The following is a 115,343-nucleotide window of genomic DNA, read 5'->3' on the forward strand; positions in this document are numbered from 1 at the left end:
GGGGCCCGCCCGGCGCAGCCGGGTGGGAAGGGTGAGGGTGAGCCACGGCTGGTATGCGGCGGGCCGTTGGAAGGCCTGCCCCGCCGCATCGAAACCTGGCTCAAGCGCCGCGCCTTAGCCGTCCTGTCCGAAGAAACCGCCGAGTTCGCCGCCAAGGCCGGCGTCGCCGTCAGCCGCGTCACCGTCGCTGACCCGAAAGGCCGCTGGGGCAGCTGCGCCTCGACCGGCGCCATCCGCTACAGCTGGCGGCTGATCTGCGCGCCGCCGCACGTCCGCCGCTCGACCGTCGCGCACGAAGTCGCGCATCGGCTGCACATGGATCATTCGCCCGCTTTCCATGCCGCCTACCGGCAATTGCTCGGAACCGATCCGGCGCCGGCGCGCGCGTGGCTGCGCCGCCACGGCGCGGCGCTTCACTGGGTCGGGCGCGCCTGCTGAACTTCACGCGGGCGATCGGCCGGGGCCGATCCGTTCGGAACGACGCGCTTGGGCCGGTTGGGATCGGCGCCCGGACTGCCGGTCATGCGGTCGATCCATTTGCGATCGAGCCGTTCGTCGGGGCGTCGCGCGGGATCGTCGGTAGCGTCGGGTGCCGTCTGCGGCTGATCGTCCTCTGACTGAGGAGGCATGCCGGCGTCACCACCACCGATCGGCGCGTCGGGCGCGATCTGGTCGGGCGGAATCGGATTGCCGTCGGGATCGACGAACAGGCCATTGTCGGGCTGACCGAAATCGCTTTCGTTGTCGAGCTGCCATTCCGGCAAGGTCACCTGGGTGTCGAAGGTCTCGACCGGCCGCCCGGCGGTGGCGATCTTCATGAATGCCGCAAAAGCGCGCGCGGGTAAGGTGCCGCCCTGCAGGCCGGGGATCGACTTGGCATCGTCGCGACCCATCCACACGCCGGTGGTGAGGCCCGAAGAGAAGCCGAGGAACCAGCCGTCCTTGTTCGAGCTGGTCGTGCCGGTCTTGCCCGCGACCGGACGCCCGATCTGCGCCGCCTTGCCGGTGCCGGTGGCGACCGCGGTCTGCAACAGGTCGGTCATCTCGGCGGCGACATAGGGCGCGACCAGCACATGGCTGCGGTCGACTTCGTGATTGTAGATCGTCTCACCCATCGAGGTGACCTTGGTGATCCCGTACGGGGTCACCGCGACGCCCTTGTTGCTGACGCTGGCAAAGGCGCGAGTCATGTCGATCAGATGGACGTCGTTCGATCCCAGCACCATCGACGGCACGGTCGAGATCGGGGTCGAGATGCCGAAGCGCCGCGCCATGTCGGCGACCGTTGAAAAGCCGACTTCCTGGCCGATTTTGGCGGCGACGGTGTTGACCGAATAGGCGAACGCCGTGCGGATATCCATCTCGCCGGCATTGCGGCCCGACGAGTTGCGCGGGCTCCAGCCGTTGATCGTGATCGGCTCGTCGACGATGCGGTCGCTCGGCCGATGGCCCGCTTCTAGCGCCGCCAGATAGACGAATAATTTGAACGACGAACCCGGCTGACGCAGCGCGGTCACGCCGCGATTATAGTTCGACGTCACGTAATCCTTGCCGCCGACCATCGCCCGCACCGCGCCGTCACGGTCAAGGCTGATCAGCGCGCCTTGCGCATTCCTGGGCGCATAGGCGGCGATCGCGGCGTCGGCCGCTTTCTGCATGCGGATGTCGATCGTCGTCCACACTTCGAGCGGACGGGTCGGCTCGTCGATCAGGTTTTCGAGCTGAGGTAGTGCCCAGTCGGTGAAATAGCGCACGCTGTTCTGGTTGGGCTCGGGCGCCAGCTTGACCGTCCTGGGATCGACCGAAGCGGCTTCGGCGGCGGAGATCTTGCCGGTTTCCTTCATCAGCCCGATCACCACGCCGGCGCGGTTGACTGCGGCCTGGGCGTCGGCAGTCGGCGAATAATTGGACGGCGCCTTGACCAGCCCGGCGATGATCGCGGCCTCCCCCAGCGACAGCGTGCTGGCGCCATGGCCGAAGAACTTGCGGCTCGCCGCGTCGATGCCATAGGCGCCGCCGCCGAAATAGACCTTGTTGAGATAGAGTTCGAGCACCTGATCCTTGCTGAACTTGCGCTCGAGTGCCAGCGCCAGCACCATCTCGCGCGCCTTGCGGCCGAACTTCTTGGTCGACGACAGGAAGATGTTGCGCGCCAGCTGCTGGGTGATGGTCGAACCGCCCTGGCGCCAATGGCCCGAGGTAATGCGCACCTGAAACGAGCGCGCGATACCGATCGGATCGACGCCAGGATGGTCGCGGAAGCGGCGATCCTCCACCGCGACCATCGCATCCTTCATCACTTGCGGAATCTGGGCGTAGGGAAGCCATTCGCCGTAGCTCGGCCCCAGGCTGACGATGGGGGTGCCGTCATCGGCCAGCACGCGGATCATCTGGCCGTTGGGCGAGGATTTCAACTCGTCGAAGCTCGGCAGCTGCGATTCGGTCACATAGACGGTGACGACGAGCGCAATGATGCCGAGCAACGCGGCGACGCCGGTAAGGCGCAGGCCCAGCACGAGCCAGCGGCGCCATCGGGGGACAATTTTGGACGCCTTGGCCATCGTTATGGGCGAGGGCTTAGAGGGTTAACCGAGCCTCGACAAGCGCGGCTGCACGCCGTTCGCCGCGCCAATCAATCCGCACGCGGATGAAAATCGAGGCTGATCGAATTCATGCAATAGCGTAGGCCCGTCGGCGGCGGCCCGTCCGGGAAGACGTGGCCGAGATGGCTGTCGCAGCGCGCACACCGCGTTTCGGTACGCGTCATGCCATGGCTGGTATCGGTGTGGTTGGTGACGTGATCCTCGGCGATCGGCTGGGTGAAGCTCGGCCAGCCCGATCCCGAATCATATTTGTCGGAGCTGTCGAACAGGTCGAGGTCGCACGCGGCGCAGGCATAGATGCCGTCGGCCTTATTGTCGTTGTAGATGCCGGCAAAGGCGCGCTCGGTCCCCGCCTCGCGCAGCACATGATATTGCTCGGGGGTCAGGCGCTTGCGCCATTCGGATTCGGAGAGCGAGAGATGTTCCATGTGGAGGAAGATCGTTACGCTGCGATCACGCGTCAAGCGGCTTGTGGCTGATCCGGGTTAGGCGGGCGGCGATTCCGGCGATTCCGGGCGCCAGCCGCACCGCAACGGTCAGCGCGTTCGCCCAGGCGGGACGCTCGGCGGCGGCGCGGATGCGGCTGGCGATCGCGAATGGCGTCGTCAGGTCGCGGGCGAGCCGCTGCTGATAGGTGATCGCGCCGCTGGGGCCGTGGCGCAGATACTCTGCCGCCGCCCGCGCACCGCTTTCGATTGCGATTCCCATGCCTTCGCCCGCCAGGCTGGGGATGCACGCCGCCTGATCGCCCAACCGGAACAGCCCGGTCGTGCCGTTCTGCATGCGCCAGCCATAAGGGACATTGGCGACGGCATCGATCGACGCGGAGCCGGCGCGACCGGCCAGCCGCTCGCCCAGCTGCGGCGATTCGAGCGCCAGCGCGGCCAGCAACTGGTCGGGCGATCCCGCTGCGGTCAGCCGCGACCGGTGCACCGCCATGCACAGATTGACCGCGCCGTCTTCCTGCCGCGCGATCCCGGCATAGCCGCGATCGAACAGATGGAGCTCGATCGTGTCGCCGACCATCCGGTCGAGCGCCTCGCTCGGGCCCAGTCGCACCCGCAGGCCCAAAGTCGGGTCGTCGCTGCGCTCGGCACCGCGCGCCAGTCCGCGCAGATCGTGCTTTCCCGTGGCGAGGAACAAGGCGTCGGGAGTGATTTCGCTGTCGTCGGCCAGGCGCACGCAATCGCCTTCGAGCGCGCGCACCGCGACCCCGCGCTCGACCGCCGCGCCAGCGGCGACCGCGTGACCGAGCAGCAAGGTATCGAGCCGTCGGCGCGACACCGCGAGCGCGGGGCGCGGCAGCCATGCTTCGGCCAGATGGGATCCCGCGAACAACCGCAGCCGGCGTATCTCGTCGCGGTTGAGCGCGTCGCGGCGGATGCCCAGGCGATCGAGTGCCTCGAGCGTTCGCCAGCTCAGGAAACCGCCGCACAAGGCATCGCCGGTCTCGGCGCTGCGTTCGACCAGCAGATGCGGCGCACCGGCGCGTGCCAGCAGCAGCGCCGCGACTGCGCCGGCCGGTCCGCCGCCGACGATCAGCGCAGGCGTTCGACGCACAGGCGAAACGGGAAGGCGCGATAGACGCGCGCGTCGGTGATACCGGCTTCGGCCAGGATCGGCGGCCATTCGCCGGGGCGATAGGAGCGGGCGATCGACAAGGTGCCGTCGAGCCGGACGATGCGGTGCCAGCCGAAGCTGCGGGCGAGCAATGGGAATCCCCAATGCGCGAAGCCGTGGCGGTGGAGGTCGTTGACCAGCCACCCCAATCGCGCCTCAGCCTGCATGAAGCGCAGGAAGGCGACGAGCTGGTCGTGCGTCATGTGATGCGCGACCAGGCTGGAGATCACCATGTCCCAGTGCTGCCCCGCGAGATCGGCATAGTCGCCGGTGATCCAGCGGATTCCCGTGTCGGGCGCGCTGTGCTGCCGCGCAGCCGCCTCGCTGCGCGGATTAAGGTCGACCCCGACCAGTTCCGCCGCGATACCGCGCTTCGCTGCCCAGCGCGCGATCGTGCGCAGCATATCGCCATCGCCGAATCCGACATCGAGCAATTTGAACGCCTTACGGCCGCGGAGCGCACGCTCGATGAAGGACAAGGTCGGGCGTGCGGCCATCGTCACGACATTGACCTTGGCGAGATCGCCGACCACGGCGGCGTAGGTCGCCGTATCGAGGTCGTCGGCGTCCATCAGCTCGTCGGCGATGGCGCGCTGATGGAGATTCACGCCGCGCTCCGGAACCCGAACCCCTCGGCCGCCAGCCCCGGTCCGAACGCCAGTGCGATGCCCTGATCGATGCGCGGCCCCTCGAGCATCTTGCCCAGCGAGAACATCAATGTCGCCGACGACATGTTGCCATAATCGTGCAGCGTTTCGCGCGACGCCCAAAGCGCGCCCTGAGGCAGATGGTAAGCGGTCTCGACCGCGTCGAGAATCGAGCGCCCGCCGGCATGGACCGCCCAACCGTCTATCTCCTCGGCATCGCGTCCGCCAAGCGCGGCGGCGGCGAAATCGGGATCGGTCAGCCCTTGCGCGATGCGCTGCGGGACTTCGCCCGACAAATGCATTTCGAACCCCTTGTCGGTGATGTCCCAGCGGATCAGGCGGTCCGAATCGGGAAGGGTCGTCGCGAACGGCGCTTCGAGCTCGAAGCCGGTGGCGTCGCTCGTCACCAGCGCCGCGCCCGCGCCGTCGCCGAACTGGAGCATCGCCAGCAATTTCTCGATCTCGCCGGTATCCTGGAGGTGGAGCGAGCAGAGTTCGACGCAGACCACCAGCACGCGGGCGCCGGGCTCGGACCGCACGATGTGGCGCGCGCTGCGCAGCGCCGCTACCGCGGCATAGCAGCCCATGAACCCGACCAGCAGCCGCTCGACCGAGGGTGCGAGGCCGAGCCGGCGCGCGATGATCTGGTCGACGCCCGGCGCGACGAACCCGGTACAGCTCGCGACCACCAGATGCGTGATCCGGTCGATGTCGACCTGCTCGGCAAGCCGGTCGATCGCCGCCAGGCTCAGCTTCGGCGCCTGATCGGCATAGATTCGCATCCGGGCATCGGTGCCGGGCATGAAGCCGTTTTCGTAGAAGCCGCCGGGGCCGATCGGCGACCCGCCATCGTCGGCGCGTGGCAGCACGGTCCAGCGATGCTCGATCCCCGACCGTGCGACCATCCGGCCGAACACTTTGGCCAGGCGCGGGTCGGCGATCTTTGGCTGCGCCCAGCCGATGAACGCGCTGTGCGCCTCATGGTCCGGCACCGCGGTGCCGATTGCGTTGAGATAGACGTTGCCGGGCAAGATGGGCGACCTTTTCGGACAAGGGACACCGGGTTAGTGCCTCGACCCCTGTACACCGGTTTAACCGATGCCGCGCCCTTTTGCTCCGCCAGCGCCGCGCCGCTATCAAACTCGCATGAATCCGATCTACGCCCGCATGGGCACCACGATCTTCGAAGCCATGTCGGCGCGTGCGCGGGCGAGCGGGGCGATCAACCTGGGCCAGGGCTTCCCCGAGGCGCAGGGGCCGGCCGATATCATCGACGCGGCGGCCAGGGCGCTGGTCGAGAAATCGAACCAATATCCGCCCATGGTCGGCTTGCCCGAACTGCGTCAGGCAGTCGCCGCGCATTATGCAGAGCATCAGGGGCTCGATCTGTCGCCGGAAGAAGTGGTGGTGACGTCGGGCGCGACCGAGGCGATAGCGGCGTCGCTTCTCGCCCTGGTGTCGCCGGGCGACGAGGTGATCCTGTTTCAGCCGCTTTACGACGCCTATCTGCCGCTGGTCGAACGCGCCGGCGGCGTCGCGAAGCTGGTCCGGCTGAGTCCGCCCGATTGGCGCGTGACGGCGGAGATGCTCGAGGCGGCGTGGTCGCCCAAAACGCGGCTGCTAGTGCTCAACAGTCCGCTCAATCCCTCGGCCTCGATGATCGGCGCGGAGGAACTGGCGGTGATCGCGCGCTTCTGCATTGAGCGCGACCTGACCGCGATCTGCGACGAGGTATGGGAAGAACTGGTGTTCGATGGCGCGCGCCACGTTCCGCTGATGGCGCAGCCCGGCATGCGCGAGCGCACGGTCAAGATCGGATCGGCGGGCAAGATGTTCGCGCTGACGGGGTGGAAAGTCGGCTGGATGTGCGCCGCGCCCGAGCTGGCGCGCGGTCTGGCCAAGGCGCACCAGTTCCTGACCTTCACCACCCCGCCCAATCTGCAATGGGCGGCCGCTTACGGGCTGGGCAAGGACAAGGCCTGGTTCGACAAGGAACGCGCCGACTTCCAGCGCTCGCGCGACCGACTGGCGGCGGGACTGCGCGAGGCGGGCTGTGTGACGTTGCCGTCGGCGGCGACCTATTTCCTCTCGATCGACCTGACCGCCTCGGGCATCGCGCTCGACGACGTCACCTTCTGCAACCGCCTGCTCGACGAAGCCGGCGTGGCGGCGATCCCGGTTTCAGCCTTTTATGCCGAAGACCCGGTGACCAATGTGGTGCGGCTGTGCTTTGCCAAGAGTGACGCGACGCTCGACGCCGCGATCGAGCGGATGGCGGGGTTTCGAGAGGCGCTTGGTCAAGAATAAGGCCCGCGGATCGCTCCGCAGGCCTTGTTTCCTCTAGCTATGCCGTCGCGGCAAAGCCGCGACGTCGGCCGGGCTTCGCCCGCCGGCCGAGGTTTCGGCTTTTCAGAGATTAGCGAACGCTAATCTCTGGCCTCAACCGTCGTAATCCCCGCCCAGATTCTGGTTGCGCGGCGGCGCGGCGGCGGTGAGGCGGAGCGCCTCGGCCGACTGCGACAGCGAGCCGATTTCGTCGGGCGTGTCGTCGTCGTCGACCTGAACCTTCTGCATGCCGCTGATCACCGCATCCTGCAGATGATCGGGGCGCACCGTCTCCTCGGCGATTTCGCGCAGCGCCACGACCGGGTTTTTATCGCGGTCGCGATCGATGGTGAGGTCGGCGCCGCCCGAAATCTGGCGGGCGCGCTGGGCTGCGAACAGCACCAGATCGAAACGGTTCGAAACCTTGTCGACGCAATCTTCGACAGTGACGCGCGCCATGAAACGCTTTCCTTCAGCAAAACACCAAGATGGGAAGCGTGGGCGCTTAGGGCAATGGGCCGCAAAGAGTCAAGAAAATCGGCTTTTTCGCATATTGTCACCGCGGACGGTGCCGATTGCTTGCCCCGCGCCGTGCCCCGCTCCAATAGGCAAGAGATGGCCGGCGAACCCAGCTTCACGATCGACGGCGACACGCTCCGGCTCATTACCGAGGGCCCCGAGCGGCTGACCGCGTTGCTCGACCTGATCGCGGGCGCCCAGCGATCGTTGCGGATCCTCTATTATATCTATGTCGACGACGATGCCGGAGCGAAGGTCCGGCAGGCGCTGATCGACGCGGCGCGGCGCGGAGTCGACGTCAAGCTAATCGTCGACGGGCTGGGCAGCGAGCATGCCGAGAATCATCGCTTCTTCGATCCGTTGAAGGACGCCGGGATCGACGTCTGCCGCTTCGTGCCGCGCTGGGGACGACGTTATCTGTTGCGCAACCACCAGAAGCTCGCGCTCGCCGATGAGCGCCGGGTGATCATCGGCGGGTTCAACATCCAGGACAGCTATTTCGGCACCAATGAAGAGCAAGCGTGGCGCGACCTCGGTTTCTATATCGAGGGCCCCTCTGCCGGGCATCTGACCGGCTATTTCGACGCGCTCGATCGCTGGGCGAAGCAGGATCAGGCGCCGCTCAGGTCGCTGCGTGTCTTGCTGTCGAAATGGAGCGAGCCCCATGGCGCGACGCGCTGGCTGTTCGGCGGGCCGACGCGCAAACCTTCGCCCTGGGCCAAATCAGTGCGCGCCGATCTCGAACGGGCGATGCGGGTCGACCTGATCAGCGCCTATTTCGCGCCGAGCCCGGGGATGCTGCGCCGGCTCGACCGGATCGGCCAGCGCGGTGTCGCGCGTGTCGTGCTGGCGTCGAAGAACGATCATGGCGCCGCGATTTGGGCGTCGCGCTTCACTTATGCCGGCCTGCTCAGGAAAGGAGTCGAGATCTACGAATACCAGCCGACCAAGCTCCATACGAAGCTCTTCGTGATCGATGACACCGTCTATGTCGGCTCGGCCAATTACGACATTCGCAGCCTGTTCCTGAACCTCGAACTGATGCTGCGCGTCGAGGACAAGGCGTTCGCCGACCACGTCCGGACCTATGTCGACGGCGAGATCGCCGAATCGGAACGGATCACGCCCGAGCTTTACCGGTCGCGCACCGGCTGGTGGACGCGGATCAAGCAGGCGGTGGCGTTCTTCGTGATGACCGTGCTCGACTACAACGTCACGCGGAGCCTGAATTTCGGACCCGAGCGCCGATTGCGGGAATAGAATGGATACGGTTGGCACCATTCGTCGCCCCGGCGCGGGCCGGGGCCGCTGGGTTCGATGAGAGGCATTAGCCAGATAACTCTCAGGCCCCCGCCTGCGTCGGGGCGACGAATCGGCCCTTAGTCCTTCCAGGCGAAGAAATTGTGCGAGGGCGGGATGTTCCACCATTCGATCGAATAGTCGATCCGGTCCCAATGCGGCTCGAGAAAGTCGCGCACCTTGGGGCGGAATTGATAGACCAGGAACGCACCGCCGGTCTTGAGCACGCGGTGCGTCGCGGCGGCGATGGCGGGGGCGACGCCCTTGGGCAAGGTCGAGAAAGGCAGGCCCGACAGCACGTAATCGGCTTGCTCGAAGCCATGTTCGGCAACGATCTGTTCGACGTCGGCGGCCGACCCATGGACCGGGACGAAGCGCGAATCGGTGAACTTGATTCGCAGATACTCGATGAAGTCCGGATTGGTGTCGATCGCGATATAGGTGCCGTCGGCAGGCAGGCGATCGAGAATCGCTTGCGTGAAGGTGCCGACGCCCGGGCCATATTCGACGAACAATTTGACGTTGGGCCAGTCCGGCACCTTGAGCATCGCGTTGATCTGCGCCTTGGACGAGGCGATGATCGAGCCGACCATCACCGGCCGCTTGAGGAACCCGCTGAGGAACATGGCCCAGGGAGAAGGGAGTTTGCGCGCGCGCGTCTCCGCATTGTCGAGAGCGAAGCGGGGCTGGGACATGATATTCCTTGTAGCTGTGCGCCAAATCTCGCGCGACCGGAAAACCCCTGTCGCAAAGCTGTAACGCGCGATCAAGTCTTTAGGGAGCATAGTCATAACCGACAATGCCCTGGACGGAGTGGATTTTGGTGCAGCGCGAGGAGCGAGAAGGGAGCGATGTCGATGCATCGTGACCGACGAGCGACGATGAACAGGTCGCCGTGTCCCCCGGACACGGCTAAAACTGCCGGGGGCAGTTTTACCTGTTCATCCTGCGCCAAAAGGCGCCCGCCGCTTCGCGGTTGGGCTTGGAGGCGCGCCGGCGTTGTCGCTTGCTTGCGCGTAGCTCAAGGCTACGCGACTGCGCTGCGCTCCTAGCCAGCGCGCCTCCAAGCCCAATCCAGGGCGTTGCCGGTCATGACTATGCTCCCTGGGTGATTCCGACGGGTTGCGTCGTGCCGCGCGCCGGTCCATCGACGCGTCATGACGACGTTCGCCCCCGGAACAATTGCCGTGATCTTCGTGTCCGAAGTCACCGGCGAGGATCCGGAAGGCTATGCCGCCGCAGCGGCCGAAATGGTGGCACTGGCCGCCACGCAGCCCGGCTATCGCGGCGTCGACAGCGCGCGTGGCGCCGACGGAATCGGCATCACTGTAAGCTATTGGGCGGATGAGGACGCGGCCATTGCCTGGCGCCGGAATGCCCGGCACGGTGAGATTCGCGAAGCCGGACGTGGGCGCTGGTACCGGTGGTATTCGCTTCATGTCGCTGCGGTGACGCGTAGCTACGATTGGGAGAAGGAATGACGGCGAGGTTCGATCGCGACTTCGCCTTGTTGTTCACCGTGATGCTGACGATCGCGGCCGGGAACACCGCGTTGCAATCGGTCCTGCCCGCGATCGGACGCTCGCTCCATGTCCGCGACAATGCCGTCGCCGCCGCCTTTTCCGTCTCCGCCTTGTTATGGGTGATCGCCGCGCCGTTCTGGGCGAGCCGATCCGACCGGCGCGGCCGGCGGTCGATGATTCTGCTCGGCGTCGGCGGGTTCACCATCTCGCTGACCTTGTGCGGTATCTTCCTCGCGGCGGGGATCAACGGCTGGATCGGCGGAACCGCGGCGTTCATGCTCTTCATCGTCGGACGGCTGATCTACGGCACGTTCGGTGCCGCTGCGCCGCCGGCGGTGCAGGCGATCGTCGCCGGGCGCACCACGCGCGACGAGCGGACCAAGGCGCTGACCCTGCTCGGCTCGGCCTTCGGGCTCGGCACTATCCTAGGACCGGCGATCGCTCCCTATCTCCTGCTCGGCAGCGTGGAGGGCGTCGTGATCGGCCTGTCCGGCCCGGCATTCCTGTTCGCCTTATTCGGGGCGGGCATGTTCGTCGCGGTGCTGCGCATGCTGCCCAACGATCGCAGCGAGGCGGCAATGGATGACCCCGCCGCGCACGGCGCGGTCAATGCCTATCCGTCGATCGGTGGGCAATCGTCGGGCGCCAGCATCACCGCCGCGACCGGCCAGCATATCGAGGAGGTCGGCTTTCTCGACCCGCGCGTTCGCGCCTGGATGATCGCGGGGCTGGTGTTCGGCCATGCCCAGGCGATGACCGGCCAGGCGATCGGCTTCCTGGTGATCGACCGCCTGCATCTCCCGCCCGCGGAGGCGCTGCAGCCGACCGGAATCGTGCTGATGATGGGCGCGGGCGCGGCATTGCTGGTACAATGGGGGCTGATCCCGTTGTTCAACCTGACGCCGCGTGTGATGATGCTGGTCGGGCTCGGCATCGCGGCGGCGGGGTGCGCGCTAACCGGACTCGCCACCTCGCTCTACGGCCTCGCGACCGCTTATGCCCTGGCGAGCATCGGCTTCGGCTTCACGCGCCCCGCTTTCACCGCGGGGTCGTCGCTCGCGGTCGGATCGGCGGCACAGGGCTCGGTCGCGGGCAAGGTCACCTCGGTCAACGGCGCCAGTTTCGTTCTGGGTCCGTCGATCGGGGTCGGGCTGTACGAGTTCTGGCACTCCTTGCCCTATCTCACTGCCGGCGCCGCGTGCGTGGCGCTGCTCGTATATTGCTGGATCGCGTTACAGCCGTCGGCGCGGGCGAGCGAAGCAGCTTGACCCAACCAAAACGCAGTCCCACGAAAGCGGGAGCCCAGGGTAACAAGCGATATCGCCGATCCTGGGCTCCTGCTTGCGCAGGAACGCGGGTTTAGTCCGTCCCCTTCGGCCCATGCGGCCGTAACTGCCCCGGCGAGATGAAGCCCAAAGGCTGCAGCGACGCCGCATCCTGCTTCATCGTCGCGGCGAGTTGCTCGTAGTCGCGCTCCATCTCCGCGGTCACCGACGCGCGCGAATCAGTCAGCGCGTCTTCGAAATCGGCAATCGTCACTTGTTTGACGTCGATATTCTTGCGGAGCGCGATCAGGCCGGCGCGCCGGGTGAGATCCTCGAGATCCGCGCCAGTGAAGCGGTCGGTGCGCGCGGCGATGCGATCGAGATCGACATCGTCGGCCAGCGGCATCTTCTGGGTCTGGATCGCCAGGATGCGGCGGCGCCCCTTCTCGTCGGGGACGCCGACATAGATCAGCTCGTCGAACCGGCCCGGACGCAGCAGCGCCGGGTCGATCAGATTGGGTCGGTTGGTTGCCCCGATCACGACGATCGACTGCAATTCCTCCAGCCCGTCCATCTCGGCCAGGATCGTGTTGACCACGCGCTCGGTGACTTGCGGCTCGCCCAGGCCGCCGCCGCGCGCGGGGACCAGGCTGTCGAGCTCGTCGATGAAGATCACGGTCGGCGCGACCTGGCGGGCACGGGCGAACAATTTGGCGATCTGCTGCTCGCTCTCGCCATACCATTTGCTGAGCAGGTCGGACGATTTGGTCGAGATGAAATTCGCCTCTGCCTCGCGCGCGACTGCCTTGGCGAGCAGGGTCTTGCCCGTGCCGGGAGGGCCATAGAGCAGGAAACCCTTGGCCGGGCGGATGCCCAGCCGACGGAACGCGTCGGGATCCTTGAGCGGCAGTTCGACGCCTTCTTTCAACCGCATCTGCGCGTCGTCGAGCCCGCCGACATCGTCCCAGCGGACGCGCGGCGCCTCGACCATCACTTCGCGCATTGCCGACGGCTGCACACGCTTCAACGCGCCGAGGAAATCCTCGCGGGTGACCGCCAGCGTTTCGAGCACGTCGGCCGGGATGGTGCGGTCCTCGAGATTGAGCCGCGGCATGATCCGCCGCACTGCCTCGATCGCGGCTTCGCGCGCGAGCGCGGCGAGATCGGCGCCGACGAAACCGTAGGTCGTGCGGGCCAGCTCGTCGAGATCGACATGGTCGCCCAATGGCATGCCGCGCGTATGGATGCCCAATATCTCGCGGCGGCCACGCTCGTCGGGAACGCCGACGACGATCTCGCGGTCGAACCGGCCGGGTCGCCGCAAGGCCTCGTCAACCGCCTCGGGCCGGTTGGTCGCGGCGATCACCACCAGGTTGGCGCGCGCTTCCAGCCCATCCATGAGGGTCAGCAATTGCGCGACCAGGCGTTTTTCGGCCTCGCCCGACACATTGCCGCGCTTGGGCGCGATCGAATCGATCTCGTCGATGAACACGATCGACGGCGCGTTTTTGGCCGCTTCCTCGAATACCTGGCGCAGCTTCCCTTCGGATTCGCCATAGGCCGAGCCCATGATCTCCGGGCCGTTGATCAGGAAGAATTGCGCGTCGCTCTCATTGGCGACGGCGCGCGCCAGGCGCGTCTTGCCGGTGCCGGGCGGGCCATGGAGCAGGACGCCCTTGGGCGGCTCGACGCCCAGCCGTTGAAACAACTCCGGATAACGCAACGGCAATTCGACCATCTCGCGCAATTGGTCGATCGTGTCGGCCATGCCGCCGATATCGTCATAGGTGACGTCGGCGCGCCGCGCGTCCTTGGGCTCCTCATATTCGGGGCGGAGCTCGATCTCGGTATTCTCGTCGACCAGCACCACGCCCTTGGGAACAGTGGAGATCACCGCGAGGCGGATTTCCTGCAGCGCATAGGCCGGCGCGCGGAGATACTGCGCGACATTGGGCGGGACGCCGTCGGGGTCTATGCGCTGCTGCCCGGCGGTCGCGACGACGTCGCCGGCGCAGAGCGGACGGCCGAAAAAGGTGCGCTTGAGCGCGGCGGTCGATCCCTGCAGGCGCAGATTCTGCTGCGCGGGCGCGAAGACGACGCGCGTGGCGGGCTTGGCCTCGGCCTTACGCACGTCGACATAGTCGCCCGACCCCGCCCCGGCGTTGGCGCGTTGCAGGCCGTCGATTCGGATCAGTTCGAGCCCTTCATCCTCGGGATAGGGCGCGACTGCACGGGCAGGCGTCGTCGACTTGCCGACGATCTCGATGATGTCGCCTTCGCCGATGCCCAATTGCGCCATCAGTGGACGCGGAATGTGCGCCAGTCCGCGGCCGCTATCCTCGGGTCGCGCATTGGCGACCTGGAGCTTGCGTTGGGGGGCATCGTCGCCGTCTGCCATTGAGGTCACCTTGTTTCGCTAACGGAAGAATCGAGAGCGCGTGAGATAGTGACCCGGTTCCCGATACGCGAGAGGGCGGCTATCAGGCGGCCGCGAATCGCGACAAAAAAAGGCCGGACCCTAGGGGCCCGGCCGGGAAAGTTTTTAGGAGAGGATGCCTGAAAGGCCCGCTCTATGTGCAGCGCAGCACGTTATTGTGCAAGTGCGAAATGAAACCGGTAACATGCATTTTTCGCAATCGACCCTTTCTTTCTGCGGAGAGGGGATGGTACGGTTCCAAGCATCGGTATGTGACGCGATGCACAACCGCCCGCGCCAAAAGAGGGGAGGCCCATGCGCCGTTTGCCACCGCTGACCGCGATTGAAGCCTTCGTCCAGGTCGCCCGCACCGGATCGGTCAAGGCCGCCGCGCAGGAGCTCGCTTTGTCCGCGCCCGCGCTCAGCCGGCGAATCCAGGCGCTCGAACGCTTCATCGGCAAGCCGCTGTTCGAACGCCGCCATCAGGCGGTGGCGCTCAACAGTGACGGCGAACGGCTGTTGCAGCAGATCGCGCCGGTGCTCGACCGGCTGACCGACGCGGTCGAATATATGACCAGCGGCGTCGAGGTGTTGCGCCTGCGGTTGGGCGTGTTGCCGCTGTTCGCGTCGCAACGCATCTTTCCCCACCTTGGCGACCTGCGGGCGCGCTACCCGCAAATCCATCTCGATATCGATACCGCCGGGCACAATATGGCGCGGGTCGGCGACGGGCTCGATGCCGCGATCGCGCTGGCGCGCGACCCCGACCCCAGCCTCTATGCCAAGCGGCTCGACACCAACAATGTCTACGTGATCGGCGCGCGGACGATGCTCGAAGGGCCCGATCCGATCACGCGCCCCGAGCAGATCGAGAAGTTGACCGCGTTGATCCACCGCGACATGCCCGACACGTTCAGCGCTTGGCGCCATGCGGCGGGGCTCGACGAACTCGAGCCGCTGGCGATCGATCATTTCGATTCGGGCGCGCTGATGCTCGAGGCGGCGGCGCAGGGCCTGGGCATCGCCTTCATGCACGAAAGCCATTTCGACGAGGCGCACGACCCGCGGCTGGTCAAATTGTTCGATATCGAAGTGGCCAGTCCGTACAGCTACTGGTTCGTCTGCCGCCCGCGCGCGATGCAGCTGCGCCAGGTCAAATGGTTCCACGACTGGCTGGTCGAGGTGTTGGAAGCGTAGGGCGGAGCGCGGCGCCCCCAGGCGTCTCAGTTCTCAAGCTCCCCTCCCTGCAAGGGAGGGGTTAGGGGGTGGGTGCGCGCGTCTGCGCGCTCAGAAGACTCGTCACCGATAGCCACAACAGCGTCGAGCGAGGCATCGAGCCTCGCTCGACGCTCAACCCACCCCTTGATCCCCTCCCTTGCAGGGAGGGGAGTCGTGAAGTCCTTACGCCGCGCGCGCCTTCAGGATCTTGCCCGGGTTCGCCGGCGGCTCGCCCTTGGGCAGCGCGTCGATATGCTCCATGCCTTCGGTGACTTCGCCCCACACGGTGTACTGACCGTCCAGGAATCGCGCGTCGTCGAAGCAGATGAAGAACTGGCTGTTGGCCGAATTGGGGTCCATCGTCCGCGCCATCGACGCGACGCCGCGGACATGCGGCTCGCGCGAGAATTCGGCCGGCAGGTTCGGCTTGTCCGATCCGTGCATGCCGGTTCCGGTCGGGTCGCCGCCCTGTGCCATGAAGCCGGGGATGACGCGATGGAACACGACGCCGTCGTAAAAGCCTTCATTGGCCAGCTCGGCGATGCGCTCGACATGCTGCGGCGCGAGATCGGGGCGCAGCTTGATGACGACATCGCCGCTATCCAGCGTCAGGGTCAGGTTCTCGGGGGTGTCGGCCATCATTTTGCTCCATGAATCGGGGAATTTGCGCTTGCCCTAAACTGCTCGGTGGGTGCTGGCAAACCGCGCGGAAACCGCGTACGGCCCCCGATATGGATATCCCGGTGCCCGAAAAAAGGTCAGACGATGAGCGAGACCGATCTGGCGCCCGTGGAAGGCGCCACCGAACTCGATGACGTCGCGGATCAGCTGGACGAGGACGACCGGCTGAAACCTGAATTCGTGCGCGCGGTGCTCGACGCGGTCGAGGCTGGCGACAATGACGCAGCGCGCGCGCTGGTCGAGCCGCTCCACCCCGCCGACATTGCCGATCTGTTCGAGCTGGCGCCGCACGAGGATCGCGGACCGCTCGCCAAGGCGCTGACCGACCTGCTCGACGCCGATGTGTTCGCCGAGATGAACGATTATGTCCGCGAGGACCTGATCGACAGTCTCGAGCCGCAGGAAGTCGCGGACATCGCGTCGGAACTCGATACCGACGATGCGGTCGCGATCATCGAGGACATGGAGCCGGCGGATCAGCGCGAAGTGCTCCGTGCGCTCGATCCCGACGACCGTGCCGCGATCGAGGAAGCGCTTTCCTATCCGGAGGAATCGGCCGGCCGCCTGATGCAGCGCGAGCTGATCGCGGTGCCCGAACATTGGACGGTCGGCGACGCCATCGATTATCTGCGCAGCCAGGACGAGCTGACCACCGATTTCTGGGAAATCTTCGTGGTCGATCCCGGACACAAGCCGATCGGCACCTGTTCGCTGTCCTGGATTCTGCGTGCGCCGCGAACGGTCGCGATCGCCGACGTGATGAAGCGCGAACAGACGCTGATCCCGGTCGACATGGACCAGGAAGAAGTCGCGCTGCGTTTCCAGAAATACGCGCTGATCTCCGCCGCGGTGGTCGATCTGACGGGACGGCTGGTCGGCATGATCACGGTCGACGACGTCGTCCACATCATCCAGGAAGAAGCCGGCGAGGATACGCTGCGCCTGGCCGGCGCCGGCGACGGCGACATCAACGAGCCGATCGCGATGACGGTCCGAACCCGGCTGATGTGGTTGCTGATCAACCTGCCAACGGCAATGCTCGCGGCCTGGGTGGTCAGCCTGTTCGACGCGGAGATCGCCAAGTTCGCCGTGCTCTCCGCGCTGATGGGGATCGTCTCGGGAATGGGCGGCAATGCCGGCACCCAGACGCTGGCGGTGGTGGTGCGCGCGATCGCGACCAATCAGCTGACCGATTCGAATACCGGGCGGATGATCTGGCGCGAATTCAGCATCGCCGTGTCGAACGGCGCCGCGCTCGGCGTGCTGATCGGGATCGGCACCTATTTTATCTTCGGGCGGGGCGATCTGGCGACGGTGTTCGGGCTGGCGATCCTGATCAACAATATGGTTGCCGGCCTGGCCGGGGTGTTCGTGCCGGTGACGCTCGACCGCTTCCGGATCGACCCTGCGATCTCGTCGTCGGTGTTCGTGACGATGTTCACCGATTGCATGGGCTTTTTCTCTTTCCTCGGCCTCGCCTTCTTGTGGGGCCTCGGCCGGTAACCCAGATCGTCCGGATGCCGCTTCATCTGACCAAGGTCGCGTTCGGCGTGGCGAGCCTGGAGGCGTTCGTCGCGCGCTGGGCCGCGCGCGAGGGCGATCCGCCTTACGAACTCGGCACGCGCTATCTGCCCAAACGCTGGGAAGAGATTGCCGGCCAGGGATCCTTGTTCTGGATCCTCAAACACCAGTTGGTCGCGCGCTCGCCGATCGTCGGGTTCGGCGAATTGCCGGGCGGCCGCACCGCGATCCGGCTCGATCCCCGCCTGGTGCTGGTCGAAGCGCGCCCCAAACGCGCGCATCAGGGCTGGCGCTACCTTGAAGGCAGCGATGCGCCGCGCGATCTGGGCGCGGGCGGCGAAGGGGTGGCAGACCTGCCGGCCGATATGATCGGCAAGCTGGCCGAGCTGGGACTGCTCTGACCTGCCACTGGGGCCGGGTCCGACCGATGTTGGTAGGCAGCGGCTGCTCAACCCGTTCGACGGGCGCGGTTGGTCTTGCCAATTGCGGACGCTCGCCACGGCGTGCGATACGAAGACATGAAGCCGACGCGACGATCAGTCTTAGGTGGCCTCGCGGCGACCAGCTTGGCTGTCACGGCACGATCAACTCATGCTGATCAGGCGTCACTTGATCTCTCTCGTCTTACGCCAGAACAGCGAGCCAAATATGAGGCGATGCAAGCTCGGACGATGGCAGCCCTCAAATATGAACGGATCACGGTTCCTGGCGCTGGCGCGCTTCTCGAATGGGAAAAACTCAAACGCGCGGGACGCGGCTGGCCAGTTATAATCGGAGGCAAGGACGATCTAGAGCGCATTGAAGACCAATTCACGATGGCGGACCCCAATGTGTCCGGGCTTCCTGGCATGGAATTACGTTCACCAAAGGACATTCTCACTGCGGCATCTAAGCTGAGTTTTCCACGCGATCTCAGGAATTGGGCGGGGGCATATCAGGCGGGGGATCTCAGAGCGCCAGAAGGTGATTGGCCGGGAAATGTCGGCGTGGATCCTCGCGGCCCGAGTGTTGCGACCGACATCATGACGGGCAAGTTGCTTGAGCACGTGCACATTCTTCTAATCCCAACGACACACGGATGGGAGGTTCCCGCCTATTTGCGATGGGGCGATTGGAATGCATGCCCTCCACCCGAATATCACGTCGCCGCTTTGCGGGCGTGGCACAGCGATTTTGGCGCCGAACTGGTTGGAATGAACGGCGACACCATTAATCTGCGTGCGGCCAATCGACCGAAAACCCGCGCGAATGCGATGAAGCTTGCAAGGGAGCAGTATGGCTATTGCCCCGATATCGTAGATCAAGGCGTCGGGACAATCTCTGCTCTCGCTGCCACGCTCATGGCGTCGGAATGGTGGTATCTCTGGTGGGATTAAACACAGCCGCTAGACGTGTGCTTATCCCGATAAGGAGACCGTCGGCAAATCACCGGTGATGGATTCGAAGCTGGGATGGCGCTTTACCCGCTTCGTCACGGCTGGGGGTCGACGCCGCACTCGATCGGACCGACCGATTGGCCGCGGACGGTGCATTTTGGTTTGCCGGTGACCGCGATCAGGCCGAGCCCTTTGTTGGTGAGGTCGGCGAGATAACGTGCGCTTGCCCGCGTTTCGCCAGCACCCTCAAGCGTGACGACGATCTCGCCCGCGTCGAGCGCCGTCGCGGCGATCGAGCCGCCGCCATTGGTCGAGAACCGCGCCCGGGCGGTGCGTCCGGCAAGCGCGACATTGCCGTTGCCGATCACGGTGACCACGACGTCGTCGGCATCGACGCCGCGCGCGTCGATCACCCCTGCACCGGTGACCTGGAGATCGAGCCTGGTCGTTCGGAGCGTACCGGTCAGCGCCAGTCTGGCGCCGCCGACCACGGCCGCGCCACGCACCGCCGGCGTGCGCAAAGTGATCACCGGTGGCGGGCCGCTCGCCTTGCCGCGCTCGCCCCAGCCCTGGCTACCCTTGCGGACGGTCAGCGTGTCGCCGTTGACCGAGATGTCGAGATCGCCGAGCGCCCGGTCGTCGCCCGATGCGCTGGCGGCGGCGCCACCGGTGCCGACCTCTACTTGTACCGAATAGGGGCCATCCACCCGCACGCGGTCGAAATTGGTGACGACATAGCTGCGGTCGGCGGCATGCGCCGGCGCGGCGAACGCGATCAGGGCGAGAATGAAGGGGCGGCGGAGCATATCTGCGAGCATCGCACCGCCCCGCCGCTCAATGCAAGCTGCGTTAAGCTCTTGCAGCCGGGTGCCGCGACCGGTTCAGCATCGCCGAACCGAAAACTCAGCTGCAGCTGACGTCGCCCGATCCCATTTTCGACGTGGTGCATTTGGCGCCACCGGTCAGGGTGACGTCGCCCGATCCCATCACATTGACGTTCGCCGGACCGTTGACCGCCGCGGTGACCCCGCCCGAGCCCATGACGTTGACGCTGGCCTGGCCGAGCGACAATTTGGGTGCGGTGATGTCGCCCGATCCGGTGACCGAGAAGGACCCGGTCTTCGCGCTGCCGGCGGTGCCGACGCTGCCCGATCCGGTGACCGACAAAGCGACAGCCTGGACGCTGAGCGATCCGATATTGAGGTCGCCCGATCCCGTCGCGCTGGCCTGAAACTTCTCGCCATCGACATGGTCGACCGCCATGTCCCCCGATCCGGTGGTGCTGGCGGCGGTCATGCGCGGCATGGTGATGTAGATCTTGGCGCCCCTGCGCTCGCCACCCCAGCTGAAGCTGCGCTCCTTGCGGCGCACCTTCAGCGTGTCGCCTTCCTTCACGATCTCGAGCTTGTCGAGGATCTTGGGATCGCCCTCGGCACGGACCGAGAAGTTCGACCCGACGCGGACATCGACATCGTCCGGCCCGGCGGCGTCGACCCCGGTGAAGCCGTCGACGGCGAAGGTGCGGTTGCCGCCGGTGCCGCTGGGTGGCGTGCCTTCCGACCTGGCCGTGCCCGAACAGGCGGCGAGGGGAAGCAAGGCGAGCAGCATGTAGCGGTTCATGAGATCCTCCATTGTGTGTTGCGTGTGTAACACACCACCGGCGGGCCCGCAACGAAAAAGGGCGGCCCCGCAGGGCCGCCCCTTTTTATCAACGACTTGGTTCGGCGTTAAGCCGGAACCTTGTCCTTGTTGTGGATCGCCGCGGCCTTGCGCAGGATGTCGAGGATCTTCTCCAGCGCACCCTTTTCGTCGGTCTCTTCCATCGCCGCGAGTTCGCGGGCGAGGCGGGACGCGGCAGCCTCGAAGATCTGACGTTCCGAATAGCTCTGCTCGGGCTGGTCTTCGGCACGGAACAGGTCGCGGACCACTTCGGCGATCGACACCAGGTCGCCCGAATTGATCTTCGCTTCATATTCCTGTGCGCGGCGCGACCACATGGTGCGCTTGACCTTGGGCTTGCCCTTGAGCGTGTCGAGCGCTTCGCGGAGCGTCTTGTCCGAGGACAGCTTGCGCATGCCTACGCTTTCGGCCTTGTTGGTCGGCACACGGAGCGTCATGCGCTCCTTCTCGAACCGGAGCACGTAAAGCTCCAGCGTCATGCCGGCGATTTCCTGCTTCAGAAGTTCAACGACACGGCCAACACCGTGCTTGGGGTAAACAACGTAATCACCGACGTCGAAGGACAGCGCCTTGGCAGCCATGTAACTTCAACCTTTCACTTGGAATGTCGCCCGAATAAACGCACGACGCCCGGACATGGCGCCGGCAGGGCTTGATTGGATGTGTGTGTCTCCACACGAGAGACTCGGAAAGGGGCTCTCGTCCTGACCTATTTAACACACTCGTAATAAAATTACCACCCCGACGTCGTTTTCATACGACGGAGGCCCGACCTAAAATGGGTACGGCCCCGTCCCATTGCTGGGCGGGGCCGATATGATCTCGATTGATTGGCTTGTGAGTTTCAGTCGCCCTGGCCGGGTTCGGGCGAGAAATACTTGTCGTATTTACCTTCTTCGCCCTTGTGCTCGTCGGCATCGGCCGGGGTCTGGTCGTTCTTGCGCGTGACGTTGGGCCATTGGCTGCTGAACGTGTTGTTGAGTTCGAGCCACTTTTCCAGGCCGCTCTCGGTGTCGGGCAGGATCGCTTCGGCCGGGCATTCCGGCTCGCAAACGCCGCAGTCGATGCATTCGCTGGGATTGATGACGAGCATGTTCTCGCCTTCGTAGAAACAGTCGACCGGACACACCTCGACGCAGTCCATATACTTGCAGCGGATGCAGGCGTCGGTCACGACGTAGGTCATTTCTGGCTCCCCAGGAGTACGATTTGGGCCGTGCTATGCGCGTGTTCCGCGCCCGTCAATCAATCGTGGCTTTCTGCGAGACGTTTTCAACTTGTCGGATCGCTGCCGGCCTGGAGGTCTTGGTAGCAACGCTGCGCCTCTGAAGGCGGGCCGCGGCGGATCGGCAGCACCTCGATCCGGATGGTCCGCACCTCGCCGCGATGCGTGACGAAGGTCAGGATGTTGCCGATGCGGACCGGCGCCGCGGCGCGGTCGATCGGGCGACCGTCGATCCGCATATGCCCCTGTTCGGCGAGCGCCTGGGCGAACGGGCGCGTCTTCACGATCCGCGCGAACCACAGGAAACGGTCGAGCCGCATCGTTTGATCGGCCGACCTGTCAGCCATCGAGCATGCCGGCGAGCGCGGCGAAGGCGTTGTCGCGCGGCGGCGGCTTGCGCTTGGCGTTGGGCGTCAGGCCCTGCCACATCCAGCGCGGCTTGCCGTCATCGCCCGGCCGCGCGGCCCGAAAGCCGAGCTGCGCCATCAGCCGTGCGAGCGTCTCCGGCTGCAAGCCCATCGACGTCGCCAACGCGGTGTCGAGCGGGAACGGCGCGCGCCCCTTGCGGGCATCGTGCGCGGCGCGCGCGATCCGTTCGACCAGATCGACCCGTACCGCTTGCTGACCGAGCGGACGGAAGCCGAAGGGCAGGTCCGCGCCCTGGGCGTTACGCGGCAGCACCGTCGCGCCTTCGCGCGCGCCCTCGCCGAGGCGCATCAATATCTGCCGCCAGCGCGCCGGGCCGGGCTTGAGCAAGGCAGGCGCGAACAGATCGAGCGTACCGATCGTCACGCCCATCCTGTGCAATTTCTTGCGTGCGGCCGGGTCGAGCGCCTCGATCTGCGCGCCTATCGCGCGGCGCGGCAACAATCCGCCAGCGTCGAGCAGCGCGCCCGCTACCGCGCGAAGCGGCGCACCGGCGGCGGCATCGCGCAGGCAGGCGTCGAGCGCGCCGAATACCGGCAAATGACGCGCCAGCTGATCGGCGACCCAGCGGTCGATCCGCGCTTGCGCCGCTTTGCGCAGCGCCGGGTCAAGCGTCTCGACCGCGCGATCCAGGAGGACGCGCGGCTGGGCGAGATTCGTCCCCGGGACGAGATTGGCGACGTGCACGCCACGCCAGACGATCTCGATATCGCCGCTTCCCCGGCGAAGGCCGGGGCCCAGTCGCAACGCATTTTCGGATGGCGCTACGCCCTTGCCACTTTGTTCGGTGGAACTGGGCCCCGGCCTTCGCCGGGGAGGCGTCGGGCGTCTGCTGTCGACGGCTTCGTCGATCGAAATAGAGAAGGCGTCGTCACTCGATTCCGCCAATTCGCGGCCACGTTTCGCCAGCTCGGCGCCGAGCCTTTTCTCCACCGCCGCGAGCAACAGCCTCTTGTCGGCATGCCGCGCGTCGGCGGCGACGGTGAAGCGGAACCCCTCGAGCGTGCCGATCGCATGATCCTCGACCAGCACCTCGCCTTCCTCGCCGATCACCACCGGCAGCGCCCCGGCATCCTTGCCGATCTGGCGCAGCAACGCGGTCGTGCGCTTGTCGACGAAGCGCTGGGTCAGGGATGCGTGCAGCGCGTCGGACAGGCGCTCCTCGACCGCCGCCGTGCGCGCCGCCCAATGCGCCGGGTCGGCCAGCCAGTCTCCGCGATGCGCGATATAGGCCCAGGTGCGGATCGCCGCGATGCGTCCGGCGATCGTCTCGACATCACCGGTGACGTCGTCGAGCCGCGCGACCTGATCGGCGAACCAGGGCGCGGCGATATGGCCATTGCCGGTGCTCAAATAGTCGTAGAGACGCGCGACCAACCGGGCGTGCGGATCGACCCCCAGCTTGCGAAAATCGGGCACGCCGCAGGCCGCCCATAATCGTGCGACTTGGCTTGGCGATCGCGCGCGATCGCGGACCGTATCGTCCTCGGTCAGCCGCTTGAGCACCGCGAGGTCGGTCGCGACGGGCGCGGCGCGCAAGACGCGATTGTCCGGCTTGGCCTCCAGGCTGGCGATCAGCGCGTCGACCGAGCTGCAATCGGGTTCGCCGTCGCGCCAATAGAGGAAGTCGAGTTTGGGGAAGTGGTGATGCTCGATCGCGTGGATTTCCTCGGGCGTGAACGCGCCCGGGCCATCGGCGGTCAGCGCGCCGAACGTGCCATCGCGCTGATGCCGCCCGGCGCGCCCGGCGATCTGGGCCATCTCGCTCACCGTCAGCCGGCGCTGACGATGGCCGTCGAACTTGGTCAGGCTGGCAAAGGCGACATGGTTGACGTCCATGTTGAGCCCCATGCCGATCGCGTCGGTCGCGACCAGGTAATCGACCTCGCCGGCCTGGAACATCGCGACCTGGGCGTTGCGGGTGCGCGGGGACAGCGCGCCCATCACCACCGCGGCGCCGCCGTGCAGGCGGCGGATCATCTCGGCGACAGCATAGACTTCGTCGGCACTGAACGCGACGACCACCGATCTCTTGGGCAGTCGCGACAGCTTGCGCGCGCCGGCATAGGACAGGGTCGAGAAACGCGGGCGATTGACGATCTCGGCGTCGGGCACCAGAGCCTTGACCATCGGCCGCAGCGTCTCGGACCCCAGGATCATCGTCTCCTCGCGCCCGCGAGCGCGCAACAACCGATCGGTAAAGATATGGCCGCGTTCGGGATCGGCGCCCAGCTGCGCCTCGTCGAGCGCGACGAACGCCAGGTCTCTTTGAAGCGGCATGCTCTCGGCGGTGCACAGGAACCAGCGCGCATCGGGCGGAACGATGCGCTCCTCGCCGGTGATCAGCGCGACCTGCTTGGCGCCCTTCAACTTGACGACGCGGTCATAGACTTCGCGCGCGAGGAGCCGCAGCGGGAAGCCGATCATCCCGCTCGAATGCCCGCACATTCGCTCGATCGCGAGATGCGTCTTGCCGGTGTTGGTGGGCCCGAGCACCGCGGTGACCGGGAACGAGAAGGCACGCATGACCGCCTATAGATCGGCGCCCCGGGCAGCCGACGCAAGCGCGAGTTGACTGAGCGATGATAGTCGCGCCCGTTTGAAAACTCGCGGTAGAGCGAGTTTTAAGCCGGCACCGCGAAATGCGCCCGCGGCGCATTTTCAAACAGACTCTTGCGAGTCCGTAAGTAATCGCCCCTAAGGCAAGGTACCGCAGCCAAAAGTTCTCGTATTCGCCGATACTTGAAATAGTTCCGCGGCAAATGGGATTTATCCCTCGCGCTGCACGGCTTGCCGCACGGATTGGCGCTCAACAGGGCGGTTAAATTGACTTTAACATCCCATCGGCAGAGTGATTCGACAGCGCCGGGGGTGGATCGGCGATTACGTAACGGGGTCGTTTCGTCGTGTTTCTGCGCAGTGAGCATTATGAGCAATCGGGTGGCGCCGCCCCCAGCTCGTCCGGCAATGCGCTCGTCCTCACCACCGACCTCTCTTTCGCCGACCGCCTGCGCGCGACCATGGCGCAGATCGACTGGACGCCCGATCTCGGCGCGCGGATCGGATCGCGCGACTGGTTCCGCGGGCTTGCCACTTGCAGCGCGCTGATCGGCGCGTGCTGGGCACTGTCGCCGGGTATCGGCCAACCGCTGGTCGCCGCATCCGCTTTGCCGCTCAAGGGCAAGGCATGGGAAAATGCCCGTGCGCAATCGATCGCGCCGCTCGCTTTCGGTGCCGATACCGGTCAGCGCATGGCGGCGACCGATCTGGTGCGGCCGCTTGCCGAAACTCCCGACCGCCCGACCCAGGCCTTTGCCTCGGCGATGAGCGATGGCGACAGCCTGGCGGCGGTGCTGCGCCGCGCGGGCGCCGCCAAGACCGATATCGCGCGCGTGAACGATCTCGTCGCCGGCGCGCTGCCGCTCGATCAAATCCGTCCGGGAACGCGGTTCGAAGGCGTGCTTGGCCGCCGCGCGAAAAAGAGCGATCCGCGTCCGCTCGAGCAATTGAGTTTCCAGCCGGCGTTCGATTTCCGCCTGACGATCAAGCGTACCGCCACCGGCCTGACGATGGATCGCCAGGCGATCGCGGTCGACGACACGCCGCTGCGCATCCAGGGCCTCGCCGGATCGAGCTTGTACAAGTCGATGCGTGCCGCCGGCGTGCCCTCGACCGTCGCCGCCGATTACATCAAGGCGATCGCGACGCGCATCTCGATCGGCGGCGATGTCGCGTCGGACGATACCTGGGACGTCATGCTGTCGCAGCGCCGCGCCGCGACCGGCGAAGTCGAACTCGGCAAGATCCTGTTCGCGGGGCTCGATATGGGCCGCCGCAAAGTCCAGCTGGTCAAGTGGAGCCGCAACCAGGACGAGGATGACGACGGCGGCAACAGCCATGGCGATTGGTACGACGCCAGCGGCCAGACCGAGCGCCAAGGCTTCATGGGCCTGCCCGTCGCCGGCCGGATCAGCTCGTCATTCGGCATGCGGATGCATCCGATCCTCGGCTATTACCGGATGCACAAGGGCATCGACATCGCCTGCGCTTATGGGTCGCCGGTCTATGCGGTCTTCGACGGCATCGTGAATTGGGCCGGCTATAAGGGCGGCTATGGCAGCTTCGTGGGCATTCAGGCGCAGGGTGGCGGGGTCGGCACCGGTTATGGCCATTTGAGCCGGGTGCTGGTGCGCAACGGCCAGCATGTGCAGCGCGGCCAGATCGTCGCCTATTCGGGCAATTCGGGCCTGTCGACCGGACCGCATCTGCATTTCGAAGTGTATCGCAGCGGCCAGGTGGTCAATCCGCGCGGCTTCTCTTTCTCGAGCGTCGCGGCGCTGACCGGCGCTGCGTTGCGCGCGTTCAAGTCGCACGTGTCGGAACTGCTGTCGGTCCATCCGGGCACGGCGCGCAAATCTTCCTGACCAGCATAGCTGGCAGCTCCTCGATCAAGATCCACTCGCGGTGGCAGACGCAATCTTGGAAGCCGGAGAGCGAGGAGGGTTCCATGCCGTCACCCCAGCGAAAGAGCGCCGGGTTGAGCATGCCCCGCATGCTCAAGGATCGTCCGGGGGACGATCCGACCCGGCGCCGGTCTCAAGCCTATCGCGCCTCCGCCTGAGACCCCAGCTTTCGCTGGGGTGACGGTAAAAAAACGCAACACCGACGCTACGCACTTGCTAACTAAGGGCGCCGACGCCGGCCCGGCCCTCGCTGGGGAGGTGCGCTACGCTGCTATCGGCAATCGACTTCGCGGCCTGCCCGGTCAGCGTCCCTGCGAACGCCAGCGGCGGATGGTGCGGCCGATGATCTGATCCTCGCCGCCGGTCTCGCGCCACAAGTCGGAGAATATCGGATCGTCCGAGGCCGGGCGCTTGTTGTTCTCCAGCCCGTCGAACGCGACGCGGATCGGGATGGCGACGCCTTCGCCGCAGATGATGCACTCGCGGTTGCGCAAAGCCGGGATCGCGTCGAGGAAGCCGCGCGCGCCTTCCGGCATCGCCGCGCGGACGAAGGCCTGGTCGCGATCGTTGTTCAGGCGCATCGAGATGATCGTGCCGCATTGCGACAGCACGCCTTCCGCCAGATCCGACGGACGCTGCGTGATCAGGCCGAGGCTGACGCCATATTTGCGGCCTTCCTTGGCGATGCGGCTGAGGATCTTGCCGACCGACGATCCGTCGGCGTTGCGCTCGTTGGGAATGTAGCGGTGCGCTTCCTCGCAGACGAGCAGGATCGGGCGCCGCGCCTCGTTGCGCGACCAGATCGCGAAGTCGAACACCATGCGCGATAGTACCGCGACCACCACCGAGGTGATTTCGCTCGGCACGCCCGACACGTCGATGATAGAGATTGGCTTGCCGTCGCCGGGCAGACGGAACACGCGGCTGATGAAATCCTGCATCGTGTCGGCGACGAGCATTCCCGAGAACATGAAGCTGTAGCGCGGATCGGCCTTGATCTCGTCGATCTTGGTCTTGAGCCGCAGATAGGGCGCGGTGTCGCCGGCGCGGTCCATCTTGCCCATTTCGAGCTGGATCAGGTTGGTCAGGTCGCTCAGCAGATACGGCACCGGAGCGTCGACCGTCAGCTTGCTGATCTCTTGGCCGAGCCGTCCCTTCGCGCGCGCGGCGAGCAGGCATTTGGCCAGGATGTCGGCGTCGATCTGACGTTCGGAGTTGGACGTCGTCAGGAACACTTCGCAATGTTCCTCAAAATTCATCAGCCAGTACGGCATCTGCAGGTTCGACACGTCGTAGATCGCGCCGGTGGTCTGGAACGCCGCCGAATATTCGCCGTGCGGGTCGACCATCACGATATGACCCTGCGGCGCGAGCTCGCAGATCTTGTGCAGGATCAGCGCGGCGCTGGTCGACTTACCGGTACCGGTCGATCCGAGCAGCGCGAAATGCTTGCCGAGCATCGCGTCGACATAGAGCGAGGCGCGAATGTCCTTGGTCGGATAGACTGTGCCGATCTCGACGTTGGCGCGATCGTCGGCGGCGTAGATCTGCTTGAGGTCGGCGGTCGATACCGGAAACACCGCCGCGCCCGGAGAGGGATAGCGCGTGACGCCGCGGCGGAACTTGTAGAGCTTGCCGGTCAGCCGCTCCTCGTCGCCTTCGCCGAGAAAGTCGATCTGCGCCAAAATGCCCGCCTCGACCAGGCGCAGCGAGCGGATGTTGGCAATCATCCAGCAGGCGCCGACGCGGACCTTGACCTGCGCGCCGACCGAGCCCGCCGATGCCAGCACCGGATCGGGGTTGCCGGCGTAGCTGGCGATGGCATCGGAATCCAACAGCACCTGGCCGCCCGAACCGGCGATTTCGATCAATCCGCCGATCTCGTTGCCGAGGTTCGGAGCGGGGGTCGGCGCGGCGGCCTCATCGGTCGCCGTCCGCGCGAACGCGCTACCGCCCAGCATTTCGGTCATCGCAATCCCCTGGTCACTTAGCGGGCCGCTATGACAGGTCAGGAGTAAATATTGGGTTTGCTATCGTTCACAAAGGAGGGTGGGAGTGCTGGCCTCGGTCGACCTGTCACGTCATGCCGGACTCGTTCCGGCATCCGACGTGCCGGCAAGCGAGAAGCAAGAGGCGCGAATGCTTCCCGTACCGCACGTTGGATCCCGGCACGAGGCCGGGGTGACGGCGGGAGATATCAAACCCGACGGGCGATATACCCCGCGCCCCAGCCGAACAGCACCGACAGCGCCACCGCGACCAGCCCGTAGGCGATCGAACTGCGCTGAGCCGACCGCGCGACGAATCGCTCGAACCCCGATTTGCGGATGTCGATGTCTCTGGTCGCCACCGCCAGCACGTGCCGGTCGCGGATCAGGAAGGTTTCGGCGGTGAAACGGCCGACCGGCACGCGCGCAGGAATGTTGACGCGGGCACGGTACAGCACGCCGTCGCTGATCTCGACCGCATTGGGCTGCTCGTAATAGAGGCCGGACCGTCGCTTGAGGTCGACCAGTCCGCGCGCGAAGCGATCCTGCTCGTCCTGCGCCGCGCTCGACGCGGGCGATAATTGCAGGCTGTCGAGCCCGAGCTCGTAGATCGCGCGTGTTCGGCCATCGACCACCTGATCGATCGGGCGCGACGATACCATGCCGTAGAAACTGGGCGCCGAGCGATAGCGCAGCCGCGACGCGTTGACCCAGATGCCGGCGATCTTTTCCTTTTCGCGCACCAGGATCGACTGAGTCGGGCCCTTGACCACCACGACGATGTCGGTCGGCGCATCGTCGTCGGGCAATCGCCCGCCCGGATAGAGGATCGCACCGAACAGCAGCAGGTCCGCACCGGTGAACGAATAGGCGATCTCGATCTGACGCTGCGAGACGTCGGGAACCAGCACCGGCTTCGACGCCGGTTTGGCCTGTCCCATCAGCAACGGCGCGACGGCCAGCGCGACGGCGCCGCGGACCTTCAAGACAGCTCTACCGAATAGATTTCGTCCGGCCGCCAGCCGAGGCCGATCGCGATGCGCAAGCCGACCAGCAGCACGAGCACGGCAAGCGCGAGGCGGAGATATTCGGGCTTTACCCGCGCCGCGAAGCGCGCGCCGAGTTGCGCGCCGGTCACCGACCCGATCAGCAGCAGCACCGCGAGGACGATATCGACGGCCTTGGTCGTCGTGGCATGGACCATCGTCGCCCAGGCGGTGACGAACAGGGTCTGGAACAGGCTGGTGCCGACGACAACCTGAGTCGCCATGCCGAGCAGATAGATCATCGCCGGGACCAGGATGAAGCCGCCGCCGACGCCGAGCAGGATGGTGAGGATGCCGACGCCGAAGCCGAGCAGCAACGGCGCGAGCGGCGAGATGTAGAGTCCCGAGCGATAGAAACGCATCCGCAGCGGCAGCGCGGCGACCAAAGGATGGTGACGCCGCTTGCGCGCGGGCGGCGGCGCCCCGCCGCGCGCGGCGAGGATATATTGGATCGATTCCCTCGCCATGGTCGATCCGATCCAGCCGAGCATCAGTACGTAGATGACGGCGATGACGGTATCGATCTGCCCGGTGCGCTGGAGAATGCGGAAGATCCACGCGCCGACGCCCGACCCGACGAACCCGCCCGCGACCATTAGGCCGCCCATCTGGAAATCGACCCCGCGCCGCTGCAGGTGTGCGAATACGCCGGAGACGCTCGCCCCGGTCACCTGGCTCGCCGATGAGGCCGCGGCGACGGTCGGCGGGATGCCGTAAATGATCAGCAACGGCGTCGTCAGGAACCCGCCGCCGACCCCGAACATCCCCGACAACAGCCCGACGAAGAGCCCGAGCGCGACGATCACCAGCCCGTTGACCGACATGTTGGCGATGGGGAGATAGAGATCCACAGGGGCACGTTAGACGCTGCTTGTGGCGGGTGGAAGGCGGTTGGCGGTGGAGCAAGGCATCCCGGGCCGGGGGCGTCACGGCGGGCGCGGACAAATTGCTCCTGCCGGGTCCGATGCTGCCTGCAGCGACCCGATGACGATCCGCATGCGGACGGCAGCTTTCGGAATTGCCGTCGATCGGCCGAGGGCTGGGCGGCCGGCCAATCTTGTCCTTGTCATTCGCTTCGGTCGGGCGCCAGATGTCGCGGATGCGCGCTAACGACTTGGTCGCCGGCTTATGCGTTGCCGGCCTGATGCTTCCGGAAGGTGTGGCCTATGCGGGCATCGCCGGATTGGCGCCGCAGCATGCGATCTTCGCGGGGATCGCCGGATGCCTGGCCTATGCGGCCGCGGGGCGAAGCCGCTTTGCCATCGTTTCCGCGACCTCGTCTTCGGCCGCGATACTAGCAGCGACGCTGGCGGCCCTGCCGGTGTCGGGCGCGGATCGCGCCGCGCTTGCCGCGATCGTCGTGGGGATGGCGGGGGTGCTGTTCCTCGCCGCCGCCGCCGCCCGGCTGGGCGGGTTGACCGGCTTTATTTCCCGCCCGGTATTGCGCGGTTTCGCCCTTGGCATCGCCGTCACCATCATTCTCCATCAATTGCCGATCATAACCGGCGTCGCCCTCCCTGCGTCCGGCATTTTCGCTTTCTGCCTGGCGTTGGTCAGGTCCGCTCCAGCCTGGCATATCGCGAGTATCGCGACGGGTGTGGCGGCGTTCGTCCTCCTCGTGGCGCTGCGCCGCTATCCCGCAATTCCTGGTGCCTTTATCGTGCTCGTTGCCGGAATAGCGGTGGCGCGCTGGCTAGGCCTCCAGGACCATGGGGTCGCGGTGGTCGGTGCGGTCGATACCGCCCTGGCATGGCCGTCGCTGCCGCGATTGGGGTGGGGCGACTATTCCCGACTGGCGCAATTCACGCTTCCGCTCGTGCTGATCCTGTTCGCCGAGTCCTGGGGCACCATCCGGACGATGGCGCTGCGCCATGACGACGCGGTCGACGCCAATCGCGAACTTGCCGCCCTCGGCATCGCGAACCTCGTCAGCGCACTTGTCCAGGGCATGCCGGTCGGGGCCGGCTTTTCGGCCGGTTCGGCGAGCGAGGCGGCGGGTTCGACCAGCCGGATGACGGGGGTAATCGCCGCGATAGGGCTCATCCTCCTCATCCTGTTCGCGATGCCGCTGATCGCCATGCTGCCCGAGCCCGTCCTGGCGGCGGTAGTGATCGCAGCCCTGATCCACGCGCTGGACCCGGCCCCGATCCTTCGCCTTTGGCGGCTCGATCGCGATCAATTCGTCGCCTTGGGGGCGGCGGGTGGCGTGCTGGTGCTCGGCGTGCTCAACGGCATGTTGCTGGCCATCGCCCTGTCGCTTGCGGCATTGATTCAGCGCCTGTCGACGCCCCGGGTCGCTCGGCTCGGTCGGCTCGAAGGAAGCCGTGATTATGTCGATGTCGCCCGCCATGCCGACGCTATCGCGCCGCCGCGCATAGCGATCTGGCGCCCTACTGCGCCGCTCTTCTTCGCCAATGCGGACCGCATGTTCGGTCTCGTCGTAGCGGGCACGCGCGCCGATCCCGCGATCCGCGCCGTAGTGCTCAGCCTCGAGGAAAGCTATGATCTCGACAGCACCGCGCTCGATGCATTGATCGAATTCGACGACGAGATGGCGCGCATCGGCCTTCGCGTGCAACTGGCCAGATTGCACGATCGCGCGCGCGACCTCATCGTGGCGGCCGGTAAAATCGACCTGGGCCAGCGCAGCAGCTACAGCGTCGATGACGCCATTTGCGCCGTGGAAGCGGCGATGTCCGGACAGGAGATCAAGGCGTGAGAGAGGATTTCGCACCAGCGCTGCATCCCGTGGAGATCGCGGCACTGCGGCCGACGCAGATGACGGTCGGATTGCGCGAGGTGCAGCGCAAACGCGCGGACTGGCGCAAGCGCGCCGAACGCGATGGCCCCGATTTCCTTGGCAGCCATATGATCCCGGTGATCCTGGGGCCAAAGTCCGTGCCCTATGTGATCGATCACCATCATCTCGCGCGGGCACTGCATGAAGAAGGGGTCAGCCACGTCTTGGTCAGCGTCGTCGCCGACCTCCACACTTTGAAGAAGACCGCCTTTTGGACCTTCATGGACAATCGCAATTGGCTGCATCCGTTCGACGCCGAGGGCGTCCGTCAGCCGCTCGACAAATTGCCGAAACGGATTGGCGCGATGAAGGACGATCCCTATCGCTCGCTGGCCGGCGAGGTCCGGCGATCAGGCGGTTACGCCAAGGATAGCACGCCCTATTCCGAATTCCTCTGGGCGGATTTTCTGCGCCGGCGCATCAGCAAGAAGCTTGTCGAGAACGACTTCGAGCGGGCGGTCGACAAGGGTCTGGAGCTGGCCGGGCAACAAGCGGCGTCGTATCTTTCCGGATGGTGCGGGCGTTCCGACGACACGAATCGTTGAAGCATCACGGACTTCGGAACATGACCGCTTCCGACCAACGGCGGACTTTCACTTCGCGCTAGGCGGCACGCATTTCAGTTTAATGCCTTGCTCTACCCAAGGACGGGCAAACGCGGCAGCGCGTGCTCTCGCAGCCTCCAAATCAAGTGGACGATCTTCCGTGGCCGCCAGCTTTTCCTCTTCGAAGGTGTAAGCCTGCTGGCAATAATCTGCCGCAGCTAAACCCGGCTCCTCGTGCGGGAAGTTCCCGGCCGCGATCTCATAAGAGATGCGGATCAGGCACTCTTGCGTTCTGGCTTTTTGCCCACGCAGTTTTGGAGCCCAATACCCATTCGACGCCGGGTAATAGCAATTTTTGCCGGGCGCGCGCTGTGCAAGCGGCGCAGCAATGCTAGCGGAGGCGCAAATGCACCCAAAGCCGAATACTGAGCGCACTTTCCCATTCATGACGGCAGTTTGGCGGGAAGAGGTTACCGTGCCCTGAACGGCAGCTAGTCACCGAATAGCCGTCATCTGGGCAAGGGTCGAGCAAACGGCGGCTATCAGGATCAACGCTTGGCGCCGTGAACGGCGACGTTTGGTACCTACCCGGCACTCCCGGAAACATTAGCCGACCTGACGAGCCGGCAATCGCGGTGCCCACACGAAATAACGCCACTTCGCCCTCCGCCGCACTGACAGGCCTTTTTCTCGCACACTGCGATGCCGGCCGAATCAAGCTGGGCGACCGTCATCCGTTCGCAACCGAAACGACGCGAAATTGGCATCATGCGGAGGCACAGGCGCCTCGTTCTGCACTGCAGCAACGTCACATCAAAAGGGGCCGCCGTGATCCGTTCGACTACCAGCCTGTTCGCGCTTGCCGGCGCGCTGTTTTGCGCCAATGCGGCGTTCGCCCAGACCGCTGTGGCGGACGCGAATGCTACCCAACCGGACGATACGCAGGCCGGCGCCGCACAGCCCGACACTGCCCAACCCGACGACGCCTCGACGATCGTGATCACCGGCCGCTCGACGCGCTCATCGACCGAGCTTCCCGGCACCGAAATGCAGAAGATCCTGCCTGGCGTCTCTCCGCTCAAGGCGATCCAGACCTTGCCCGGCGTGCTCTACATCACTGCCGATCCCTGGGGCTATAACGAGCAGAACGCGCAGATCTTCATCCACGGCTTCGCCGCCAACCAGCTCGGCTACACCATGGACGGCATACCGCTGGGCGACCAGAGCTATGGCAATTATAACGGCCTCTCTCCGCAGCGCGCGGTGATTTCGGAGAATGTCGGCCGCGTCGTCGTGTCGACCGGCGCCGGCGATCTCGCCACCGCGTCGAACAGCAATCTCGGTGGCACGGTTGAAACCTATTCCTCGGCGCCGCTCGACAAATTCGGCATCCAGGCGGCGCAGACCTTCGGCAGCTATGGCACCTCGCGCACCTTCGTCCGGATCGACACCGGCGCGTTCGGCGTCGACGGCAACACCTCCGCCTACCTCTCGGCGGCGCGCCAGCACGCTCGCGCCTGGGATTTCAACGGCATCCAGGGCGGCTGGCAGGCGAACGGCAAGTTCGTCAACGACGGCAAGGCCGGCAAGCTGACGCTCTATTTCGACTATAACGACATGACGCAGCCGAACGAGGATGCGACGACCTTCTTCAAGCCGTCCGTCGGCGGCGCGCCGGCGACGCCGGTGCAGCTCTATACGCCCTATACCAAGCCGTTCTTCTATCCCGACCTGGCGACCTATCGCACGTCCTACCTCAATGCACTGGGCAATTCGCCGGCGGCGCAGGGCGGCAATTACCGCAATTATTATTCGGACGCGCAGCGCACCGACTATCTCCTCTACATGCGCTACGACGCGCATCTGTCGGAGCGTGTCACCTGGTCGACCACCGGCTATTTCCATCACAATGACGGCGTCGGCGTCGTTGCCGGTCCGCTCGGCCAGTCGATCACTACCGCGCAGCCCTATCTCGATCCGGCTTATGCCAGCCTTCCGGCCAATTGCCGCTTCGGCGGTAATGCCAATGGCGTGCGCCCCACAGCCTGCACCGCGCTGACCGATGCTCAGGCGGCCGCAGCCGGCGCCGCGCTGGTCGCGGCGACCGGCGGTTCGGGGCTGATCACGCGCACCACCGAATATCGTATCGACCGCGGCGGCATCATCTCCGCGCTCAATCTCAAGCTGGGCAATCACAAGATCGAGTTCGGCGGCTGGTTCGAACGCAACAGCACGACGCAATATCGCCGCTGGTACGCGGTCGACATCACCAATCCGGACGCGAGCACGCCCTATATCCGCCCGCTCGACGCCAAATCGCCCTTGTTCACCCAATATCAGGGCGAGGCGCGGATCAACGAACTCCAGCTCCATCTGCAGGACAGCTGGCAAGTCACCGACAAGCTGCTGGTCAACGCCGGATTCAAGACCAGCGCGCAATGGGCCAATGGCTGGTTCCCGGTCCAGCCCAAGGCGGGGTCGCTATCGGGCCTGGCCGGCGGGCTGCCCCAGGGCAGGATCGACACCAAGAACTGGTTCCTGCCGGCGATCGGCGCGAGCTACAATTTCAACGGCCACGATCAGCTCTATTTCAACGTCCAGAAGAATTTGCGCCAATATCAGGCCTATCTGGCTGGCGGCGGAGGCCCCTGGTTCACCGGCAGCCAGGCCGCGTTCGACGCCTTTGCCAACCAAGGCAAGCCCGAGAGCAGCTGGATCTATGAAGGCGGCCTGCGCACCAGCCGCGGGTTCGGCAACGGCATCGGGTTCGACGCGCAGGTCAATTATTATCACGTCGTGTTCAACAACCGCCTGCTGGCGATCTCGACCAATCCGGGCGGCATCGCCGGCAGCGGCATCACCGGCGGCACCTCGATCCTGGTCAATGTCGGCGACGTCCATACCGACGGCGTCGACGCCGCCTTCACGTTCCGGGTCGGGCGGACCTTCTCGCTCTACAATGCGACGTCGTACAACCTCTCCAAGTACCAGAGCGACTATAGTTCGACCGCGACAGGGATCGGCGCCGCGACGGGGACGTGCATCGGCGGGTATATCGTGACCGCCGGCGTCGTACCGACTTGCGGCAAGCAACTGCCCGGTACGCCCAAGTGGATGAACAAGACCGTCGTCACTTTGTCGGGCGGCCCGTTCGAGGCGCAGGTGATCGCCGATTTCGTCGGCCGCCGCTTCGCCACCTTCACCAACGACACCAGCGTGCCGTCCTACTTCCTGACCTCGCTGCGCCTCGCCGCGAAATTGCCGGAGAATATCCTGCCGCTGCGCAAATTGGAGGTGTCGCTCAACGTCACAAACCTGACCGACCGCAAGGGCGTGTCGAGCCTGTCGATCGGGTCGGCGACGAACAGCTATTCGGCCTATCCAATCGCGCCGCGGCAATGGTTCCTGACGCTGTCGGCGGCCTATTGAGGCGGCGCCAAAGCCGGGTCAGGGCGGGGCTTTCGTTAACGGAGCTCCGCCCGACCACCGGCTCCCAGCGAGCGAAAATTGCGTTGCTCGACCGCCACACATCCTGAAGGTTATGTGTGGTGAGTGGCGGCTGAAGCTTTTGTGCTTGCGCCTTGTCCCGATTTGGCCCCTTTTGCCGTCACAGGGGAGCGATGCTTGAGGGCCGTAAAGGGAGACGGCTCAATGAATCGCCTACGCATCACACAACGTACCTCGGTCGCCAGCCTGGCGCTGATCGCGGGCCTGTCGGCAATGCCGGCATTTGCCCAGGACACCGCCGGCGCCACACCGGTAGCAACGTCATCCGCCGCCAGCGACGAAATCGTCGTCACCGGATCGCGCATTCGCCGCAGCCCCCTGGATAGCGACAAGCCGGTCGTCACCGTTGACGAGGCGGCGATGGCCAAGACCGGCCTCAGTTCGGTCGCCGACGTGCTCCAACGCCTGCCCAGCGCGGGCGGCGGGTTGAACACAAAGGTCAACAATGCCGGCAATATCGGCGGTCCCCCCGACGGCACCGGCGTCAGCTCGGGATCGGCGGAAATCGATCTGCGCTATCTCGGCGCCAAGCGCACGCTGGTGCTCGTGGATGGATTGCGGTTCGTCAACGGGTCGGCCGCGGGCGGGATTCCCGCCTCGGTCGATCTTAACGAGATCCCGACCAATATGATCGAACGCGTCGAAGTGCTCCAGTCCGGCGCCTCCCCGCTTTATGGATCGGACGCCGTCGCCGGGGTGGTGAACATCATAACGCGCCAGGCCCAGAAGGGCCTCAAGGCGTCGGCGCAATTCGGCACCTATCGCGAAGGCGATGGCCATACCACCGACCTCCAGTTGAGCTACGGCATCCAGTCGCCGTCGACCGGCACCTCGCTGGTGTTCGGTGCGACCTATACCAAGCAGGAAGCGGTCAGCACCGCCAACCGCGCGATCTCGCTGTTTCCGACCGCGGGGATCACCTCCTGCGCGGTGGCGATCAGCGGCTGCAGCAGCGCGATCCCCAATGGCCGGTTCGACGTGCTCGGCCGGAGCCTGACGCTGGTCGCCCCGGTGGTCGGCCGCAAACCGGTCTATCCGACCGATTTCCGGGACTATACCAATGCCGACCGGTTCAACTTCGCGCCCTATAATTACCTGATCACGCCGAACGAGCGGATCGGCGGGTTCTTCAACTTCAAGCAGGAGCTATCGAGCTCGGTCAATTTGCGGGTCAAATTGGTCTACAACCATCGCCATTCGACGACCGAGGCGGCGTTCCTGCCGCTGTTCATCGGGCCGGACGCCGGCAACGGCAACCTGCTCGACACGATTTCGGTCGATGCCACCAACCCGTTCAATCCGTTCGGCGTGACCTTGTCGTCGGGCGCCGACGGCACGCCGGCCAATTATTCGACCATCCGGCGGCGTTTCGTCGAAGGCGGCCAGCGCGTCTTCACGCAAGACGTCAACACCTTCTCCGGCACCGTCACGCTCGACGGCTCGTTCTTCCTCGGCAGCAAGAAATGGTATTGGGACGCCAATGCGGTGGTGGGCCTGAACGATGCCCATCAGCTGTTCACCGGCAACCTCAACGCGGCCAAGCTGGCCAAAGCGCTGGGGCCCGTCGCCAACTGCACCGGGGACTGCGTGCCGTTCAACATCTTCGGCGGGCTGGGCTCGATCACCCCGGCGATGCTGAATTACGTGACGTTCGACGAACGCGACAAGAGCTTGCAGCGGCTGTACGATTACACCGCCAATCTGTCGGGCGAGCTGTTCGATCTGCCCGCCGGCCCGGTCGGCATCGCCATCGGCTACGAACATCGCGTCCAGAAAGCGAGCTACGATCCCGATCCGGTGATCGTGGCGGGTCTCGGTGCCGACGTGCCGACCAGCCCGGCGCGCGGCGGCTTTCACGTCAATGAAGTCTATGGCGAGCTTCGCGTGCCGATCCTGGCCAATACGCCGTTCTTCTATCGCCTCGAACTCGACGGCGCGGTCCGCCATTCGGACTATTCGTCGTTCGGCAGCAGCACCACGTTCACCGCCTCCGGTCTGTGGAAACCGGTCGCCGACCTGCTGTTCCGCGGCGGCTATGCCGAGAGCCTTCGCGCGCCGAGCATCGGCGAACTCTATGCCGGCCTGTCGCGCAGCGACGCGACGATCAACGACCCCTGCACCAGCGGCGCGGGCGGCTTGTTCCAGACCAACGCGACCGTCCGGGCCAATTGCATCGCCAATGGCGTGCCGGCGAACGGCAGCTATGCTGACCCGACCGGCGGGCAGCTCGGCGTGTTCTCCAAGGGCAATGCAGCGTTGAAGCCGGAAACCGCCAAGACCTGGACTGCGGGCGGGGTGTACAGCCCATCCTGGGCGAAGAGCTGGTCGTCGGCGCTCAGCTTGGAGGTCAATTACTACAATATCAGCCTGAAGAACGCGATCGACTCGGTGCCGGCATCGCTCACCTTGTCGCGGTGCGCGTTCAACGCCGATCCGGTCAGTTGCGCCGCGATCAAGCGCACCGGCAGCGGCACGATCGCCGGCATCAGCGCCGGACTGCTCAACCTCAATGCGATCAAGACCGACGGGCTCGACGCCACCTTCATCTATCGCTCGCCCAAGATCCATGGCGGGACGATCGGGTTGTCGGCCAATGCCGCCTATCTGCTGAAGTACAATGTCGCGCCGCCATCGGCGCCGCTCCAGGTCTGCGCCGGCACCGAACGTTGCCTGGCGACCGACCAGGCGTTTCCGCGCTTCAAGCTGAACAGCACGATCGACTGGTCGATGCCCGCGTTCGGCGCATCGTTCACCGCGCGCTACATCAGCGCGGTGACCGAGGGGAACGGGCACGTCATGTCCGCGACCTTCTATGGCGACGTGCAGCTCTTTTACTCGCCGGCCTGGATGGATCATAATATGCGGCTGACGGTCGGCGTGAACAATGTGTTCAACAAGAACCCGCCGGTCTGCGCCACGTGCGACAGCGCGAACTTCGATCCGACCACCTACGACATCCCGGGTCAGTTCGGCTATGCGCGTCTGTCCTACGGGTTCTGATCGCGATTGATGGTGACGGGCGGGTATGGCTGAAGAAGGTTCGGCAATCTCGCCCGTCACCGATTCTCGGATTGGGTAAGCGCTTGCGCGGCACGATACTCCCCTCACCCCCGCAAATATCGTAACTGATACGTTACGATAAGGGGCTGGGAGGGAGCTTCCATGGCAAGCAGGGCGCGGCCGCCGGCGTCGGCGAACGACTGGCTGAAATTTTCCTTCTTCGCGCTGATCGCCTTGTGCTTTCTGGCGGTGCTCTGGGTCGACGATCGCTTCTGGTTCGATCCCAGCGATCCTCATGCGCGGCGCGTCCTCGCCTTCCGATCGCTGCTGATGTTCCATGGCCTGATGGGGCTGACGGCGTTGACCGCGGGTACGGCGCAGATGTCGAGCCGTATCCGGACACGCAAACCCGCGCTCCATCACGCGCTGGGCAAGGTCTATATCGTCGCGGTCTGCCTTTCGGCGCCGGTCGCGATTTACATCGGCGTCAGCGCGCTGGAACCGGCCAGCATCCATGTCGAGCAAGTGTTTCAGGGCGGACTGTGGCTGATATGCGCACTGGTGGCCTGGATTTGCGCCCGCCTCAGGCTGATGCAGCAGCATCGCGACTGGATGATCCGCAGCTACGGCTTCACGCTCGTTTTCGTTCTCAGCCGCGTGCCGGACATCTTCGTCAACCATTATAGCGATCAGTTCCTGTCCGACATGCTCTGGTCGCTGATCGTCTGCGCGTTGATCGCGCCGGAGAGTATCGCGACCGCGTCAGCGATCAGGCGCGCCTCGGCGCGCAAGCGGCCAGCATAGACGGCCCTCCCGCCGCACGGTTTGATTGCGGGTAGCGCCGCTTGCGGCAGCTCCGTTCAACCCAGCGGAGCGGTGGAAACGTGGGAGATCGAAGCTGGGGGCGAGCCCATGGCTCTTGCAACCAGCATGGGGTGAATTACGTTTGCAATACACCCTATCAAGGAAGACCGCATGTTCCGTAAAGTCGCTCTCGTTGTTGCATTGGTCGCCGGTACCACGACCGCCACGCCCGTTCTCGCCAAGGGATGCATCCGAGGCGCCATCGTCGGCGGGGTTGCCGGTCACTATGTCGGCCGTGGGCATGCCCTTGCGGGGGCGGCCGCGGGATGCCTTGTCGCCCGTCACCACTACGCGCAGCAGGCCAAAGCCAAGAAAGCCGCCGCGCGGCGTTGATGAGTGGCGGTCATCGATAGCGCCCGCGTCGGGGCCAGCGAATAGGACTTGTTTTCGCGGCGACCGGCGTAAAGATCGACGCTGCCGATATCGCCTGCCGGGATGGATCGACGTTCGGCATTTCCCAATTCGTCATGCCGGGCCTGTCCCGGCATCCACCGTGCCGCAAGCGCGGGACAAGAAGGTCGAGGACAGGCTCAGCTTCCCGGTGGATGCCGGGACGAGCCCGGCATGACGGCTATTGCTTAGGCGCCTCGGGTAACGACGTGATCGATTACATTGGTGCTCTTTTCACGCGGACAAAAGAAGCCATTGAGCCCCGACGGCCGAACATCGAATGTTGATCCGTCCTTGACCAAGGTTTTAGCTTCAGGCTGCGGGCTTTCCACCCGCAGCCTGTAGCTCAGTCCCAGCTTAGCGGAACGACCCGCTGAGCATCACGCCGACCACGCGCGGATCGTTGTAAATGCCCGCCCGATAGTTCGACGTGTCGATCGCGCCGATCAGGTTCTTGGTGTTGGTCAGGTTGCGGGCGAACACCGCCAGTTCGTACTTGCCCCAGGCGTAACCGATCTTCCCGCCCAGCTCGTAATTGCCGTCGGTGGTGTATTCGACCGCCCGATACAGGACCAGGCTGGTCTTGCCCTGGATGTTGAAGTCGCCGGCGACGAACAGCTTGCTCTCTCCGCCCAGCGGCAGGTCGTAGCGAGCGCTGAGGTTGATGTTGTAATCCGGCGCGTTCGGGAACGGATTGCCGTTGATATTGGCGTAATAATTGTTGCCGATCCGCACCGTCGGGTTGAGCACGGTCTGCGACAGCACGCCGCCCGCCGCGCCGACCTGGGCATAGACGTTGGGCCCGTTGATCTCGGTGTGCAGCAGGCTGAGGCCGAGATTGACGTGGAGGTTGTTGACCGGCCGCGCCTCGAGCTCGGCCTCGACGCCGTATCCCTTGCCCTTGTTGCCGTTGAACAGCACGCCATTGCCGTTGCTGTCGTTGCCGTTCAGCTGGATGTTGTCGATATTGTAGTAAAAGCCGGCGACGTTCAGGTGAACGCGGCCATCGGCGAATGCGGTCTTGATCCCGGCTTCATAGCTGGTGTTCTTTTCCGAATTGGCCGTCGAATAGGCCGATGTGAACACCGCCGAGCGGCCCTGCACGGTCGGGCCGCGGAAGCCGCGGGCGTAGCGTGCATAGAAGCTGACATCGTGGTCCGCGCGCCACAACAGGCTGACGTCCCAGCTGGGCTGGGTATCGGACAGCCGGCAATAGGTCGCGGCACCGCACGCATAGGACGAGGTCGGCGCGGTGGCGGGCACGGTCAGGTTGGCGAAGTTCGGGTGGAGCAGCAAATTGGTGCTCTTGGTGTCGTTGGTGACGCGCACGCCGCCGCTCAACGTCAGCTGGTCGGTGAGGTCGTAGCTCGCCTGGCCGAACGCCGCCCAGCTGGTGTTGATGTTGTGCAGCAGGACGAAGTTCTTCGGGTTCGGCGCCGTGCCGAGCGAATTGTTGGTCAGGAAGAACGAGCGCTGGTCGAACTCGGTATTGTCGCGCGCATCGAAATAGATGCCGCCGACCTGCCACTTGAAGCGGCCGGTATTCGGGCTGGCGAGGCGGAGTTCCTCGGTCCACTGATCCAGGCCGCGCAGCCGGCCCTGGGACTCGCCGCATCCGGCAGCGCAGATGTTCGGCGTGACGCCGCCGAAATTCGCCGCCGCGCCGCCATCGGTATCGCCGCGGCTATAGCCGGAGGCGTGTTCCCACGCCGTGATCGAGGTCAACGTGGCGCCGCCGAAATCGTAATCGGCCTTCAGCGACACGCCCTGATTCTTGTACGCCTGCGGGTTGTTCTGCGCTTCGTCATACGACACGACCGAGCGGTCGAACGACGCGGGCACCGCGCTGGTGCCGCGGACGATCGAGCCGCGATAGAAGATCGAGGCGGTGCCGGTATAATCGCGAACATGGCCCGACAGGCGGACGCTCAGCGCGTCGCTCGGCTTGAACAGCAATTGCAGGCGGACGTCCTTCTCGTCGAAGCCGCCCATCACGTTGTGGCCGGGCACGGTGCCGTCGTCCGACGGGCCGGTATAGACGTTGCTGATCCAGTCGTCGCGATGCTGGAACAGGCCGGACAGGCGGAAGCTGATCGTGCCGTCCTTGGTCAGCGGGCCGCCCACGCCGAGATCGGCATTGACGCTGTTATAGGTGCCGTAGCTGAGCGAGCCCTGGCCCTGCCAGTTCGCGCTCGGCTGCGCGCTGTCGAACTTGACGATACCCGCGGTCGTGTTGCGGCCGAACAGCGATCCCTGTGGGCCCTTCAGCACTTCGACCTGCGCGATGTCGAACGCCGGGTTCGACTTGAGCACGACATGCTCTTTGACCACGTCGTCCTGGATGATCGACACCGGCTGAGAGGCGCCGAGATAGAAGTCGATATTGCCGAGGCCGCGAATGTAGAAGCGCGGGAAGATGCGGCCGGTGGTCGATTCGACATACAGGCCGGGCACCTTGCCCGAAAGCGACAGCAAGGTATCGGCGCCGGCCGCCTGGAAGTCGTGCAGCGCTTCCGGCGCGATCGTCGACACGGCCACCGGCACGTTCATCGTGCTTTCCGACCGGCGCTGCGCGGTGACGATGATGTCGCCATCGTTGCTCGACACGTCTGCCGGAGTGTCCGCTGTCGGCGTGGCGGTCTGCGCGCTGGCGAACGGAATCGTCGCAACGCTGGCGGTTCCGACGAGAAGCAATGCAACAAACTTCTGATATTTCATGATTATAGCCCTTTTTTGCGGCGCCTTGCTGGTTTTTATCGCCGCTTGTGGCCGCGCACTGACCGCGAATTGTGACGACAGTGCGTCAGAGGGTGAGATTGCGGAAAGATGCCTGCGACCCTGCTCGGCCCAAAATCCGGCGCCTCGGGTGACTTGCGGCAAGAGCGTCGACGGCCAGTATTTCCGCGATTGGCTGTTGCGCCAAGTTAGCGCTCTCCTCCCTGGGAAAGGTTATGGTTTCTTCTCCGTAGATTAGTTGAGGCGCAGCGGTTATCGAATGGCATGGATAACAATATGTTAGATAGATTGCGCCGGTTGCATGAGGACATATTGGCGAAGCTCGACGAACTGGATGCACTGACCAGCTTGCCGCAACCGCCGATGGATCGACTCCCCGCGCTCCGACAGGCGCTGACCCGCAGCAGCAGGGCGCGAACGATCCTGTTGGAAGGCGCCTATGACCAGCTCATTGCTGGGGCTCCTCCGGGAAAGAAAGCCGCGCTTGAGTCGCTCAAGGCGGACGGCAAGGCCAACATGATCACCTCGACCCGGCATATCGGCTCGTGGACCTTGCGGGAAATCGGCGACCGTTGGCCTGATTATTGTTCCGCCTCGGCCACGATGCGAGCGGAGATGCGCAAGCGGATCAGGAGCGAGAAGGAATTGATCTATCCCCTGCTCGCCGAACGGCAGGGCGGCTGATCGCCGGACTTTCGCCAGGCGCGTCGCTGACATAGAGAGATCGGATGCTCGATCGTCGAGCCGCGTTGATTGGCGGCAGTGCCCTTTTGCTTACTGGTGCGTCGCGACCGTTAGCGGTCGATATGGCGGCAAGGGTCGCCGACCTGAGAGCGCTGGAGCGGCGCGCACAGGGCCGGCTGGGCGCCTATGTTCTCGACCCGGTCCGTCGTGTGTGGTTCGGCTGGCGGGCAAACGAGCGCTTCGCGCATTGTAGTTCGTTCAAAATGTCGCTCGCAGCGATGCTGCTCGCCAAGGCCGACCGGAAAGAGGTCGATCTCGCGGAAGTGCTGCATTGGACCAAGGCTGAAATGCTGAGCGTCAGTCCGGTCACCGAAACCAGGATAGATACCGGCCTCGCCGTCGAGGATCTGGCGCACGCAATCGTCGTGACCAGCGACAATACGGCGGCCAATGTCCTCCTGCGCCGGTTCGGCGGACCGGAGCAACTGACCCGCTTCTGGCGGTCGATCGGCGACAATGTCAGCCGGCTCGACCGATACGAGCCCGAATTGAACGTGACGCCCCCAGGCACCGAACTCGATACCACGACGCCTGCGGCGATGGCCGCCACCACGGCCGCATTGGTGCACGGCAAGATCCTTTCCCCCGCCAGCCGCGCTAAGTTCATGGCGTGGATGAGGGAAGTGAGAACCGGGCGGGACCGCATCCGGTCGGGCTTCCCCGCCGGATGGGATTCCGGCGACAAGACCGGCACGGGCATCGGCAAGACCAAACACACCTATGTCGATCTGGCCTTTGGCGGTCCCGCCGGTCGAACGCCGCTGATCGTTGCAGCTTACTTCGAGCCGGCGCGGCTCGTCGAACCGATGGATCCGGTCGCGACCGGAGCGCTCGCTGAAGTCGGGCGGATAGCGGTCGCGAGTTTGTCCGCGGTTTAGTTCGGGCCATCACGGGTCCGACCACCCGAGCTGACAGGCGCCGCCGGCAAATGGCCAGCCGCTGGCGCCGTCCTATATGGGCGGTACCATGGTGGTCCGTGATCGGGCCTCGCGTCGAGTCGGAGGCGGTCGATGACTGTTCGAGCGAAAGAACCAGGGCGACACCGCGTCGTTGTTGTCGGGGCGGGATTTGGCGGTCTGTGGGCGGTGAAAAGCCTCAAGGGCGCGCCGGTCGACATCACCCTCGTCGATCAGCGCAACCACCATCTGTTCCAACCGCTGCTCTACCAGGTCGCGACAGCATCGCTCGCACCGTCCGAAATAGCGTGGCCGATTCGATCTATTCTGCACGATCGCCGCGACGTCACGACGATCCTCGCAGCCGTCACAGGCGTGGATGTGGCAGGCCGCGCCGTGCAACTCGCGGATGGTAGCCGGATAGCCTATGACACTCTCATCCTCGCGACCGGCGCGCGGCACGGCTATTTCGGCCATGAAGAGTGGGAAGCGTTCGCTCCCGGCCTCAAGACGATCGAGGACGCTACTGCCATCCGGGGCCGCATCCTTGCGGCGTTCGAGGCGGCGGAGCGCGAAACCGATCCCGTTCGACAGCAGGCCTTGCTGACCTTCGCGATCATCGGCGCCGGCCCCACCGGCGTAGAACTCGCCGGCACGATCGCCGATCTCGCCCATGACACGCTACCGCGCGACTTCCGCGCGGTCGACACGCACCGGACAAAAGTGCTGTTGGTGGAAGCGGGGTCGAAGGTGCTCAACGGCTATCCCGACGCGCTTTCGAGCTACGCAAAGACCGCGCTGGAAAAGCTCGGCGTCGAAGTCTGCCTGGGCGCACCGGTGACGCAGATCGAGCGAGGCGCCATCACCTTCGGCGAGCGGCGCGTCGAGACGCGGACGATCGTCTGGGCCGCGGGCGTGCGCGCCTCGCCTGCCGCGCAATGGCTGGGAGCGCCGGCCGACCGCAACGGCCGGATAATTGTCGAACCCGACCTCACCGTGGCCGGTCATCCCGAGATTTTCGCGATAGGTGATACAGTCTCGGTCACGGCGCCCAATGGCTCGCCGGTGCCGGGGATCGCGCCGGCGGCGAAACAGGAAGGGGCCTTTGTCGGCGAAACGATCCGACGGCGGCTCACTGGAAAAGCCGACGCTACGCCCTTTCGCTACCATCACCAGGGCAGCCTCGCGCAGATCGGCAAGCGCAAGGCCGTGATCGATTTCGGCCGGATCAGGCTGCGCGGCGCGATCGCCTGGTGGCTGTGGGGAATCGCCCATATCTATTTTCTGGTCGGGGTACGCGCGCGGCTGAGCGTCGCACTCAACTGGCTATGGATTTACACGCGGAATCAGCGTGCTGCCCGGCTCATCACTCAGCCGAAAGGCGAAGCCGCGATCGATTGATGCCGCTTTCATACTAGACTTCCCCCTAACCTTCGATACCCTCCGCCCGGCGCACATGAAGCCACGACAGAAGGGGGATGTATGAAGCTCGCGGCCCGTCTCGCGATCCTTGCGCTGGCGCTGTCACCGGCGCTCGCATTCGGCGATAATTCCCCGCACATCACCGTCGCCACGCCGGGCGTCGGCAACGGCTCGATCGAGCGTTTCACCGCGCGGTTCAGCCAGCCGATGGTGGCGCTGGGCGATCCGCGCGCGCCGTCTCCGTTCGACGTTACCTGCGTGGTCAGCGGGCAGGGGCGCTGGGCCGATCAGCAGACCTTTGTCTGGGAATTCACCAATCCGCTGCCGGGCGGCACCAAATGCGAGTTCAAGGTCAAGGCCGGGACCAAGAGCGTGTCGGGCTATGCGCTCAACGACAGCAACACTTACACGGTCGATGCCGGCGGGCCGATGGCCAAGGCGATCCTGCCGGGCGAGAATAGCGACGAGATCGAGGAGGGTCAGGTCTTCCTGATCGCCGCCAATTTGCCGGCGACGCCGCAATCGGTCGGCGCCAATGCCTATTGCTCGGTCGCCGGGCTGGGCGAGAAGATCCCGGTCGACGTCCTGCCCCCCGACACCGCGGGCAAGCTGATCGCCGAGATGGGCACCGACGACAATTATGCGGTGCAGAGCTTCCTGGAAAGCGGCGACCTGCCCGCGACCGTCCCGGCGAGCGAGGCCGATCGCGCCAAGGCTTATGAAGGCGTGACCGCGCTCCGCTGCCGCCGGCCGTTGCCGCCGGGGCACGATATGTCGCTGGTCTGGTCGGGTAAGATCGCCAGCGCGAGCGGCAAGCCCGCGGGCACCGATCAGCGCTTCGACTTCACCGTCCGCAAGCCGTTCGCGGCGCGCTTCGAATGCAGCCGCACCAACGCCCAGGCCGGCTGCAACCCGGTCGAGAAAGCCTATCTGCGCTTCACCGCGCCGATCCCGATGTCGCTCGCCAAACAGGTGAAGATCACCACCGCCGACGGCACGGTGATCGCGCCGGTGTTCGACAAGGACGAGCAGAAATCGGCGACGATCAGCGACATCAAGTTCGCCGCGCCGATGCCCTACGCGACCACCGCAAAGGTCTCGATCCCGGCGGACGTGAAGGACGAAAGCGGGCGGCCGCTGACCAATGCCGAGCGCTTCCCGCTCGATATTCGCATCGACCAGGCGCCACCTCTGGTGAAGTTCGCCGCGGGCTTCGGCATATTGGAGGCCAAGGAAGGCGGCGTGCTGCCGGTCACGGTGCGCAACGTCGAACCTTCGCTGCAGGGCCAGAACCTCAATATCGGCGGACAGACGCTGCGGGTTGAGGGCTCGGACGGCAAGATCGCCGAATGGCTGCGCACGGTCAATTCGGCCGACGACACCAATATCGAGGATATCAAGAAGGGCGACGAGGTCGTCGGCCATATCCAGAATACCGGCGCGACCCCGATCCTGACTGGCGCCAATGCCGGCGCGTCGATGAAGATCGGCCTGCCCGGCAAGGGCAAGGATTTCGAAGTGGTCGGTATCCCGCTGACCAAGCCCGGATTCTATGTCGTCGAACTGGCCAGCCCGGTGCTGGGCCAGGCCCTGCTCGGCCGCAAGGCGCCGCGCTACGTCGCGACCGCCGCGCTCGTCACCAACATGGCGGTCCATTTCAAATGGGGGCGGGAGAAGAGCCTGGCCTGGGTGACCAATCTCGACACCGGCCTGCCCGTCGGCAATGCCGCGGTGGCGGTGACCGACAGCTGCTCCGGGCAATTGCTCGCCAACGGCACCACCGACAAATCGGGCGCGGTGTTCATCCCCGCGGGCCTGCCGCAGCCGGAAACCTATGGCGGCTGCGACAGCGATTATCAGAACCACCCGCTGATGGTGTCGGCGCGCGCCGGCGACGATTTCAGCTTCACCCTGACCGATTGGGGCGAGGGCATCCGGCCGTACGATTTCGACCTGCCTTATGGTTATTCGGCGCAGGGCGACGTGTTCCACACCGTGTTCGACCGCGCGCTTGTCCGCCAGGGCGAGACGATCCACATGAAGCACATCCTGCGCCAGCCCAACGGCGCCGGGTTCGCGCTGGCGCCGGGCTTTACCGGCACGCTGCGCCTGTCGCATCGCGGGTCGGACACCAATTTCGACTTGCCGCTGACGATCGACGCCAATGGCATCGGTGAGACCGAATGGACCGCGCCGCAAGGCGCGCCGATGGGCGATTACGACATTTCGGTGATCGACGGCGACAAGACGCTGTCGACCAACCAGTCGTTCAAGGTCGACGAATATAAATTGCCGACGATGCGCGCGACGGTGACGGGTCCGAAGGACGCCGCGATCCGGCCCAAGTCGCTGCCGCTCGATCTGTTCGTCGGCTATCTGGCGGGCGGCGGCGCGTCGAACCTGCCGGTCGAAATGCGGGTCGGCTATTTCGGCCGCACCGCGACTCCCGACGGCTATGACGGCTACACGTTCGGCGGAACCGACGTGCAGGAAGGGACCAAGCCGCTCAACGGCGATGGCGAGGAAGAAAGCGCGCCGCTGCCGCCGACCCAGACCTTGCCCGCGACCCTGGGCGGCGACGGCACCACGCGAACCACGGTCGACGTGCCCCAGGTCGACCAGGCGACCGACATGCTGGTCGAGATGGATTATCAGGACGCCAATGGCGAAGTGCTGACCGCGTCGAAGCGCATCCCGATCTTCCCCTCGGCGGTGCAATTGGGTGCCAAGACCGACGGCTGGCTGATGAAGCAGGACGATCTGCGCCTGAGCTTCGTCGCGCTCGACACCGACAACAAGCCCAGGAAGGGCCAGGCGATCAACGTCGCGCTCTACAGCCGCCAGGTGCTGACCGCGCGGCGGCGGTTGATCGGCGGCTTCTACGCCTATGACAACCAGATGAAGACGACCAAGCTCGGCGGGTCGTGCAGCACCACCACCGACGAGCTCGGGCTCGCCAAATGCACGATCGATCCCGGCGTGTCGGGCGAAGTCTATATCGTCGCGACCACGCGCGATGCCGACGGCAACGTCTCGCGCGCGGTGCGCTCGGTATGGCTGGCGGGCGATGACGATTGGTGGTTCGGCGGCGACAATGGCGACCGCATGGACGTCGTCCCCGAGCAGCAGACCTACAAGGCCGGAGAGACCGCGCGCTTCCAGGTGCGCATGCCGTTCCGCGAGGCCGAGGCCCTGGTCACGGTCGAGCGCGAAGGCGTGTTGTCGAGCTTCGTGACCAAATTGTCGGGCGCCAATCCGGTGGTCGAGGTCAAGATGCCGGGCAGCTATGCGCCGGACGTGTTCGTCTCGGTGATGGCGGTGCGCGGGCGCGCGCAGCCTGGCGTGTGGAGCTGGTTCCAGGGGATCGGCAAGGCCCTGGGCTTCACCAGCGCTCCGAGCGAGGCGCAGGAACCGACCGCCTTGGTCGACTTGGCCAAGCCGAGCTATCGCCTGGGCATCGCCAAGGTGAAGGTCGGCTGGGAAGCGCATCAATTGGGCGTGACGGTCAAGGCCAACAAGGAACGCTACGCCGCGCGCGACACCGCGACGGTCGACGTCTCGGTCAAGGATCCCGACGGCAAGCCGGCAAAGACCGCCGACGTCGCGTTCGCCGCGGTCGACCAGGCGCTGTTGCAATTGGCACCCAATGACAGCTGGAACGTGCTCGACGCGATGATGGGCGACCGGCCCTTGTCGGTGCTGACCGCGACCGCGCAGACCCAGGTGGTCGGCAAGCGCCATTACGGCAAGAAAGCGGTCGAGGCCGGCGGTGGCGGCGGCGGCGATCTGTCGGGGCTGAACCGCGAGAATTTCCAGCCGGTCTTGCTGTGGAAGGGCCGCGTGGCGCTCGACGCCAATGGCCATGCCCAGGTGCCGGTCCCGCTCAACGATGCGCTGACCAGCTTCAAGCTGGTGGCGATCGCGACCGACGGCGCGCAATTGTTCGGCACCGGCAGCACCGACATCCGCACCGCGCAGGATCTGTCGGTCTATGCCGGCCTGCCCAGCCTGGTCCGCACCGGCGACCAATATGCCGCCGGCTTCACGCTCAGGAACGGCTCCGACAAGCCGATGACGGTGACCGCGAATGTCGCGCTCGAACCGCAGATCGCCAAGGGCAATCCGATCACGGTGACGATCCCGGCGGGCGGCGCGGCGCCCATCGCCTGGAACCTGACCGCGCCGGCGCAAGGCGGCCAGCTCAAATGGACGGTCAGCGCCAAGTCGTCGGACGGCAAGGCGGTCGACAAGATGACCACGGTGCAGGACGTCGTGCCCGCGGTGCCGACCGAGGTCTGGGCGGCGACGCTCGCCCGGGTCGGGCCCAACACCTCGATCGCGATCACCCCGCCCAAGGGCGCGCTTCCCGGCTTCGGCGTGGTCGATATCAAGCTCGACGACAGCCTGGCGCCGCCGCTCGAGGGCGTGCGCCGCTTCATGGCGGCCTATCCCTATGATTGTTTCGAGCAGCGGCTCAGCCGGATTGTCGCCTTGGGCGATTCCGCCGGCTGGATCCAGCTCGCGGGCGAAATCCCGACCTATCAGGCGGACGACGGCCTGCTGCGCTATTGGCCGCAGGCATCGCTCAAGGGCTCGGAAGCGCTGACTTCCTATGTCCTCGAACTGACCAGCGATGCCGGGCTGCCGATCCCCGACGCCGCCAAGACCAGGATGGTCGAGGGGCTGAAGGCCGTGCTCGACGGCCGCTTGCGGCATGAGGATTATGGCGATGTCCGGCTGCAGCGGTTGAACGCGTTCAACGCGCTCGCCCGCGCCGGAGCGGCGACCCCGGCGATGCTCGGCCAGATCGGCATCACCCCGCAGGAAATGCCGACCTCGATGCTGTCGGACTATATGGTCGCGCTCGACAAGGTGTCGGGGCTGGCCAATGCAAACGCCCTGCGCGGGACCGCCGAGAACGTGCTGCGCACGCGATTGGTCTATGAAGGGACACGGCTCGATCTCTCGGATCAGTCGAATGCGCCATGGTGGCTGATGTCGTCGGGTGACGAAGGGGCGATCAAGGCGGTGATCGCGACGCTCGGCCGGCCGGGCTGGAACGACGATGCGCCCAAGATGATGGTCGGCGTGTCGCTGCGCCAGCAGCGCGGGCGTTGGGATACCACCACGGCCAATGCCTGGGGCACGATCGCGGCGAAGAAGTTCGGCGGGCTCTATCCGGCGAGCGCGATCATGGGGACGACCAGCCTGAGCCTTGGGCAACAATCGGTGCTGAAGTCCTGGCCGCTCGCCGCGGATGCTCGCAAGGCGAGCTTCGCTCTGCCCTCGGTCCAGACTCCGCTGTTGCTGCGGCAATCGGCCGGGGCCGGGCCATGGGCGACGGTCCAGGTCTCGGCCGCGGTGCCGCTGACCCAGCCGTTGTTCGCCGGCTATCGCGTCTCGAAGAAGGTCGAGCCGGTCAGCCAGCGGGTGAAGGGCCAGTATAGCCGCGGCGACGTGCTCAAGGTGACCTTGCTGGTCGAGGCCACTGCCGAGCGCAACTGGGTAGTGGTCAACGACCCGATCCCGGCGGGCGCGACTCTGGTCAGCGATCTCGGCGGCCAGTCGCAGATGCTCGCCGGACAGGAGCAGGCCGGCGGCGGTTCGCGGTTCAGCGTGACCGACAAGGACGGCAAGGTGTGGGACGTCCAGGCCGGGGTCTCGCCCGCGTACATCGAGCGGCGGCGCGATTCGTGGCGCGGCTTTTTCGACTGGGTCCCGCGCGGCAATTTCGCCGTCGTCTATCTGATGCGGCTCAACGGCGCGGGCACGTTCAGCATGCCGTCGACGCGGGTCGAGGCGATGTACTCGCCCTCGATCAACGCTCAATTGCCCAATGCGTCGATGACCATCGCGCAGAAGTGATGGGTGGCGGCGTGGTCCTTTTACTCCCCTCCCTGCTTGCAGGGAGGGGCAGGGGGTGGGTGCGCGCGTCTGCGCGCCCTGGAAGACTCATCCACCGCTCGCCAAAACAGCGTCGGACGAGGCATCGAGCCTCGCCCGCCGCTCACCCACCCCTTAATCCCCTCCTTGGAAGGGAGGGGAGATTTGAATGCCGCCTCGCTCTAGGCGTCATGCGATGAGCCGATGGCGAGAAAGGGTGCGCGCCGCCTGGAACGGCGCGCGCGCGATCGAAGCACGAGTCGACGACGGTATCGCCGCCGCCGGGCGCTGGCTGGTCGACCACCGCCCCCGCACCCGCGCGCATTGGGTCGTCGCGGCGCTCGGGCTGCTCGTCGTCGCGGGCGGCGTGGTCGATTATCTGACCCTGCCCCCGCCGATCCCGAGCTATCGCGATACCCGGGCGAGTTGGAAATCGTCCGAGGCGTGGCTCTACGACCGCCACGGCGTGCTGATCGATTCGTCGCGGGTCGACTATGCCCGGCGCCGGCTAGCCTGGGTCACGCTCGATAAGGTCGCGGATACGACGAGGACGACCCTGGTCGCGGCGGAGGATCATCGCTTCTACAGCCATTGGGGAGTCGACTGGCTGGCGAGCCTGGGCGCGCTACGCGACCGGATCGAGGGGCGAAAATCGCGCGGTGCCTCGACGCTCAGCATGCAACTCGCGGGGTTCCTGTCGCCCGACCTTGCCCGGCCGGGCGCGCGCGGCTGGCTCGACAAGATCCGCCAGATGCGCGCGGGCTGGGAAGTCGAGAGCGACTGGAACAAGGACGAGATCCTGGAAGCCTATCTCAACCTCGCCGGCTTCCGGGGCGAGGCGCAGGGAATCGGCGCCGCCGCGCTCGGCCTGTTCGGCAAGACGCCCGACGCACTCAGCCGCGACGACGCGCTGATGCTGGCGGCCTTGCTGCCCGATCCGCAAGCGGGGGCGGGATCGGTGGCACGGCGCGCGTGCCTGCTCAGTCACGAAAAGGATTGCTCGCGCTTTGAGGGCGAGGCCTATTCGATGCTCGGCCCGGCGCGCAGCCTGGCGCTCGACCCCGGCCTCGCGCCGCACCTCGCCAACAAATTGCTGACCAAGGCGGGGCTGCGCGTCACCACGACGCTCGACGCCGATATCCAGCGGACCGCGATCGCCGCGCTCAAGCGCCAGCTCGAGGGGCTCGGCGGCAGCCGCGCGCGCGACGGCGCAGTGGTGGTGCTCGACAACGCGACCGGCGATGTGCTCGCTTATGTCGGCGGGATCGGCGGCAATTCGACCGCGCCCTCGGTCGACGGCGCCGGATCGTATCGTCAGGCGGGATCGACGCTCAAGCCGTTCCTTTATGCCGAGGCGATCGAGAAGGGGTATCTCACCCCCGCCTCGATCCTCGACGATTCGCCGGTCCAGCTCGACACCGCGTCGGGGCTCTACGTGCCGCAGAATTACGACAAGGGGTTCAAGGGTCCGGTCTCGGCGCGCTCGGCGCTGGCCGGATCGCTCAACGTGCCCGCGGTGCGCACGCTGTTGCTGATCGGAGTCGATTCGTTCCGCGATCGGCTGTGGGACACCGGCTATCAGGGCCTGGTCGAGGACGGCGATTATTACGGCTTTTCGCTTGCGCTGGGATCGGCCGAGGTGACCTTGCTCGAACAGGCCAACGCCTATCGCAGCCTGGCCAATGCCGGTCGCTGGGCCCCGGTGCGGATGACGGCGAACGATCCGGTCCCGGCGTCCAAGCCGATCACCACGCCGCAAGCCGCGTGGATCGTCGCCGACATGATGGCCGATCCCAATGCGCGCGCGGTCACCTTCGGGCTCGATTCGTCGCTGCGCCTGCCATTCTGGGCGGCGGTGAAGACCGGCACGTCGAAGGCGATGCGCGACAATTGGTGCATCGGCTTTTCGGATCGCTACACCGTCGCGGTGTGGGTCGGGAACATGGAAGGCGACGCGATGCGCGCCGTCTCGGGGACCAGCGGCGCGGCGCCGGTGTGGCGCGACGTGATGCTGGCGCTCCACGCCGACCGCCCGAGCAAGGCCCCGCCGATGCCGAGCGGAGTCGAAGCGCGATCGATCCGCTTCGCCGACAATATCGAGCAGCCGCGGCGCGAATATTTCCTCGCCGGGACGGGCATGAACGTGGTGACCGCGGCCCCCGACACCTCACGCCGCCCGCGCATCACCAATCCCGTATCGGGCAGCGTCTACGCGATCGACCCCGACATCCCGATCGACCGCCAGCGCCTCGCGGTCGCGGTGTCGGGCGACGCGGTCACGCATCGGCTGGTGCTCGACAAGAAGGATCTCGGCGACGCCAGCACCGCGCCGCTGATACTGCCGGGCCCGGGGCGGCACCGGCTGGCGTTGCTCGATCTGTCGGGGAAGGTGGTCGACCAAGTGATGTTCACGATGCGGTAAAGAATCCCTCTCCCCCTGGGAGAGGGAGGGAGCCGCCGAAGGCGGCGGAAGGGTGAGGGCAGCGCAGGCTCCCTTACCTGCCCTCATCTTCCCACTCGGCTACGCCGAGTGGGCCCCTTCCTCTCCCAAGGGGAGAGGAGATTGGCTTCACGATCGCGGTGATCGATACGATATAGGGGGAGCGGCAACTAACGACCCCACTAGCGGATATCCGCTGCTTCCTTGTAATCCACCATCAACGGTAGGAGGAGGCTACGATGCTTGGGAAGATATTCAAGTTGAAGCGTGAGCAAATCGCTCCGATCGCGCTGGGTCGAGGTGGATGCCTCTCAACGGATCGGATCGTCGTTGATGGCGAGCCCGTTGGCTACATGTATCGCGAGGCACCGAATAACGAACTGGATAGCGGTTGGCGGTTTTTCGCGGGAGACGAAGATGCAAGCTATATGGCGAACAGCCAGCGGCATGGCGTCTATGACGTAAACACCATCGTCAACTATGATCCCGACATTTTGCCGTTTCTCGATGCAGCGGTAGGTAGTCGTTACGAGCGCGCGAAAGGGACGTTTCGGCTTCTCGGCGACGGCGAGTAACGAAGACCGCTCTCCACCCAGCACCTGCCGAATTGCCGATCGGCATCAAAAGCCGACGCAAAAAAAACGAGGCGTCCGGGCGGGCATTGAAATCGCCCGGACGCCCCGCCTTCCACTGGGAGCTTACCAGTAGAAGTTGTGGATCACGCGCAGCACCACGCCGCGGCGCGTGTCGATCAGCAGGACATCGTTGTAGTGACGCACCCAGCGCTGGCCCCAGCCGGCCGGTGGCAAGCGATAGCGCCAGGGATCGTTGATCCAATAGGCCGAGCCCCAATAGGTCGGCGCGATGCGCACGCCGGGGCGGAAGGCATAATAGCGGAACGGCGCCCGCCAGGTGCCGCGGGCATAGATGCCGCGGTTGCGGTTGCGCCAGTCGCGCCAGTCATTGTCGCCCCAGCGATGGTTACGGTCCTCGCGCCAGTCGCGGCGGTCCTCGCGCAGCTCGCGGCGATCGCGCTGCAGGTCGCGACGGTCTTCCCGGATTTCCCGGCGGTCGTGACGAATCTCGCCGCGGGATTGCGCTTGTGCGGCAACCGGCATGGCGGTCGCCGCGATCAGCGCGGTGAGGATCAATTTACGCATGATCGTCTCCCTTCCTTTCCGGACGGCGCGTCTTCTGCGCCGCCATGTCGGGAAGGCTTAGGACGCCGACGCTGAACCCGTCGCGAACGCGTCGGTCAGGTTACAGCAAGGGTTTGGATGTCCTGCGGGCGGTAATTCTTCCTCGTCACGCCGGCCCTGTGCCGGGGTCCAACCCTCCCCAGACGATATCGCCCGCGGCTCCCTGGATGCCGGAACGGGTCCGGCATGACGAAATAGAGCGGAGTCCGAGGGGACCTTACGGCTGGCTGTCGTCGCCGCCGCCGGTGCCCGCGCCCGCCGCGCCGACCGAGCCGATATTGCCGAACAATTCCTCGAAGAAGCTGCGCTTGCGGCCCAAGGTCGGGGTGGTCTTGCGATACGGCCGGATCGACGCGACCTGATCGAGGCCGGTGCGCGTGATATTCGACACGACCCCCTTCTGGTCGAACGCGATCTTCAGCGTCACCTGGCTCCGCGCCTTGGGGTTCATATAAGCGAGGTTACGGCTGTCGCGCGCGATATAATACCATTCGCCGTTGTTGAACTGGCTGGCGAAGCTCGGCTTGCCGAGCGTCTGGATCACCGAGGCGCGGTTGTCGACGCCCGGCTGGACCGAATTCACCAGGTCGGCATCGATGATATAGCCCTGGTGCGAGCGCAGCGAGGTGCAGCCGCCGGCGAGCGCCACAACCGCGATTGCCGCGGTCAGGCCGCCAAACCGACCAACCATCCGGACTGCCTTCACCATTCGATACTCTCCGTGCGCCGACGCCAATCACCCGGCGCATTTGCATCGCGCGCCGTTCGCCTCAATATGCGGGGCGGGCGGACGGCACAAGGCCGGTGCCGCAAAGCCCCCGCATGGGGGCCCTAAAGGCGAGAATGATGGGTTTTTTCGACAGGTTCAGGGCGAAACGTGACGAAACCGCGGCGCTGTACGCGGCTTTGGTGGCGCGCGCGCGCCAGCCGCATTGGTTTCTGGACGGCGCGGTCGCCGATACGGTCGACGGCCGCTTTGACATGATCGCGGCGGTGCTGGCGATGGTCATGCTGCGGCTCGAGGCCGATCCCGCCGGAGTCGCGGCGGCCGCGCATCTGTCCGAAGCGTTCGTCGACGACATGGATCCGCAATTGCGTGAAATCGGGATTGGCGACCTGCTGGTCGGTAAGCATGTCGGGCGGATGATGGGGATGCTCGGCGGCCGGCTGGGCGCCTATCGCGACGGGCTGGCGGCGGGCGACCTCAAGCCGGCATTGATCCGCAACCTCTATCGTGGCGAGGCGCCCGATCCGGCGGCGCTGGCGCATGTCGAGCGCAACTTGCTGGCGTTGCGCCAGGGCCTCGATGGCATCACACTCGATGCGCTGGTGGCGGGCCAGCTGCCGTGAGCGTCGAATTTGCGCGGCCGCAGCGCGTCGATACGATCGGCGACGATGCGCGCACGGTCGAGATCGACGCCGATGCGCAGGAACGCGCCGCGCTGGCCAAACGGTTCGACCTGATCGGCATCGAGCGGCTGACGGGCAGATTCACGATTCGCCGCGATGCCGCCGGGATAGTCGCGGAGGGGCGCGTCGCGGCGGCGGTGACCCAGGCATGCAGCATCACTGGCGATCCGTTGCCCGCGACGGTCGACGAGCCGGTCGCCCTGCGGTTCGTGCCCCAACAAGACGCCGGCCAGGACGAGGTGGAACTCGGCGACAGCGATATCGACGTCATTCCTTACGACGGTGGTACGATCGACCTGGGCGAAGTCGCTGCCGAAACGATGGCGCTGGCGCTTGATCCCTTTCCGCGCGGACCCAACGCCGAAGCGAAGCTGAAGGAAGCCGGCGTGCTGAGCGAGGAGCAGGCCGGCCCGTTCGGCGCGCTCGCGGCTTTGAAGGATAAGTTGGGGAAAAAGTAGAACCCCGGCGCTTACACCGGCCGAATTGAAAACACCTCCCCGGCGAAGGCCGGGGCCCAGTCACTATGCGTTATCGATGGCGGCGCACCATCTCGACCTCATCGAAACTGGGCCCCGGCCTTCGCCGGGGAAGCGTCTTCGGGTGAGTACGGACCCTAATCCGCGTCCGGCCCCAGGCCCGGGTCGAGATCGCGCGGACGGACGAAGGTCGTGAGCATGCAGTTGCCCGCCACGACGTCGGCCCAATTGTCGACCTCGCAGGTCATCACCGCCAGGCTGGCGGTCGGGAATTTGATCTCGACCTGGTCGCGCTTCGCGTCGCCGTCGGGGACCAGCCACAGAATTAAATCCTCCAGCCCGGGATTGTGCCCCGACAGCAGCAGACTGTCGGCACTTTGCGGCGCCTCGTGGACCAGTTCCAGCAGAGTCGCGGCGGAGGCCAGATAAGCGCGGCGATCCCAATCGGGATCGATACGTCGGCCATAGCCTTGCGACACTTGCTCGAGCGTCTCGACCACGCGCGCCGCCGGTGAGGCGATGGCATGGTCCCAGCTCACGCCGATGGATCGCATATGCCCGCCCATCGTCCGCGCGGCGCGTTCACCCTTGGGGTTGAGACGCCGATCGAAATCGCGGACGCCGTGATCGTCCCAACTCGATTTGGCGTGCCGGAGCAGGATGAGCGTCTTCATGGCGCCTTCTGGTTGATCGGACTGTCGACTGTCCCTTGCCCGACCTGCGCGACAGAAGAAAGACGCGATCTGACCCGCGCGACCGCTTCGTCGAGCGGGACGCGCGCGATCGGCACGCCGGCGGGAAAGGCCGAGAGCAGCCGACTGGGCATCGCCGCGGACAGCAAAACGAACGCGCCGCGATCGTCGGCACGGCGGATCAAGCGGCCGAACGCCTGGGCGAGCTTGGCGCGGACGATGCGGTCGTCATAGGCAGAACCACCGCCCGCCAGCCGCCGCGCCGCGTGGAGCACGGTCGGCTTGGCCCAGGGCACGCCTTCCAGGATGACCTGGCGCAGCGATTCGCCAGGAACGTCGACGCCGTCGCGCAAGGCATCGGTGCCGATCAGCGAGGCGCGGCGATCGTCGCGAAACATATCGACCAACGTGCCGGGATCGATCGGGTCGACATGCTGGGCATAGAGCGGCAGCCCGTCGCGGGCGAGACGGTCGGCGATCCGGGCATGGACCCCGCGCAACCTGCGTATCGCGGTGAACAGGCCGAGCGTGCCGCCGCCCGCTGCCTCGATCAGCCGGGCATAGGCGTTGGCGAGAGCGGCCAGGTCGCCGCGTTTGACGTCGGTGACGATCAGTACTTCGGCCTGGCTGGCATAATCGAACGGGCTGTGCGCCTCGAACAGGCCGGCGCCGCGATCGAGATGGGGGACGCCGGCGCGTGCCTCTGCGGTCACCCAGTCGGGGTCTCCAGCCTTGAGCGTCGCCGACGTCACCAGCACGCCATGCGCCGGCTTGAGCACGGTTTGGGCGAGCGGGCGGGTCGGGTCGAGCCAGCGGCGGTGGAGGCCGATATCGATTTCGCGCCCCTCGATCCGCTCGACCGCCAGCCAGTCGACGAAATCCGGATCGGCCGGCCCGCCGATTCGCGCGAGCAGGCCGATCCAGGCGCCGACCGTGTCCGTCCGCCAGCCGAGCGAGGCGATCGCGCCCTCGACCCGCGCGCGCGCCTGGCCGTCCATCCAGTCGGGCGCTTCGGCCAGCACGGCTTCGAGCCGCTGACCCAGCGCCATTAGCGGGCGGAGCAGAGCCTCCAGTCCCTGCGCCGCTTCTGCCGCGGCCTCGATCAATGCGCCATCGGGCTCGGCGAGCTCGGTTTCGAGACCATAGCCGGCATCGCCGTCCTGCGCCGCCCGCGCATAGGTCAGCCCGCGCACCGCGGCGAGCAGGCGTTCGACCACGCCGAACGGCTCGCCCTCGGCGACGCGCTGCAGCCAGCCGTCGCTGGCCAATGCGCGCGCCGCTTCGACCGCATCCTGGATCGCGCGGCCGCCGGCTTCGTCATAGCTGGCGACGTCGCTCAATCGCGCGGCGAGTCCGCGGCGCCGCCCGCGCGACGTCGATTCGGGCCCGACGATCCAGCGCCTGAGCTCGATCGATTCCTGGCCCGACAAAGCGACCCCGAACATCGAATCGGCGGCGTCGAACAGATGATGGCCTTCGTCGAACACATAGCGGGTCGGTCGGCTGTTGGCTTCCCGACCGCGCGCCGCGTTCACCATCACCAGCGCATGGTTGGCAATGACGATATCGGCCTCGGCGCTGGCGCGCGCGGCGCGCTCGATGAAGCACTTTCGGTAATGCGGGCAGCCGGCATAGACGCACTCGCCGCGCCGGTCGGTCAGCGCGGTCGATCCGTTGCGGCGAAACAACGTGGGCAACCACCCGGGCAGATCGCCGCCGATCATGTCGCCATCGGCGGTATAGGCCGCCCAGCGCGCGACGAGATGCGCGAGCACCGCCGCACGACCGGCGAACCCGCCTTGCAGCGCGTCTTCGAGGTTGAGCAGGCAGAGATAATTCTCGCGTCCCTTGCGCGTCACCACGCGGCGGCGGCGCTCGGCGGGATCCGGGATTAGCCGCGCCGTCTCGTGGTTGAGCTGGCGTTGCAGCGCCTTGGTGAAGGTCGATATCCATACCGGCCCGCCCGCCGCTTCGGACCAGAGCGAGGCCGGCGCGAGATAGCCCAAAGTCTTGCCGATCCCGGTCCCCGCCTCGGCCAGCACCATATTGGGATTGTCGCGTAGGGTGCGCGGCGCGAAGGCGGCGGCGCACGCTTCGGCGAAGGCGCGCTGGCCGGGGCGCTGTTCGGCGCCGGTGCCGGTCAGATAATCGAGCCGCGCGGCGATATCGGCGTCGTGTAACGTCACCGGGCGCGGGGCGGGGCGCGGCGCGGCCTCGTCCCATTCGGGCAATTTGGTGAACAGCCAGCGTTCGTGCTCGCGCGGTTTGGCGATGCGCTCGGCGACCAGCGGCGACCACGGCCAGCGCAACCGGGCCAGGCTCTGTGCGGCGGTCCAGGCGCCTTCGCGCTCGGGCCAATCGCCCTCGGCGAGCGCCAGCAATGCGGCGGCGGCGTCGCGCAGGAACGGCGCGACGCGATCCTCGCTCTCGGGCTCGGTCAGGCCAAGCGCGCGGGCAAAACCGCGCGGGGTCGGGGCGAGAAAGGTTGCGGGTTTGAGGAAGGCGTAGAGCTCGAGCAGATCGAGTCCCGACAGATCGCCATAACCGAGCCGCTGACCGATCAGTGGCGCGTTGAGTACGATCATCGGCGTGTCGGCGGCGCGCCGGATCGCCTCGCCCCGGCTGATCGCGCTGCACCCCTCGGCATCGGCGATCCAGACGCCGGCGTGGCTAGCGTGGAGTGCGGGATAGGGAAGTTCGGGGGGCACGCCGACCTTGTGGCGGCCCCCGAACAAAATGGCAACGTCGTGGATCAGCGATGCTGCGCGAGATACGCATCCAGCTGATCGAACGAGCCGGTCCAACCGCCGGACATCGAGTCCATCATATTCGCGAAGAACGCCTCTTCCTCGGGCGATGCGTCGATCGGTACCCAGTCGACGGTGACACGCGTGCTATCGCCGGCCTCGACGAACCTCACCGTCGTCCGCAGTTCGAGCGGGAACAAGGGAGCGAAGGGCGCGCGGATGCGAGCGCCATGTTCATCGGCGAAACCATGAATCCACGCGAGCCTCGACGGCGGGTCGACCTGCTCGAACACGAACTTGCTGAACATCGCCGATCCGTCCGGGGCATCCATGCGCCCGCGCCAGACGCCACCGGGCCTGAGGTCGTATTCGAGGACAGTGCCCTTGGTCTCCTTCGGGCCGAACCACGCCGCCAGCCGCGCGGGGTCGGTCCAGGCCGCCCAGACGCGCTCGCGCGATGCATCGAACACGCGCGTGATGGTGAAGCTTGGTGTGGTCATTCGGCTTTTCCTTCTGTCGCTTTGAGAAAGGCATCGAGCTGGTCGAAACTGTCGCTCCACAGGGTGCGCAGCCCGTCGATCCACTGGCGCGCATCGTCGAGCGCGTCCGCCTTGAGGCGTCGCGGCCGCGCCTGCGCTGCTTTCCCGCCTTCGATCAGTCCGGCCGATTCGAGCACTTTCAGGTGACGAGAGATTGCTGGTTGGCTGATGCCGAACGGGCGCTGCAGCTCGCCCACCGTCGCCTCGCCCCGCGCCAGCCGGGCGAGGATCGCACGGCGAGTGGGATCGGCAAGGGCCGAGAACTGACGATCGAGCAACGAGTCCATAGCAAGAGTGTTATATAACTATCATGTTATATGCAAGCTGCGTCGATGCGATCGGAATCGGCCGTTCACGGGGCACGGCAAGCGCCGGTGGGTTGCGGTGCGCGGCTAGATCGTCTGACGGCGGGCTGGGCTCGTGCCCACACCCGGTTCCCCCGGAGTTCTGCCAATCGCCACAAGGTTGCAAAAAGCCGGCGCATCGCGCACTCGGCTCTCCGTCATGGTAGCCGAACTCGAACAGATGCAAGCCCTGCGCGCCGCCGCGCTCGAATCCAAGGCCTGGCCGTACGAGGAAGCGCGCAAATTGCTCAAGCGCTATCCGAACGGGAAACCGGGCGGCGAGCCCGTGCTGTTCGAGACTGGCTACGGCCCCTCGGGCCTGCCGCATATCGGCACCTTCAACGAAGTGCTGCGCACGACGATGGTCCGCCACGCGTTCGAGACGTTGTCGGACATCCCGACCCGGCTGATCGCCTTTTCGGACGATATGGATGGGCTGCGCAAGGTGCCCGACAATGTCCCCAACAAGGAGATGCTGGCCCAGTATCTCGGCAAACCGCTGACGAAAATTCCCGACCCGTTCGGCACGCATGAGAGCTTTGCCGCGCATAACAATGCGATGCTGCGCGAGTTTCTCGACCGCTACGGCTTCGAGTATGAATTCGTCTCGTCGACCGATTATTATACCGGCGGCAAGTTCGACGACGCGTTGCGCAATGTCCTGCGCCATTACCAGGCAGTGATGGATATCATGCTGCCGACGCTGCGCGCCGAGCGGCGGGCGACTTATTCGCCGGTGCTGCCGATCAGCAAGAAGTCGGGGATCGTCCTCCAGGTGCCGGTCGAGGTGGTCGATGCCGAGGCCGGGATCGTCCGCTTCGAGGATGACGGCGAGACGGTCGAGCAATCGATCCTGTCCGGCGGCGCCAAGCTGCAATGGAAGGTCGATTGGGCGATGCGCTGGGTCGCGCTCGGCGTCGATTACGAAATGGCGGGCAAGGACCTGATCGATTCGGTCATCCAGTCGGGCAAGATCGCCCGCGCGCTCGGCGGCCGCCCGCCCGAGGGCTTCAACTACGAGATGTTCCTCGACGAAAAGGGCGAGAAGATCTCGAAGTCCAAGGGCAATGGCCTGTCGATCGACGAATGGCTGACTTATGGCCCCGACGAGAGCCTGGCTTTCTACATCTATCGCGAGCCGAAAAAGGCGAAGTCGCTCCATCTCGGGCTGATCCCGCGCGCGGTCGACGATTATTGGCAGTTCCGCGCGAATTATGCGGGCCAGCCGATCGAGCAGCGCCTGGGCAATCCGGTCCACCACATCCATAACGGCCCGCCGCCGGCCGAGACGCTGCCGGTGACGTTCGGGTTGTTGCTCAATCTCGTCGGGGTGATGGGCGGCGACGCGACCAAGGAGCAGGTCTGGGGGTATCTCGGCAATTACGTCGCCGATGCCTCGCCGGAAAAGTATCCGGCGCTCGACCAGTTGATCGGCTATGCGCTGGCCTATGCCCGCGATTTCGTCGCGCCGACGCTCAAGCGCCGCGCGCCCGAGGGGGTCGAAGTCGAGGCGCTGAAGCGGCTCGACGTCGACCTCGCCGCACTGCCCGCCGGTGCGAGTGCCGAGGACATCCAGAACATCGTCTACGAGATCGGCAAGAGCGGCGGGTTCGCCGAGCTGCGCGACTGGTTCAAGGCGCTGTACGAAACGCTGCTCGGATCGAGCCAGGGACCGCGCATGGGGAGCTTCATTGCGCTGTACGGGGTGGAGAATACGCGGAAGCTGATCGCCGAGGCATTGGCGCGATGAGGTGGTCCTAGCCCCTCGCCTCCAGGGGAGGGGTAGGAGGTGGGGCCTTTTCACAGGCGACACGGCTTGGGGCACCGCCCCACCCCAACCCCTCCCCCGAAGGGGAGGGGCTTGGTATGGCCGGCATGACGAAGGAGGTGATCGTGAGCCAAACCAAACGCGGTTCCATCCTCCGGGACTTCCTCAAGGACGAAGCCGCCGGCGGGATCGTCCTGATCGTCGCGGCCGTGCTCGCGATGATCGCGGCCAACTCGCCGCTCGCCGCCGACTATTTCCATCTGCTCCATATCGAAACCGGCCCGGTGCTCGCGCCCAAGCTCGGGCCGATGACGGTGCATCTATGGGTCAACGACGCGCTGATGGCGGGGTTCTTTTTTCTCGTCGGGCTCGAGATCAAGCGCGAGCTGATCGACGGCGAGCTATCGCGGCCCGCCGACCGCACCTTGCCGGTGATCGCGGCGGCGGCCGGGATGGCGGTCCCGGCGATCGTCTATCTCGCTGTCGTCGCCGGCGACCCCGCTTTGGCGCGCGGCTGGGCGATCCCGGCGGCGACCGACATCGCCTTCGCGGTCGGGGTGATGGCGCTGCTCGGATCGCGCGTGCCCGCCCCGCTCAAGCTGTTCCTGACCACTGTCGCGATCGTCGACGATATGGGCGCGGTGGCGATCATCGCGGTGGCCTATAGCCATGGCCTCGACCTCATCTCGCTGGCCGGCGCGGCGGTCGTGCTTGGGGTCATGATCGCGATGAACCGCGGCGGCGTCGTCCGCCTGCTGCCCTATATCGTCCTGTCCAGCCTGCTGTGGTGGCTGGTGCTGCGATCGGGCGTGCACGCGACGATCGCCGGCGTGCTCGCAGCGATGACGATCCCGATCCGGACCTCGCCGGGCGCGCCCGACAACGCCGAATCGCCGCTGCATCGGCTAGAGCACGCGCTCAGCCCGTGGATCGCGTTCATGGTGGTGCCGCTGTTCGGGTTCGCCAATGCCGGCGTGTCGCTGGGCGGCCAGGGGCTCCATGTCCTCGCCGAGCCGCTGGTCATCGCGGTCGCCGCGGGCCTGTTCGTCGGCAAGCAGACCGGCATGCTCGGCGCTGTTGCGCTCGCGGTAAGGCTGGGCTGGGCGGAGCGGCCGGGCGGGGCGTCGTGGACTCAGGTCTATGGCGTATTGCTGCTCGCCGGGATCGGCTTCACCATGAGCCTGTTCATCGGCGGGCTCGCGTTCGTCGATCCGGCGCTGATCGACCGGGTCAAGGTCGGGGTGCTGGTCGGATCGATCCTGTCGGGACTGGCAGGGTTCGTGGTGCTGCGCTGGGTGGCGCGGCCGGTGCGAGAGGCTTGATGCGCAAATTCTTCGATCCCCGGCAATTGCTCCACGCGCCGGCGCGTGAGCTGCACAATGGCGGCTTCACCGATTATGCCGAGACGCCGGCGCGCGCCGAGGCGATCCTGGCGGCGATCGGCGGAGCGGAAGCCCCTGAGGATCGCGCTGAGGCGCCGGTCCTGGCGGTGCATGATGCCGATTATGTCGCCTTTCTGAAGACCGCCGCGGCGCGCTGGGCGGAGGCGGGTCGGCCGGGTGATGCGGTCGGCTATGTCTGGCCGGTGGTCGGACGGCGGCCGCTCCGGCTCGATCGAATCGACGCGCTGCTCGGCCAGTATAGTTTCGACGCCTCGACCCCGATCACGCCGCACACCTGGGACAGCGCTTATTGGAGCGCGCAATCGGCGCTCGCCGCGACGCAGGCGGTGCTCGATGGCGAACGCGCCGCCTTCGCCTTGTGCCGCCCGCCCGGCCATCATGCCGGCGTCGATTATTATGGCGGCTATTGCCACCTGAACGCTGCGGCGATCGCGGCGCAGGCGGCGCGACATGCGGGCAAGCGCCGGGTCGCGATCCTCGACATCGACTATCATCACGGCAATGGCACGCAGGATATCTTCTGGTCGCGTGGCGATGTGTTCTACGCCTCGCTCCACGCCGACCCGGCGACCGATTACCCCTTTTACTGGGGCCATGAAGACGAGGTCGGCGCGGGCGACGGGCATGGCTCCACGCTCAACCTGCCATTGCCGCAAGGGACGACGCTCGATGCCTTTCGCCGCGCACAGGCCCGCGCGTTGCAGGCGATCGCCGATTTCGGCGCCGAGCTGCTGGTGGTTAGCTTCGGAGCGGACACCTATATCGGCGATCCCATCTCCGCTTTCAGGATCGAGACGCCCGATTATGCCGTGCTCGCCGCCGATATCGCCGCCGCGGGATTGCCGACCGTGATCGTGATGGAAGGCGGCTATGCGGTCGACGCGCTCGGCGAGAATGTCGCGAGCCTGTTGAGCGGCTGGTGAACGAGGCCGGGATTCTTAGGGACATCTTACGGGTCGATCACGCCGGGGAGGTCGGCGCTATCCGCATTTATCGCGCGCAGATCGCGATTGCCCGGCGCCGAGCACCGGACCTTGTCCCCGTGTTGCTCGAATCGCTGGGTGATGAGGTCAGTCACCGTGATTTCTTTGCGGCCTCGATGAACAAGCGGGGGATCGTTCCGTGCCACATGCTGAGCCTGTGGTGGAGCGGGGGAGTGATCCTGGGCGCCGTCACCGCGCTACTCGGTCGCGACGCCATCCTGACATGCACCGAAGCGGTCGAACGCACCGTTCACCGCCATATGAACGATCAAATCCTTTGGCTCGCCAGCCGGGATGCCGACCTGGCCGACGGGCTGGCAGCTATCCGCGATCAGGAAGTGGGTCATCTATTCGCTGCCCAAGCGGCTGGCGGCCGGCGACCGCGTTGGCTCGATGGTATGATCGCCGCGGTGACCGAGATGCTGGTATGGACATCGACCTATGGTGCATCGGCCCGCCTCGCGCGTGAGGTGCGCTGACCATGCCGCTGGCCAAGGGCAGCGCCGATTATCGCCGGTTGACGCTGGCGATGTTGTTCGCCGGATTCTCGACCTTCTCGCTGCTCTATTCGGCGCAGCCGTTGCTGCCGCTGTTCGCGCATGACTTCCACCTGAGCGCCGAAGCCGCGAGCCTGGCGGTCGGGCTCGCGACCGGGCCGCTGGCGGTTGGCATCCTGATCGCGGGCGCCTTGTCCGACCGCTGGGGACGGCGGCCGATGATGGTCGCGGCGATGTTCCTGGCTGGCGGGTTCAGCCTGGCGACCGCCGCGGCGCCGGGTTGGCCGGCATTGCTCGCCTTGCGCTTCCTGACCGGGGTGGCGCTGGCCGGCGTGCCGGCGGTGGCGATGGCCTATGTCAGCGAGGAGGTCGATCACGCCTCGGTCGGCTCGGCGATGGGCCTCTATATCGGCGGCAGCGCGATCGGCGGGATGGCCGGGCGGCTCGGGGTCAGCCTGTTGACCGATGTCGCGGGCTGGCGCGGCGCGGTGGCGTTGGTTGGGGTGGCGGGGATCGCGATGGCGGAGGCGTTTCGCCGGCTCGCCCCCGAATCGCGGCATTTCGTTCGCTCGGCGCCGCCGCTGGGCGAGGTGGCGCGCGGCTTCCTCGATCTGTTTCGCGACCGCGCGATGCAGCTGCTGTTTCTCGAGGCGTTCGTGCTGATGGGCGTATTCGTCAGCATCTATAATTATGCCGGCTTCCGGCTGATGGCGCCGCCCTATTCGCTGGGCCACGCCGCGGTCGGCGCGATCTTCCTGCTTTATCTGCTGGGGTCGTGGAGCTCGGCCTGGTTCGGCGGCGTCGCTGGGCGGCTGGGGCGCCGGCGCATCTTCTGGATGCCCGTCGTGCTGTTGATCAGCGGCGTGGCGCTGACCGCGGCCCGGCCGCTCGCCCTGATCGTGGCGGGGATCGGCGTCGTGACGATCGGGTTCTTCGGCGCGCATTCGATCGCCAGCGCCTGGGTGGGCCGCCGCTCGCTCGCGCAACGCGGACAGGCAGCGGCGCTCTATCTGTTCTTCTATTATGCCGGGTCGAGCGTGCTGGGGTCGTTGTGCGGGATTACCTGGACGCGCGCGGGATGGCCCGGGGTGGCGTGGTTCTGCGGGGCACTCGGCGCGATCGCGTTGATCCTGGGGCTGATCCTCAGGACGATCCCGCCGCTGCCGCAGAACGAGGTGACGCCGCCCAAGCCGCTCGGCACCGATTGAAATAATTTCGTCACGAGCGGGAACACGGCGCGACACGGCGCGTTTTTATCCAGCTTGAACGAAAGAGAGAGCATTTCGACGATCAGACGCTTCACGCGTAGGATCGTCTTAGGGAGCCCCGCCGCACCATGTGCGACGGGGCTTACTCTTTTGGGGCTGCTAGTTGATCCCGTTTGGTTGGTCCGGTGCCGTCGAAATTGGTTGGGACGGCACCTCTCCCACACGGCAACGACGCGGAAGCAAGTTCCGCGTCGTCGGTCGGCGCTGGAGCGCCGCCGGCCGTGCCCGCGCGTGCGCTCTTCGCCTTGCTCGTTCGCACCGGCGCGTAGCCTTGGGCTACGCGCCTCGCGCGGTCAGAGTTTCGACGTCAGCTCCGGCACGATCTTGAAGAGATCGCCGACCAGGCCGATGTCCGCGACCTGGAAGATCGGGGCGTCCTCGTCCTTGTTGATCGCGATGATCGTCTTCGAGTCCTTCATGCCCGCCAGATGCTGGATCGCGCCCGAAATGCCGATCGCCATATAGACTTCGGGGGCAACGATCTTGCCGGTCTGGCCGACCTGATAGTCGTTGGGGACATAGCCCGCATCGACCGCCGCGCGCGACGCGCCGACCGCGGCGCCGAGCTTGTCCGCGAGCGGCTCGATCACCGCGTGGAAGTTCTCGCTCGAGGCGAGCGCGCGGCCGCCCGAGACGATGACCTTGGCGCTGGTCAGTTCGGGGCGCTCGAGCTTGGCGATTTCCGACCCGACATAGGTCGACACCGACTGCTCCAGCCCGGCGCCGTCGGTCGACACGATTTTGGCGCTGCCACCCTCGGCCGCGGCCTTCTCGAACGCGGTGCCGCGCACGGTGATGACCTTCTTGGCATCCTTGGTCTGGACGGTGGCGATCGCGTTGCCGGCATAGATCGGGCGCGTGAACGTGTCCTCGCTCTCGACCGACAATATGTCGCTGATCTGCATCACGTCGAGCAATGCGGCGACGCGCGGCGCGATGTTCTTGCCGTTCGACGTCGCGGGCGCGAGGAACGCGTCGTGATCGCTCATCAATTTGACGATCAGCGGCGCGACGGTTTCGGCCAGCGGATGTTCGAGCGCGGCATTGTCGGCGGTCAGCACAGTGCTGACCCCGGCGATCTTCGCTGCTTCGGCGGCGACGGCATCGACGCCTGACCCGGCGACCAGCAGATCGACCTCGCCGAGCTTGGTAGCGGCGGTGACCACGGCGAGCGTGGCGTCCTTGACGGTCTTGCCGTCATGTTCGACCCAGACGAGCGTCTTCACTTGGCAACTCCCATCGCCTTGAGTTTGGCTACCAGCTCATCGACATCGGCGACCTTGACGCCGGCGGTGCGCTTGGGTGGTTCGACGACCTTGAGCGTCGTCAGCCGCGGCGTGACGTCGACCCCGTAATCGGCCGGCGTCTTCTGATCGAGCGGCTTCGACTTGGCCTTCATGATGTTGGGCAGCGACGCATAGCGCGGCTCGTTGAGGCGAAGATCGGTGGTGATGATCGCCGGCAGCGACAGCTTCTCGGTCTCCGACCCGCCATCGACTTCGCGCGTCACGGTGACGCTGTCCGACGTGAGTTCGACCTTCGATGCGAACGTTGCCTGACCGACGCCGAGCAGGCCCGCCAGCATCTGGCCGGTCTGGTTGTTGTCGTCATCGATCGCCTGCTTGCCCAGGATGACCAGATCGGGCTTCTCGGCGTCGACGATCGCCTTCAACAGCTTGGCGACGCCCAGCGGCTCGACCTTCTCGTCGCTGACCACCAGGATCGCGCGGTCGGCGCCCATGGCGAGCGCGGTACGCAAGGTTTCCTGCGATTTGGCCTCGCCAATCGACACGGCGACGATCTCGGTCACGCCCTTGTCCTTGAGGCGGATCGCCTCTTCGACCGCGATCTCGTCGAACGGGTTCATCGACATCTTGACGTTGGCCAGGTCGACCCCCGTCCCGTCCGCTTTCACGCGGGGCTTCACGTTATAGTCAAGCACGCGCTTGACCGGCACCAAGACTTTCATTCCATCCACTCCTGTGGTCCCAACTCCTTTCCCGGGGAGGAGAGGAGGAGGTAGTCCAAACCTTCTCCAGAGGGAGAAGGATAGCGAAGCTTGGTACCCCGGCCTTCGCCGGGGTGCCTGGCGGAGCTTGGATGAGGGGATATGCTCTCGATAGGGTGATCCCCTCACCCAGCTACGCCTAGGGCCTTGCTGCGCAAGATCCAAGTCTACGCAACCCTCTCCCGACGGGAGAGGGGAATATCAAGCCGCCTTCTTCACCTCGGCGACGATCTTCTGTGCCGCGTCGCCGAGATCGTTTGCGGGAACGATCGCCAGGCCGGAATTGGCCAGGATGTCCTTGCCCTGCTGGACGTTGGTGCCTTCGAGGCGGACGACCAGCGGCACGCTGAGGTTCACTTCCTTGGCTGCCGCGACGATGCCCTCGGCAATGATGTCGCAGCGCATGATGCCGCCGAAGATGTTGACCAGGATGCCCTTCACCGCCGGATCGCTCAGGATGATCTTGAACGCCGCGGTGACCTTTTCCTTGTTGGCGCCGCCGCCGACATCGAGGAAGTTGGCCGGAAACATGCCGTTCAACTTGATGATGTCCATCGTCGCCATCGCCAGGCCGGCGCCGTTGACCATGCAGCCGATATCGCCGTCGAGCTTGATGTACGCGAGGTCGTATTTCGACGCCTCGAGCTCGGCCGGATCTTCTTCGGTTTCGTCGCGCAGCGCGAGCAGGTCCTTGTGGCGGAACATCGCGTTCGAATCGAAACCGACCTTGGCGTCGAGCACCATCAGCTTGCCGTCGTCCGTGACGGCGAGCGGGTTGATCTCGATCTGGCTGGCATCGGTGCCGAGGAACGCATCATACAGCTTGCCGGCGACCGAGGCGGCCTGCTTGGCGAGGTCGCCCTTCAGGCCCAGCGCGGCAGCGACGGCGCGACCGTGATGCGGCATGAAACCGGTCGCGGGGTCGACGTCGAATGTGTGGATCTTTTCCGGCGTGTCATGCGCGACGGTCTCGATGTCCATGCCGCCTTCGGTCGAGACGACGAACGCGACTCGCCCGGTGACGCGGTCGACCAACGCGGCCAGGTAGAATTCCTTGGCGATGTCGACGCCGTCGGTGACGTAGAGACGGTTGACCTGCTTGCCGTGTTCGCCGGTCTGGACGGTGACCAGCGTGTTGCCGAGCATGTCGGCAGCGGCGGCGCGGACTTCGTCGAGCGTCTTGGCGAGGCGGACGCCGCCCTTGGCGTCAGGCCCCAATTCCTTGAACTTGCCCTTGCCGCGGCCGCCGGCATGGATCTGCGCCTTCACGACGTAGAGCGGCCCGGGCAGCTTCTTGGCGGCCTCGACCGCTTCGTCGACACTCATCGCGGCATAGCCCGCGGGCACCGGTACGCCGAATTTCGCGAGCAGTTCCTTGGCCTGGTATTCGTGGATGTTCATGAAGGGCCTTCTCTCGGGTTTTCGAAGAAAGGGAATGGAAAGGCCTTAAGCACAGCGGGAACGATGAATCCACCCCCGCTCGCCATGTGCGGGTAGGAGTTCTATAGCGAGCGCGATGACCTGGCTGTTCGGTATCCTGTTGTTCCTCGCCACCGTGATCGCGATGGAGGGGTTCGCCTATGTCATGCACCGCTGGGTGATGCACGGTCCCGGCTGGTTCCTGCACGCGAGCCATCATCGGCCGCGAACCGGGCGGTGGGAACTCAACGACCTTTACGCGGTGATCTTCGCATTGCCCTCGATCGTGCTGCTGCTCGGCGGCGTGCAACTCGGCTGGTGGTGGGGCAGTACCTGGATCGGCGCGGGAATCGCGGCTTACGGGGCGATCTATTTCGGCTTCCACGACGTCATCGTCCATCGCCGGGTCGCGACCCGCTATCTACCGCGATCGGCCTATATGAAGCGGATCATCCAGGCGCACCGACTGCACCATGTGGTCGAGACGAAGCGCGGCACGGTCAGCTTCGGCTTCCTCTGGGCACCGCCGCCGGAGGCGCTCAAGGCCGAACTCAAGCGCCGCGGCAATGCCGGGGTTCGCGCGCCGGCCGGCGATATCTCGCGCTAGAGACTGGCATAGCCGCGCGGTGATCCTCGACTGGCATTTCTATGCGCTGGCGATTCCGGCGGTGCTGATGCTCGGCCTGTCCAAAGGCGGGTTTGCGGGACTCGGCGCATTGTCGCTGCCGATGCTCGCCTTCGTCATTTCGCCGGTCCAGGCCGCGGCGATCCTGTTGCCGATCCTGATCGTGCAGGACGTGGTTGGGGTCTGGGCGTTCCGCCGCACCGTCGACTGGCGATTGCTCGGCTGGATGATGCCGGGGGCGATCCTGGGGATCGTGCTTGGTTATCTGTTCGCCGCGCGCTTGTCGGAAAGCGCGGTGCTCGGCGCGGTCGGCGCGATCTCCTTGCTGTTCGGCGCCTATCGCCTCTGGGCCGATCGCCACGGCCCGCCGCAAGTGGCCAAGGGGCTTCCGGAGTGGCTCGGCGCGCTGTTCGGCGTCGCGTCCGGGTTCACCAGCCAGATCGCGCATGCCGGCCAACCGCCGTTTCAGGTCTGGGTGTTGCCGCGCCGCCTGTCGCGCGACGTGCTGGTCGGGACGACCGCTATCTTCTTCGCCGCGGTCAACTGGATCAAGGTGCCGGCCTATATCGCGCTCGGCCAGTTCACCCATGCCAATCTGCTGACCGCGGCCGTATTGCTGCCGGTCGCGGTCGTCTCCACCTTCGCCGGCGTCTGGCTGGTGCGCCGCGTTTCCGCCGAGCGCTTCTATGTCGCGATTTACCTGTTGATGGTGCTGGTCGGCGCGAAATTGCTGTGGGACGCCTTCGCCTGACGGTATATCGGACCGGATCGGCCGGTCTTTGCCAAATGTTAAGAGCGGCTAAGCATAATGTGCGTCATGGACGCGCATATGTCCGGATCCGATCGAGCGGCTGAAGGCGACGACGATCATCGCCAGCAAGAGCGCGTGCCGATCGCCATACCGGCGCGATTACGCGATCGGCACTCCAACAAATATAATGTCCGCCTACTCGATCTCTCGGTCACCGGGTTCCGCGCGGAGGCGCATTATGCGCTCGACGCGGGGCAGATCGTCTGGCTGGCGATCCCCGGCATGCAGGGACTGGAAGCGACGGTCGCCTGGCGCCACGGTCTGGAGATCGGCTGCAGTTTCCGCCAGCCGCTCTATCCGCCGGTGCTCGATCACATCGTCAAGACGCTGGGGCATTAGGCCGTAGACTTCGAAAAAGCGGCCTGTCTGCTTCCGACCCCTAGCCGACAAGCTGGCGTCGCATTGATCCAATACGCTGACCCTTTCGTGACGATACCGATTGGGTGCCAGAATTTGGCCGGACGTGCCGATCGGCGAAGGGGAAGCGACGTTGGCAACAATGGCGAGCCCCGGCGCGACGCGGCTTACGGACGAACGCAGGTTCTTCGGAAGGGGGCCGGGCCTAATCGGGCCGGGATCGAAACAGGGGAGAAAAATCATGGCGACAGTCGCAGACGCTCAATTCGGGGAGCGCCGCGATGATCATCCATCGGGCATGCCGCGCGCAAATTCCGTCGACCGTTGGATATTCGTCGGTATGGCGCTCTGGTTTATCGCCATCGTCCTGGTGGGCTTCGTTCCGGATTCGATGATGAAGGTGGCGATGATCAAAGCTGGAGCGAGAGCGCCTTTTCCTTTCATTCTGCACGTTCACGCTGTGCTGATGGGCAGCTTTCTACTGCTCCTGCTTTCGCAAACGGTCATGGTCGCGACGGGACGCGGCGCGCTACACAAGCAAGTCGGCATCGCGGCCTATATGCTGGTACCAGCCCTGATAGGCGTTGGATTTCTCCTGGCGCCGACCATGTACTACCAGGTCTGGGGCGGGGCGAAATTCGGCCCGCCTAATGTCCGGTCAGCATTGGCGCCGATCGTGCCGATCGTGGAGAATATCCTGTTGCTTCAAATAAGCGCGGGCGTGCTCTTCGGCATTTTCATGACAATTGCACTGAAAGCGCGCGCAACGAACGCGGGACTGCACAAGAGGATGATCTTCCTCGCAACCGCGGTACCGCTCGGTGCAGCAATCGACCGGATGTCGTGGCTGCCCTCCAGCATGCCCGGGAGCCCATGGGCGAGTTACGTCTACGTGTTGGCCAGCCTTGCCCCATTGTTCGTCTGGGACCTGGTTCGTCACCGTCGGGTTCATCAGGCCTATTGGGTGTTCCTCGCGTTTTACATTCCTGCGACGACTTTGGTCGTCATGGCTTGGGACAAGCCTTGGTGGCATGCGACGGCGCATCGGATAATGCGCGTGTAACAAGCCTCCTATCGACCCGAAAGCGGTCGGGCTGGTGACGGCCCAGTTGCGGTCATTCGATCCAAATGGAACGGCAGAAAGTGTGCCGTCAGCGGTCCGTCAGCTTATGGTCGCCGCCTATTTGAAGCTGACGTTGCTCGAACGACGAGCAGGTCCACACACCGGGCCCAAGCGGCACCCGATTGCGTGCGACAAACGCCGCCAATAGGCTAGGCCGTTCTCTGGGTATCAGGTGGCAGATGCACGTGCCGGGACATGATCGCTAAATCGGCCTTCGCCACCATCGCGCCAACGCTGTCTCACAGCTAACAAAGGGGCCGCGCATGATCGCACTGACCGGATGCACATGAATGCGGCAGGATGCGGGAGAGGGACTGCGCGTGGCGCAAAACCTCGCTGGCGCCCAGCGGACCGCCGTGGCCCATATAAAAGCGTTTGGCGCCGCTCTCGACCAGGCGTTGCAGTTCGCGCGAGACTTTTTGGGGATCGTCTTCGAATGGCGGCCGGATGGCGTGCCCGTTGAACGCGATGCCACCAATCAGGATACCCGATGCGACCAGATCGCCGACGAGCGCATCTTGCGAGGACAGTTCGACGGCAATCGAGCCCGGCGTATGTCCGCCGGTGTGACGAACGACGCCTTCCGCGCCGAAGTCCCGCAGGTCCACGATGTCCCCGTTGCGCATCATGATGTCGGGCACGAAGCCTTCGTATGATTCGTGTGGCAAGGGGGTCTTGAAGAAGAGCTTGCCGACCGGGCCGGTCGGGCAGAACGTCATCGGTTCCTTGCGGCTGTAATAGCCGGCATCGTCCTCATGCGCCATGATCGGCGCGCCGGACAACTCGCGCAGCCGCGCAGCCCCGCCCGCGTGATCTGTATGGGCATGCGTCACGATGATGAGCTTGATGTCGTCGAACGACAGGTTGTTCTGCCTCAACACGCGCTCGAACTTGCGCTGCGAACCGGGGGTTCCAGCATCGACGAGGATACACCCTTCGTCGGTCTTGATCAGGTGTGCATTGACCATGTTGAAGGGGAAGATCGGAATGCGGACGATAGTCGTGGCAGACATTGGAATTTCCTTCATGATGTTGATGACGCACATGGCCTGACGCATGGCGCGTCAATCGTGCGGCGGGTGGCTGCTTTGATACCTTGCGGCTGCGGCGAGCACCGTCCCGCAGCCCGGACAGCGAAGACGGATTACATCCTTGCCGACCGGCGACACCGACGCGCCCGCATCGATCGTCGCCAGCGCGAAAGCTCTGACGAGATCGGCGATGTCGTCGGGCGCCTCCAGCGGCGAGAGGTGTCCAATATCCGGCAGCACATGGAGTCGTGCCTGCGGAATGCGCGTAAGAAGTTCGCGGCGCAGCACCTCCGGTGGATCGACCCGGTCATTCTCTCCCGATATCGCGATCACCGGCACGTCGATCTGCACGACCGCGGTGGTGATGTCTTCCTGGCTCGCGCACAGCGGCCACGCGCGTTTGGCGACGGCGGCCCCGGCCAGGCTATCTTCAATAACGACCTCTAGATCCGTAGCAGCAAGGCCGTTCGGCGCGAGAACCTGTTCGACCGTGGCGATGATGCTGTCGCGCGAACCGTAAGCGCCGACCATGGCCTCGCGAACATCGAGCGGGAGGCCCAGCGGCGATGGCGGCGAGGGCGCGACCAGGGCCAGTCCCACCAGCCCGCGCAGCCGGCGGGAGGCCATCAACTGGGCAACCTTCCCGCCCATAGAATGTCCGACGAGGATGTAACGCTCCAAATCGAGCGCCTCGACGACACCCTGCGCGTCGTCGGCCAAATCCGCCAAGGCATAGCCGCTCGCTGGCGCATCGGATCGTCCCCAGCCGCGCTGATCGATCGCGACGGTGCGGAAGTCAGGGGTCAATGCATGGATCACGTGCCGCCACGTGCGCGACGACCCGCCCCAATAATGCAGGAACACAAGCGCCGGGGCGCCGGCACCTTGCTGCGACACCTCGAGATTGATGCCGTTCGACCGGAGCATCATGACAATATCCTTTCGTGGACGCCGTGAATTGCCAGGACCATCGGCTGCGCCGCGTCGTGGCGGCGCGACCGGCGCCCGTCTTAGGCGGCGGCCTGGGCGATGAAGTCGGCCACCGCGGCGGGGTGCGAGAGCATGGGAACGTGGCCGCTTTCGACATGGGCGACGGTGGCGCCCATGCGCGCCGCCATCTTCTCCTGTTCGGCCGGCGGGATCGCGCGATCCTGCGTGCCGACCAGATAGAAGGCCGGCCGGCTTTTCCACGCGGCCTGGGTCAGCACACCGCCGAGCGCGGCACCGTTGATCGGTCCCTGCGCCGCGTCGAGCACGGCCTTTTCCGTCTCGTCTACATCCTGTGCAAACAGATCGAAGATGCCGGTACGGGTCAGCTTGAGAAACCCTTCCGCGTCCGGCTTGATCTCGGCGCCGAGCGGGGCAGCTTCGAACTGCGCGAACAGCGAGCCGGCGGATTCGCCCGCATCCGGAGCGAAGGCGTCGATATAGACAAGACGCGCTACCTTGGGGGCGTTGCCCGCCTCGCCGATCACGGCGCCGGCATAGCTGTGCCCGACCAGGACGACATCACCGTCAGTCAGCGCGATCGCGCGCCGCACGGCCGCCACATCCGCCTCGAACGTCGTCAGCGGTAGCTGGACGGTCGTCACCGAGAGCTCCTTTTCGACAAGAAGCGGGATTACCTTGGACCAGCTCGAGCCATCGGCCCATGCGCCATGTACCAGAATCACGTTCGAAATCGCCGTCATCGTTCTTCTCCATCTTTCAATCGGCGGGCTTTGGCCGTTTGCGTCGATGGATCTGATCTAGGCTTTGTCGGGCGCGGCAGAAATGACATATATCCGGCTTATTCTGCCAAAGGAGATTCGCCAGAATGCCAAGTCCGGAGGTTAACCGTTCCATTTGGTTTATCGTCTTCCCGGGCTTCGAGCTGCTCGATCTCGGCGGGCCACTATGTGCCTTCAACCTGGCGATCGACTTCCACCGGGCCGCTTACGACGTTCACGTCGTTTCGACATCGGGCGGACTCGTTCGGGGTTCGTCAGGCGTCGCCATCGACACCGTAGCCCCGCCATCGCCCGACCATTTCGATACGCTGGTTGTCGTGGGTGCGGCGGCAGCCGAGACGCTTTATGCTCAATCCGAGACTGCAGCGCTCGTTGCGGCACTGGCGCCGCGTGCGCGTCGCAAGGCGAGTGTCTGCACCGGGGCCTATCTTCTCGCGGCCGCCGGCGTGCTCGACGGGCACCGCGCCACGACGCACTGGCGTTATGTCCCGGAATTTCAGCGGCGCTTTCCCGCGATTAAGGTCGATGCCGATCGGATATTCGTTCGCGAGGATGATGTTTGGACCTCGGCCGGCATCACCGCCGGCATCGACCTCGCGCTGGCGATGATCGAGGAGGACTGCGGCGTGGAGGTGTCCAAGGCCATCGCCCGCGATCTCGTCGTGTATCATCGCCGCAGCGGAGGGCAGTCACAATTCTCGACGATGCTCGATCTGGAACCGGGTCCGGGCCGAATCCGCGAAGCACTCGCCTATGCCCGCGCGCATCTGACCGAACGCTTGTCGGTCGAGCAACTGGCGGGTGTCGCCATGATCAGCCCGCGCCAGTTCGCGCGCCAATTCGCCGCCGAGACGGGTGAAACGCCGGCACGCGCGGTCGAGCGCCTCCGGTGCGAAGCCGCGCTCCCGCAGATTGAAGGCACGACTGAACCGCTTGACCAGATCGCGTTGCAGGTCGGCTTCGGCGACGTGGAACGGATGCGCCGTGTCTGCCTGCGCATCTACGGACAACCCCCGCAGGCATTGCGCCGCAAGAGCCGCCATCGGGAGGCATAAGTACCGGTCGTCGTGCGCATTTCTGGGCTTGCGGCGCCTTTCATTCACGTCGCCAGTCGAACAGGACGAGCGAAGGAGGTCGGCGTCAGGGCTCTCCAGCTTTCCAATGTGAATGTGATGGAAGAGAACCTCCGACTCTCAGACTGCCGGGGGAAACCCTACCGGCAGCAAAGTCTCCGATGTCGACTGTTCCGGCCGATGGGGCGAGCAGGTTGAACGAGGGGCAGGTTTCGGGCTCGCGCGTAGCGATGCTGAATGGCTGGGATTGGGGCGCTTTGCAGGCGATCCCATATGCGCTGGGGCGAAGGGCAGGTGCCAACCCCAATTGCAGATTCACGAGTCGGCGCTTCCCACGCTATGTCGAGCAAATGGCAATGAAGCGCTTCTTGTTTGTTTGCAGTCAAAATCGACTACGCAGCCCGACCGCGGAACAGGTTTTCTCTCAGCGATCCGATATTGAGGTCATGTCCGCCGGAACCAACAACGACGCCTGCAACCCTCTGACAGCCGAATTGGTTGAGTGGGCAGACTTCATCGTAGTTATGGAGAGGACGCATCGTAACAAGCTCCAGAAGCGATTCTACAGTGCGCTGAAGAGCAAGCGGATCATTTGCCTCGATATCCCCGATGAATATGAGTTCATGGACCCCGGCCTGGTTCGACTGCTCCAAGCACGCATGATGCGGCACTTACCCGCATCCTCGCCGGTCGAGGCTGATTGACCGCCCCCCCCAAACGCGCACGTTAGGTGCCGATGCGAATGAACGGCGGCTTTCGGGGTTATCAAGGGAAGCGCTGAACGGCTGAGTTTGGGGCGCATAACGGTCACTGGATCGAATGAGATCGCATGACCGCTTCCCACCCTAGTCGGCCATTCAGTCCTTTTGCCAATAGCGGTCGTTATAGGCTCGCGACCCCGGGGCCGCGCCGAACGGCGCCGTGTTCCTGCGGAAGCAGGAACACCGGGGTTACGCAAGACTGCGCGGGCTCTTGGCTCCGGCCTTCGCAGGAGCACTGCGGGATTGGCTGCCGCCTCAGTCGAACAGGCTGGAAACCGAGCTCTCGTCCGCAATCCGCCGGATCGCTTCGGCGAGCAACGGCGCGATGGTCAGGTGGCGGACCTTTTTCGCGGCGGCGATCGTCGCGTGGTTGCCGATCGAATCGGTGATGACCAGTTCTTCGAGCACCGATCCCTCGACCCGCGCGATCGCGCCGCCCGACAGCACGCCGTGGGTGACATAGGCGACGACGCCCGCGGCGCCCGCTTCCTTCAGCGCGGCGGCCGCGTTGCACAACGTGCCGGCCGAATCGACGATGTCGTCGATCAGGATGCAGAAGCGTCCCTCGACATCGCCGATGATGTTCATCACTTCTGATTCGCCGGCGCGTTCGCGGCGCTTGTCGACGATCGCCAGCGGCGCGTTGTCGAGCCGCTTGGCGAGCGCGCGGGCGCGCACCACGCCGCCGACGTCGGGTGACACGACCATCAGATTCTTGTCCGAATGCCGCGCCAGGATATCGGTCGACATGACCGGAGCGGCGAACAGATTGTCGGTTGGAATGTCGAAGAAGCCCTGGATCTGGCCGGCGTGCAGGTCGACCGACAGCACGCGATTGGCGCCGGCAACGGTGATCAGATTGGCGACCAATTTGGCCGAGATCGGGGTGCGCGGGCCAGGCTTCCGGTCCTGGCGGGCATAGCCGAAATAGGGCAGCACCGCAGTGATCCGCTTGGCCGACGCGCGCTTCAGCGCATCGATGCAGATCAGCAATTCCATCAAATTGTCGTTGGCCGGGAATGCCGTCGATTGCAGGACGAAGACGTCCTCGCCGCGGACATTCTCGTTGATCTCGACGAAGATCTCTTCGTCGGCGAACCGCCGCACGAGCGCATCGGTCAGCGGCAGTTCGAGATAGCCGGCAATCGCCTTGGCCAGTGGCAGGTTCGAATTGCCGGTCATCAACTTCATTGGTGCTCGCCCTTTCGAGGTTTGCGCGCCTCCTTAGAAGGGAGTCTGCAGCCGGTCCAGCACCCCGCGTTCGGTGATGTAGCCGGTGACCAGCCGTGCGGGCGTGACGTCGAAAGCGGGGTTATAGGCATCGGACTGAGTCAGCCGCACCGTTTCCAGCCCGTGATCGGTCGCGCCGGTGATCTCGGTCAGTTCGGCAGGGGAGCGCTCCTCGATCGGAATCGCTTCGCCGCTCGGCGTCGCGGCGTCGAAAGTGGTGTAGGGCAAAGCGACATAGAAGGGCACGCCGGTGTCGTGCGCGGCAAGCGCCTTCAGATACGTGCCGATCTTGTTGCAGACGTCGCCATTGGCGGTGACGCGATCGGTGCCGACGATCACCGCGTCGACCTGACCGCGCGCCATCAGCAAACCGCCGGCATTGTCGGCGATCAGGGTGTGCGGGACGCCATGGTTGCGCAGCTCGAACGCGGTCAGCAGCGCGCCCTGGTTGCGCGGCCGCGTCTCGTCGACCCACACGTGCAGGGGCAGGCCGGCGTCATGCGCGAGATAGATCGGCGCGGTCGCGGTGCCGTAATCGACCGTCGCCAGCCAGCCGGCATTGCAATGCGTCAGGATGTTGAGCGGGCGATCGGGATTCTTCGCATGGAGGTCGCGCAGCAACGCCAGGCCGTGCTCGCCGATCGCTCGGCACAAACGCTCGTCCTCATCGACGATCGCCTGAGCGCGCGTGAAAGCGGCGGCGGCGCGGTCCACGAGGGGCAGCGGGCGCACTGCGGCGGCGACCTGATCGAGCGCCCATTTGAGATTGATCGCGGTCGGACGCGTCGCGTTCAGCCGGGCATAAGCGGCGTCGATCGCGGCGTCGCCCGGATCGGCGGCGATCGCCATCGCCAGGCCATAGCCGCCGACCGCGCCGATCATCGGTGCGCCGCGCGTCCACATGTCGCGGATCGCCACCGCCGCCTCGTCCTCGGTCCTGAGCTCGACCCAGCGCACTTCCCAGGGAAGCTGGCGCTGGTCGAGGATGCGCGCGCCCTTGCCGTCGGCGGTCGGCGTGATCGACCGCGTGCGTTCACCGCCCAGGATCATGGCAGTATCTCGGCAAAGCTGGCCACGTCGCCCGGGCCGGTATCGCGGTCGATCAGCAGCGCGGGCAGGCCGGCCGATTTCGCCGCATCGGTCTCGGCGGCGACATCGGACACGAACAAGATATCGGCGGGGTCGAGTTCCAGCGCGGCGGCGATTTTGACGTAGGATTCGGCTTCGCGCTTGGGCCCTGTGGTCGTGTCGAAATAGCCGGAAAGGTAGCCGGTCAGGTCGCCTGCCTCGCTATGTCCGAAGATCAGCTTCTGCGCCTCGATCGATCCGGACGAATAGATGCACAGCCTGATCCCCGCCTCGCTCCAGCGTTTCAGCGCCACGGGCGTGTCGGGATAGACATGCGCCTTGAGTTCGCCCGCTTCATAGCCTTCGCGCCAGATGCGCCCCTGAATGTCCTTGAGCGCGGTTTCCTTGGCGTCGATATCCATCCAGCCGAGCAAGGTCGCGACCGGATCGCCCGGCGGCATCGCGGCAAGGACCGGCGCGATCTCCTCGCGATGGATCGGCACCCAGGCGGGAATGCGCGCCCGGGCATAAGGGAACAGCACATCGGCGACATAGGCGATGCTGGTGGTGGTCCCCTCGATATCGAGCAGGATGGCCTTGGGCGGGGTCGGGGTCACGCTGTTTCCATCGTTCGTATTTGGTGATCCGGATCGCCGGGGCGAACGGACTGGATAGGCTGTCAGCCTGACGCGCGCTCGTGGCGCGGGAAGCGGTCGGCGATGGAGTCGCCAGTGAATTTCGCGACCCAGCCGTCGGGATTCTCGAACAGCCGGATCACGGTGAAATCCGGCTCGGGACCCATGTCGAACCAATGGCGCATGCCGGCCGGAACCGAGATCAGGTCGCCGGCGGTGCACAAGATCGCGTGGATGCGGTCGTCGTCGGTGCGCAATGTGAACAATCCTTCGCCGGCGACGAAGAAGCGTACTTCGTCCTCCGAATGGCGATGCTCGGACAGGAATTTCTCGCGCATCGCCGCGCGATCGGGATGATCGGGGGTCACGCCGATGATGTCGACCGACTGATAACCCTGTTCGGCCTTCAATTTGGCGATCTCGGGCGCATAAGTGGTAAGCACGGCGTCGGTGTCGGCGCCGGCGGTGTCGCGCAGCGGCCAGCGTTCGTAGCGCACGCCGATCCGCTTCAGCGCATCGCCGATCCATTTGGGGTCGCTGGTGTCGAGCACCGCAGTGTCGCCGTCATCGGCGGTAAAGACGCGAAGGCGAGTCATGACGCGCTATCCCTGAAACTGCGTTCGGCCAGTTCGGCGGCGATCAGCCACTCGACGGCTTCGAGCACGCGCTCGGCTTCGTCAAGGTCCTTGCCCCAGGCATAGAGGCCATGGTCGCGGATCAGATAAGCAGGCGCTGCGCCGGACCGTGCCAATGCCGGAGCGATTGCCGCTTCGATGACATTCATGTCCTGGCTGTTGTCGACGATCGGCAGCGCGATTTCGGTTTCGTGCGTGGTCTGGCCGGGAAACACCTTGAGCAATTCGTGGCCGGCGAAATGCCAGGCTTTCAGGTCGCGAAAGGCGCGAGTCAGCCCGACCGCTTGCGGCGAATGGCCGTGGAGCACAGCCCCGGCTGCGGGAAATTGGCGATAGATCGAGAGATGGAGATGCGTCTCCGCCGATGGCCTGCCCGCGCCGACGACATGACCCTCCCTATCGAGGCGCAGCACGCCGTCTTCGCTCAGGCGCCCCTTGTGCCAGCCCGACGCGGTCACCGCGAAGCCGTCGTCGAGCCTGACCGAATAATTGCCCGCCGTCGCCGGAGCCCAGCCGCGCGCGTCGAGGCGGCGGCCGACCGCGATGATCCCCGCCCGTGCGGCGTCGAAGCTGCTCGTCGTCATGCCGGCCACTTACGGCGACTCGCGGCGACGCGCCAGCACGCGGCTCCGGCAAAAAAATCGGGCGCCGCTCCGGGTGAAGCCGCGCCCTTAGGGGAGGAAAGTGTATCGGCCGACCATGAACGTGTCGGAAGAGATCGACCAGCAGGAATGGTAACCGGTGTCAGTTTTCGGCGCAAGCACGTTGACTGCTTGTCAATGACACCGGTTTCCCATAATTTCGCCGGACCGGATGCAATCGCACGGTCCGGGCAGGGACGCGAAGGCAGAGGGGCAACAGATCCCACCAGCGATGTGCCGGTGACAGAAGGAGGGGATCGCGCGAATGCGACTGAATCGACGCGAATTGATCGGTACGGGCGCCGCCGCAATGTCGCTGCTGGCTTTGCCCGGTTGGGCGGCGATCGCCGATCCCTGGGTTGGCGCGTCCGAGATCCTGGCGCGGATTCGTCCGCCGCGCATTCCGGCGCGCTCGGTCAGCATCGTCGAACATGGCGCGAAGGGTGATGGCGTCACGCTGAATAGCCGCGCCTTCGCGGCGGCGATCGCCGCGCTGTCGAGCAAAGGTGGCGGACGTGTAATCGTTCCTGCGGGTCGCTTCCTCACCGGGCCGATCCATCTTGACTCGAATATCGAGCTCCATGTCGGCGATGGCGCGACCATCCTGTTCAGCACCGACCCCGCCGACTTCCCGATCGTACTGACGCGGTTCGAAGGCGTCGAGATGATGGGGCTGTCGCCGCTGATCTATGCGCATTGCAAACGCAACGTCGCGATCACCGGCACGGGCACGCTCGATGGCCAGGGCAGCGGGCAACATTGGTGGTCGTGGAAAGGGCCATGGAAAGGCACGGTGGATGGCGGCTGGCGCGACGGGATGCCCGACCAGCGCGCCGCGCGCCGCCGGCTGTTCGACATGGCCGAGCGCCGCGTGCCGGTAGAGAAACGCATATTCGGCGCGAGCGACTATCTGCGCCCCGCCTTCATCGAACCCCATGGCTGCGACAACGTGCTGATCGAGGGCGTCAAGTTGCGCGGCGCCCCGTTCTGGCAAGTCCACCCGGTGCTGTGCCGCAACGTCATCGTGCGCAACCTCGATATCCTGGGGCATGGCCCCAACAACGACGGCTGCGATCCCGAATCGTGCACCGACGTGCTGATCGAGAACGTGCTGTTCGACACCGGCGACGATTGCATCGCGGTCAAATCGGGCCGCAACGAGGATGGCCGGCGAGTTGCGGTCCCGAGCCGGAACTTCGTCATCCGGGACTGCACGATGCGCGAAGGTCATGGCGGGATCACCATCGGCAGCGAGATTTCGGGCGGCTGCGGCAACGTCTTCGCCGAGCGTTGCACGATGGACAGCCCCAATCTCGATTACGCGATCCGGTTCAAGAACAATGCGATGCGCGGCGGGCTGCTCGAAGGATTCCATTATCGCGACATCGCGGTCGGCGAGGTCAAGCGCGCGGTGATCGCCTGTGATTTCAATTATGAAGAAGGCGCCAAGGGCGCGTTCACGCCGGCGCTGCGCGACGTGACAATCGAGCGGATCGCCGCGCGCCGCTCGATAATGGCGCTCGATGCGCAGGGGCTGCCCAATGCGCCGATCGAGCGCGTGCGGCTAAGCGATTGCGCGTTCGACGGAGTCACCAGGCCGAGCAGGATCGCCTATACCAACGGACTGGTGCTCGATCGCGTGCGCGTCAACGGCGCTCCGGTCACGCAGCTCTGAAGGAGCGGCTCAAATAAGCGGCCGTAAAGGGCCGAATAATCGGTATTGATACCGGTGTCATAAGTTTCTATCGATTGGTCGCCCGCAAGGGCTTGGGAGAGTCGGCCGCCAATGAGCGGCCAGATGCGAGAGAGAGCGGCATGGCGGGCAACAAGCGGGTGGCATTGCTGGCGGCGGTCTGTGCCGCGGCGATGATCGGGTCGGGCGCGAGCGCGCAAGAAGCGCCGCCCAAGCTTCTCTTCCACGTCTCCGCCGACACAACGCTCAATGCCGATACCGCGGGCGGCGAGGCCGTGCCCAATTTCCAGTCCAAGGTCGCGATCGTCCCCACCGGCAAAGCGGGTGGTGCGATCGAGTGGCAGGACGATGGCTATGTCGCCTGGAAAGCGCCGGGCAATATCTATGCGCGGCGCGGCACGCTCTCTTTTTTCTGGCGGTCGCGCACCCCGGTCGGCGAGGCACCGTTCGTCCTGTTCCGCGTCGGATATGCCGATCACACCAGCTGGGACATGGCGTTCCTCAGGATCGACTGGAACGGCCACGGCTTCGATGCCTTCGTCACCGACAACAACCTTGCGCGCGAACGCGTGTCGTTCCGCATGGATACGCTTCCCAGCCCGACCGAGTGGCATCACATCGCCTTCGCCTGGGACGAGGCGGTCGGCGTGCGCCTGTTCGTCGATGGCAAGGAGGTCGCGCGCAAGGACCAGAAGGCGGTGCTCGACAGCGGGCTCGACCAGTTCGGCCTGGCCGGGCGGATCATCTCGCCGCACCAGGTGCAGAGCCGGTACAGCTTCATGCGCGGCAGCGATGTCGATGAGATTCGCGTCTATGACCGGATGCTCGATGCCGGCGCGGTCGCCGCGCTCGCCAACAACAGCGCCCGGGCCGACGACAAATCGGTCGCGAGCGACGAGCGCGCCGCGTTCCTCCACCGCTATGGTTTCGACGGCGCGTCGCCGCCGCTGCTGACCGCCGACAAGACCAGCATCCGCAAGGTCGAGTTCGCCGACGCCAAGGACCTGAAGGAATGGATGTGGAAAGGCGTCGACGGCATCGCCGAGACGACCTGGCCGGGGGTCTACAACCGCTCGCGCCTGCCTGGCCGGGACGACTATTTCGAGCTGCCCGACTGGAACGTCTATGTCGAAGGCGGCAAGAGCTACGAACTGACCGTGCCGGCGACCGAGACGGTCAACCGCGTCGAGATCCGCGGCGCCGCTTATGGCGCGCTCGATTACTCGGCAGACGGCAGCAAATATTCGTCGCTGGCGAAGCGGCCACAGGGTGTTGAGAAAACGATCACCAGCTTTGGCGACAAGACCGGCGGCAGATTGCGCTTCACCAATGTCGCGCAGGAAACACCGATCCAGGAAATCTGGGCGTACGACGTGAAGGAAGGCGCCGAGCCCAAGGGCACGCTCAAGCTCAGCTATGCCGTCGACTCGAAAGCCGCGCCGGCCTTCGCCAACCTATCGGCACTCAACAGCTATATCGCCGGCCGCTTTCCGGCCGACGAGCGCGCAACGGTCGTCGCGTTGCCGGTAAGCGCCGGCCATGCCGCGCCGGGTGCGGGCAGCGCGACCGCGGCGGGGAATGCGATACGGGGCGCGAGCGAGGCGCCGATCGTCCATATCCTGATCCCGTCCGACTTCGGCGATGCTTTCCCCGGCAAGCCGCTGGCGCGGGCGTGGAATTACACCTGGGCCAACGTCCATGACGGGCTCGACGGCATCGCGCTCGACATTCCCGCGCTCAGGGTCGCGCCGAACAAGGACGGCGTGATCCCGCTCAACATCCGGATCAAGGACCCGATCTGGCCCGACCGCGACATGATCGACGTCACCGTCTCGGTGAAGCCCGGCCAGGCACGGACCGTCTGGCTCGACCTGCGCGACCGCATCCTGACCGACGATCCCTTCTACATCACCGTCGCCAGCGCCTCGCGCGATTTCGGCGCGGACTCGCTCGACGGCATGAACGTGCGGTTGGTGTTCAAGGACCGCGACGAAGCGAAGAAGGAGCATGTCCAGGATCGTTTCAACCAGGTGAAGGACAATTGGGGCTTCCTGGTCGAGGAGCATACCGCGTCGGGCCGCGAAGGACTGTTCCGGCGCCTCAAGGGCGACATCACCGACCTGCTCCGCGTCGACCCCGACAATCTCGAAGGCCGCCGCTACTGGGCGGATATCAGCTACGGCGCGACCGGCATGCCGCCCTTCACCCAGCCGACGCCGCCCGCCGGCGTGCCGCTCTGGGCCTTCCGCCAGCTCGAGGGTCTCAAGCTCACCCGCCAGTTCGTCGACTGGTGGATCGATAACCGCCAGGTGCCCTATGGCGATTTCGGCGGCGGTATTTCGGACGATGTCGACTTGCTCGAACAATGGCCGGGCCTGGCGCTGATGGGGGTCGATCCCGACAAGATCAACGCCTCGCTGCGGGCGCTGTCGGACTCGGTCTATACCAACGGCATGCGGGTCAACGGGCTCGGCTATATCACCACCGACGAGCTCCATGCCTATGAGGAAGGGCTCAATTCCGACGCCGAGCGGCTCTATCTCAATTGGGGCGAGCCCAAGGCGATCGAGCGGCTGATGGCGACGGCCAAGGCGCTGTCGGAAAAGATCATCCTGCGCAATCCTGCGGGCCACCTGCATTTCGCCACCAACTGGTATGGCGGGCGCAAGGTGTATCGCGAGGGGCCGTGGGAATGGCAGAAGCCCTACAGCTTCACCGTCATGCACGCGCCGATCCTGATGGGCGTCTACAATGCCAATCCCGTCGCGACGGGGCTGGTGACGGGCGTCGTCGACGGCTGGATGGCGCACGGCAAGAAGGGCGCCGACGGCATTTGGACCTATCCCAACGAGATCAACTGGCGGACCGATGCCGAGCGCGCCGGTGACGGCGGCGGCATCCCGACCCCTTACCAATCGGTCTGGGCGGCGTACCGCTTCACCGGCGACCAGAAATATCTGACCCCGATACTCAGCCGCGAAGCGAAGAGCGGGCCGGGCGCGCTCAACGACCTCAACGAGAATGTCGTCGCCAATCTCGGCAAGACCGATTGGGGCAAGGCGCTCGCCGGCATGAAGAGCGATTTCGGCCGCGTCGCCGGCTGGGACGCGACCGGCAACCGCAAATTGCTCGAGGACCAGGCCGCCGACGCGATCGCGTTCAAGTCGCAGCATATGTACATGTACACCGAAGGCCATTGGTGGACCGATCGCGTCGACATGCCCAACGACCTGCTGCAGCGGCAGCGGCTGGGCGGCATCGCTTTGGTGCGCAACCAGACCTATCCCGGCAACACCGTCAGCTGGCGCTTCGCCAGTCCCGGCGCGGCGGAAAAGGTCGCGATCCTGGTGCCCGGCGCGACCACCGGCCATTTCAAGGTCATCGCGTACAACACCAGCGACACGGCGCAGCCGGCGACGATGTCGACCTGGAACGTGACCGCAGGCACATGGAAGATGACCGCCGGAACCAGTGCGTCGGACGGCGATGCCGCCGACGGCACGCCGGTCGCCAGCGAGGTGACACTCGAACGCAGCGGGTCGGTCGAAGTCAGCTTCGCGCCGCGCACCACGACCGTGCTCGAATTCACGTTGGAGACGCCGGGCGTGCCGACCGAGCGCCGCGCCGATCTTGGCATCGGCATGGACGACGTGAAGGTCGCCGGCCGCTCGGTCGAGGTGACGGTGCACAGCCTTGGCGCGCTCCCGGCCAATGGCGGTCGCGTCGAACTGGCCGACGCCACCGGAAAGGTCGCCGCCAGCGTCGCGGTGCCGCCCCTCGACGCGCCAACCGACCTGACGCCCAAGACGGCGACTGTCCGATTGGGGTTGCCGGCCGGTGCTGGCCCGGGTTGGCGGGTGAGGGTCGCGCTGCCCGATGGCACGCCCGAAGTGACCTGGCTGAACAACGCCGTCGCGCTGCCGTCCCCGACGCGCCGGCGATGACGGCTATCGATCGGGGAAATGGGGCATGATCGGACGGCGCAGTTTCCTGGCAGGGGCGGCAGGGACCGCGACTGTTGCGGCTGCCCCTTGGGCACGCGCAGCGGACGCGGGCGATGCCGCGCTGCGCGCCGTGCTCGACGGATTGGCGAAGCTCGACAGCCCCGCCGCCAAGCTGAAGAAGCTCGCGGGGATCGACACGCATGACCTATCGCCCGGCGCGTTGCTCGAACTTGAGGCGGCGCGCGAAGGCTTGGCGATCGATGCCCGGATCGCGGCCATCATGCCGTTCGGCCGGCTGGGGCGCAGTCCCTATTCGGTCACGCCGTCGACGGGCGCATGGCGCGAACCGGCTGCGCCCGATGCCGCCGACCGCATCGCCGCCGACAGCACGGCCGTACGCAACGAGGCCGCTGCCGGCATCATCCTGCCCCGCGATGCGCTGGATCGCGCCGTGGCGGGCCTTGCCAAAGCGGCGGCCGGAGCCACCGGCGGCGTCGCCCTCGCGCTCGCCGAACAAGGCCGCTTGCTGGCGTCGCTCGCGCCGCGTGCCGGCGACCCCGGAGTCGGCCGGCTGCCGCACGGCTCCGAATATTTCGATCTGTTGATCGATCGCCAGTTCGGAGGACGCGACGCGACGGCGATCCATCGCCGCGTCATGGCCAAGGCGCGGGAAATGACGGCGGAAGCTGACGAATTGCTCGCGAGATCGGGCTATACCGGCAGGACCACGGGCCAGCGCTTCCGCGCCGCCTTTCGCGATCCCCGCTTTCTATATGCTGATAGCGAGGACGGTCGCAATCGCGCAGTCGCCGACATGAATCGCTGGCTCGGCCGCGCGCGAGGGCGACTGCCGCGCCTGTTCGAATCGCTCCCGCCGGAATGCGCCAATGTCGCCGTGCGGCGGATGACACCGGTGGAAGAGGCGGCGAAAAAGGGCGGATATCGCGTCCTGCCGTCTCGTGATGGTGCGCCCGGCAGCTATTTCGTCGACCTGTCGGACATTCGCCGCCGGCCCGATTGGAGCCTGGCCAGTGTCGTCCATCACGAGCTGCTGCCGGGCCATATGGTGCAGTTGCCCTTGGACGTGCGGGCGAATCCGCATGCGATTCGAAGCGAATACACCGCCGGATTCGCCGAAGGCTGGGCGATCTATGCCGAGGAATTGATGGTGCGGCAGGGCACTTTCGCCGGCGACGACCGCGCACGGCTCGGCTTCCTCCACTGGATGTTGTTCAGGCTGGGAAGATCGATCATTGACACCGGTGTCCATAGTGAGCGATGGTCTGTCCGGGAAGCGCGGGAGACGCTCGAGAGGATGCAAGGCGAACCGGCCTTTTTTGCGACGTTCGATCAGGACATCCAACGTGTGTGCCTGGAGCCGGGCGCGCGCGTGGGTGAAGCGCTGGCGTGGCTGGCGCTGGCTGACCGCTGCGGGCGCGGCGGGGCGACCGGCCTGCCGCGGCGGCATCGTGCTGCGATTGCCGACGGACGCCTGCGCCTGACATCGCTCGATCGTCGAATGCTTCGGAATTCAAGAGGAAAGTCAATCAGGTAGGCAAAGGCGGCCAAGGGGGAAAACACCCCTGGCCCGATCTCAGGGAGGTAGCGATGCAAAAGGGTTCTCGGTTCGAAACGTTGTTGCGGGGCGGCGCCTCGCTTGCCGTGCTGGCGATCGCGGTCAGCGCCGGAGCGGCACAGGCGCAGACCGCGCCGGCTGGGCCAAATGATGTAGCGCCACAGGCGGCGGCGACTGCCGAGGCGCCGCAAGATGCCCAGGATACCGGCAAAGATATCGTGATCACCGGCTTCCGCGGCAGCCTAGCCAAGGCTCTCGACCAGAAGAAGGCATCGGCCACCGCGATCGACTCGATTCTGGCCGAGGATATCGGCAAGTTCCCCGACCTCAATTTGTCCGAATCGATCCAGCGTATTCCGGGCGTCGCGCTGTCGCGTGACGGCGGTGAAGGCCGCTCGATCTCGGTCCGCGGCCTGGGTCCGCAGTTCACTCGCGTCCGCATCAACGGCATGGAAGCGATTGCCACCGCGGGCGGGTCAGACGCCTCGGGCGGCACCAATCGCGGCCGCGGCTTCGACTTCAACGTCTTCGCCGCCGACCTGTTCAACGCCATCACCGTGCAGAAGACGGCGGAGGCCGCTACCGAGGAAGGGTCGCTCGGCGCGACCGTCGACCTGCGCACTGCGCGCCCCTTCGACTATAAGTCGGGCTTCACGATCGCGGTGTCCGGTCAGGGCAGCTACAACGACCTCGCCGAGAAAGCCTCACCGCGCGCCGCGGCGATGATCTCCTGGTCGAACGAGGACAAGACGTTCGGCGCGTTGATTTCGGCCGCGTACACCAAGCGCAAGCTGGTCGAGAGCGGCTATTCGACGGTGCGCTGGACGACCAACGATGCCGGTGCCGCGCCCGGATTCCAGAGCGTGCTCGGCACGCCGTGTCTCACTACCGACAGCAAGTCGAATCTGGTGCAGGTCGCGCCTCTTCCGCAGGTCTGCGCCGAAGCCAATGCAGCCTTCCATCCGCGTTTCCCGCGCTATGACTATTTCATCGACGACCAGCAGCGCATCGGCCTGACCGGGTCGATCCAGTGGAAGCCGACCGACAGCACGACGATCAGCATCGACGGCCTCTATGCCGACTTCAAGGCGACGCGCGAGGAGCGCTATCTGGAGGCGAACGGATTCGCGGTGACTTGCACCAAGTCGCCGATCCCGGCCAATTGCGGCGTCCCCGATACCGACGTCATTGCTGAGACGATCACCAACGGCGCGATGCTGAAAGGCACGTTCAACGATGTCGACCTGCGCGTCGAAAATCGCTTCGACCGGCTGGACACCAAGTTCAAGCAGCTGACGTTCAACGTCGACCAGAATATCGGCGAGAAGCTGAAGCTCAACCTGATCCTGGGCCATTCGCAATCCGATCACCAGAACCCGATCCAGAATACGGTCACGTTCGACCAATATAATGTCGACGGCTACAGCTACGATTATACCGATCGCCAGCATCCGGTGTTCAATTTCGGCAACGCCAATCTGGCCAACGGCACGGGCTGGGTGCTGAGCCAGCTGCGTCTGCGCTCGGCATCCGCCAAGAACACCTATGAAACCGGTCAGCTCAATTTCACCTGGGATGTCACCGACGGGTTCTCGATCGAGGGCGGCGCCTCCTACAAGGGCTATGGCTTCCAGGCGACCGACCTCCGGCGCAGCAACGGCACCACGGCGGCGCAGGACACCAACCTGTCCTGCTGCACGCTTCCCGCCGACCTCAATCTCAACCAATACGGTCAGGTCGTGACGATCGAGGGCCAGTCCTTCTTCGACGCCGACTACCAAAAGGCCGCAGCCTATTTCGGGCTCGAGGATCCCACCGCGCGCGGCGGCACGTTCAAGCTCGGAATCGAGCCCGGCCTTGCCGGCAACGTCGCGGTCGATGAGCACGACAAGAGCGGCTATTTGCAGTTCAACTTCAATCGCGACATGGGGTTGTTCACGCTGCGCGGTAACGCCGGTGTGCGCTACGTCCAGACCTTCCAGCGTTCGCGGGGCTATTCCTATTCGAGCGGCGCCGCAGTGCCGCTGGTCGCCACTCGGACCTATGACGACTGGCTGCCGTCGATGAACGCGGTGTTCGAATTCTCGCCCAAGTTCCAGATCCGGCTGGCTGCCGCGAAGATGATGGCGCGACCCGATCTGACCAGCATCGCGCCGTCGGCCACCGTCTCGGTATCGGGCGCAAACCGGTCGGTGTCGGTCGGCAATCCGGGGCTCGATCCCTATCGTGCGACGACGCTCGATGCTGCGGCGGAATGGTATTATATGCCCGGCGCACTGCTCTCGGTCGCCTTTTTCCAGAAGGATATCGACAGCTTCGTCCAGACGGTCCAGTCGTCCGGGACTTTCTCCGATAATCCGTTCGGCCTGCCGGAGAGCCTGGCGATCGCGGCGTGCGGCACGCAATATCCGGCGACCTGCAATCCCGCCGCCGCCAACTGGACCTTCTCCGCGCCGCGCAACACGCCGGGCGGCCGCCTGCGCGGCTTCGAAGTGAATTTCCAGCAGCCGTTCAAGTTCCTGCCCGGCTTCCTGGGCAATTTCGGCGTGCTGCTCAACTACACCCACGTCGAATCGAACATCAAATACCTCAACTCCAAGGGCGTGGTCGTGAAGGTCACCGACCTGACCGGCCTGTCGCGCAACAGCGCCAACGCCACGCTCTATTACGAGGACAAGGTGGTCAGCGCCCGCGTGTCGGCGGCCTATCGTTCGGGGTATCTGTCGGATGCGGTCGGTACCCAGGGGATCGACAGCCAAGGCTACAACAAGACCCTCAATATCGACGCGTCGGTGCAGATCACGCTGACCAAGCAGCTCAAGCTGACGTTCGAGGGTATCAACCTGACCGATCAATATCAGGATCAATATAACGACAGCCGTGACCTGCTATCGGTCTATCACCATACCGGCCGCGAATTCCTCGCCGGGTTCCGGTTCAACTACTAACCAATCAGTCCTGCCTGCCGGTGCGGATAACCCCCCGCACCGGCTTTTCTTTCTTTGGGAGACGGCGCGTGCGGCATCTGAAAGCGATGATCTTTGCCGGAGCCGCGGCCGCCGCGATGATCACAGCGCCGGCCGGCGCGGCGACGCGCGCGCAAATCCTGTCGACGATGAAGCGCGCCTCCGAATTCATGGTCGACAAGGTGGCGGTGCGCGGTGGCTATGTCTGGGCGCAGCTGCCCGACGGGTCGCGTCGCTGGGGCGAGATGGAAGCCTATCCGACTATGATCTGGGTGCAGCCGCCCGGCACCGGGACGATGGGGCATCTGTTCCTCGATGCCTATCACGCGACCGGCGACGACTATTATTACCGGGCCGCGACCAAGGCGGCGGACGCGCTGGTCGCCGGACAATTGCCGGCCGGTGGCTGGCATTATTTCATCGATTTCGGCGGGCCGGCCTCGACTGCCAAATGGTATGCGACCATCGGCAAGAACGCCTGGCGGCTGGAGGAATTCCAACATTATTGGGGCAACGCCACGTTCGACGATGCGGGTACCTCGGAAGCGATGCAGTTCCTGCTGCGCCTCTATGTCGAGAGGCACGATCCCAAATATCTGCCGCCACTCAAAAAGGCGCTGAACTTCGTCCTCAAGAGCCAATATGCCAATGGCGGTTGGCCGCAGCGTTATCCGGCGACCAAATTCCCGTATATCGACCACGGCAAGCCCGACTATACGTCGTTCATCACTTTCAACGACGATGTCGCGGGCGAGAATATCCGCTTCCTGATCCAATATTATCAGGTGACCGGCGACACCCGCGTGCTCGACCCGATCCACCGCGCGATGGACATTAACGTGAAGACGCAGCAGCCCGCCCCGCAGGCGGGCTGGGGGCTGCAATATACGCTCGACCTTAAACCCACCGGCGCGCGGACCTACGAGCCGACGGCGATCGTCACGCACACCACCTATGCCAATGTCGAGCAACTGCTGAATTTCTATCGCCTGACCGGCGATCCCAAGTTCCTTGCTGGCGTCCCCGACGCGCTCGACTGGCTCGACTCGGTCAAGTCGCCGCCCGAGCTGAACAAGGATGGCAAGACCTATCCGACCTTTCTAGAGATCGGCACCAACAAGCCGATATACGTCCACCGCCGCGGGTCGAACGTGGTCAACGGCGAATATTATGTCGACGGCAACCCCGCCAGCACGCTCGGCCATTACAGCTCGTTCCGGCATCTCGACGTGCCCAAGCTTCGCCGCGAGTATGAGGAGCTGAAGGCGACGCCGCCCGAGGTGGCGAGCAAGGACTCGCCGCTCAAGGCAACCGGGCGCCGACCGCTCGATCGCTACTATCTGACCGACATGGGCGCCGGATCGGACCGCAACGCCGACCTGGCGGCGAACAGTCCGGATGCGCTGGTAAAGACGCTCAACGGCGCCGGCTGGTGGCCGGCCGAGCTCAAGATGACCAGCCATCGCTACATGCACGACGGGTCGAAGACGGTTACGCCCGGCGACTATTCGACGACGCGCGTCGGCGACGAGACCGACACTTCGCCCTATCTCGATCCCAAGCCGGCGGTCGGCATTTCGACCGGCACGTACATCGCGCACATGGAAACGCTGATCGCGGCGCTGGGCGATGCGAAATAGGCTGATCCTGCTGGGCGCGCTCGCGCTCGCCGTGCCCGCCGGGGCACAGGACAAGCCGGCCGGCCGCATGACCGTGATCGATGGCGAGTCTGTCAGGCGCGACGAACCGCCGCCGCACGGCAATATCGGGATGAGTACCGCCTATCGCTACAGCGACGCGGTGCCGGGGCGTGCGATGGAATTCCGCAAGCGCGTGCTCCATGTCGGCGCGGCGATCGGCGCGCACAAGCTGGCGCACGACGAGGTCTATTACGTGCTGTCGGGTGAAGGCGACGCGTTCTCCGGCGACCGCATCGAGCCGGTGAAAGCCGGCCAGGCGATCTATTTCTTCGCCGGCGAGACGATGGGGATAAAGCAGAAGGGCGCGAAGCCGCTGGCGCTGATCATCAGCTATCCGCTGGCGACACGGGCAAAGAACTGAGATTCAGTCTGGTTGCCAGATACCTCCCCGGCGAAGGCCGGGGCCCAGTATCGATGTGGTGGCGACGGCATCCTGCCTGGATGAGCGCGTCGCGACTGGGCCCCGGCCTTCGCCGGGGAAGCGGATTTCAATTCCATCGAATCAAGGCTTAAGCGACAGCCAGCCACCCCCGGCTCGTCGCCCAGCCAAGGAACAGGTCCGGCCAGACCTGCGCCGGCTTGCCGACGACGCCGCGCAGGCCGAAGCCATGGTTACCCTGTTCGAACAGATGCAGTTCCACCGGTACCTTGGCCGTCCGCAATGCAGCGTGGAACAGCAACGTATTTTCGATCGGCACGACCGGATCGTCCTCGGCCGCGCACAGGAAGCAGGGCGGGCTGTCGGGCTTGATGTTGCGGTCGGGCGAATGCGCGGCGATCAACGCCGGTGACGGATCGGGGCCGAGCAGGGCTTCTCGCGATCCCATATGCGCGACGGAAGCGTCCATCGACACGACCGGATAGATTGGTGCCGCGAGCATCGGCTGCGCCGACAGCGTGTCGGCGGCGTCGACCGGATCGTAGGTCTTCGCCGCGAACCGCGCGACGAGATCGGCGCAGAGATGCCCGCCGGCCGAAAAGCCCATCGCCGCGACCCGCGCCGGGTCGATCCCATATTTCGTTGCCTGTGACCGGATCAGGCGCATCGCGCGCTGCGCATCCTGCAGCGGCACATTGGCGCGGTTCGCCCAGCCCTCTCCCGGCAAGCGATAGAACAGGACGAACACGGTGATGCCGCGCGCCGCGAGCAGGCGGCCGATCTCATAGCCCTCCTTGTCGATCGCCATCCGAACATAGCCGCCGCCCGGAAAGACCAGGAGCGACGCGCCATTGGGCTTGGCCGGGCGGAACACCGCCATGCGCGGTACGGCCACGCCGGCGACCGAGCGGTCGTTGAGCTTGGCGGTATCCTTTCTGCGCTCGGTAGTGACTTCGACCGGCGGCTTGGCGGGCATGCCGGGCGCGCCTTTGGGCCACAGATCGATCGTCTCGTCGGGCTGCGACAGCACCAAAGGCGCGTTGCCCGGTGCCATGGGTAGCGCGGTCTGCGCCCCGGCGCTGCTCGCCGCGACCGCCGCGCCGAGCGTCGTCAACAAGGCGGTGCGGCGGTCGATCCCGGTCATGTCAGGTCCCCGGCTGAATGTACGGAATGCGCGCGAACAGTTCGCGCTGCCATTTGCGCGGGTCGTTCTCGATATGGCTGTCGACGTCGAACACCATCGTCGCGCGGCGCGCCAAATCGTATTTGGGCCAGACGGGCAGGCCGGGATGGTTGGGATTGCCGGTCTTGGCGAAGGCGACGAAACTGTCCTGCACCGCTTTCGACGCGGCGCGCGCATCGAGCCCGGTACCGGTTTGGGACCCTGGCGCGCCCAGCGTGCCGAACGCCAGCGGGATATCCATCGTGTGGAAGGCGCCGCGGCGCGGGTCGGTGCGCGAGCCGAAGTTTACCTGATAGACCCAGGCCGGGGCGCCGGCACGGGCGCGCTCCTCCGCCTCGATCACCTGGCCGCGCCAGCTCCGCCCGGCAGTGACCGCGGCGTAGAACACGTCGGTCGGCGACCAGGGTGGGAATTGCCTGCGATATTCGGCCACGACCCATTCGGGCAGCGCGTCGATGCGCAATTCGGGCGCGAGGCGGTCGGGCATATTGTCCCAGGTCAGCCCCTTCACCTTGTCCGAATCGGGCGAGATGAACGCGCGCGCTTCGTCATGGACATTGCCCAGGATCAGCGGGATCGACAGGCCGATCGGATTGGCGTCGGGCCAGAAGGGATGCCGGGTGAGCCATTTCATGTCGAGCACCGGGCCAAAATAGACTCCGCCGCCGAGATACGGATCTTCGGCCGACAGCGCATCGACCAGTTTCTCGGTGGGCGCCGTTAGCAATGGCCCCAGATCGCGCTCGCTCAACCCGAGCTTGCGCAGATAGGCCCGCGCGCGGTCTGTGGCGTGGAGCGGGCCGGAGGCGGTGACCTGCTGGCCAGACATCGTCACGCCGCGATGAAACAGCCCCCTGGCCGCCGGCATCCCGGTCAGCGTGGCGATCTTGGCGCCGCCCCCCGACTGGCCGAACAGCATCACGCGATCGGGATCGCCGCCGAAAGCCGCGATATTGTCGCGCACCCATTTGAGCGCGAGGATCAGGTCGAGCTGGCCGCAATTGCCGCTGTCGGCGAAGCGCGGATCGAGCCGGGCGAGATAGAGATAGCCGAACGCGTTGAGCCGATGATTGACCGTGACCACGACGACATCGCCGCGCGCCGCCAGATTGTGCCCGTCGTTGAGCGGATCGGTGACGCTGCCGTTCGAATAGGCGCCGCCATGGATGTAGAGCATCACCGGCTTCTTGGCCGCCGGATTGGGCTCTGCGGTCCAGACGTTGAGGTAGAGACAGTCCTCCGATTGCGGCTGATATCTGCCCGATTGCGGGCAGACCGGCCCATATTTCTGCACCTGCCGCACCTGGCCGCGCGCCGCATAGGGCACCGGCGCCCGGAACCGTTGCGCGACGCCGTAGCGGATGCCGCGATAGGCGATGACGCCGCGGTCGCTCTCGCCGACGAAATCGCCCGATGGCGCCCGCACATAAGGCGCCGCGACCGCACGCGCCGTGCCCGACAGCAATATCGCCGCCCCCGCGCTCGCGCCGGCGCCGATCAGGGTGCGCCGGTTCCAGCCTTCAGCGTCGGACATCCAGACCCCCTGCCAGAAATGCGTCGATATCGGCCTGGCGGAACAGGCTGGCGTCGCCGGGCAGCGAATGTTTGAGCGCGGTCAGTGCCAGGCCGGTGCGCGCGGCATCGTCGATACTGCCGCCCTTGCGCAGCGAATGCAGGACGCCGGCCGCGAAGGCATCGCCCGCGCCGATCCGGTCGACGATGCCGGCGAGCGTGATCTCGGCCGATTGCGCGTGCGCATCGCGCGTGTCGATCCGTGCCGACAATAAATGGCGATCGACATCCTCGGTGTGCCGCGCGGTCGAGGCGATCGTCTGTAGCTTGGGAAAAGCGGCGAAGGCGGCGTCGGCGGCTTCGCGCCGGCGGTCCTCGCCATCGCCCGAAAAGGGTTTGTCGAGCAGCAAGGCGATGTCGCGATGATTGCCGAACATCAGGTCGGCCTGCGCGACCAGTCGCGACAGGATTTCGCGCGGCTTGCCGTCCCAGCGCTCCCACAGCTTGCCGCGCCAATTGCCGTCGAACGAGACCGGGATGCCGCGTGCGGCGGCCGCCTCGGCAGCGGCAATTGCAACTTGCGCGGGCACAGGGCCTAGCGCGGGCGTGATGCCCGACAGATGCAGGCGGTCGACGCCGTTCAGCAGCGTGTCCCAATCCCAGGCGTCGGCGGGCGCCTCGGCGAAGCTCGAATGTGCGCGGTCGTAAATCACTTCGGTCGCGCGCATACCGGCGCCCGAGGTGACGAAATAGAGCCCCATCCGGTCACCGCGGCGTTGGATGGTGCTGGTGTCGATGCCGTGGCCGCGCAGGGTGGTGATGGCGGCATCGCCCAGGTCATTGGCCGGAACGGCGCTGACGAAACCGACATCGTGGCCGAGCCGAGCAAGCGCGGTCGCGACATTCGCTTCGGCACCGGCGACCCAAACGTCGAATTTCGGGGTTTGCAGGATCAGCTCGCGCCCGGGTGGCGAGAGCCGCAGCATGATTTCGCCGAAGGCGAGGAATTTGCCCATTACCGTCCCCCAATTCCCTCCCCGGCGAAGGCCGGGGCCCAGTTACGACGCAGCCCGAGACTGGGGCCCGGCCTTCGCCGGGGAGGCGTAACGAGGAAGATCACCGCGCTAGCCACCCGCCGTCGACCGCCAGGATATGTCCCTGGACGTAATCCGCCGCGCGGCTCGCCAGAAACACGGCCGCCCCGCCCAAGTCGCTCGCATCGCCCCAGCGCCCCGCCGGGATGCGGTCGAGGATCGACTTGTTGCGCACCTCGTCGGCCTGCAGCGCCGCCGTGTTGTTGGTCGCGATATAGCCCGGCGCGATCGCATTGACGTTGACGCCTTTCGACGCCCATTCGTTGGCCAGCAATTTGGTCAGCCCGCCGATTCCGCTTTTCGATGCGGTATAGCTCGGCACGCGGATGCCGCCCTGAAAGGTCAGCATCGATGCGATATTGATGATCTTGCCGCCGCCATTGGCGATCATGTGCCGCCCCGCCGCCTGGCACAGGAAGAACACCGATTTGAGATTGGTGTCGACCACCGCATCCCAATCCTCCTCGGTGAAGTCGACCGCGTCGGCGCGGCGGATGATCCCGGCATTGTTGACCAGGATGTCCAGCCCGCCGAGCTTATCCACCGTTTCGTCCACAATTCTTTGCACAGGCTCGATCGTCGAGAGGTCGGCCGAGACGATCTCGGCGCGGCGGCCGAGGGCGCGGGCCTTGGCGACGGTGTCCTCGGCGGGCGTGCGTCCGACCGCGGCGATATCGGCGCCGGCTTCGGCCAGTGCCAAGGCGATCGCCTGGCCGATACCGGTATTGGCGCCGGTCACGATAGCGACTTTGCCGGAAAGATCGAAGGGGTTCATTTTAGCTCCATATTCCCCTCCCGCTTGCGGGAGGGGCTAGGGGAGGGCCTGTCGAGAAGTGCGGGAAGTGGAACACGCCCTCCCCCCAGCCCCTCCCTTGCAGGGAGGGGAGTCTACGCCAGCTGGCAGATATCCAGCACGTTCATGTCGGTATAATCCTGATTCTCGCCGGCCATCGCCCAGATGAAGGCATAGGCCTTGGTCCCCGCGCCCATATGGATCGACCAGGGCGGGCTGATCACCGCTTCCTCATTCTGCATCACGATGTGGCGCGTCGCCTCGCCTTCGCCCATGAAATGCATCACGCGATCGGTGTCGAGATTGTCGAGCTCGAAATAGAAATAGATCTCGCTGCGGCGCTCATGGATGTGCGGCGGCATCGTGTTCCACACGCTGCCCGGCTTGAGCACGGTCAGGCCCATCACCAGCTGCGCACTGTCGCAGACGCCCGGAATGACGAGCTGGAAGATCGTGCGCTCGTTCGATTCCGCCAGGCTGCCCCGCTCGAGCGCATTGGCATCGGCAATGCCGAGCTTGCGGGTCTTGAACGCCTTATGCGCGGGGCACGAGGCCAGATAGAACCGCGCGCCCTGGCCGGAGAACTCGACATGCTTGGCGCCCATCGTGACGTACAGGCAATCCTTGTTGCCGAGCGTGAATTCCTCGCCGTCGACCATGACCTTGCCGTGGACCGTGCCGACATTGACGATCGCGAGTTCGCGCCGCTCGAGGAACGGATGACCGACCGCCGAGGGCGGTTCGGACTGCGCGGGCAGCGTGACCGGCGCGCCTCCAACCGCGACGCCGCCGATCACGAAGCGGTCGGCATGCGTGTAGTTGAGCACGCACTCACCCTCGCGGAACAGGCCCTGGATCAGATAGCGGTCGCGCAGTTCCTCATTGGAGACGCACTCCATCATGTCGGGATGGGTGGCGTAATAGGTACGGTCAAACATCAGGGTCTCCGTTTGGGGGATCAGGCCGCGCGCGCGGCAAGCGCTTGATGATTGCCGGCGTCCGCCGGCGGGTGGTCGTCGATCTTGTAGGCCCGGCGCACCAGGCCGGTGGTCAGGTCCTGGATCAGCTCGGCGGCTTCCCAGTCGTGGAGGCGGTGCTCGGCGACCAGCCGCGCGAGGAAGGCGCAATCGATGCGGCGCGCGACGTCGTGGCGCGCCGGGATCGACAGGAAGGCGCGGGTATCGTCGTTGAAACCGACGGTGTTGTAGAAGCCGGCGGTCTCGGTGGTCATCTCGCGGAACCGCCGCATGCCTTCGGGGCTGTCGTGGAACCACCAGCTCGGACCGAGCTTGAGGCAGGGATAATGGCCGGCGAGCGGCGCCAGCTCGCGGGCATAGGTCGATTCGTCGAGCGTGAAGAGGATGATCGACAAATCGCGCTCATTGCCGAAGCGGTCGAGCAATGGCTTCAAGGCATGGACGTAATCGGTCCGCGTCGGGATGTCGGCGCCCTTGTCGCGACCATGGCTGGCGAACAACCCGGCATTGTGGTTGCGGCAGGATCCTGGGTGGATCTGCATCACCATTCCGTCCTCGACCGACATCGCCGCCATTTCGGTCAGCATCTGTGCGCGGAACAGCTCGGCATCGGCGGGGGTCCAGGTGCCGGTGACGATGGTGCGGAACAGGCGCTCGGCCTCGCTTGCCGACAGATTGGCGGTCGCCGCGGTCGGGTGGCCGTGATCGGTCGCGGTGGCCCCGGCCGCGCGGAAATCGGCGCGGCGCTTGCGGTGCGCGGCGAGATAGCCCTTCCAGTCGTAGACGTCCTCGCCGGTCAATTCGGCGAAGCGCGCCATCGCCGGTTTGAACGCCTCATGCTCGACGTCGATCACGCCGTCGGGACGATAGGTGGTGACGACGCGCCCGCCCCAGCCCGATCGGCGGATGGCGTGATGGTGCGTCAGGTCGTCCTGCGCGCCTTCGGTCGTCGCCAGGAAATCGATCCGGAAGCGGTCGAACAGCGCGCGCGGCCGGAACGCCTCGCTCGCGAGCTTCTCCCCGATCGCGTCGAAATACGCGTCGGCGGTCGAGGCATCGAGTTCTTGCTCGATCCCGAACACCACCGAAAAGACATGGTCGAGCCACAGCCGCGACGGCGTTCCGCGGAACAGTTGGTAATGCGACGCGAACAGCCGCCAGGCCGCACGCGGATCGGTCGCAGGCACGCCGGCGCGTGACGGGATCGCCAGCGCGTCGAGATCCACGCCCTGACTGTAAAGCATGCGGTAGAGATAATGGTCCGGGGACAGCAGCAGGGTGGTCGCGTCGCTCCACGTGTCGTTATTCGCGAACCAGGCCGGGTCGGTGTGACCGTGCGGGCTGACGATCGGCGAATCGGCGACGGCGGCATAGAGATTGCGGGCGATCGACCGCGTTCCCGGATCGGCGGGAAGCAGGCGATCGGGGTGCAATTCCAGCGTGCGAGCCATCAGCTTTCTCCATCCTCCCCGCTTCTGTTGAGCGAGCATCTGGTAACCGGTGTCACCTCAGAGTTCAACCGCCCCGGACGCGTTCAGTCGATCGGCGGCGACACCGATCCGCGGCGGATCAGCGTCGACAGAAACATCGACGGCTCCTGCACGGCGGCATCGTCGTCATTGTCGGCCATCCCGGTGATCAGCTTCAGCGCGGCGGATCGCGCCATCGAGGCGATCGGCCAGCGCACGGTGGTCAGGGGCGGCCACATATGCGCGGCGATCGGCGTGTCGTCGAACCCGATCACCGACAAATCGCGCGGCACGATCAACCCGCGCTGGCACGCCGCGTGGATCACGCCCGCCGCCATCTCGTCGTTGCTCGAGAAGATCGCGGTCGGGCGCGGCACCACGTCGAGCAGGCGCTCGGCCGCGATCAGCCCCGATTCGAAGGTATAATTTCCCTCGGCGATCATGCTGCGCGGGAGCGAGATGCCCGCGTCGCGCATCGCTTCCTCGAATCCCAGCCGGCGTTCGTGCGCCGAGCGGAAGCCATGCGGGCCGGCGATCAGCCCGATGCGGCGATGCCCTTGTGCGATCAGATATTGCGTCGCTTCGCGTACCGCTTCGCGATCGTTCGAGGCGACCATATGTTCGGGCGTGTCGAGGACCGCCGAACCCATGCGGACATAGCGACAGCCGAGATCGGTGCACAATTTGGCGACCGCGTCATTCTCGCTGATCGGCGGCATCAGCAGCACGCCGAACAATCGCTGCCGCTCGAGGAACAGGCGCAGGTCGTCGAGCATCGTCGGCGAGCCGCGGTCGACCGGCCGCACGACCATCTCGAACTCGCTATCGTGGATCGCTTCCAACATGCCCTGCTGGACGTTCATCACCGTCTGGGCATTGGGGTTGTCGTGGACCAGCCCGACCAGGAAATTGCGCCGTAGCGCCAGCGCACGTGCTTGCGGGTTGGGGACGTAGCCGAGCTGGCCTATGACATCCTCGACCTTCTTGCGCGTATCGTCGTTGAGCAGCGGCGATCGGTTGATGACGCGGCTGACGGTTTTCTTCGACACGCCCGCGATGCGCGCGACATCGTTGATCGTCGGCTGGCCGGTCTTTTCCATCGTCACAGGCATAGCGAGGCACGACCTACTGGGCTAGCCTTGCATCGGAAAGGTCATCCGGGCAAAGATGACACCGGTTACTTGAGGAAGCGAGAGGAATGTCGGCAAACGCGGTTCGTATCGACCCGAGCGACAATGTCGCAACCTTGCTGGGCGATGTGGCGGCGGGCGAGGAGGTGGTGGCCGATGGCATATCGGTGACCGCCGCGAAGGCGATTCCGCGCGGGCACAAGATTGCGCTGGTGGCGATCGCGCCGGGCGATGCGGTGATCAAATACGGTTTTCCGATCGGACGCGCGACCGCATCGATCGTGGCGGGCGAGCATGTGCATTCCGACAATGTCGCGACGGCGCTAGCCGGACAGCAAGCCTATGCCTATGCGCCGGCGCCGCGCGCGAACCTCGCGCCGGGCGACGCCACGTTTCAGGGCTATCGCCGTGGCGATGGGCGGGTCGGCACGCGCAACGAAATCTGGGTACTGCCGACGGTCGGCTGCGTCGCGCGGACCGCCGAGCGGATCGCCGCGCGGGCGGGTGCGGCGCTGGCCGGAAAAGTCGATGGCGTTCACGCCTTCATCCACCCCTTCGGCTGCTCGCAGCTCGGCGAGGATCTCGACGGGACGCGAGCGATCCTGGCGTCGCTGGCGTGCCATCCCAATGCCGGCGGCGTGCTGATCCTCGGCCTCGGCTGCGAGAACAACCAGATCGCCAGATTGATGCAGGAAATCCCGGAATGGCGCCGCCCGGCGATCCGCACGCTGGCGACGCAACTCGCCGGCGACGAAGTCGCGGAAGGTGTCGCGCTGGTTGAGGAACTCGCCACGCAAGCGCGATGCGAACGGTCGGAAGCGACGCTTGCCGACCTAGTGCTCGGGGTCAAATGCGGCGGGTCGGACGGTTTGTCGGGACTGACCGCCAACCCGCTGGTCGGCAGGATGAGCGACCGCGTCACGGCATCGGGCGGGCGGGTCGTGCTGACCGAAATCCCCGAGATATTCGGTGCCGAGCAGATGTTGATGAACCGCGCCGCCGACGAAGGCGTGTTCGGCCAGGTCGTCGGCGTGGTGAACGACTTCAAGCAATATTTCATCGATCACGGCGAGCCGGTGTCGGAAAATCCCTCGCCCGGAAACATCGCCGGCGGCATCACCACGCTCGAGGAGAAGTCGCTCGGCGCGGTGCAGAAAGCGGGCCGCGCGCCGATCGCCGACGTCATTCATTACGGCGAGCGCGTCGCCAAGGACGGCCTCACCTTGCTTGAGGCGCCGGGCAACGACGCGGTGTCGTCGACCGCCCTGGCGGCGGCGGGCGCGACCGCGATCCTGTTCACCACCGGGCGCGGAACGCCGCTCGGCTTCCCGGTGCCGACGATCAAGATAGCGTCGAACAGCGATCTCGCCGTGCGCAAGCCGGGCTGGATCGATTTCGACGCAGGCATGGTGCTCGATAAGGGGTTCGAGACGATGGAGGCGGCGCTGACCAAACGATTGTGCGCGATCGCCTCGGGCGAACCTACCGCGGCCGAACGCAATGGCGAGCGCGAAATCGCGATCTGGAAGCGTGGGGTGACCCTGTGAGCCGGCTGTCGCGCGCTACCCTGGCCGGGCTGCCGACGGGGATATCCGCGCCGCGCACGCGCGGTCCGGTCGCGACGGGAATCGTCCATTTCGGCCCGGGCGCGTTCCATCGCGCACACCAGGCCGCTTATATCGACCGCCTGCTCGACCAGGATCCGCGCTGGGGGATCGCCGCGGTGTCGCTGCGCAGCCGCGGCACGATCGAGGCGCTGGCCGAACAGGACGGGCTGTATACGCTCGCCATTCGCGACCTCGAATCGAGCATGCGCGTGATCGGCGCGCATACCGAGTTTCTCGGGCCGGAAGACGCGGCGCGGACCTTGGCGGTGCTCGCCGCGCCCGATACTCGGCTGGTCACCACCACGGTGACCGAAAAGGGTTATTGCCTGGCGGCGGATGGAACGCTCGATTTCGGCCATCCCGATATCGTCCACGATCTGGCGCGGCCAGCCGTCCCGACCAGCGTGATCGGCTGGATCGTCGCCGGGCTGGCGGCTCGCCGCGCAAGCGGCACTGCCCCGTTCGTGCCGATGCCGTGCGACAATCTCGCGTCGAACGGCGCCAAGCTCCACGCCGCATTGGCGGCGTTCGCCGGACGACTCGACCCGACGCTGGGGGATTGGGCAGCGGGTGAAGTCTCGGTGCCGTCGACCATGGTCGATTCGATCACCCCGGCGTCCGACGACGCGCTCTATGCCGATGTCGCGGCCGCGTTGGGCGTCGAGGATCGCGCCGCGGTTCAGCGCGAAGCGTTCGCGCAATGGGTGATCGAGGACATTGGCGGCCTGCCCGATCTCGCCGCGGTCGGTGCGACCCTGACCAAGGACGTCGGCGGCTATGAGCGCGCCAAGCTCCGCATCCTCAACGGCGCGCATTCGACGCTCGCTTATGCCGGCTTGCTGCGCGGCCATATCAGCGTTGCCGAGGCAATCGGCGACCCGCTACTGGCGCGCTTCGTCGACGCGATGATCCGCGAGGATATCATCCCGATGCTGCCCCCGGTGCCGGGGCTCGATCTCCAGACCTATGCCGATGCCGTGCTGCGGCGCTTCGCCAACCCGGCGATCGTCCACCGGCTCGATCAGATCGCGCAGGACGGATCGCAGAAGTTGCCCTACCGCTTGGGCGATACATTGCTCGCCAATCGGGCGGCGGGGCGTATGCCGGATCATGTCGTCGCGGCGCTGGGAGGCTGGGTCGCTTTCCTCATGCAGCGCGCGCGCGCGGGCATTCGCATAATCGATCCGGCCGGCGACCGTCTTGCCGAGCTGGCTATGGCTGAAACGCCTGCCCGCGTCGTCGAAGGGCTGGTCGCCGAGAAGCTGGGTTTCCCCCCCGCGATCGGAAGCGACGCGGAACTTGTCGCGCAGCTCAAAACGGCCGCGGAAGCCGCCTTTCGCGGCGAATTGCCGCGCGCAGTCCTCGCCTGACGCGTTCGCCGGGCTTGTCATTGACACCGGTTTCCCATAGGCAGTCGACAAGGAAGAAAGCCATCAGGGCGAGGAGGGGTTCGGCGGTGCAGCCAGACGATAACGTCGACAATATCACGCGTATCGCACGCTCATTCGTCGGCGCACGCCGCGACGGCCACGCGCTGCCCGATTATCCCGGCGACATGCCGGCCGCGCTCGACGATGGCTATGCGGTGCAGGACGCCGCGCTGGCGCTGACCGATGGCAAGATCGCCGGATGGAAAGTCGGGCGGATCAATCCGCCGATCGGCACCGTCGACCGTCTGGCCGGCCCGATCTTCAGCGATCAGGTCGTCATTGCGGACGGGTCGCCGATCGCGATGCCGGTGTTCGCCGACGGCTTCGCCGCTGCCGAGGCCGAATTCCTGCTGCGCATCGGGACCGCGCCGGATCCGGCCAAACGCCACTATACGATCGATGAGGCGCGGACGCTGATCGATGCCGTCCATGTCGGGATCGAGATTGCCAGTTCGCCATTCCCCGGCATCAACGATCACGGCGCGCCGGTCACCATTTCCGATTTCGGCAACAATAACGGCCTGATCGTCGGCGCGGCGGTCGGGGACTGGCGCGAGATCGACCTCGACACCTGGCCGGTAGAATTGTGGATCGAAGGCGAGCGCGCCGGTGCGGCTACGACCGCGACGATGCTCGACGGACCCTTCGGCGCGGCGCGTTTCCTGTTCGAACTGATGGCCGCGCGCGGTATCGCGCTGGGGGCCGGACAATGGATCTCGACCGGCGCCGTAACTGGGGTACACCCGGTACGGATCGGCGACCGCGTCGCGGCCAAATTCGATGACCGGTTGACGGTCGAGTGCACGATAAAGGCCCGTTAAGAGGTCGCTTTCGAGGGAGAGAGACGATGGCGACGACCGGAATGCCGGACGCCGGACGGGTGGATATGCGGGTCGGCCGCTATCGCTGGGTGATTTGCGGGCTGCTCTTCGCGGCGACCGCGATCAACTATGTCGATCGCCAGATGATCGGCGTTCTCAAGCCGACGATTTCGGCCGAACTGGGCTGGAACGAGACCACCTATGCCGACATCGTCTTCTGGTTCCAGGTCGCCTACGCGATCGGGTATCTGAGCTTCGGCAAGATCGTCGATGCGCTGGGCGCGCGGATCGGTTTCTCGGTCGCGTTCGTGATCTGGACGCTCGGCCATACTTTGTGCGGCCTCATCACCGGGCCGTTCAAGCTGTTCGGCACGATCATGTCCCCGGCGATGCAGTTCAACGGTGCGCGGTTCGTGCTCGGCATCGGCGAATCGGGCAATTTCCCCGCCGGGCTCAAGGCGGTCAGCGAATGGTTTCCCGCCAAGGAGCGCGCTTTTGCCACCGGCCTGTTCAATGCGGGGTCGAATGTCGGCGCGATCGTCACGCCGCTGATCGTCCCGGCGATCACGCTCGCTTATGGCTGGCGTATGGCGTTCGTGTCGACCGGCGCGTTCAGCCTGATCTGGCTGGTCGCCTGGATCGCGATCTATCGCCGCCCGCGCGAGCAACCGCGCCTGTCGGCGACCGAGCTTGCCTATATCGAGAGCGACCCGGCCGATCCGCCGCAAAAGATCGGCTGGTTGAAGCTGCTCGGCTATCGCGAAACCTGGGCCTATGCATTGGGCAAGTTCCTGATCGACCCGATCTGGTGGCTGTTCCTGTTCTGGACGCCCGATTTCCTCGCCAAGACCTATCATCTCGATCTCAAGAATTTCGGTCCGCCGCTGGTCGCGATCTACCTGATCTCCGACATCGGCAGCGTCGCCGGCGGCTGGTCGTCCTCGACCCTGATGAAGCGCGGCTATAGTGCGAATGCGGCGCGCAAGGTCACCATGCTGGTCTGCGCTTTCCTGGTAATGCCGATTGTCTTCGCCCAATATGCCGCCAGCGTATGGCTCGCGGTCGGAATCGTCGGGCTGGCGACAGCGGCGCACCAGGCCTTCTCGGCCAATCTCTACACCATCCCCTCGGACATGTTCCCGCGGGCGGCGGTTGGATCGGTGATCGGCATCGGCGGCACGGTCGGCGCGATCGGCGGCATGGGGATGGCGAAGTTCACCGGCTATATCCTGCAGACCACGCACAGCTACACCTTGATCTTCGCGGTCGCCGGCAGCGTCTATCTGATCGCGATCGGCGTGGTCCATCTGCTCAGCCCGAAGCTGGCGCGGGTCGACGTACCCGCCTGATCGCGCCGCGGCCGGCACGTCCCGGCCGCTCGAGAGCGACGTATATTATCGCAGCGTGGCGACGGGCTGCGCTGCCGATCTTACAACATCGATTGCGGATATCCCGACGGCGGCCGCGATGCGGATTGGGGAAAACACACTGCTTATAGGCAAGTCTTAAACAATTCGGCCGAGAGTGCGGTGACGGGATTCTGCGCTTCCCATTCAGTGCGGAATGGCGATCGAGGACACCGTGCTAGAGATCCAGACCATCATTCTTGAGATGATTGCGCGGGGCGATACACTTTCTGACACCGCCGCGCGTATGTGCCGCGAGGTGGAAATTCTCGCACCTGGCGTGGTCTGTTCGATACTAACCGTCGACAAGGCCGGGCTCATCCACCCGTTGGCAGGACCAAGTCTCCCTCCCGCCTACTCGGATGCTCTGGATGGCCTGAAGATCGGACCTCTAATCGGTTCATGCGGCACCGCGGCCTACAATCGAGCTGAAGTCGAGGTCGTCGATATCGCCTCCGATGTTCGCTGGGCAGACTTCAAGCATCTGGCTCTTCCCCTGGGTCTAAGGGCTTGCTGGTCCAGCCCTATTCTCGACGCTGACGGAGCAGCGATAGGCACCTTTGCGTTCTATTATCGCGAGTGCAGAGGGCCTACGGACACTGAAAAGGAAATCGTCCGGCAATTCGTGCATCTTAGCGCGATCGCCCTCGACCGCCATCAGCGCCTAGTCGAACACGAAAGGCGCGCATTCACAGACGCGCTCACGGGACTTTCCAATCGGGCGGCCTTTAACGCAGCGCTAAACGCGTTGAAATGCGACGTCCCAGGCGATTGGGCGCTGTTCATGGTCGATCTCGATAATCTCAAGGTGATAAACGACACCTTTGGCCATCAAGCCGGTGACTGTCTGTTGCAGATCGCCGGCGCGCGGTTTGCCGCCGCCGTCTCGCCTGACGCGGCTTTCAGGATCGGCGGCGACGAATTTGCAGCCATTCTTCAGTCGAAAGCTGCGTTGCGCGACCTCCAGGGCACCGCGGATCAGATTCTGTCCAAGTTCGCCGAACCGGCCGATTGTGCCGGACACTTGGTCGTCCCGCGTGCCACCATAGGCGGCGCAATAGTGTCTGCCGGAGACGGGGTGGCCGAACGCGTACGGCAGCACGCCGACTTCGCGCTCTATCACGCGAAAGAAACGGGGCGCGGCGGCTTTGTCCGCTATTGGCCCGGTCTTGGGACAAACATGACGCGCCGCCTCGGCGATATTCGCGATGTTGATGCAGCTCTTCGCGAGGATCGGATAGAGGCCTATTATCAGCCCGTCGTTCGACTGGGTACACGGGAGATCGTCGGCCTGGAAGCACTATGCAGGATGCGGCATGGCGGCCGGATTGTACCCGCGGCGAATTTCCAGGAGGCGACGAAGGACGTTCATGTTGCGACCGCTCTGACCAAACGGATGATGGCGTTGGTCGCGGCGGATGTCCGAGCGTGGCTCGACATGGGTATCCCGTTCCAGCACGTGGGAATCAACGTCTCCTCAGCCGACATGCACGGCGGCATGCTCGAGCAAATGCTTGTCGGCGCGTTTGAAGGCGAAGGCGTCCCGCTCAGCCACGTCGTCCTGGAAATTACCGAAGCCGTTTACATGGGCTCGGGTGATCGCGTCGTCCAAAAGGCGGTGGAGGCTATGCGGGCCCAAGGGCTGCGGATTGCACTCGACGATTTCGGAACAGGCTATGCGTCGCTGACGCACTTGCTGACTGTGCCGGTGGACATCATCAAAATCGACAAGAGCTTCGTCGATCGGCTGGCCCCAGGCGATGCGAGCACGGCGATAATCGAAGGGCTCCTTCACATCGCGAAAGAGTTGAATATCGGTGTGATTGCTGAAGGTGTGGAGACTGAAGAACAGGCAAAACGCCTCGAAAGCACCGGCTGCATATTTGGACAGGGATATCTATTCTCCCCAGCGGTCGACCGATGGCAGACGACGACATTGCTGACTAACCATGCGCAGGATTCCGCAGCATTTGGGAGGAACGATGCTGCGGCGAGGAAGAGGCCAATCCGACGGTAGTAGAGCGTCGGCGGCAGCCCATGACCGTCTTGCCGGGGGTTGCTACTCGCTGCGCCGACGTTGGCTGCCCCAGAAGCGTTCCGTGCGGACGGACCAGAGGTGGGTCCAACCCGCAGCCTCTGGTGTTTCCGTTATCTTCAACCTCTTGCGAGGAAGATTGGTGCGGTCGAGAAGACTCGAACTTCCACGTCCTTTCGGACACAACGACCTCAACGTTGCGCGTCTACCAGTTCCGCCACGACCGCACGTGTAAGATGCCATCGGACGGGGCCGCTGGCTGGCAGGCGAGCGCCCCTAGCAAAGCGATCTGTGCGACGCAACCGGAGTTTATCCACCAGCGACATTCCGCGCACAGCCCGCGACCTATTCAGCTTCCGGTCGCGCTGCTCGAAAAGCTGAGCTTCATGTTCTTGGAATTGGCAGGCACGTCGAGCTTGCCGCTGTAAAAGTCGATCGTGCCGCCCGGCGCGATGGTCGGCTGGTCGGGCTTGATCACCCAGCTATAGACCATCCGGCCGTCCTTGGGCGCGTCGTACAATTCGACCCTTATGTCGGGGATCGGCTGGCGCTCGGCGGTCGGATTGTGGATCTGGCCTCCGACCGCGAACAATTCGCTGCCGGTCGGCAAGTCGCGGCGATCGGGCTGCTTGACGTTGACGAAGGTCAGCGGCGTCTGGCCGCCGCCGGCCGGCATACCCAGCCAAGTCGCCAGGCTGGGGACGTTGAGGAACAGCAAGGCGACGGCCGCGGCCAGCATCACCACGCCAGCGCTCACCGCGGCGATCGTCCAGAGGCGGGCCGGGTTGCGCCGCGGCCGGAACGGCGGCTCGTGCGCGAAAGCGTCATAGTCGGGCGCGATATCGGGGCCCGGCGCCGCTTCGACGGACGACGGCGCGGCGATCGGCTGGGGAACTGGGGCTACCGGTTCAGGCGCCACCGCCGCGGCACCCGAAAGGTCGAGCGCCTCGGGCTCCTGGAACCAGCTATGCTTGCATTTGGCGCAGCGCACGGTGCGACCGTCCGGCCCGATCGCGGTGTCGGGGACGAGATAGCGCGTATGGCATTCGCTGCATTCGAGGATCATATCGGCGTCCGCAGGGGGCCAACACACATGCCCCTGTCGCAATCCCTAAGCGGGCAAGGACAGTGCGGCAAGCCTTGCCGATGCTACGCTCCGGCTTGAAGCGGGAACGGGTTACGTGCGAAGGCGCTGGCGGGGCAGCGTACAAGCAGGTAGCAAACGCCGGCATGGCGAATATCGTGCAGTTCGAGGATGTGGGGCTGCGCTATCCCGCCAGCGACGCCGATACCTTGTCGGCGATCAACTTCACCCTGGCCTCGGGCGGTTTCTATTTCCTGACCGGCCAGTCGGGGGCGGGCAAGACTTCCTTGCTCAAGCTGATCTATCTCGCCCAGCGCCCGACCCATGGCGTCATCCGCTTGTTCGGGGAGGATGCCGGCGCCTTGCCGCGCAAGCGTCTGCCCGGCTTCCGGCGGCGGATCGGCGTGGTGTTCCAGGATTTCCGGCTGGTCCCGCATCTGTCGGCGTTCGACAATATCGCCCTGCCACTGCGCCTGTCGGGCGTGCCGGAAAGCGATGTCGAGGCGCCGGTGCGCGAGATGCTGGCCTGGGTCGGCCTGTCGGAGCGCAGCGATGCGCCGCCGCCGACCCTTTCGGGCGGCGAGCAGCAGCGGATCGCGATCGCGCGCGCGGTGATCGGTCGTCCCGAAATCCTGGTCGCCGACGAACCGACCGGCAACGTCGATCCCGACATGGCGGCGCGATTGCTCCATCTGTTCGAATCGCTCAACCGGCTCGGCACGACAGTGGTTGTGGCGACACACGACTTTCACTTGCTCGGCCGCATCCAGAACGCGCACATGATGCGGATCGAGGCCGGGCGGCTGCTCGATCCCACCGGCGCCTTGCGCAACCCGCCCAAGGCGCCCGTCGCGTGAGCGTGGCGATGTTCTCGACCGCCGCCGACCGTCGCGTGCTCGACGACCGCCGCGGCACGCGTGCGATGACCTGGATCATGGCGATCATGCTGTTCCTGACCGTGCTCGCGGCGGCGTTGGGGCTGGGTACGGTCAACGCGGCAGACGCGCTCGACCGCCAACTTGCCGGGCGCCTGACTGTGCAAGTGGTGTCCGCCGATCCCGCGGTGCGCGACCGCGATACCCGTGCGGTGCTGGCGGCGCTGCGCGGGATGCCGGCGGTGTCGCGCGCCGATCCGGTCGATCCCGCCCGGCTGACCGAAATGCTGCGCCCGTGGCTGGGCGATGCCTCCACCGACGCCGATGTACCGCTGCCGTCGCTGATCGACGTCGATCTGAGCGTGCCCAGCGAGGAAGCGGCGGCGCGCGTCGCCGCCGGCGTGCGCGCCACCGCGGCGAGCGCGCGCGTCGACAGCCAGTCTCGCTGGCTGTCGCCGGTCGCCGATTTCATGCGGACCTTGATCTATGCCGCGGCGGCGTTGGTCTTGCTGATAGCCGCGGCGACCACCGCGGTGGTGCTGCTGGCGGCGCGCGCGGGGCTGGAGACGCATCGCGACACGATCGCCATCCTGCACATGCTGGGGTCGACCGACGTGCAGGTCGCAAGGCTGTTCCAGCGGCGTATCGCGCTCGACACGATGGTCGGCGGGGTGATCGGGACGCTGGCGGCGATGCTGGCGATCTGGGCAGTGACCGGACAGATGGCCGGACTCGGCTCGCAATTGTTGTCGGGCGGCGTGCTGACGCGCGGCGACTGGCTATTGCTCGCGCTGTTGCCATTGATCTTCGCGCTGGTGGCGACGCTCGCGGCGCGGATCGCGGTGCTTGGGCGGCTGAGGCAAGTGCAATGATCCGCCGCCTGATCGCCATTTTCGCCTTGGTCTATCTGCTCGGCTTCGTCCTCTATACGCTGACCCTGCCGCGGCCGCTTCAGGACATGCAGACCGACGCGATCGTCGTCCCGACCGGGGCGCCCGGCCGGATCGATCGCGGGCTGGCGCTGATCGCCGCGCATCAGGCGAAGCGGCTGCTGATCAGCGGCACCGCGCCCGGGGTCCGGCCGATCGATCTTTCGATCAAGTACAAGGTGCCGCTGGCGGTATTCGCGTGCTGCGTCGATCTCGGGCACGAGGCGGTCGACACGCGATCGAACGGCGCGGAAACCGCCAAATGGGTGGGCGATCACGGCTATAAATCGGTCCGGCTGGTCACGTCCGACTGGCATATGGCGCGCGCGCGGATGGAACTGGATGCGGCGCTCGACGGCGACGTGACGGTGGTCGATGACGGCGTCCAGGGCGACGCCGAATTGAGCGTGCTGCTGGTCGAATATAACAAGCTGCTGTTGCGCCGCGTCGCCTTGTGGCTCGGCTTCGGGCAATGAGCGCGCGTCGGTGACTTTGTTGCGCAACCTGGCCTTCTGGATCGTTTTTTACGGCGTGTCGCTGCCGATCGTGCTCCTGGTGCCGTTCTCGGCCCTGTTCGGGCAGCGCGCGCTGATCGCCTATGCCATGGCCTGGACCCGGTTCCACCGCTGGTGCGTGCGCTGGCTGCTCGGCATCCGCATCCGCTATGAAGGGCCCCAGCCCTCGGGCCAGGTCTTCTATGCCGGCAAGCACCAGTCGCTCATGGAGCCGCTCGAACTGGTCGCCGAGCTCGGCGCGCCGGCACCGATCATGCGGCGCGAATTCGCGCGCATCCCGATCTGGGGCTGGGCGGCGAAGCGTTACGGCGTGATCCTGGTCGACCGCGCCGCCTCGTCCAAGGCGCTGCGTCAGTTGATGCGCGAAGCCGAAGCGGCACGCGCGAGCGGGCGGTCGGTGATGATCTTTCCCGAAGGCACGAGGGTAAAACCGGGCGAGCAGCCCGATCTGAAATCGGGATTTGCCGGGCTCTACAAGATGCTCGGCCTATCAGTCGTGCCGATTGCGACCGATGTCGGGAGATTGTGGCCCAAAGGCGGGTTGAAGCGCGCGGGCGTGGTGACGTTCCGCTTCGGCGAGGCGATCCCGCCCGGCCTGCCGCGCGCGGAGATCGAGAAGCGCGTGCACGCGGCGATCAATGCGCTGGAGGACGAGCCTATTGCCGTCATCCCCGCGAAAGCGGG

General features: G+C 65.5%; 95 protein-coding genes and 1 tRNA gene (1 of these 96 running past the window's edge). 50 read left to right on the plus strand and 46 right to left on the minus strand.

Features of this window, described 5'->3' with window-relative positions; all coding sequences use genetic code 11:
• On the plus strand, positions 1–438 hold a 438-nt coding region (locus tag SPR01S_RS01825), incomplete at its 5' end, for a M48 family metallopeptidase (protein ID WP_157081860.1).
• On the opposite strand, the gene SPR01S_RS01830 is transcribed toward SPR01S_RS01825, so the two are convergent.
• From SPR01S_RS01830 to SPR01S_RS01850, 5 genes are all read right to left on the minus strand, one after another.
• Entirely contained in the window at positions 414–2,561 is a 2,148-nt protein-coding gene (locus SPR01S_RS01830; RefSeq protein ID WP_066584111.1) for a transglycosylase domain-containing protein, read from the minus strand. The two genes, SPR01S_RS01825 and SPR01S_RS01830, sit on opposite strands and share 25 nt — an antisense overlap.
• Before the next feature lie 71 nt (positions 2,562–2,632).
• On the minus strand, positions 2,633–3,031 hold the full coding sequence (msrB, locus tag SPR01S_RS01835) for a peptide-methionine (R)-S-oxide reductase MsrB (protein WP_066584119.1): 399 nt from the start codon (positions 3,029–3,031) through the stop codon (positions 2,633–2,635).
• A gap of 25 nt (positions 3,032–3,056) precedes the next feature.
• The gene (locus SPR01S_RS01840; RefSeq protein WP_066584122.1) at positions 3,057–4,163 is read right to left on the minus strand and encodes an NAD(P)/FAD-dependent oxidoreductase; all 1,107 of its coding nucleotides are present in this window, start codon (positions 4,161–4,163) and stop codon (positions 3,057–3,059) included.
• The gene (locus SPR01S_RS01845; protein WP_066584124.1) at positions 4,142–4,831 is read right to left on the minus strand and encodes a methyltransferase domain-containing protein; all 690 of its coding nucleotides are present in this window, start codon (positions 4,829–4,831) and stop codon (positions 4,142–4,144) included. The genes SPR01S_RS01840 and SPR01S_RS01845 overlap by 22 nt, the downstream gene beginning before the upstream one ends.
• The gene (locus tag SPR01S_RS01850) at positions 4,828–5,901 is read right to left on the minus strand and encodes a type III polyketide synthase (protein ID WP_084250857.1); all 1,074 of its coding nucleotides are present in this window, start codon (positions 5,899–5,901) and stop codon (positions 4,828–4,830) included. The genes SPR01S_RS01845 and SPR01S_RS01850 overlap by 4 nt, the downstream gene beginning before the upstream one ends.
• 115 nt (positions 5,902–6,016) lie before the next feature.
• On the opposite strand from SPR01S_RS01850, the gene SPR01S_RS01855 reads away from it, so the two are divergent.
• Entirely contained in the window at positions 6,017–7,177 is a 1,161-nt protein-coding gene (locus SPR01S_RS01855) for an aminotransferase (protein ID WP_066584133.1), read from the plus strand.
• A 132-nt stretch (positions 7,178–7,309) separates the two neighbouring features.
• Here SPR01S_RS01855 and rpoZ read toward each other — a convergent pair whose 3' ends face one another.
• Entirely contained in the window at positions 7,310–7,654 is a 345-nt protein-coding gene (gene rpoZ / locus SPR01S_RS01860) for a DNA-directed RNA polymerase subunit omega (protein WP_066584135.1), read from the minus strand.
• Between the two features lie 156 nt (positions 7,655–7,810).
• Between rpoZ and SPR01S_RS01865 the strand changes: the two genes are divergently transcribed.
• Positions 7,811–8,974, plus strand: coding sequence for a phospholipase D-like domain-containing protein (locus tag SPR01S_RS01865; protein WP_066584137.1), 1,164 nt, complete (start codon positions 7,811–7,813; stop codon positions 8,972–8,974).
• 119 nt (positions 8,975–9,093) lie between these two features.
• Here SPR01S_RS01865 and SPR01S_RS01870 read toward each other — a convergent pair whose 3' ends face one another.
• Positions 9,094–9,708 carry a class I SAM-dependent methyltransferase gene (locus SPR01S_RS01870; protein ID WP_066584139.1) on the minus strand — a complete coding sequence of 205 codons (615 nt, stop codon included), beginning with the start codon at positions 9,706–9,708 and terminating at the stop codon, positions 9,094–9,096.
• Positions 9,709–10,170: 462 nt separating this feature from the next.
• Here SPR01S_RS01870 and SPR01S_RS01875 point away from each other — a divergent pair, with 462 nt between their 5' ends.
• Together SPR01S_RS01875 and SPR01S_RS01880 are read left to right on the plus strand one after the other, a co-directional pair.
• Positions 10,171–10,494, plus strand: a complete 324-nt coding sequence (locus tag SPR01S_RS01875; protein WP_066584142.1) for an antibiotic biosynthesis monooxygenase family protein — start codon at positions 10,171–10,173, stop codon at positions 10,492–10,494.
• Positions 10,491–11,804, plus strand: a complete 1,314-nt coding sequence (locus SPR01S_RS01880) for an MFS transporter (RefSeq protein WP_066584144.1) — start codon at positions 10,491–10,493, stop codon at positions 11,802–11,804. The genes SPR01S_RS01875 and SPR01S_RS01880 overlap by 4 nt, the downstream gene beginning before the upstream one ends.
• A gap of 91 nt (positions 11,805–11,895) precedes the next feature.
• On the opposite strand, the gene SPR01S_RS01885 is transcribed toward SPR01S_RS01880, so the two are convergent.
• Positions 11,896–14,199 (minus strand): CDC48 family AAA ATPase, encoded by a 2,304-nt coding sequence (locus tag SPR01S_RS01885; protein ID WP_066584147.1) that lies wholly within the window; start codon positions 14,197–14,199, stop codon positions 11,896–11,898.
• A 333-nt stretch (positions 14,200–14,532) separates the two neighbouring features.
• On the opposite strand from SPR01S_RS01885, the gene SPR01S_RS01890 reads away from it, so the two are divergent.
• A complete protein-coding gene (locus SPR01S_RS01890) occupies positions 14,533–15,414 on the plus strand; it encodes a LysR substrate-binding domain-containing protein (RefSeq protein ID WP_066584150.1) in 882 nt (293 codons plus the stop codon).
• Positions 15,415–15,618: 204 nt separating this feature from the next.
• Here SPR01S_RS01890 and SPR01S_RS01895 read toward each other — a convergent pair whose 3' ends face one another.
• Positions 15,619–16,074, minus strand: a complete 456-nt coding sequence (locus tag SPR01S_RS01895; RefSeq protein WP_066584361.1) for a peptidylprolyl isomerase — start codon at positions 16,072–16,074, stop codon at positions 15,619–15,621.
• Positions 16,075–16,200: 126 nt separating this feature from the next.
• Here SPR01S_RS01895 and mgtE point away from each other — a divergent pair, with 126 nt between their 5' ends.
• From mgtE to SPR01S_RS21090, 3 genes are all read left to right on the plus strand, one after another.
• Positions 16,201–17,619 (plus strand): magnesium transporter, encoded by a 1,419-nt coding sequence (gene mgtE, locus SPR01S_RS01900; protein WP_066584152.1) that lies wholly within the window; start codon positions 16,201–16,203, stop codon positions 17,617–17,619.
• 14 nt (positions 17,620–17,633) lie between these two features.
• Complete coding sequence (locus SPR01S_RS01905) at positions 17,634–18,038, plus strand: DUF1489 family protein (RefSeq protein WP_066584154.1); 405 nt, start codon at positions 17,634–17,636, stop codon at positions 18,036–18,038.
• A 270-nt stretch (positions 18,039–18,308) separates the two neighbouring features.
• On the plus strand, positions 18,309–19,013 hold the full coding sequence (locus tag SPR01S_RS21090) for a DUF4253 domain-containing protein (RefSeq protein WP_169803348.1): 705 nt from the start codon (positions 18,309–18,311) through the stop codon (positions 19,011–19,013).
• A gap of 95 nt (positions 19,014–19,108) precedes the next feature.
• Here SPR01S_RS21090 and SPR01S_RS01915 read toward each other — a convergent pair whose 3' ends face one another.
• The 6 genes from SPR01S_RS01915 to SPR01S_RS01940 all read right to left on the minus strand — a co-directional run bounded on the left by SPR01S_RS01915 (position 19,109) and on the right by SPR01S_RS01940 (position 24,870).
• Positions 19,109–19,831 carry a GIN domain-containing protein gene (locus SPR01S_RS01915; protein WP_066584158.1) on the minus strand — a complete coding sequence of 241 codons (723 nt, stop codon included), beginning with the start codon at positions 19,829–19,831 and terminating at the stop codon, positions 19,109–19,111.
• Between the two features lie 85 nt (positions 19,832–19,916).
• Entirely contained in the window at positions 19,917–20,633 is a 717-nt protein-coding gene (locus SPR01S_RS01920; RefSeq protein ID WP_066584165.1) for a head GIN domain-containing protein, read from the minus strand.
• 107 nt (positions 20,634–20,740) lie between these two features.
• Positions 20,741–21,274 carry a CarD family transcriptional regulator gene (locus SPR01S_RS01925; RefSeq protein WP_066584167.1) on the minus strand — a complete coding sequence of 178 codons (534 nt, stop codon included), beginning with the start codon at positions 21,272–21,274 and terminating at the stop codon, positions 20,741–20,743.
• Positions 21,275–21,537: 263 nt separating this feature from the next.
• On the minus strand, positions 21,538–21,879 hold the full coding sequence (fdxA, locus tag SPR01S_RS01930) for a ferredoxin FdxA (protein ID WP_066584169.1): 342 nt from the start codon (positions 21,877–21,879) through the stop codon (positions 21,538–21,540).
• An 86-nt stretch (positions 21,880–21,965) separates the two neighbouring features.
• Positions 21,966–22,265, minus strand: coding sequence for an RNA-binding S4 domain-containing protein (locus SPR01S_RS01935; RefSeq protein WP_066584171.1), 300 nt, complete (start codon positions 22,263–22,265; stop codon positions 21,966–21,968).
• Positions 22,258–24,870 (minus strand): helicase-related protein, encoded by a 2,613-nt coding sequence (locus SPR01S_RS01940; protein WP_066584175.1) that lies wholly within the window; start codon positions 24,868–24,870, stop codon positions 22,258–22,260. Before SPR01S_RS01940 ends, SPR01S_RS01935 begins: the two co-directional genes overlap by 8 nt.
• A 380-nt stretch (positions 24,871–25,250) precedes the next feature.
• Here SPR01S_RS01940 and SPR01S_RS01945 point away from each other — a divergent pair, with 380 nt between their 5' ends.
• On the plus strand, positions 25,251–26,768 hold the full coding sequence (locus SPR01S_RS01945; RefSeq protein WP_066584177.1) for a M23 family metallopeptidase: 1,518 nt from the start codon (positions 25,251–25,253) through the stop codon (positions 26,766–26,768).
• A gap of 341 nt (positions 26,769–27,109) precedes the next feature.
• Here the strand turns inward: SPR01S_RS01945 and SPR01S_RS01950 are convergent, their stop codons facing one another.
• The 3 genes from SPR01S_RS01950 to SPR01S_RS01960 form a co-directional block, all read right to left on the minus strand.
• The gene (locus SPR01S_RS01950) at positions 27,110–28,777 is read right to left on the minus strand and encodes an ATP-binding protein (protein ID WP_066584179.1); all 1,668 of its coding nucleotides are present in this window, start codon (positions 28,775–28,777) and stop codon (positions 27,110–27,112) included.
• Positions 28,778–29,004: 227 nt separating this feature from the next.
• Positions 29,005–29,736: a TIGR02186 family protein gene (locus SPR01S_RS01955; RefSeq protein WP_066584362.1), complete on the minus strand. Its 732-nt coding sequence runs from the start codon at positions 29,734–29,736 to the stop codon at positions 29,005–29,007.
• Between the two features lie 41 nt (positions 29,737–29,777).
• Positions 29,778–30,692, minus strand: a complete 915-nt coding sequence (locus tag SPR01S_RS01960) for a sulfite exporter TauE/SafE family protein (protein ID WP_066584180.1) — start codon at positions 30,690–30,692, stop codon at positions 29,778–29,780.
• Between the two features lie 248 nt (positions 30,693–30,940).
• Here SPR01S_RS01960 and SPR01S_RS01965 point away from each other — a divergent pair, with 248 nt between their 5' ends.
• Positions 30,941–32,560: a SulP family inorganic anion transporter gene (locus SPR01S_RS01965; protein ID WP_218016687.1), complete on the plus strand. Its 1,620-nt coding sequence runs from the start codon at positions 30,941–30,943 to the stop codon at positions 32,558–32,560.
• Entirely contained in the window at positions 32,557–33,186 is a 630-nt protein-coding gene (locus SPR01S_RS01970) for a ParB-like protein (RefSeq protein WP_066584183.1), read from the plus strand. Before SPR01S_RS01965 ends, SPR01S_RS01970 begins: the two co-directional genes overlap by 4 nt.
• 48 nt (positions 33,187–33,234) lie before the next feature.
• Here SPR01S_RS01970 and SPR01S_RS21405 read toward each other — a convergent pair whose 3' ends face one another.
• Entirely contained in the window at positions 33,235–33,621 is a 387-nt protein-coding gene (locus SPR01S_RS21405) for a hypothetical protein (protein WP_157081862.1), read from the minus strand.
• A gap of 393 nt (positions 33,622–34,014) precedes the next feature.
• On the opposite strand from SPR01S_RS21405, the gene SPR01S_RS01975 reads away from it, so the two are divergent.
• The 4 genes from SPR01S_RS01975 (at position 34,015) to SPR01S_RS21095 (ending at position 40,890) form a co-directional block, all read left to right on the plus strand.
• The gene (locus tag SPR01S_RS01975; RefSeq protein ID WP_066584185.1) at positions 34,015–36,615 is read left to right on the plus strand and encodes a TonB-dependent receptor; all 2,601 of its coding nucleotides are present in this window, start codon (positions 34,015–34,017) and stop codon (positions 36,613–36,615) included.
• 222 nt (positions 36,616–36,837) lie between these two features.
• The gene (locus SPR01S_RS01980) at positions 36,838–39,693 is read left to right on the plus strand and encodes a TonB-dependent receptor domain-containing protein (protein ID WP_066584195.1); all 2,856 of its coding nucleotides are present in this window, start codon (positions 36,838–36,840) and stop codon (positions 39,691–39,693) included.
• A gap of 162 nt (positions 39,694–39,855) precedes the next feature.
• A complete protein-coding gene (locus tag SPR01S_RS01985) occupies positions 39,856–40,497 on the plus strand; it encodes a DUF2306 domain-containing protein (RefSeq protein ID WP_066584198.1) in 642 nt (213 codons plus the stop codon).
• Positions 40,498–40,668: 171 nt separating this feature from the next.
• Entirely contained in the window at positions 40,669–40,890 is a 222-nt protein-coding gene (locus tag SPR01S_RS21095; RefSeq protein WP_084250859.1) for a hypothetical protein, read from the plus strand.
• Positions 40,891–41,304: 414 nt separating this feature from the next.
• Here the strand turns inward: SPR01S_RS21095 and SPR01S_RS01995 are convergent, their stop codons facing one another.
• The gene (locus SPR01S_RS01995; RefSeq protein WP_066584202.1) at positions 41,305–43,665 is read right to left on the minus strand and encodes a TonB-dependent receptor; all 2,361 of its coding nucleotides are present in this window, start codon (positions 43,663–43,665) and stop codon (positions 41,305–41,307) included.
• 330 nt (positions 43,666–43,995) lie between these two features.
• Between SPR01S_RS01995 and SPR01S_RS02000 the strand changes: the two genes are divergently transcribed.
• The 6 genes from SPR01S_RS02000 (at position 43,996) to SPR01S_RS02025 (ending at position 55,643) form a co-directional block, all read left to right on the plus strand.
• The gene (locus SPR01S_RS02000) at positions 43,996–44,367 is read left to right on the plus strand and encodes a hypothetical protein (protein WP_066584204.1); all 372 of its coding nucleotides are present in this window, start codon (positions 43,996–43,998) and stop codon (positions 44,365–44,367) included.
• 44 nt (positions 44,368–44,411) lie between these two features.
• A complete protein-coding gene (bla, locus tag SPR01S_RS02005) occupies positions 44,412–45,305 on the plus strand; it encodes a class A beta-lactamase (RefSeq protein ID WP_084250860.1) in 894 nt (297 codons plus the stop codon).
• A 132-nt stretch (positions 45,306–45,437) separates the two neighbouring features.
• Complete coding sequence (locus SPR01S_RS02010) at positions 45,438–46,724, plus strand: NAD(P)/FAD-dependent oxidoreductase (protein ID WP_066584213.1); 1,287 nt, start codon at positions 45,438–45,440, stop codon at positions 46,722–46,724.
• An 81-nt stretch (positions 46,725–46,805) separates the two neighbouring features.
• Entirely contained in the window at positions 46,806–52,610 is a 5,805-nt protein-coding gene (locus tag SPR01S_RS02015; RefSeq protein WP_066584215.1) for an alpha-2-macroglobulin family protein, read from the plus strand.
• A gap of 214 nt (positions 52,611–52,824) precedes the next feature.
• Positions 52,825–55,050 (plus strand): penicillin-binding protein 1C, encoded by a 2,226-nt coding sequence (gene pbpC / locus SPR01S_RS02020; RefSeq protein WP_084250861.1) that lies wholly within the window; start codon positions 52,825–52,827, stop codon positions 55,048–55,050.
• Between the two features lie 257 nt (positions 55,051–55,307).
• Complete coding sequence (locus tag SPR01S_RS02025) at positions 55,308–55,643, plus strand: DUF2185 domain-containing protein (RefSeq protein ID WP_066584218.1); 336 nt, start codon at positions 55,308–55,310, stop codon at positions 55,641–55,643.
• Between the two features lie 123 nt (positions 55,644–55,766).
• Here the strand turns inward: SPR01S_RS02025 and SPR01S_RS02030 are convergent, their stop codons facing one another.
• Positions 55,767–56,228 carry an RcnB family protein gene (locus tag SPR01S_RS02030; protein WP_066584219.1) on the minus strand — a complete coding sequence of 154 codons (462 nt, stop codon included), beginning with the start codon at positions 56,226–56,228 and terminating at the stop codon, positions 55,767–55,769.
• Positions 56,229–56,484: 256 nt separating this feature from the next.
• Positions 56,485–56,976, minus strand: a complete 492-nt coding sequence (locus SPR01S_RS02035; RefSeq protein ID WP_066584221.1) for an outer membrane protein assembly factor BamE — start codon at positions 56,974–56,976, stop codon at positions 56,485–56,487.
• A 137-nt stretch (positions 56,977–57,113) separates the two neighbouring features.
• Between SPR01S_RS02035 and SPR01S_RS02040 the strand changes: the two genes are divergently transcribed.
• Positions 57,114–57,617 (plus strand): ubiquinol-cytochrome C chaperone family protein, encoded by a 504-nt coding sequence (locus SPR01S_RS02040; protein WP_066584367.1) that lies wholly within the window; start codon positions 57,114–57,116, stop codon positions 57,615–57,617.
• Positions 57,614–58,135 (plus strand): YceD family protein, encoded by a 522-nt coding sequence (locus SPR01S_RS02045; RefSeq protein WP_066584223.1) that lies wholly within the window; start codon positions 57,614–57,616, stop codon positions 58,133–58,135. Before SPR01S_RS02040 ends, SPR01S_RS02045 begins: the two co-directional genes overlap by 4 nt.
• Before the next feature lie 155 nt (positions 58,136–58,290).
• Here SPR01S_RS02045 and SPR01S_RS02050 read toward each other — a convergent pair whose 3' ends face one another.
• The 4 genes from SPR01S_RS02050 to SPR01S_RS02065 are packed head-to-tail and all read right to left on the minus strand — an operon-like array spanning position 58,291 to position 62,418.
• A complete protein-coding gene (locus tag SPR01S_RS02050) occupies positions 58,291–58,827 on the minus strand; it encodes a SixA phosphatase family protein (RefSeq protein WP_066584225.1) in 537 nt (178 codons plus the stop codon).
• The gene (locus tag SPR01S_RS02055) at positions 58,824–61,553 is read right to left on the minus strand and encodes an ATP-dependent DNA helicase (protein ID WP_066584368.1); all 2,730 of its coding nucleotides are present in this window, start codon (positions 61,551–61,553) and stop codon (positions 58,824–58,826) included. Before SPR01S_RS02055 ends, SPR01S_RS02050 begins: the two co-directional genes overlap by 4 nt.
• 44 nt (positions 61,554–61,597) lie before the next feature.
• Positions 61,598–62,092: an SRPBCC family protein gene (locus tag SPR01S_RS02060; RefSeq protein WP_066584227.1), complete on the minus strand. Its 495-nt coding sequence runs from the start codon at positions 62,090–62,092 to the stop codon at positions 61,598–61,600.
• Positions 62,089–62,418 carry an ArsR/SmtB family transcription factor gene (locus tag SPR01S_RS02065; protein WP_066584229.1) on the minus strand — a complete coding sequence of 110 codons (330 nt, stop codon included), beginning with the start codon at positions 62,416–62,418 and terminating at the stop codon, positions 62,089–62,091. Before SPR01S_RS02065 ends, SPR01S_RS02060 begins: the two co-directional genes overlap by 4 nt.
• Before the next feature lie 217 nt (positions 62,419–62,635).
• On the opposite strand from SPR01S_RS02065, the gene SPR01S_RS02070 reads away from it, so the two are divergent.
• From SPR01S_RS02070 to SPR01S_RS02090, 5 genes are all read left to right on the plus strand, one after another.
• Positions 62,636–64,225 (plus strand): lysine--tRNA ligase, encoded by a 1,590-nt coding sequence (locus SPR01S_RS02070; RefSeq protein WP_245661831.1) that lies wholly within the window; start codon positions 62,636–62,638, stop codon positions 64,223–64,225.
• A 143-nt stretch (positions 64,226–64,368) separates the two neighbouring features.
• On the plus strand, positions 64,369–65,565 hold the full coding sequence (nhaA, locus tag SPR01S_RS02075) for a Na+/H+ antiporter NhaA (protein ID WP_245661832.1): 1,197 nt from the start codon (positions 64,369–64,371) through the stop codon (positions 65,563–65,565).
• Positions 65,565–66,569 (plus strand): histone deacetylase family protein, encoded by a 1,005-nt coding sequence (locus SPR01S_RS02080; RefSeq protein ID WP_066584231.1) that lies wholly within the window; start codon positions 65,565–65,567, stop codon positions 66,567–66,569. The genes nhaA and SPR01S_RS02080 overlap by 1 nt, the downstream gene beginning before the upstream one ends.
• Positions 66,566–67,108 (plus strand): demethoxyubiquinone hydroxylase family protein, encoded by a 543-nt coding sequence (locus tag SPR01S_RS02085; RefSeq protein WP_169803350.1) that lies wholly within the window; start codon positions 66,566–66,568, stop codon positions 67,106–67,108. The genes SPR01S_RS02080 and SPR01S_RS02085 overlap by 4 nt, the downstream gene beginning before the upstream one ends.
• 2 nt (positions 67,109–67,110) lie before the next feature.
• Entirely contained in the window at positions 67,111–68,334 is a 1,224-nt protein-coding gene (locus tag SPR01S_RS02090; RefSeq protein WP_066584237.1) for an MFS transporter, read from the plus strand.
• A gap of 353 nt (positions 68,335–68,687) precedes the next feature.
• On the opposite strand, the gene SPR01S_RS02095 is transcribed toward SPR01S_RS02090, so the two are convergent.
• The 3 genes from SPR01S_RS02095 to sucC all read right to left on the minus strand — a co-directional run bounded on the left by SPR01S_RS02095 (position 68,688) and on the right by sucC (position 71,803).
• Positions 68,688–69,620, minus strand: coding sequence for an electron transfer flavoprotein subunit alpha/FixB family protein (locus SPR01S_RS02095; protein ID WP_066584239.1), 933 nt, complete (start codon positions 69,618–69,620; stop codon positions 68,688–68,690).
• Positions 69,617–70,363, minus strand: a complete 747-nt coding sequence (locus tag SPR01S_RS02100) for an electron transfer flavoprotein subunit beta/FixA family protein (RefSeq protein ID WP_066584242.1) — start codon at positions 70,361–70,363, stop codon at positions 69,617–69,619. Before SPR01S_RS02100 ends, SPR01S_RS02095 begins: the two co-directional genes overlap by 4 nt.
• A 240-nt stretch (positions 70,364–70,603) precedes the next feature.
• A complete protein-coding gene (gene sucC / locus SPR01S_RS02105; RefSeq protein WP_066584244.1) occupies positions 70,604–71,803 on the minus strand; it encodes an ADP-forming succinate--CoA ligase subunit beta in 1,200 nt (399 codons plus the stop codon).
• Between the two features lie 115 nt (positions 71,804–71,918).
• On the opposite strand from sucC, the gene SPR01S_RS02110 reads away from it, so the two are divergent.
• The 4 genes from SPR01S_RS02110 (at position 71,919) to SPR01S_RS02125 (ending at position 74,677) form a co-directional block, all read left to right on the plus strand.
• The gene (locus SPR01S_RS02110; protein ID WP_066584246.1) at positions 71,919–72,428 is read left to right on the plus strand and encodes a sterol desaturase family protein; all 510 of its coding nucleotides are present in this window, start codon (positions 71,919–71,921) and stop codon (positions 72,426–72,428) included.
• Between the two features lie 67 nt (positions 72,429–72,495).
• Positions 72,496–73,197: a sulfite exporter TauE/SafE family protein gene (locus tag SPR01S_RS02115; RefSeq protein WP_066584376.1), complete on the plus strand. Its 702-nt coding sequence runs from the start codon at positions 72,496–72,498 to the stop codon at positions 73,195–73,197.
• Between the two features lie 78 nt (positions 73,198–73,275).
• Positions 73,276–73,596 (plus strand): PilZ domain-containing protein, encoded by a 321-nt coding sequence (locus tag SPR01S_RS02120; protein ID WP_169803351.1) that lies wholly within the window; start codon positions 73,276–73,278, stop codon positions 73,594–73,596.
• Between the two features lie 259 nt (positions 73,597–73,855).
• Entirely contained in the window at positions 73,856–74,677 is an 822-nt protein-coding gene (locus SPR01S_RS02125) for a hypothetical protein (RefSeq protein WP_218016688.1), read from the plus strand.
• A 305-nt stretch (positions 74,678–74,982) separates the two neighbouring features.
• On the opposite strand, the gene SPR01S_RS02130 is transcribed toward SPR01S_RS02125, so the two are convergent.
• The 3 genes from SPR01S_RS02130 to SPR01S_RS02140 all read right to left on the minus strand — a co-directional run bounded on the left by SPR01S_RS02130 (position 74,983) and on the right by SPR01S_RS02140 (position 77,459).
• Positions 74,983–75,750 (minus strand): MBL fold metallo-hydrolase, encoded by a 768-nt coding sequence (locus SPR01S_RS02130; RefSeq protein ID WP_066584381.1) that lies wholly within the window; start codon positions 75,748–75,750, stop codon positions 74,983–74,985.
• A 51-nt stretch (positions 75,751–75,801) separates the two neighbouring features.
• Entirely contained in the window at positions 75,802–76,695 is an 894-nt protein-coding gene (locus tag SPR01S_RS02135; protein WP_245661833.1) for an alpha/beta fold hydrolase, read from the minus strand.
• Positions 76,696–76,778: 83 nt separating this feature from the next.
• Positions 76,779–77,459 (minus strand): alpha/beta fold hydrolase, encoded by a 681-nt coding sequence (locus SPR01S_RS02140; RefSeq protein ID WP_066584253.1) that lies wholly within the window; start codon positions 77,457–77,459, stop codon positions 76,779–76,781.
• Positions 77,460–77,584: 125 nt separating this feature from the next.
• Here SPR01S_RS02140 and SPR01S_RS02145 point away from each other — a divergent pair, with 125 nt between their 5' ends.
• Positions 77,585–78,553, plus strand: a complete 969-nt coding sequence (locus SPR01S_RS02145; RefSeq protein WP_066584256.1) for a GlxA family transcriptional regulator — start codon at positions 77,585–77,587, stop codon at positions 78,551–78,553.
• A gap of 212 nt (positions 78,554–78,765) precedes the next feature.
• The gene (locus SPR01S_RS02150; protein ID WP_369405253.1) at positions 78,766–79,275 is read left to right on the plus strand and encodes a low molecular weight protein tyrosine phosphatase family protein; all 510 of its coding nucleotides are present in this window, start codon (positions 78,766–78,768) and stop codon (positions 79,273–79,275) included.
• A gap of 312 nt (positions 79,276–79,587) precedes the next feature.
• Here SPR01S_RS02150 and SPR01S_RS02155 read toward each other — a convergent pair whose 3' ends face one another.
• From SPR01S_RS02155 to mtnB, 5 genes are all read right to left on the minus strand, one after another.
• Positions 79,588–80,523: a ribose-phosphate pyrophosphokinase gene (locus SPR01S_RS02155; protein WP_066584259.1), complete on the minus strand. Its 936-nt coding sequence runs from the start codon at positions 80,521–80,523 to the stop codon at positions 79,588–79,590.
• 33 nt (positions 80,524–80,556) lie between these two features.
• Positions 80,557–81,612 (minus strand): S-methyl-5-thioribose-1-phosphate isomerase, encoded by a 1,056-nt coding sequence (gene mtnA / locus SPR01S_RS02160; protein WP_066584261.1) that lies wholly within the window; start codon positions 81,610–81,612, stop codon positions 80,557–80,559.
• On the minus strand, positions 81,609–82,247 hold the full coding sequence (gene mtnC, locus SPR01S_RS02165; RefSeq protein WP_066584263.1) for an acireductone synthase: 639 nt from the start codon (positions 82,245–82,247) through the stop codon (positions 81,609–81,611). The genes mtnA and mtnC overlap by 4 nt, the downstream gene beginning before the upstream one ends.
• Before the next feature lie 62 nt (positions 82,248–82,309).
• Positions 82,310–82,861, minus strand: coding sequence for a 1,2-dihydroxy-3-keto-5-methylthiopentene dioxygenase (locus SPR01S_RS02170; RefSeq protein WP_066584265.1), 552 nt, complete (start codon positions 82,859–82,861; stop codon positions 82,310–82,312).
• Positions 82,858–83,484, minus strand: a complete 627-nt coding sequence (gene mtnB, locus SPR01S_RS02175) for a methylthioribulose 1-phosphate dehydratase (protein WP_066584273.1) — start codon at positions 83,482–83,484, stop codon at positions 82,858–82,860. Before mtnB ends, SPR01S_RS02170 begins: the two co-directional genes overlap by 4 nt.
• A 322-nt stretch (positions 83,485–83,806) precedes the next feature.
• Between mtnB and SPR01S_RS02180 the strand changes: the two genes are divergently transcribed.
• The 6 genes from SPR01S_RS02180 (at position 83,807) to SPR01S_RS02205 (ending at position 95,781) form a co-directional block, all read left to right on the plus strand.
• Positions 83,807–85,216 carry a glycoside hydrolase family 28 protein gene (locus SPR01S_RS02180; RefSeq protein WP_066584275.1) on the plus strand — a complete coding sequence of 470 codons (1,410 nt, stop codon included), beginning with the start codon at positions 83,807–83,809 and terminating at the stop codon, positions 85,214–85,216.
• A gap of 140 nt (positions 85,217–85,356) precedes the next feature.
• The gene (locus SPR01S_RS02185) at positions 85,357–89,178 is read left to right on the plus strand and encodes a LamG-like jellyroll fold domain-containing protein (protein ID WP_066584277.1); all 3,822 of its coding nucleotides are present in this window, start codon (positions 85,357–85,359) and stop codon (positions 89,176–89,178) included.
• Between the two features lie 25 nt (positions 89,179–89,203).
• On the plus strand, positions 89,204–90,733 hold the full coding sequence (locus tag SPR01S_RS02190; RefSeq protein ID WP_066584280.1) for a DUF885 family protein: 1,530 nt from the start codon (positions 89,204–89,206) through the stop codon (positions 90,731–90,733).
• A 53-nt stretch (positions 90,734–90,786) separates the two neighbouring features.
• Positions 90,787–93,702, plus strand: coding sequence for a TonB-dependent receptor (locus SPR01S_RS02195; protein ID WP_066584283.1), 2,916 nt, complete (start codon positions 90,787–90,789; stop codon positions 93,700–93,702).
• A gap of 68 nt (positions 93,703–93,770) precedes the next feature.
• Positions 93,771–95,360 (plus strand): pectate lyase, encoded by a 1,590-nt coding sequence (locus tag SPR01S_RS02200; protein ID WP_218016689.1) that lies wholly within the window; start codon positions 93,771–93,773, stop codon positions 95,358–95,360.
• Positions 95,350–95,781, plus strand: coding sequence for a cupin domain-containing protein (locus tag SPR01S_RS02205; RefSeq protein ID WP_439646720.1), 432 nt, complete (start codon positions 95,350–95,352; stop codon positions 95,779–95,781). The genes SPR01S_RS02200 and SPR01S_RS02205 overlap by 11 nt, the downstream gene beginning before the upstream one ends.
• A 148-nt stretch (positions 95,782–95,929) precedes the next feature.
• Here SPR01S_RS02205 and SPR01S_RS02210 read toward each other — a convergent pair whose 3' ends face one another.
• The 7 genes from SPR01S_RS02210 to SPR01S_RS02240 all read right to left on the minus strand — a co-directional run bounded on the left by SPR01S_RS02210 (position 95,930) and on the right by SPR01S_RS02240 (position 103,927).
• Positions 95,930–96,943, minus strand: coding sequence for an alpha/beta hydrolase (locus tag SPR01S_RS02210; RefSeq protein WP_066584287.1), 1,014 nt, complete (start codon positions 96,941–96,943; stop codon positions 95,930–95,932).
• A 1-nt stretch (position 96,944) separates the two neighbouring features.
• Positions 96,945–98,516: a carboxylesterase/lipase family protein gene (locus SPR01S_RS02215; RefSeq protein ID WP_066584289.1), complete on the minus strand. Its 1,572-nt coding sequence runs from the start codon at positions 98,514–98,516 to the stop codon at positions 96,945–96,947.
• Positions 98,503–99,510 carry a sugar kinase gene (locus tag SPR01S_RS02220; protein ID WP_066584291.1) on the minus strand — a complete coding sequence of 336 codons (1,008 nt, stop codon included), beginning with the start codon at positions 99,508–99,510 and terminating at the stop codon, positions 98,503–98,505. The genes SPR01S_RS02215 and SPR01S_RS02220 overlap by 14 nt, the downstream gene beginning before the upstream one ends.
• 100 nt (positions 99,511–99,610) lie before the next feature.
• Complete coding sequence (gene kduD, locus SPR01S_RS02225) at positions 99,611–100,363, minus strand: 2-dehydro-3-deoxy-D-gluconate 5-dehydrogenase KduD (RefSeq protein WP_066584293.1); 753 nt, start codon at positions 100,361–100,363, stop codon at positions 99,611–99,613.
• Positions 100,364–100,476: 113 nt separating this feature from the next.
• The gene (gene kduI, locus SPR01S_RS02230) at positions 100,477–101,319 is read right to left on the minus strand and encodes a 5-dehydro-4-deoxy-D-glucuronate isomerase (protein ID WP_066584295.1); all 843 of its coding nucleotides are present in this window, start codon (positions 101,317–101,319) and stop codon (positions 100,477–100,479) included.
• 20 nt (positions 101,320–101,339) lie between these two features.
• Positions 101,340–102,809, minus strand: a complete 1,470-nt coding sequence (gene uxaC / locus SPR01S_RS02235; protein ID WP_066584298.1) for a glucuronate isomerase — start codon at positions 102,807–102,809, stop codon at positions 101,340–101,342.
• 83 nt (positions 102,810–102,892) lie between these two features.
• Positions 102,893–103,927, minus strand: coding sequence for a LacI family DNA-binding transcriptional regulator (locus SPR01S_RS02240; protein ID WP_066584396.1), 1,035 nt, complete (start codon positions 103,925–103,927; stop codon positions 102,893–102,895).
• 98 nt (positions 103,928–104,025) lie between these two features.
• Here SPR01S_RS02240 and SPR01S_RS02245 point away from each other — a divergent pair, with 98 nt between their 5' ends.
• The 5 genes from SPR01S_RS02245 (at position 104,026) to SPR01S_RS02265 (ending at position 111,238) form a co-directional block, all read left to right on the plus strand.
• On the plus strand, positions 104,026–105,504 hold the full coding sequence (locus SPR01S_RS02245) for a UxaA family hydrolase (RefSeq protein WP_066584300.1): 1,479 nt from the start codon (positions 104,026–104,028) through the stop codon (positions 105,502–105,504).
• Positions 105,501–106,934 (plus strand): mannitol dehydrogenase family protein, encoded by a 1,434-nt coding sequence (locus SPR01S_RS02250; protein WP_066584304.1) that lies wholly within the window; start codon positions 105,501–105,503, stop codon positions 106,932–106,934. Before SPR01S_RS02245 ends, SPR01S_RS02250 begins: the two co-directional genes overlap by 4 nt.
• 86 nt (positions 106,935–107,020) lie before the next feature.
• A complete protein-coding gene (locus tag SPR01S_RS02255; protein ID WP_066584308.1) occupies positions 107,021–107,815 on the plus strand; it encodes a 2-keto-4-pentenoate hydratase in 795 nt (264 codons plus the stop codon).
• Positions 107,816–107,841: 26 nt separating this feature from the next.
• The gene (locus SPR01S_RS02260; RefSeq protein ID WP_066584310.1) at positions 107,842–109,164 is read left to right on the plus strand and encodes an MFS transporter; all 1,323 of its coding nucleotides are present in this window, start codon (positions 107,842–107,844) and stop codon (positions 109,162–109,164) included.
• Positions 109,165–109,378: 214 nt separating this feature from the next.
• Complete coding sequence (locus tag SPR01S_RS02265; protein WP_066584312.1) at positions 109,379–111,238, plus strand: putative bifunctional diguanylate cyclase/phosphodiesterase; 1,860 nt, start codon at positions 109,379–109,381, stop codon at positions 111,236–111,238.
• Positions 111,239–111,396: 158 nt separating this feature from the next.
• On the opposite strand, the gene SPR01S_RS02270 is transcribed toward SPR01S_RS02265, so the two are convergent.
• A tRNA-Leu gene (locus SPR01S_RS02270) sits at positions 111,397–111,483 on the minus strand.
• Positions 111,484–111,605: 122 nt separating this feature from the next.
• Positions 111,606–112,322 (minus strand): MJ0042-type zinc finger domain-containing protein, encoded by a 717-nt coding sequence (locus SPR01S_RS02275; protein WP_066584314.1) that lies wholly within the window; start codon positions 112,320–112,322, stop codon positions 111,606–111,608.
• 164 nt (positions 112,323–112,486) lie between these two features.
• Here SPR01S_RS02275 and ftsE point away from each other — a divergent pair, with 164 nt between their 5' ends.
• The 4 genes in view from ftsE to SPR01S_RS02295 are tightly spaced (at most 10 nt apart) and all read left to right on the plus strand, a layout consistent with a single transcriptional unit that may run on beyond the window.
• Positions 112,487–113,197, plus strand: a complete 711-nt coding sequence (gene ftsE, locus SPR01S_RS02280; RefSeq protein ID WP_066584315.1) for a cell division ATP-binding protein FtsE — start codon at positions 112,487–112,489, stop codon at positions 113,195–113,197.
• On the plus strand, positions 113,194–114,087 hold the full coding sequence (locus tag SPR01S_RS02285; RefSeq protein ID WP_066584316.1) for a cell division protein FtsX: 894 nt from the start codon (positions 113,194–113,196) through the stop codon (positions 114,085–114,087). The genes ftsE and SPR01S_RS02285 overlap by 4 nt, the downstream gene beginning before the upstream one ends.
• Complete coding sequence (locus SPR01S_RS02290) at positions 114,084–114,620, plus strand: YdcF family protein (protein WP_066584318.1); 537 nt, start codon at positions 114,084–114,086, stop codon at positions 114,618–114,620. The genes SPR01S_RS02285 and SPR01S_RS02290 overlap by 4 nt, the downstream gene beginning before the upstream one ends.
• A gap of 10 nt (positions 114,621–114,630) precedes the next feature.
• Positions 114,631–115,343: the 5' portion of a lysophospholipid acyltransferase family protein gene (locus SPR01S_RS02295; protein WP_084250866.1), read on the plus strand. The gene runs 85 nt beyond the window's last position; 713 of the gene's 798 nt are visible here — the first part of the coding sequence; its start codon is at positions 114,631–114,633; its stop codon lies beyond the right edge, outside the window.

Source organism: Sphingomonas pruni NBRC 15498 (assembly GCF_001598455.1).
Taxonomy (GTDB): Bacteria; Pseudomonadota; Alphaproteobacteria; order Sphingomonadales; family Sphingomonadaceae; genus Sphingomonas; species Sphingomonas pruni.

Coding starts and splice junctions, on each gene's coding strand:
- SPR01S_RS02010 (WP_066584213.1), top strand. CDS start 45,438: ATGACTGTTCGAGCGAAAGAACCAGGGCGACACCGCGTCGTTGTTGTC.
- SPR01S_RS02195 (WP_066584283.1), top strand. CDS start 90,787: ATGCAAAAGGGTTCTCGGTTCGAAACGTTGTTGCGGGGCGGCGCCTCG.
- SPR01S_RS02035 (WP_066584221.1), bottom strand. CDS start 56,976: ATGGTGAAGGCAGTCCGGATGGTTGGTCGGTTTGGCGGCCTGACCGCG.
- SPR01S_RS02170 (WP_066584265.1), bottom strand. CDS start 82,861: ATGACTCGCCTTCGCGTCTTTACCGCCGATGACGGCGACACTGCGGTG.
- SPR01S_RS01830 (WP_066584111.1), bottom strand. CDS start 2,561: ATGGCCAAGGCGTCCAAAATTGTCCCCCGATGGCGCCGCTGGCTCGTG.
- SPR01S_RS01940 (WP_066584175.1), bottom strand. CDS start 24,870: ATGCGTGCCTTCTCGTTCCCGGTCACCGCGGTGCTCGGGCCCACCAAC.
- SPR01S_RS02205 (WP_439646720.1), top strand. CDS start 95,350: ATGCGAAATAGGCTGATCCTGCTGGGCGCGCTCGCGCTCGCCGTGCCC.
- SPR01S_RS01935 (WP_066584171.1), bottom strand. CDS start 22,265: ATGGCTGACAGGTCGGCCGATCAAACGATGCGGCTCGACCGTTTCCTG.
- SPR01S_RS21090 (WP_169803348.1), top strand. CDS start 18,309: ATGGCAGCCCTCAAATATGAACGGATCACGGTTCCTGGCGCTGGCGCG.
- SPR01S_RS01865 (WP_066584137.1), top strand. CDS start 7,811: ATGGCCGGCGAACCCAGCTTCACGATCGACGGCGACACGCTCCGGCTC.
- SPR01S_RS01920 (WP_066584165.1), bottom strand. CDS start 20,633: ATGAACCGCTACATGCTGCTCGCCTTGCTTCCCCTCGCCGCCTGTTCG.
- SPR01S_RS02265 (WP_066584312.1), top strand. CDS start 109,379: ATGGCGATCGAGGACACCGTGCTAGAGATCCAGACCATCATTCTTGAG.
- rpoZ (WP_066584135.1), bottom strand. CDS start 7,654: ATGGCGCGCGTCACTGTCGAAGATTGCGTCGACAAGGTTTCGAACCGT.
- SPR01S_RS02190 (WP_066584280.1), top strand. CDS start 89,204: ATGATCGGACGGCGCAGTTTCCTGGCAGGGGCGGCAGGGACCGCGACT.
- SPR01S_RS02215 (WP_066584289.1), bottom strand. CDS start 98,516: ATGTCCGACGCTGAAGGCTGGAACCGGCGCACCCTGATCGGCGCCGGC.
- SPR01S_RS02060 (WP_066584227.1), bottom strand. CDS start 62,092: ATGACCACACCAAGCTTCACCATCACGCGCGTGTTCGATGCATCGCGC.
- SPR01S_RS02070 (WP_245661831.1), top strand. CDS start 62,636: ATGGTAGCCGAACTCGAACAGATGCAAGCCCTGCGCGCCGCCGCGCTC.
- SPR01S_RS02140 (WP_066584253.1), bottom strand. CDS start 77,459: ATGACGGCGATTTCGAACGTGATTCTGGTACATGGCGCATGGGCCGAT.
- SPR01S_RS01880 (WP_066584144.1), top strand. CDS start 10,491: ATGACGGCGAGGTTCGATCGCGACTTCGCCTTGTTGTTCACCGTGATG.
- SPR01S_RS02135 (WP_245661833.1), bottom strand. CDS start 76,695: ATGCTCCGGTCGAACGGCATCAATCTCGAGGTGTCGCAGCAAGGTGCC.
- SPR01S_RS02180 (WP_066584275.1), top strand. CDS start 83,807: ATGCGACTGAATCGACGCGAATTGATCGGTACGGGCGCCGCCGCAATG.
- mgtE (WP_066584152.1), top strand. CDS start 16,201: ATGAGCGAGACCGATCTGGCGCCCGTGGAAGGCGCCACCGAACTCGAT.
- SPR01S_RS02290 (WP_066584318.1), top strand. CDS start 114,084: ATGATCCGCCGCCTGATCGCCATTTTCGCCTTGGTCTATCTGCTCGGC.
- SPR01S_RS01855 (WP_066584133.1), top strand. CDS start 6,017: ATGAATCCGATCTACGCCCGCATGGGCACCACGATCTTCGAAGCCATG.
- SPR01S_RS02260 (WP_066584310.1), top strand. CDS start 107,842: ATGGCGACGACCGGAATGCCGGACGCCGGACGGGTGGATATGCGGGTC.
- SPR01S_RS01885 (WP_066584147.1), bottom strand. CDS start 14,199: ATGGCAGACGGCGACGATGCCCCCCAACGCAAGCTCCAGGTCGCCAAT.
- msrB (WP_066584119.1), bottom strand. CDS start 3,031: ATGGAACATCTCTCGCTCTCCGAATCCGAATGGCGCAAGCGCCTGACC.
- SPR01S_RS01870 (WP_066584139.1), bottom strand. CDS start 9,708: ATGTCCCAGCCCCGCTTCGCTCTCGACAATGCGGAGACGCGCGCGCGC.
- SPR01S_RS02090 (WP_066584237.1), top strand. CDS start 67,111: ATGCCGCTGGCCAAGGGCAGCGCCGATTATCGCCGGTTGACGCTGGCG.
- mtnB (WP_066584273.1), bottom strand. CDS start 83,484: ATGACGACGAGCAGCTTCGACGCCGCACGGGCGGGGATCATCGCGGTC.
- SPR01S_RS01965 (WP_218016687.1), top strand. CDS start 30,941: ATGCGCGCTAACGACTTGGTCGCCGGCTTATGCGTTGCCGGCCTGATG.
- SPR01S_RS02220 (WP_066584291.1), bottom strand. CDS start 99,510: ATGGGCAAATTCCTCGCCTTCGGCGAAATCATGCTGCGGCTCTCGCCA.
- SPR01S_RS02115 (WP_066584376.1), top strand. CDS start 72,496: ATGCTCGGCCTGTCCAAAGGCGGGTTTGCGGGACTCGGCGCATTGTCG.
- SPR01S_RS02050 (WP_066584225.1), bottom strand. CDS start 58,827: ATGAAGACGCTCATCCTGCTCCGGCACGCCAAATCGAGTTGGGACGAT.
- SPR01S_RS21095 (WP_084250859.1), top strand. CDS start 40,669: ATGTTCCGTAAAGTCGCTCTCGTTGTTGCATTGGTCGCCGGTACCACG.
- SPR01S_RS01955 (WP_066584362.1), bottom strand. CDS start 29,736: ATGGGACAGGCCAAACCGGCGTCGAAGCCGGTGCTGGTTCCCGACGTC.
- SPR01S_RS01980 (WP_066584195.1), top strand. CDS start 36,838: ATGAATCGCCTACGCATCACACAACGTACCTCGGTCGCCAGCCTGGCG.
- SPR01S_RS02130 (WP_066584381.1), bottom strand. CDS start 75,750: ATGTCTGCCACGACTATCGTCCGCATTCCGATCTTCCCCTTCAACATG.
- SPR01S_RS02245 (WP_066584300.1), top strand. CDS start 104,026: ATGTCGGCAAACGCGGTTCGTATCGACCCGAGCGACAATGTCGCAACC.
- SPR01S_RS01985 (WP_066584198.1), top strand. CDS start 39,856: ATGGCAAGCAGGGCGCGGCCGCCGGCGTCGGCGAACGACTGGCTGAAA.
- fdxA (WP_066584169.1), bottom strand. CDS start 21,879: ATGACCTACGTCGTGACCGACGCCTGCATCCGCTGCAAGTATATGGAC.
- sucC (WP_066584244.1), bottom strand. CDS start 71,803: ATGAACATCCACGAATACCAGGCCAAGGAACTGCTCGCGAAATTCGGC.
- SPR01S_RS02025 (WP_066584218.1), top strand. CDS start 55,308: ATGCTTGGGAAGATATTCAAGTTGAAGCGTGAGCAAATCGCTCCGATC.
- SPR01S_RS02080 (WP_066584231.1), top strand. CDS start 65,565: ATGCGCAAATTCTTCGATCCCCGGCAATTGCTCCACGCGCCGGCGCGT.
- SPR01S_RS02110 (WP_066584246.1), top strand. CDS start 71,919: ATGACCTGGCTGTTCGGTATCCTGTTGTTCCTCGCCACCGTGATCGCG.
- SPR01S_RS02120 (WP_169803351.1), top strand. CDS start 73,276: ATGTCCGGATCCGATCGAGCGGCTGAAGGCGACGACGATCATCGCCAG.
- SPR01S_RS02040 (WP_066584367.1), top strand. CDS start 57,114: ATGGGTTTTTTCGACAGGTTCAGGGCGAAACGTGACGAAACCGCGGCG.
- SPR01S_RS01905 (WP_066584154.1), top strand. CDS start 17,634: ATGCCGCTTCATCTGACCAAGGTCGCGTTCGGCGTGGCGAGCCTGGAG.
- SPR01S_RS01995 (WP_066584202.1), bottom strand. CDS start 43,665: ATGAAATATCAGAAGTTTGTTGCATTGCTTCTCGTCGGAACCGCCAGC.
- SPR01S_RS02145 (WP_066584256.1), top strand. CDS start 77,585: ATGCCAAGTCCGGAGGTTAACCGTTCCATTTGGTTTATCGTCTTCCCG.
- pbpC (WP_084250861.1), top strand. CDS start 52,825: ATGAGCCGATGGCGAGAAAGGGTGCGCGCCGCCTGGAACGGCGCGCGC.
- SPR01S_RS02155 (WP_066584259.1), bottom strand. CDS start 80,523: ATGAAGTTGATGACCGGCAATTCGAACCTGCCACTGGCCAAGGCGATT.
- ftsE (WP_066584315.1), top strand. CDS start 112,487: ATGGCGAATATCGTGCAGTTCGAGGATGTGGGGCTGCGCTATCCCGCC.
- SPR01S_RS02185 (WP_066584277.1), top strand. CDS start 85,357: ATGGCGGGCAACAAGCGGGTGGCATTGCTGGCGGCGGTCTGTGCCGCG.
- SPR01S_RS01895 (WP_066584361.1), bottom strand. CDS start 16,074: ATGGCCGACACCCCCGAGAACCTGACCCTGACGCTGGATAGCGGCGAT.
- SPR01S_RS02100 (WP_066584242.1), bottom strand. CDS start 70,363: ATGAAAGTCTTGGTGCCGGTCAAGCGCGTGCTTGACTATAACGTGAAG.
- kduI (WP_066584295.1), bottom strand. CDS start 101,319: ATGTTTGACCGTACCTATTACGCCACCCATCCCGACATGATGGAGTGC.
- SPR01S_RS02210 (WP_066584287.1), bottom strand. CDS start 96,943: ATGACCGGGATCGACCGCCGCACCGCCTTGTTGACGACGCTCGGCGCG.
- SPR01S_RS02240 (WP_066584396.1), bottom strand. CDS start 103,927: ATGGAAAAGACCGGCCAGCCGACGATCAACGATGTCGCGCGCATCGCG.
- SPR01S_RS02030 (WP_066584219.1), bottom strand. CDS start 56,228: ATGCGTAAATTGATCCTCACCGCGCTGATCGCGGCGACCGCCATGCCG.
- SPR01S_RS01890 (WP_066584150.1), top strand. CDS start 14,533: ATGCGCCGTTTGCCACCGCTGACCGCGATTGAAGCCTTCGTCCAGGTC.
- SPR01S_RS01875 (WP_066584142.1), top strand. CDS start 10,171: ATGACGACGTTCGCCCCCGGAACAATTGCCGTGATCTTCGTGTCCGAA.
- SPR01S_RS01950 (WP_066584179.1), bottom strand. CDS start 28,777: ATGACCGAAATGCTGGGCGGTAGCGCGTTCGCGCGGACGGCGACCGAT.
- SPR01S_RS02015 (WP_066584215.1), top strand. CDS start 46,806: ATGAAGCTCGCGGCCCGTCTCGCGATCCTTGCGCTGGCGCTGTCACCG.
- SPR01S_RS02275 (WP_066584314.1), bottom strand. CDS start 112,322: ATGATCCTCGAATGCAGCGAATGCCATACGCGCTATCTCGTCCCCGAC.
- SPR01S_RS02065 (WP_066584229.1), bottom strand. CDS start 62,418: ATGGACTCGTTGCTCGATCGTCAGTTCTCGGCCCTTGCCGATCCCACT.
- SPR01S_RS02125 (WP_218016688.1), top strand. CDS start 73,856: ATGGCGACAGTCGCAGACGCTCAATTCGGGGAGCGCCGCGATGATCAT.
- kduD (WP_066584293.1), bottom strand. CDS start 100,363: ATGAACCCCTTCGATCTTTCCGGCAAAGTCGCTATCGTGACCGGCGCC.
- SPR01S_RS01915 (WP_066584158.1), bottom strand. CDS start 19,831: ATGCTCGCAGATATGCTCCGCCGCCCCTTCATTCTCGCCCTGATCGCG.
- bla (WP_084250860.1), top strand. CDS start 44,412: ATGCTCGATCGTCGAGCCGCGTTGATTGGCGGCAGTGCCCTTTTGCTT.
- mtnA (WP_066584261.1), bottom strand. CDS start 81,612: ATGATCCTGGGCGGTGAACGCACGCGGTCGATCACGCCGACCGCCGAC.
- uxaC (WP_066584298.1), bottom strand. CDS start 102,809: ATGGCTCGCACGCTGGAATTGCACCCCGATCGCCTGCTTCCCGCCGAT.
- SPR01S_RS01925 (WP_066584167.1), bottom strand. CDS start 21,274: ATGGCTGCCAAGGCGCTGTCCTTCGACGTCGGTGATTACGTTGTTTAC.